The organism is Streptomyces sp. NPDC031445, assembly GCF_055581365.1.
The window spans coordinates 287661-376580 of the sequence record NZ_JBVIJO010000010.1; the positions used below are offsets into that span (position 1 = coordinate 287661).

Sequence of the window (88920 nt, forward strand, 5' to 3'; positions counted from 1 at the left end):
GGTCGCGGTGGTGATCATGATCTTCGGCTCGAAGAAGCTGCCCGACACCGCCCGCGCGCTGGGCACGTCCCTGCGGATCCTCAAGAGCGAGACCAAGGCGCTGCGGGACGACGACGCCCCGGACGGGGAACCCCCCGAGCACGGCACGAGATGAGGACACCGCATGTCCCAGCCGGTCCGCACCAGCACGAAGGACCCCGGGGGGCGGATGCCCCTCGGGGCACACCTTCGTGAACTCCGCGACAGACTCGCCAAGGCCGTCCTCGCCATCCTGGTCATCACGGTCGCAGCGGCCTTCTCCTACAAGAGGATCATCGACGTCGTCACCCGGCCGGTACTGGCATCGGTCGGCTGCCCGGCCTCCTTCGCCGATCTGGCCCGGCGCCCCGCGCACACCACCTGCGCGCACCTCACGATCAACGGTCTGCTCGCGCCCTTCACCCTGGCGCTGAAGGTCTCGCTGGTGGCCGGCCTCGTGCTGGCCTCTCCGGTATGGCTGTACCAACTGTGGGCGTTCGTCGCCCCCGGCCTGCACGAACGAGAGCGGAAATACGCCTACGCGTTCGTCGGCACGGGCGTCCCGCTGTTCCTCGCCGGCGCCTTCTTCGCCTACAAGGTGCTGCCCAGGACCGCGAGGGTGCTGATCGGCCTCACACCGCACGGGGTGAACAACCTGCTGCCGCTGGACGATCTCCTCGACCTCGTCACCCGCATGGTGGTCGTCTTCGGTCTCGCCTTCGAGATGCCGCTGCTGCTGGTGATGCTGAACCTCACCGGAGTCCTGTCCGGCCGGCGGATGCTCGGCCGGTGGCGCGCCATGATCGTCGGCATCACGGTCTTCGCCGCCGTGGCGACGCCGAGCACGGACCCGCTGACCATGCTGGCGCTGGCCGCGCCGATCTGGGCGCTCTACTTCGCCGCCGTGGCCTTCTCACTCCTCGGCGACCGGCGCAAGGCGCTGAGGGAGCGTCCGGTCTAGGGACCGGTTGGCGGCGCGGGGCGGGTGCCGGACGTGTCCGCCGGTGCGGGCGACGGCGAGGAAGGCGCGGGCGGGCCTCGCGAGGGGATACAGCGGACTCACACGGCGCCCGAAGAACCCACCGGCACCGGACCCCCGGGCCGCACCGGTTCAGGAGCCGCCGCGCTCGCGGGGGATCTTGTGGCCGGCCTCGATCGCCACCGGCAGCCGGTTCTCGGCCGGGGGCAGTGGGCAGGTGGCCAGGTCCGTGTAGGCGCACGGCAGGTTCGCGGCACGGTTGAAGTCCAGGACGACCGTACCGTCGGCGGCGGGCGGCTCCAGGGCCAGGGACCGGTTGGCGGCGTAGGTGGTGACCCCGGAGGTCGCGTCGGTGAACAGCACCATCAGCCGGCCCGCGCCGTGCCCGGGGAACGCGGTCAGCGACAGCGGGCGCCCGTCCAGCTCGAACTCGATCCTGCCCGGGGCGTCGTACACGTGCTCAAGGCCCTCGACCGCGGCGCCCACGGTGGTCGGCCGTGGCGTGTCGAAGGGGACGTAGCGGCCCTTCACCGCCCAGCGCGGGTCGGGGGAGTAGGCGGGCGTGCCCGTGAAGGCGGTGCGCAGCGGGGCGTCCGGGTGCCGGGGGCGCACGATGTCGTGTCCGCCGCGCCTGGCGACCTCGATGACGGCGTCGCCCCAGACGGCGTCGACGCCGCCGCGCTCGGCGAGCACGCCGAAGTGGTGTTCACCGCGCACCGGCGTGCCGTCGACGACCAGTTCCTCGCCGTCGTCGAGGTCCACGACGACGCCCTCGGGGCCGGTGCGCCACGCACCGGGCGCGTCGGGGAAGCGCTGCGGGCGGTCGTCGAGCCAGTGCAGGCCGGTGATCGCCAGGAATCCGTGCGGGGCGGCGAGCCGGGCCTCCTGGGCGCGGTGCCAGTCCAGCCAGCTCTCGGTGAAGGCGGCGCGGTCCGTCGCGGCGGCCTCGGTGGTCATGGGTTCTCCTTCGTCACGGGGGTCGGGGGACCGGTCGGGCGGTCGGCGCGGTCCGGCGGGCTCGGCACGGGCACGCCGGGGTGGGCCGTCGGTACGACCGGCGTGCTCAGCGGGCCAGTGCGCCCAGGAGCCGCCAGGTGCGCCGGCGGTCGGCCTCTCCGGCGATCTCGGTGGCCGAGAACACGACCTCGGTGGCGCCGGCGTCGCGGTAACGGCGCACCTCGGCCTCGACGGTCCTCTCGTCACCGATCACGGCCAGGTCGGCGGCGCGCCGGCCGCCGGAGAGTTCGATGACCCGGGCGTAGGACGGGATCTGTTCGTAGAACGCCAGGGTCTCGGTGGCCCTGGCCCGCACCGCGTCGACGTCGTCGGTGACCACGCCGGGCACGAGGGCCACGATCCGGGGCGAGGGGCGGCCGGCGGCCTCGGCGGCGGCGGTCACGGCGGGGACGATGTGGTCGGCCAGGGCGCGCGGTCCCGCCAGGTAGGGCAGGATCCCGTCCGCCAGCTCGCCGCTGACCCGCAGCGCCTGCGGCCCCATCGCGGCGACCAGCAGGGGGACGCCGCTCTCGGCGCCCGGCACCCGCGCCGGGACCGGGGTGGCCGCGGTGAGCAGCTCACCGTGGAAGTCGGCCGTGCCGGTCTCGGTCAACTGGCGCAGCGCGGTGAGGAATTCACGCAGCCGGGCGACGGGGCGCTCGAAGGGTAGGCCGAAGCCGGCCTCCGTCAGGAGTCTGGTGCCCAGGGCCAGACCGAGGTGGTAGCGGCCGTGCGTGGCGGCCTGGGCGGTCTGGGCCTGGCTGGACACCAGCAGGGGGTGGCGGCCGAAGACGGGGATCGCGGAGGTGCCGACCTGAAGTCCGGGCACCTCGCGCCCGACGATCGCCGCGAGCTGGGGCGAGTCCGCGCCGAAGGTCTGGCCGAACCAGGCCGACGTGAGCCCCGACTCCGCCGCCTCCCGGGCCAGTTGGACGGTCGCGTCGATCTGGTTCGGCGCGTCGGACGCGTTGAGCGCTACTCCCACGGTCATGTCAGTCCAGAACGGGCGCCGGCCGGACCCGCATTCCGGTCCGGGTGTGACAGCTTCTTGTCAGTCATGTGTACGGGCTCCCGTCCGTGGCTCAGCTCGCCTGCCGTCGGTCCGGCGCGTAGCGGTGGGTGAGCGGTTCGCGCAGGCCGAGGTGCTCGCGGAGTGTGGTGCCGGTGTACCCGGTGCGGTAGACCCCGCGCTCCTGCAGTTCCGGGACGAGCAGGTCGACGATGTCGTCGAGGCCGTCGGGGATCAGGTAGGGCGTGACGTTGAAGCCGTCGACCGCGCCGTGCCGCACGAAGTGGGCGAACTTGTCGGCCAGGCCGGACGGAGTGCCCACGTGCCCGCGCTGCGGGCCGAGCGCGATGACGGTCTCCCGCAGCGACCAGCCGTTCGCCTCCGCCCGCGCACGCCACTCGGCCACCACCGCGCGCGGGTCGGCGACGCGCCGGGCGCCGAAGGAGCCGTCGTTCTCGCCGACGACCGGATCCTCCTCGGGCAGCGGCCCGTCGGCGTCGCGGTCGGACAGGTCGATGCCCCACAGCAGCCCGGCGACCCCCAGAGCCGTCGCGGGAGTGACCTGCTGGAGCCGGACCCAGCGCTTCTTCTCCTGGGCTTCCTCCTCGGTGGCGCCGATGATGATCTCGGTGCCGGGCAGGATCCGCAGGCCGTCCTCGGGACGCCCGGCCGCCCGCAGCCGGCGCCGGATGTCGTCGGCGAAGGCCAGCGCGTCGTCGAAGTCGGTGCCGTGCGCGGAGAAGATGACGTCGGCGTTGCGGGCGGCGAAGTCGCGTCCCTCGCCGGAGTCGCCGGCCTGGAAGATCACGGGGTGGCCCTGGGCGCTGCGCGGCAGGGTCGGAACGAGGTCGACGTCGAACTGCGGCCCCCTGTGGCGCACTTGGTGTACGGCGCCGGGCGCCGACCAGGCGGGTGCGCCCGCGGAGCCGGCGACGGCGCCGTCCTCCCAGCCGTCCCACAGGGCGCGGGCCACGGTGAGGAACTCCTCGGCGCGCCGGTAGCGGTCGGCGTGGTCGAGGTAGCCGCCGCGGCGGAAGTTGGCGCCCGTCCATGCGTTGTCCGTGGTCACCACGTTCCACCCGGCGCGGCCTTCGGAGAGGAGGTCGAGGCCGGACAGGCGGCGGGCGAGGTCGGCGGGCTCGTTGAAGGTGGAGTTGGAGGTCGAGACCAGGCCGATGCGGCGGGTGACGGCGGCCAGCGCGGAGAGCTGGGTGATGGCGTCCGGCCGCCCGGCCACGTCCAGGTCGTGGATCCTGCCGTCGACCTCGCGCAGCCGGAGTCCCTCGCCGAGGAAGAACGCGTCGAACAGACCGCGTTCGGCGGTCTGGGCGACACGGCGGAAGGAGGCGGGATCGATCTGCGAGCCGCTGTCGGGGGCGGACCAGACGGTCCAGTGGTTGACGCCCTGGAAGAACACACCGAAGTGCAGCCGGGCGTGCGGCCGGGGGACGTCGAAGGGATCGGTGCGGGTCACCGGGCGGCCTCCTGGGCAGCCGGGGCCGCGGCGGCGAAGCGATTGGCGGGGCGACCCAGACCCAGGGCCGAGCGCAGGGACGTACCGGGCAGCGGACGGGTGACGAGCCGCCGCCCGGACAGGGCGGGCAGCACGAGGCGGGAGAGGACGGGCAGGTCCTCGTCCAGCACCAGCGGATGCAGCCGTACGCCGTCGACGTGGCGGCTCAGCTCGGCCAGGAGGCCGACCAGTCCCTCCGCGGAACCGATGTGCCGCAGCCGTCCCCGGTCGCTCCACGCCGCGTGCCGCTCCAGGTCGGCGACCCGCTCGCCGGCCGTGGCCTCCGGCGTGTCCAACGCCGCCTCGACCTCGGCGAAGACGCGGGGCGTACCGACGGCAGCGGCGGCCCTGGCGGCCGACGCGATGTCACGGCCCTCGACCAGGGCGACGTCGAGCCGTGCGCCGGGAACCCGTTCCGGGCGGCCCAGGACGACGAGCTGGCCCTGGGGCGGGCGCGGGACGATCGCCGGGCCCTTGACGGTGTACGTCTCACCGGTGAAGTCGATGTAGTGGAGCCGTTCGCGGTCCAGGTAGCGGCTGGTGGCCACCGACCGGATGACCGCGTCGTCCTCCCAGGAGTCCCACAGGGCGCGGGCCACCTCGACCCCGTCACCGGACTCCCGGGCCCGTGCGTCGGCGTCGGCGACCAGCGGGCGCCCCCAGGCACAGGCCGCCTCGGGACGCTCCTCCTCCGTCACCACCCATCCGGCGCGGCCGGCGGAGATGTGGTCCAGGGACGCCAACTGGCTGGAGACGTGGAAGGGTTCGGCGTACGTGAGCGGGACGGCGGGCGCGATCCCGATGGTGCTCGTGGACGCCGCGACGAACGCCGCCCGCTCCACCGCGCCGATGCGGCCCACCGGCTCGGGTGAGGCGCCGGGCGGCAGCACACCGTCGTCCAGGGTGATCAGGGTGAACCCGGCGTTCTCGGCGATGGCGGCGACCCGCGCCACGCGGCGCGGGGTGAGCAGCTGACCGGGGGAGTGGGCGGCGCGGCGCCAGGCCGCGGGATGGGCGCCGTCGCCGTCGAGTTCGACGGCGAGGTGCAGGGCAGGGCCGGACAATGGGGTTCCTTCCGGGGAACACGGCGACTCGCGGCACACGGCCGCGACGAGACGGCCGGCGGAACCGCCGGCCGGGGTCAGCTGTGTACGGAAGGACAGACGGCGGAGGAGGTACGGCAGTAGTCGACATGCCGCCGGGTGATGAGCCGCGCACCGGTGCACGCACCGCGCGGTGCCGCGCCCCGTACGCGCATCGAAGCCTCCACCCGTCAGGAACTCTTCGCTTCAACGTACGTCGACGGCCCCTGTGGGTGTCAAGGCCGGCCCGGGCGGGCGGGCGTCCCGGGAGGCGGCCGGGACCGGGCCGGCGCGGTCCCGCACCTCGCGCTCCCGCACCTCGCGAACGCGCCACCTGGCAGCGCGAATCGGCCGGAGCGGACCGGTTTCCCTAGTTTCCCTATCGAATTACTAGGGAAATGTTGACGATGGTCGAAGAGGAGAGTGAGGATGACGAAGCCGACGCGTCACCGCGCACCGCTGCACTCCCACGCCGCCTCGCCGGGCACCGCGTCGTCCTCGGTCCCCTGGAGGAAGGCGCCATGACCACAGCACTGAGCTGTAGCGACAGCCGCAGTCGCATGAAACGGGCGCGGACATGACCGTGACGGCGGACGAGGTGACCGGCACGGGGTCCGGGCAGGCCGACTGGCTGCACATAGCCCGTGAGATGGCGGACGACCTGGCCACGGACGCGGTCGAGCGCGAACAGGCGGGCAAGGCACCCCTCGACGAGGTCGCGCGGTTGCGCGAGTCGGGACTGCTCGCGCTGCTGGCGCCGGTCGCGTACGGCGGGGGCGGCGCCGACTGGCGCACCGCCTGCGCGGCTGTCCGGACCGTCGCCGCGGCCGACGGGGCCATCGGTCACCTGCTGGGCAGCCACTACTTCCTGTCCTCCAGCGCCCGGTTCCTCGCCGGCCCCGCCCGTGCCGCCCGCGTCGAGCGGCAGTCGACGGCGGGGCAGTGGTGCTGGGGAGGGGGCGTCGGCTCACACGAGCCACCCCTCGTCCTGGCCCCCTCCCCGGACGGCTACCTGCTGAGCGGCTACCAGAGGTACGCCACCGGTGTCGGGGTCGCCGACCGGCTGGTGGTGCGAGCCGCCGAGTACGGCACCGGCGAGCCGGTGGCCGTCCTGGTCGACCCCGCACGCCCGGGCGTCGTGAGCGGCGGCGGGGACACCTTCGGCCAGCGGCTGGCGGCCGGTGGCGGCGTCGAGTTCGACTCCGTGCCGGTCACGGCCGACGACGTGCTCGGCTCCCTCTCGCCGGACGAGGACGCCCTGTCGCCCTTCACCTCCCTGGCCGCGCCGACCTCGCGTCTGGTCTCCGTCCAGTTCCTCCTCGGCGTGGCCGAGGGACTGCTGGCCGAGATCCGCGAGTTCGGAAGGGGCATGCGGTCCCCCTGGCAGCCGCTCTCGCCCCACCCCTGGCCGGACGGCCCGGCACAGGATCCGTACGCCCTCACCGTGTACGGCGAGCTCACCGTCGCCGCGAGGGCCGCGTCCGCCCTCGCCGACCAGGCGGTGGACGCCCTGATGCGCGGCCTCGCGCGGGGCGAGGATCTCGACGACGAGGAGAGCGCGGAGATCACCGTCCTCGCGAGCGTGGCCGAGACCGCCGCCGCCCGGGCCGCGCAGGAGGTCACCACCCGTGCCCTGGACGTCATCGGCCCCGGCGCCGCCTCTTCCCGCCACGGCTTCGACCGCTTCTGGCGCAACGCCCGGACGCACACCCTGCGCGAGCCCGCCGCCCACCGGCTGCGCGAGATCGGCGACTACTTCCTGAACGGAGCGCACCCGCCCTTCACCCTGCCCGCCTGACGGCGCAGCGGTGACGGGCGGACACGGCGGTGATGGATAATCGGGGCATGCGGATCTCGGCGCGGGCGGACTATGCGGTGCGGGCGGCGCTGGAGCTGGCCGCGGCAGGAGACGAGGCCTCGCTCAAGGCCGAGGCGATCGCCGCGGCACAGGGCATCCCGCACAAGTTCCTGGAGGGCATTCTGGGGGACCTGCGCCGGGGCGGGCTGGTGATCAGCCAGCGGGGCGGCAAGGGCGGCTACCGCCTCGCCCGTCCGGCGGACTCGATCGCCATCGCGGACGTCATCCGCGTGGCGGACGGCCCCCTGGTGTCGGTGCGGGGAGTGCGCCCACCCGAACTCGCCTACTGCGGACCCGCGGAGACGCTGCTGCCGCTCTGGATCGCCGTCCGCGCCAACGTCCGCAAGATCCTCGACGAGGTCACCCTGGCCCACGTGGCCGCGGCCGAACTGCCCGACGAGGTCCTGAGCCTGGCGGAGGACCCCAAGGCCTGGACGAATCCCTGACCCGCGTCCGGTGACCCCGGCGCTTTCCGCCGGCGACGAGACGGTCTCGCGCGTCGTCGTCCGCCGCCACGCACATCCCGGCGAAGCCCGGCAGCACGTCGGCCTGCGCCACGCGCGATCCCGCTCGCGCCGGCCGGAATACGCGTCGGCGGGCGCGGGTTGGAGCGGAGCATGCGCCATCCTCAGGAGCCGCCGCGCGGCCTGCACCCGCTGCTCGCCGGGCGCTTCAGCCCCTACCGGTTCGATCCGTCGGGGGTCGTCGACGACCAGGCCCTCGGGCTGCTCCTGGAAGCCGCGCGGTGGGCACCGTCGGCGGGCAACTCCCAGCCGTGGGGCTTCTTCACCGGCAGGCCGGGTGAGCCGGAGCACGACCGGATGCTCCCTCACCTCGCGCCCAGCTCGGCCCGCTGGGCGACGGACGCGGGCCTGCTCATCGTCACCCTGACGCGCCGGCACGTCGATGACACGCACCTGCTCTACTCCGAGTTCGCGGACTACGACCTCGGCCAGGCCGTCGCCCACATGACCGTTCAGGCACAGGCCATGGGGCTGGCGGCGCACCAGTTCCGGGCCTTCGACATCGAAGGGCTCACCAAGGAGCTGGACCCGAACCCGGGCTGGGCGATCGTCTCCATGGTCGCGGTGGGCAACGCGGCCGGCGGCCCCCCGGAGGGCCGCGACCGGCACAGCGTCGCGGACCTGCGCTCCGCTCCCTGGTCACCGCGGCGGTGACAGCCCCGGCCGGCTCCCCCTGTCGGCACTGGCGAGGGCGTGACCAAGGCTGCCGAAGGGCTTGACCGCGGGGTCGGCTGTAACAGAAGCTGTTGCACCGAACGAGGAGGGGTGATGGCGGCGAACAGCCGGTTGACCATCGCGACGCACGCGCTGGCCTGGCTGGCGCTGGCGCACCGCCGTGGCCAGGAGGTCCTCACTTCCGAGCAGGTCGCGGCCAGCGTGAACACCAACCCCGTGATCATCCGGCGCAGCCTCGGCGACCTGCGGCGAGCCGGCCTGGTGGAGGTCCGCCACGGCGCCGGCGCAGGCTGGAGCCTGGCCCGGGAGCCGGAGGGGATCTCCCTGCTCGAGGTGTACGACGCCGTGGACGCGCAGCCGCCGTTCGGCCTGCACCGCACCGAGCCCAATCCGGAGTGTCCGGTCGGCCGAGGCATCCGGCCCGCCCTGAGCGGGGTCTACGACCGGGTCGAGCGGGTCATGCGCCGAGAGCTGGCGGACACGTCGATCGCCGATGTACTCCGCGAGACGCTGCTGAACCAGCCGGAAGACCGCAAGGCACGACGGAACGAGGAGTAGGACTGGTGGAAGCCCCACGGTGCCCAGTCGTCGAACTGCGCCAGTACACGCTGCACCCAGGGCGGCGCGACGCCCTGATCGACCTGTTCGACCGTGAATTCGTCGAGTCCCAGGAGGCGGTGGGCGCGACCGTCCTGGGGCAGTTCCGTGACCTGGACGACCCTGACCGGTTCGTCTGGCTCCGTGGCTTCGAAGACATGCCGCGCCGTGCCGAGGCCCTGGAAGGCTTTTACGGCGGCCCGGTCTGGCGGGCACACCGCGACGAGGCGAACGCGACGATGGCCGACTCCGATGACGTGCTGCTGCTGCGGCCCGCTTCGACGGGCGGCGGGTTCCCCGTGCCGGCCGGCGCCCGGCCGGCCCCCGGCGAGCCGGCGCCGTCGCCACCGTCGCTCGTCCTCGCCACGATCTGGTACGGCCGCGGCCCCTTCGACGCGACGTTCGCCGAGTTCTTCGAGCGGCGTGTGCGCCCCGTACTGACCGAGACCGGCGCCGGGCCACTGGCGTACCTGCGGTCGGAACACGCCCCGAACACCTTCCCGGCGCTGCCGGTACGCACGAACGAGGAGGTCTTCGTCTGGTTCGCGCGTTTCGCCGACGAAGCCGCTCTGGGGCAGCACCTGCACCACGTGCGGCTCTCGGAACGCTGGCGCGAGGAGGTGCTGCCGGCCCTCTCGGCACGGCTGGCCGGGCCCCCACAGCGGCTACGGCTGGCACCCACCGCACGGTCGGCACTGCGGTGACCGTAGCAGCCGCTTGTTACTGTTTCCGTAGTTCGACGAGGTCGTCGTGCGCGTGATGTCCAACGCGGCGGCAACGGACTTGGGCAACGTCGCGGTCGACTCCCACACCGGCGGCCTGCCGGCCGACTACTGCCGCCGAGCCGGAATCGACGCCGTCGTCCGCGGAGTCCGCGGCGTTCGCGACCTGGACTACGAGATGCCGATGGCCCGCATGAACCACGAACTGGCCGGCGTCGAGACGTTCTTCATCGCCGCCGACCCCGCCCCGGCCCACATCTCCTGAAGTGGCGGCCGCGGTGGGCTCGTCGCACCCCTCCGCTCAGCTCGCGGCCGTGGAAGACTGACACGCATGCGGACGCGGACGGTACGAGGAGCGGCCTTGCTCGCGTGCCCGTTGGCGATGCTGGCCGTCGGCTGTTCGCCGTCGGCGCCGCGTCAGCCGGGTCCGGGCGCGGCTTGCCGGGAAACCGTCTCGGTCCCCTCCGGTGCCGTACCAGCCGCGGTGCACGACTTCGACAAGGCGATGCGCTGGTACGGCGCCGACGACCTGTGGGTGGCCAGACCGGCTCTCCTGGACCACACGGGCGGACGCCGGGACGGCTACCGTACGAAGTACGCCTCGATCACCCTTGACGCCCGCGGACGGGTGACGGACCGCAAGGGCGCCCCGCACGTCGGCGCCGCACGGCTGGACGGGCCCGGCTCCGTGAGCGGCAGCACCGGCGGACTGGCCACCGCCGACGGCGACCGGCAGTGGTGGCCGACGGTCATCGCCTTCCCCGAGGCCGGCTGCTGGAGGGTGACCGAGACACTCGGCTCCACCGAAGTCGGCTTCACCCTGCACGTCCGGGCACGCTGAGCCCGCAGTGCGCGGCCCCCGCCCGGTGAGCCGCCGGGCAGGGACCGCGTGCGGGTCTTCCTCCGTTCAGCCGGACACCGCGCACTGCCCGCGGTCCGCGGTCCGCGGTCCCTCCGCGGTGGGGCGGACGTCGAAGTCGAAGATCCCGGTCGGCAGGTACAGCGAGCAGCAGGCGTTCGGGATGTCGACGATCCCGCTGATGCGCCCCTCGATGGGAGCCGCGCCGAGCAGCAGGTAGGCCTGCTCTCCGGTGTAGCCGAACCTCTTCAGGTACTCGACGGCGTTGAGGCAGGCACGGCGGTAGGCGACCGTCGCGTCCAGGTAGTAGTTGGTGTCGGTGTCGTGGTCCACGGAGATCCCGATGAAGGACATGAACTCCGTGTACCGCGGCTCGACGTTGCCCGGCATGAAGACGGGGTTGGTGCTGATGCCGTACTTCTCCATGCCGCCCTTGATGAGATCGACGTGGAAGTCGATGTAGCCGCCCATCTCGATGGCGCCGCAGAAGGTGATCTCACCGTCCCCCTGGCTGAAGTGCAGATCGCCACCCGACAGCTTGGCGTCCTTGACGTGGACGGGGTAGAAGACGCGCGACCCGCGGGTGAAGTTCTTGATGTCGTGGTTGCCTCCGTTCTCCCGCGCGGGAACCGTGCGCGCGCCTTCCTGGGCTATGTGCTCGGCGTCCGACCCCGTCGCCTGACCGCACAGGGCCTGGTCCTGGTCGGGCGCGAGCCCCAGGGGCGGGATGCGCTCCGGGTCGGTGTCGATCAGGGCCTGCTCCCGCCTGTTCCAGCGTTCCAGCAGCTCGGCGGACGGCGCCGTGCCGAAGAGACCCGGGTGCGTGATACCGGTGAAGCGGACGCCGGGGAGGTGCCTGGAGGTCGCCACCTGCCCGTGGAACTCCCATATCGCCTTGTATGCGTCCGGGAAGTAGTCGGTCAGGAATCCCCCGCCGTTGGCCTTGGCGAAGACGCCCGTGTACCCCCAGCCCTGACCAGGGGCGTCGCCGACCTGCTGCGGCACCGGCCCGAGGTCGAGGACGTCCACGATCAGCAGGTCACCCGGCTCCGCGCCTTCGACACCGATCGGCCCGCTGAGCATGTGGGCCCGCTTGAGGTCGACGTCACGCACATCGTTGGCGGAATCGTTGTTGCCGATCTGCGCGTCGGTCCACTCACGGCATTCGACGCGGAACTCGTCCCCCGGGCGGACCATGGCAACAGTCGGTATGTCCGGATGCCACCTGTTGTGTCCGGGCACCTCCTGGTCACGCATCGACCGGGACTGATCGACGCTGAAGATCACTTCAGGCATGTCAACTCCTCGTGTTGCTCCCGATGATCCAAGTGGCATGGCGCCCCAGAAGGGTCAGCCGTGGCTTCCGGCCGGATATCCCGAGGTGCCGTAGTCCTGCGCAGGCTTGTGAGGAGACCTGCGGCGGAGTACGAACCACAGCGCGGCGAAGGTCAGCACGCCGAAGGCGCCCAGCGCGATCGCCGTCTCGGAGAAGTTCGCCGGGACCCAGTAACCGGTCAGCAGCAGGTATGCCGGGATGACGCCCGTCACCCAGCCCTCGATCGCGGTCACCCAGCCCACATAGGTCGTCAGCGTCTCGATTTTCAGCCCCAGCAGGAGGAAGAAGAGGAACCAGAGGAACGCCCAATAGAGCCAGATCACGCCGAATGGCTGATCTTTCACGAGCCGGAAACTGACGAAGGAATAGCCGAGGGCCACGATGGCCACGAAGAGCGAGTAATATCCCACTCCGTTCGTGTCCAGCCCGATGAGCAGTCCGATTCCCACGTAGAGGTACGTGAAGCCGAAAAGGAAAATGCCCGACGCCAGCATGATGCGCTTGGGATCATTGTTCGCGGCGATGATGAGATAGGTGGGTGTGAGGACCTGTAGTCCGCCCACGAAGAGGTTGAATACGGCTGCTGCCCGGCTGTCCACCTTTCCCAGCAGCATCAACCCGTTCATGAACAGCACAGCGCCCACGAAGAGAAGTCCGACGTTGGCCAAGAGGACACACCTCCCGCTGTTTCGCTCCGTCGGTGACACGTCCGCGAGCCCTCGTGCCGGCAAGCAGTCATGCCGGCACGCACCCGCGGGGAGGACGCACGCACATGCGCCGGCCCGGCTTGCCGGTCAGGGCCGGGGAAGCCGGGCGAGCGCCGGATGAGCGGGACTTGGCGTCGCGTTGCCGGCGACGCGCGTGACCACCTCGGGGTTCTCCCGGGATCCCTCCGAGCGCTCGCGCAGTGCCGCAACCGCCGGCGGCGTCGAGGCGAATGCCGGAGAGGAGTACACACGCCGCGCGGCGCCTTCGCACCGCGAGCACTTCCACTGCGTCGGCGCGGTGCCGATCGGCAGCTTCACATCGAACGATCCGCAGCGGCTGCAGGAATATTCATACGTCGCCATAAAGTCTCCGCCCCGCCGCGTCTCCGGCCCCGGGACGCACACCGAGCCGGAGCCGATGGGACGCCGCAGTCGTAGCGTCCTTATTCAAGGCAACCCCCCGGATGGCGGCGTGTCAAGGCGAGTTGCTTCGCCCGCCCTGAAAAGGCAGGCCCGGCCGTGCACGCACGACCGGGCCTGTTCGCCGGAACAACATATTCAATACCGCGTCGAAAGAGATCTGCCCGCGCTATTCCCCCGAAGGAGACGGGGGAAAGCGGCAGCGGGCGGGGCCGGCGTCCACGTGGCGGCACATGTGTCGCCCCGGCGATCCGGACCGCCCCTTCACGTGCGAGCCCGGCCCTCGCGGCTCCGCGTCAGGGCGCGCCGACGATCGCGCAGGCGCGGCACGGCGGGCGGCCGCAGGTGCACTGCAGGATGCCGTCCAGCACCCCGTGGTCGTGGTAGAGGCATTCGTCGCGGCACGTGTGACGCGGCACGAAGCCCGCCTGGAGCTCGTCCGGCCAGGGCTCCTCGCCCTCCCGGCACCGCACGAACCGCTCGGGGTCCGCGGAGTGCAGCTCCCGCATCCTCTCCTGCGCCTCGCCCTCAAGGTCACGCGCTGCGGCGACCATGCCCTTGAGCTGGTCGGCGAGACCGGTGAACCTGGCGTCGCCGGTTCTCACATGGGCGGCCTTCAGCGCCATGACGGCATTGCCCAGAAACCGCCGAGCATCCTGGATATCGGTGACGTGATGCAGTTGGATGCCGGTCACGCCTCGGACCCACACGGCGTCGTCGCTCACTTCTTCCGCCTTCCGAGCTCGAAATCGCCTCTGAAGTGAGAGGAGATCACCTACGAGGCTTGCATACTCCTGAAGAGGCTAAAACGCACGTTACGTATCAATCCAGCCAAAAGCTGGTGAACTGAATCACAAGCGGTGATCCGCTTTTAAGGGTGCGTTCTCGTCGAGCAACGGCACCCGCCGGGAGCGTGCGACGGCGGGATCGGTGTGAGACTGGGCATGGAAGGGGTGATCCCCGTGCCGGACCCACCACAGGCGCCCCCCGGTCCCGACCCCTCCGAAGAGGAGAACCGGTGGGAGCAGCTGATCACCGAGGCGCAGACGGCCCTGCCGGTCGAACTGCCCGGCCTGGCCGCCCGGTACGCCGCGGCACTCGGCCTGGGCACCGCGCTGATCTACCTCGTGGATCTGCAACAGCGGCTGCTCATCCCCCTGGACGAAGCCTTGGAACCGCTCCTGGTGGACGGCTCGTCGCCCGGGTGGGCCTACCGCACGATCTCCCCGCGGGTGGTCGACGCCGATGACGGCCTGATCGTCTGGTTGCCCATGGTCGACGGTGCGGAGCGGCTCGGCGTGCTCGCGGTGCGCGTCGCCTCGCTCGACGGGGTGCTGATGCGCCGCGGCCGGATGCTGGCCCGTCTGTTCGCCATGATCATTACCTCCAAGCGCGCCTACAGCGACTGGCTCGCTGCCCGGACCCGCACCGCACCCATGGGGTTGCCCGCCGAGATGGTGCGCGCCTTCCTGCCACCCCGCACCATCGGCAGCAGCAGATGCGTCTCGACCGCGGTCCTGGAACCGGCGTACGGCATCGCCGGCGACGCCTTCGACCACTCGGTGGTCAAGAACACGCTGCACACCATGATCCTCGACGGGATGGGCCACGATCTGATCGCCGGCCTGACCACGTCGGTCGCCATGGCGGCGGCCCGCAACACCCGCCGCTGCGGTGGCGACCTGGCCGACATCGTCGGCTCCGTCGACCAGGCGCTCGCCCAGTGGCTGCCCGACCACTTCTGCACCGGTGTGCTGTGCCGGCTCGACGCCGAGAGCGGGCTGCTGCGCTGGGTCAACTGCGGTCATCCCCCACCGCTGCTGATCCGTGACGAGCGGGTGCTCGCCGGGGCGCTCGACAGCTCCCCGCAGCCGCCGCTCGGCCTCGCCGGCCCGCTGGCGCCGGCGGCCCGGCAGATCCACGAGACGAAACTGGAACCGGACGACTGCGTTCTGCTCTACACCGACGGTGTCGTGGAGGCCCGGGACGCCGACGGCGCCGAGTTCGGTCTCGACCGGTTCACCGAATTCATCATCCACTCCAACATCGCCGGCCAGCGCCCGGCGGAGGTACTGCGGCTGCTCATCCACGCCATCTTCGACTACCAGCGCAACCAGCTGCGCGACGACGCGACCATCCTGCTCTTCGAATGGCGGCCGGGGTCCTGAGGGCCGACGGCCGAGGTGCTGCGCTCACGGTCGAGCCACCCGGACCGAGCCGGGTGTTCACCGTTCCGTCCCGCCCGCGGCGTCGTTGAACCGGTATGAACTGTCACACGAACCCCGACGACCACGGCGCGCGGGCCGCCCAGTGCACGCCCCCCACGAGCATGCGGATCAACGCGTTGCTTCAGGATCTCGGTGCGGAGCACCCCGGCGATGAGGAGGCCGTCAGCTGGGAGTTCGATGACGAGCTGCGGTCCGCCTGGGGGGACGGGGAACCGTGGGCGGTGGAGTACGTGGCCTGGCGGACCGTGAACGCCGACCCGGCCGGCACCCCGTTCGAAGAGGACGTGATCGGCTCGTAGCGGGGGCGGGGCCCCGGCGTGCCGGCAGGCCAGGCCCGCCGACCGCGACCGGGCCTCCTGCACTAGGGTGCTCGCTGCGCCGAGTCCGAGGGAGACCATGAGAACCGCCGACGCGTCACCGACACCGATCAGCGGTCCGTTCAGTCCGTTCAGGATCGCGGCCTTCCGGCGGTTCGTGTCGGCCAACCTCATCTCGGCGACCGGGTCCGCGATGGCCCCTCTGGCCCTGGCCTACTCCGTCATCGAACAGGGCGGAGGAGCGGGGTCCCTCGGTCTGGTGCTCGCCACGAACACCGTCCCCACGATCGTGTTCCTGCTCGTCGGCGGTCTGTTCGCGGACCGCCTGTCCCGCAGCCGGCTTCTCTTCGCGGGGAACCTGCTGGCGGCGGGCGCGCAGGGTGCGCTGGCCGTCACCGTGGCCACCGGACACGCGACGACGGTGTCGATCGCGGCATGCGGCTTCGTCTCGGGAACGGCCGCGTCGTTCATCGTGCCGGCCGCGCAGGGCGCCGTCGCGCAGATCGTTCCGCGACAGCACCTTCAGCAGGCGAACGCGCTGCTCAGGCTGCCGGGCAACGCGGTCAAGGCACTGGGTCCGGTCGTCGGCGGTGTCGTCGTCGCTGCCGGCGGCGCGGCATGGGCACTGGCGTGGGACGCGGTCACCTTCGCCGCCGCGGCCGTCCTGCTGTTCGGACTGCGTCTGGACGCTCCGCTCGCCGCACCGGGCGGCGTCCTGAGCGACCTGCGGGCGGGCTGGGCCGGGTTCTGGGCGCGGACCTGGTTGTGGACCTACACGGTCGCCGGCTCCGTCCTGGTCGCGGCCTGGCTGGCGGGCTTCCAGCTCCTCGGCCCGCTCGTGGCCGCACGGCGGTACGCGGGAGCACGCGACTGGGGTCTGATCCAGGCGGCGTTCACCTGCGGCCTGCTGGCGGGAACGCTCGTCTGCCTGCGCTGGAAGCCGTACCGGCTGCTCACGGTGGCGGTCTGCGCGGGTGGTGCGCTCGCGCTGCCCCTGGCGGCCATGGCCTGCACGCTGCCGCTGCCCCTCGTCCTGCCGGCCACCGCACTGGCGGGCGTCGGGCTCGACATCGCGATCGTCGCCTGGACCACCGCGTTCCAACAGCGCGTCCCCCAGGCGGAACAGGGCCGCATGAGCGCCTGCAACGGGGTCGGGGAGCGCCTCGCCATCCCCGTCGGTTACCTCGTCACGGCCCTCGCGGCCCGCTACTGGAGCAGCCAGGCCGTGCTGCTGGCCTGCGCGGGAACGATCGTTGCGGCGACCCTCCTCAACCTCTGCGTCCCGGACGTGCACCGCGTCAACCGCCTGGCCCCGGACGTCCAGCCGCAGGCCGCGGACGGCCGGCGCACGGTCGAGCAGGCGTAGCGGGTACGACGCCGGTGCCGGGCTCGTACCGTGGCGGCCGGCGCCTGCGCACCGCGCGACCTGACCGCCGGCGGCCGCAGTCCCGCAAAGCTTGCGCTCATCCCGGGGACTTCACGCCGGGACTTCCGGGACCATGAAGCATGAGCCCCCATCACTGGCACCTCACCCAGGACGTCGACGAGTTCCTCGCCCGAGCCGGGGACTTCCTGCGCTCGCGCCCTGCCCTGCACAACACGCCGCTGACGGACATCGAGAAACTGCGGAAACGCCGCGCGGCCGGACCCGCCGCCCCCGTCTTCGGCCGGCTGGAGTCAGCAGGTGAAGTCCACGCGGTCTTCTACGTCACCCCGCGCGGCCGTCTGGGCCTCACCCCCCTCTCCATCGGGCAGGCGGACGCCCTCGCCGCCCGGCTGGCCGGTCTCGGCCACTCGCCCGCCCACGTCATCGCCGACCACGACACCGCGGGCGCTTTCGCCGCGGCATGGCAGCGGCACACGAGCGCGGTACCGGTGCCCTTCTGGCGGACGCATCTCTACCGTCTCGGCACGCTCACCCCGCCGCGGCCGCGTCCGGAGGGCCGGGGCCGTGGCACGGGCGAGCGGGACCGTGAGCAAGTGGTGCGCTGGTGCCGGGAGTTCTGCGTCGACGTGGGGGAGCGGTCCTCCATCGACCTGATCGACGCCGGCTCCTGGGACGACTCGCGTTTCGGCGACAGGCACTTCACGTTCTGGGAGACCCCGGACGGCACCCCCGTCTCCATGGCCGCCGCGACCTCGATCGTCGGCGGCATGGTCCGGGTGGACCCCGTCTACACCCCGGCCCACCTGCGGGGCCGCGGTTACGCGGGCGCCGTGACGGCCGAGGTGAGCCGGACGGCGCTGGCCGCGGGCGCGACGGACGTCGTCCTGTTCACGGACCCGGACAACCCCACCAGCAACGCCCTCTACCAGCGCATCGGGTACGTCCGCATCGCCGACTTCGCCGGGTACACGTTCTCCCAGGGCGGACCTCACGACCGGTGAGAGACCTGCTCGCGTGTCCGTCACTTGTTCCCGGAGAAGGAGATCCCGCCGATGATGTGGCGTTGCGCGAGGAAGAAGATCAGTACGCAGGGCAGGGTCACGACGACGGTCGTGGCCATGAGCAGGGGGGTGTTGGTGCCGTTCACCGACTGGAATCCGGCGAGCGCCAGCGGCAGCGTCTTCCACTTGTCGTCGGTGAGGTAGATCGCGGCCTGGAAGAAGTTGTTCCAGTACGACATGAACTGCAGGACCGCGGTCGCGATCAGCACCGGGCGCGACAGCGGAAGGTAGACCGACCACCAGATGCGGAACCACCCGGCGCCGTCCAGGATGGCGGCGTCCGTCAGCGATTCCGGCAGCCGCAGGTAGAACTGGCGGAACAGGAAGATGAAGAAGGCCGACCCGAAGAAGGTGGGCACGATGATCGGCCACAACGTGTTCATCATGTCGAGGTTCCTGAACAGGATGAACTGCGGAACGATCGTCACCTCCTGCGGCAGCAGGAGGGTCGCCAGCACGATCCCGAACAGCACGTTCGAACCGCGGGCCCGGATCCGCGCGAACGCGAAACCCACCAGCGACGACGAGTAGACGACCGCCACCACCGGCACCAGGGTGCTGAGCAGCGAGTTGCGGAAGTACCGCCAGAACGGGAACGAGCCGAGGCCGCCGGAGAAGTTCGACCACTGCCACTGCACGGGCCACAACGCGATTCCCCCGCTGGAGACACCTTCCGGTGTGCGCAGCGCCGTCGCGATCATCCAGAGGAAGGGGTAGACGAACACGACCGAGCCCACGACGAGGACGGCCAGCGCGGTGTAACGCGCGGCCGGCGCCCCGTCGTTGCGCGACCGCCGGTCGCGTGCGGTCCTCCCGGTCCGTGCTCGGGGCATCGTCCTACTTGGCGCGGACACGCCGCCTCCCTTCCTTGGGACGCTGGGATTCGTAGTAGACCCAGAAACTGCTGCCCCGGAAGACGACCGCCGTGAGCACCATGATCATGAGGAAGAGGATCCAGGCGAGCGCCGACGCGTAGCCCATCTGGAAGAACTTGAACGCGTTCTGGTACAGGTACACGACGTAGAACAGCAGGGAGTTGGAGGGGCCGCCGCCGTTCTGGGTGATGACGTAGCCCTGGGTGAAGGTCTGCATCGCGTAGATCAGTCCCGTCACCACGTTGAAGAAGATGACCGGGCTGATCTGCGGGATGGTGACGTTCCACAGGACGCGCAGGCGGCCGGCGCCGTCGAGTGCCGCCGCCTCGTAGAGTTCGGACGGTACGTCCTGAAGCCCCGCCAGATAGATGATCATGTTGCCGCCGACGGTCCACAGGCTCATGAGGACGACCGCCGGCAGCGCCCAGTCAGGGTCGAACAGCCACTTCGGGCCTTCGGCGCCCAGCAGCCGCAGTGCCCCGTCGACCAGGCCGTGCTCGGGATTGAACACCCAGATGAACAGCACCGTCTGCGCGACCCCGCTCACGAGGGAGGGCAGGTACCACAGGGTGCGGAACACATGGATGCCGCTGACCTTCACGTTCATCAGCAGCGCCACCGCGAGCGACAGCACCGTCTGCGCCGGGACGCTGAGCACCGCGTACAGCAGGGTGACCTTGACGGCCTGTCCGACGTCCGGGTCGTGCAGCGCCTGCCGGTAGTTGGCGAGCCCGGCGAACCTCACCGGGCCGAGCAGGTCCCAGTGGGTGAACGACAGGACCAGGGAGTAGACCATCGGACCGCCTGTGAACAGCAGGAAGCCGACGATCCAGGGGGAGACGAAGAGCCAGAACGCCGCGGTCGCGCGACCGATCCACCGTCGTCTCACCGCGAGCCACATGGCGGCCCCGAGAAGCCCGAAGACGACGGCCGTCATCAGGGCGAAGGCGACGATGGGCTGGAGCGCGACATCCAGGTGGAACCGTGCGAGGAGGCCCTCCAGGCCCTTCACTGTCTCTGACATGCTTCGGATCGGTCCTCCTCGGTGCCGCGTGCGGCCGTCCGCCCGGGGTCACTTGGTCGCGTCGAGCATCTTCTGGCACGTGTCCTGGAGCTGCGGCAGCACGGTCGCGGGGTCCTCGTGGCCGGTCCCGATCGCGGTGCGGGAGTTCAGGGCGGTCGAGAAGGTGCTCTCGATCCGGACCTTGTTCTTCACGTACGGGGTGGTCACCGCGTGCTCGACGGCGTCGACGAACGCCTGGAGGTTGGCCTTGGGCGCGGCGGACCTGAAGGCGGCGAGCGAGGCGCGGACCACGGGCACGCCCAGCGCGGACTCCTTGGACGCCAGCAGGTTCTGGGCGGCCGGGTCGGTGCTCATGAACGTCGTGAACGTCTCGGCGGACTTGACCTGTGCCGGGCTCGCGCTCCTGGCGATGCCGAGGCCGTCGACCTCCATGGGCTCGCCGCGGCCGGGCATGGGGACGAGAGCGAAGCGGGAAGGGTCCAGCGCGGCGAACTTCGCGATGTTCCAGGGGCCGAAGTCGGGCAGCGTCGCGACCTTGCCCTGTGCCAGCCACTGGAACATGTCCTGGCCCTGGGCGGCGATCGAGGTGGGCGCGAAACCGTTGGGCTTCACCGAGTCGACGACGGTCTTCGCGGCCCGGATTCCCGCCGCGTCGCCCATCGTGCACTTCGTGCCGTCGGCGTTGTAGTAGGAGCCTCCGTCGGCCAACAGCCATCCGTCGTACCACAAGGGTGCCGAGCCGTAGACCTTGGACGAGCCGGAGCCGCTGGTCATCTTCCGGGCGGCGGCGACGAAGTCCCGGGTGCCGAGCGGCGTCGTGCCCGACGGCACCGGGAGGCCGGCCTTGGTGAAGCGGGTCTTGTCGACGGCCATCACCTTGCTCTTGGCCACGAACGGCACGGCGTAGTCTGTGCCGTCGACGTTGCCCGCCTTGGCGACGGCAGGGGAGTAGTACGCGCTCTTGTCCACGCTGACCGGTCTGAAGACGGTGAAGAAGCTCGGCAGCGAGGTGTTGGAGATCGCGGCCACGGTAGGGGCGTCACCGCCGGCGACGGACGTCTGGAGCTTCTGCTCGTAGTCGCTCTGGATCCAGTTGGCCTCGACGTGGATGCCGGGGTGTGCCCTCTCGAAGGCGGCGACCATGCGTTTGATCGTCGCGTTCTCCTCGTTGCTGCCCCAATAGGCGAACGAGATGGACGCGGCATCACCGCCGCCGTCTCCAGGGGTGGCCCCGCTGTCGTTGCTGCACGCGGCGAGGGAGGCCAGGCAGCCGACGGCTATGGCGGCTGCCACTGCGGTTCTCAACACGGGAAGGTCCTTGTCGTCGCGGGTCGTGTCGCAGGGAAGGTGCTGCGGTTCATGTGTGCCGGCCGGCCGCGGTGGTGTCGCCGTCGGCGGTGACACGCACCCGTTCGCCGGCGGGGACGCCGACCTGCACGGTGCGGCCGTCCGGCCAGGTGCTGGTCCAGGTGACGCCGCTGCCCGCGCTCACCCACAGCTCGCTCGCCTCGTGTCCCTCGTGGCGGACGCCGATGACCGAGGCGCCGGCGGCGATCCGCCTCACCTCCAGCCAGGCGTCCGCCGGGATGTGCGAACGGGTCCGCACCTCGCCCTCGCGCGGTCCCACGCTCAGCCCGGTCAGGCCCGTGGCGACGTGGGCGACGTGCGTGAACGGCACCTCCGGATAGTCCGCGCGGGATTCCGCCAGGAACCGGATCCAGCGAAGGGCTTCCTCGTCGCGTCCGTAACGCAGGTACGCCTCGGGCAGGTAGGTGAAGGCTTCGATGTTGTGCGGCGGGCTCTTCTCCAGGCAGGCGCCGAGGAAGTCCAGGTGGGCGGTCGCCCGGTCGTCCGGCCGCATCAGGCCCTTGACCGCCGGGAACCACGTGCTCTCCAGCCCGAACCCGCTGACCGGCCCTTCCCGGGTGAAGCCCGCCGTGTAGTGCCCGTGCTCCGCCAGCCACCAGCCCTCGGCGAACCCGGTCTCCAGGGCCGCCGTCCGTTCGGCGTTCCAGCGCGCGAACTCCGGGTCCAGCCCGGCATCGGCCGCGACACCCGCGAGCGCGGCGTGGGCCGCCCACTGGCTGGCGATGCCGTCGGCCGCCACCAGCAGGTGCGGCGGACGTTCCACCTCGTTGTAGGTGGCCGTGCCCTGAAAGATCCGGCCGCTGCCGCGCTCACCGGCGACTCCGGTCCCGAGAGGATCGTGGGCCCGCACGAACGAGGTCAGCGTGGTGCGGATGAACGCGGAGATCTCCGGCGTCCGCAGGAACCGCTCGTCACGCGTCCAGCGGTACTGCTCGACGGCCTTCTCCACCAGCTCGAACGGTGCCGGGATCTCACGGACGAAGTCGTCGTCGTCGTGGTAGTCGATCGCCGCGGGTGTGCCGTCGAAGAGGAACGCCCACAGCGGGTACCAGCCGCGCCGCTCGGTGGCCGAGGCGGCGAAGTGCCGGAGCATCGCCAGGTTCTCGGCGTCGAGGCCCAGGAGGTGGCCGCCGAGCATCTGGTGGGCCAGATCCCGTGCGTAGAACATCGGCCGGTCGGTGAGGCCCGCCCAGTAGCTCGGCAGGAAGTCCGCGCGCCGTCCGGTCTGCACCCACTCCCGGGCCCGCTGTGACGCCCAAATGAAAGAGTCGACAAGATCCGTCATGCTGGATCTCACGTGAAGCACGGTGTTGTGCAGCTTTGGGCTGCTGAGACATGTGGAGGGCTGCGGAAATGGTGGTCCCTGCGCCATGAAAGGGAGTGTTACACGCACGTCAACTTCGCGTCAATGCATCGGTGTTCCACATCTGTTTCAGTGGCATACGTGTGCCCATCATCGCAGGCAGCGGTGAGGAGGCAAGCGTCGGGACGCCCGATGTGTGGAGAAAGGTGTGTGCCGACCGGCGACGTGTTATGACGTGTCTCTGACGGATACGTCAATTATCCGTCACTGAAGCGGCACTGAGGACCGTGAGCTGGCGTCCCGCAACGCCTCAGGAGCGCGGCGGCGCGGTGGAGCCCCGCACGATCAGCTGCGGGTCGAACAGCAGCTCGCCCGACGGGACGAGCTTGCGGTTCACCAGGTGCACCATGGCCGTCGACACCGACTGCGCGAGCCGCTCGACGGGCTGGCGCACCGTGGTCAACGGCGGATCGACGAAGTCCATGACCTGCGAGTCGTCGTAGCCGACCACCGACAGGTCCCGGGGGATCGACATCCCCCGGCGCCGGGCGGCCCGGATCGCGCCGAGAGCCATGTAGTCGCTGGCCGCGACGATCGCCGTCACACCCAGGTCGAGCAGCGTCCCGGCGGCCGACATGCCGCCCTCGACGCTGTAGACCTGCCGCACGGCCAGCCGCTGCGGATCGGCGGCACCGCGCGCGGTCATCGACTGGACGAACCCGGCCAGCCGGCGCTCGCTCGGCCGGTTCCCCACCGGTCCGACGATCAGGCCGATGTCGCGGTGACCGAGCCCCCACAGGTGGTCGACCGCCAGCTCCGCCGCGACGGCGTCATTGGTGGAGAAACTGGGCGAGGGGTGACCGTCGATCGCGCCGTTCACCAGCACGAAGGGGATCTTGCGCTCCGCGAGCAACTGATAGACGGTCGGGTCGGCACCGATCAGCGTGTTGCTGGCGGACGCGAAGACCGCACCGGCGATGCCCAGGTCCATCGTCGAGGAGATGAAGTCGATCTCCTGGAGCCCGCCCACGGTGGTGGAGGCCACGATCGCCCGGAAGCCCTGCGACGCGAGCGCCGACTCGATCAGCTCGCACAGCTGGCCGAAGAACGGCTGGGCCAGCCCGGGGGTGAGCACCACGACCAGCTGACTCTGCGCCCCGCGCTCGTAGCCCAGCTCGCGGATCGCTTCCTCCACCTGGCGCCGGGTCGCCGCCGCGACGACCCCGCGGCGGTTGATGACGCGACTGACAGTGGCCTCGCTGACGCCCGCTCGCGCCGCGACGTCGCTGATCCCGACCTTGGCCATGACTCCCTCTGCGGTGAACGGCGCCGCCTGGCGTGGTGCGAGTGTACCGGGATCACGCCAGGTCGAGCCGCCGCCCGGCCCCGCCGACGCCGGGCGGGGCCCCGCTCAGCCCGCCACGGCCGCCGACCGCCCACCCGGCCGGCCGGGTGAAGGGGAGCCGGGACTGGCTACACTGGCGCGCCAAGGATCTGACCGGACATCAGGGCGACGGCACCTCCACCGGCGGACCGGGAGGACGTCGGCCCGGCGCTCCCGAGCGAGGAGTACGCGTGGCGCTGCGCACCATCGTCGATGTCACCGCGTTCGGCGCGGACCCGGGCGGTACCCGCGACAGCGCCGCGGCGGTCGCCGAGGCCCTGCGCGCGGCCTGCGCGGTGACGGCGCCGGTGACCGTACGGTTCCCGCCCGGCCGTTACCACCTGTATCCGGAGCGGGCCGAGCGCCGCGATCTGTACGTCTCCAACACGGTGGGCGCCGACCGGCGTTACCTCTCCAAGACCATCGCACTGCTCGTGGAGAACGCCCGCGACCTGGTCGTCGACGGCAGGGGCGCCGCCCTGGTGCTGCACGGCGCCCAGACCGCGTTCGCGGCGATCGACTCGTCCGACGTCCGCTTCGAGGGGTTCTCCTTCGACTACGTCACGCCCCGGGTCGTCGACGCCACGGTGGCCGACGCCGGTACGGACGGCGTCGCGGCCTGGCGGGAACTGGCCCTGCCCGCGGACACCCGCTTCCGCATCGACGGCACGACGGTCACCTGGCTCGGTGAGCCCAGCCCCGCCGACGGCGAGCCGTACTGGACCGGCACGAACGCGATGGAGTACACGCAGCTGCACGATCCGGTGGCCCGGCGCACCTGGCGGGACCGCAACCCCCTGTTCGACGACGTGGCCGCCGTCCGCCGGCTCCCCGGCCACCGCCTGCGCCTGTCCTACCGCTTCGCCGACGCCCCCGGTGACATCGGGCTCGTCTACCAGATGCGCACGACGGTACGTGACCATCCGGGCGCGTTCGTGAGCGGCGGCGAACGGGTGGAGATCCGCGACGTCTCGGCGCACCATCTCCACGGTTTCGGCCTCGTCGGGCAGATGAGCAGGGACTTGACCGTGCGCGACGTCCGTTTCCGCGCCGACCCGGCCACCGGCCGTACGTCGGCGGGGTGCGCCGACTTCATCAACCTGTCGTCGATGGCCGGGCACGTCCGGATCGCCGACTGCGTCTTCGACGGGCCGCACGACGACCCGGTCAACGTCCACGGCACCTACCTCGTGGTGGCCGGCCGGGTGGCGGACGACATCGTCACGCTGGCCTACCGGCACCCGGAGACGGCCGGCTTCCCCGCGTTCCGGCCCGGTGACACGGTCGAGTTCACCGCCCGTGCCACCCTGGACACCGCGGCCGGCTTCACCGCGCGCCTGACCGCCGTCGACGGTCCCCGCGACCGGGACGACGCACACGACCGGCGCATCATGACCGTGACGCTGGACCGCCCGTTGCCCCCCACCGTCACACCGGAGCACTGGGTCGCCGAGAACGTCACCGCCACGGCGTCCGTCCACATCGTCGGCAACCACTTCGTCAACGTGCCCACCCGCGGGGTCCTGATGACCACCCGGCGGCCGGTCGTCATCGAAGGGAACGTCTTCGACGGCGTGACCATGGCCGGCGTCCACGTCTCCGCCGACGCCGAGGAGTGGTACGAGTCGGGCCCGGTCGCCGACCTCACCATCCGGGACAACACCTTCCTGCGCCCGTCCGCTCCCGCGGTCCTCATCGCACCGGCCAACGCCGTCCTCGACCCCGCCCACCCCGTGCACCGCAACGTCACGATCAGCGGGAACGTCTTCGAGGACGCCGGCGCACCGGTCGTCCGCGCCCGCTCCGTCCGCGGGCTGGCCGTCACCGGGAACCACCTGACGGGCACCGCCGCCGGGGCCTTCGCCGAGTCCGGCCTCGTGGCCGCCGAAGGCTGCGCGGACGTGGTCGTGGAAGGAACGTCGGGCACGCTGCGGCCGTGAGCGGGGGGCGACGCTCGACTCCGGCCCGGCGACCACGTGTGACGCGGACACCCCGACACGTATCCGGTCGGCGATCACGGCGTGCCGGGCGAGTGCGCGAGTCGCAGTGGGGGCGCCGGCGGCAACGGCGCGGGCGCCGCCGTCTCCGGTGCGGCGCGGAACGCCTCGATCACGTAGGCGGCGAAGCGGCGGGAGGCCGTGACCCGGTCGGCACGCGGGGTGTCCTCAAGGCCCCGGTGGGCCATAAGCATGAGGATCAGGTCGTCGACGACGAAGCCGGGGCGCAGCCGGCCGGTCCGCTGGGCCCGGCGGGCCAGTTCGCCGACCGCGCTCAGTGTCCGCTCCCGGTCGCCGGCGAAGTCCATGGCCTCGGGGAAGGCCGTCATGAAGGCGTCGGCGAACCCCCGGCTGTGCGCGTGGAGTTCGCAGATCCGCTCGATCAGGCTCCGGAATCCGTGCCACGGGTCGGGGTGCGCGAGGGCGTCGCGGACGGCGGCATGGCAGGCCCGCCGCTGCTCGGCGAAGGTCTCCGCGATCAGCTCCCGCTTGGTCGGGAAGTGCCGGTACAGCGTGGCGGGGCCGACGGCCGCCTGCCGGGCGACCTCGCGCATGGGCGCGCTCAGGCCCTCCTCGCCGAACACCGCGCGGGCGGCGTCCAGGATGCGGACCCGGTTGTCGCGGGCGTCGGAGCGCACGGTCCGAGGCAAACGGTCGGTCATGGTCTCTCACTTTAGCCAAGCGGACGGGGGCGTCCGTTACGGTCCGGTGACGTGCTGCCGGCCCCGTCCCCGCACGTCACCGGTGGTGCCCCGGCTGCGGGGGCCGACCCGGCGCACACGGCCGCGGCAGCCGCGATCCGTCCCTTCACCGACCCGAGGAGCAGAGATGAGAGCCGTTGTGATCAGGACGTTCGGAGACCCCGATGGCCTGGAGGTGGTGGATCTGCCCGAGCCCGTTCCCGCCCCGGGGCAGGTGCGGATCGCCACGGAGGCGATCGGGGTGGGCGGCGTGGACGCCGTGATCCGCCGGGGAACGCTTGCCGCCTACGGCTTCCGGGAGGGCCATCTCCTCGGCAGCGAGGTCGCGGGAAGGATCGCCGAGGTGGGGGAGGGGGTGGACACCTCGTGGCTCGGCCGGCGGGTGTGGGCGTTCACCGGCCTGTCCGGCGGGTACGCCGAGCAGGCCGTCGCGGCGGTCGAGGACGTCCTCGCGCTGCCGGACGGCCTGACCGGCGCCGGCGCGGTGACCCTCGGCGGCTCCGGGGTGGTCGCCCACTTCGCCCTGGACCGGGCCCGTTTCATGCCCGGCGAGACGGTGCTCGTGCGCGGTGCGGCGGGCAGCATCGGCATCACCGCGGTCCAGCTCGCGGCCAGGGACGGCGCGAGCGCGGTGGCGGTCACCGCCTCCTCGGCGGAGCGCGGCGCCCGCCTGCGGGACCTGGGCGCGACACATGTCCTCGACCGCTCAGGCGAGGGCGGCGCGGACGCACCGGCGGGTTTCGACGTGGTGATCGATGTCGTGGGCGGCCCCCGGCTTCCCGACTTCTTGGACAAGTTGAACTCCAACGGGCGGTACGTGGCCGTCGGTGTCGTCGGCGGGCAGCCGCCGGCGGACTTCGGCATGCGGCTGCTGGACGCCTTCCGCAGGTCGTTGTCGTTCTCCACCTTCAGCTCCGACACCGTGCCCGGTCCCGACCGGCAGGCCGTACGGTCGTCCCAGTTCGCCGATGCCGGGCACGGGAACCTGCGCACCGTCGTGCACGAGGTCCTGCCCCTGGACCAGGCGGTGCGGGCACACCGTGCGATGGACGCGGGGGAGGTGTTCGGCAGGGTCGTGCTGACGCCCTGAAGCGGACGGCGAGGCTCCGCCACCGGGAGGGGCCCCTGCCTCACATGACGATCAGCCAGCAGGCCGCCGCCAGGAGCACACAGACCGTGGAATGGATCCACCGGTGGTGCAGGACCACGGCGGCGAACTCCCGCATGGTCGCGCTGGGCCGGAAGTAGGAGGCCGTGGGGGAGCCCACGACATGGGCGTCGACGCCCACGCTCCGGGCGATCATCGCGGCCCGGAAGGCATGGAAGTCGTTGGTCACGATCACGCAGCGGTAGCCGCTGCCGCGCTCGTCCATGAGGGCCTTGCAGTTGCGGAGGTTCTCCTCGGTGGTGGCGGACTCCGCCTCACGCAGCAGGCTCCCGGCCGGTACGCCGCGTGCCGCCAGGTAGTCGGCCATCGCGTGTGCCTCGGCGACGGCCTCGTCCGGCCCTCGCCCGCCGGACGTGATCAGGACCGGCTCGCCGCCCCCGGCCACCTGGTCCTCGAAGACCGCGTGCGCGCGGTCCAGTCGCCCGGCGAGCAGGGGCGGCACGTGGTCACCGCCGATCAGACCGGACCCGAGGACGATGATGTAGTCGAGGCCGGAGGGCACGGCCAGGCGGCCGTACGCGTAGCCGTACACGGTGAAACAGACGAAGAGGAAGGCGAAGTAGGCGGTGAGCAGCGCCATGACGGCGACGGCGGTGGCCAGCGCGTGCAGCTCGGTCACGAACGCCGCCGCACTCAGCAGCAGGAGCGACAGGAGCCCGACACCCGCGACGAACGTCAAGAGGTTGGCCGGGCTGCTGCCCTCCTTGCGCACCATCCGCACCCCGTTGCCGATCAGCAGGCAGCAGAGCAGCAGCACGGCCAGCCCTTCCAGGACGGGGCTGGCCAGCCAGGTGCCGTCCAGGGCGCGCTGGTAGACCAGCAGGTCGCGCCCGTGGGCCACCGCCATCAGTGTGAGGAACACGCCGAGCAGCACGGCGTTCGCGAAGCGCCTCGCCTCGACGATGACACCTATGACGAACAGCAGCAGCGCGACGGCCGCCAATATGTCGATCAGCACCCTGGACTTCCTCTGTGGGCCGGGGCCCGAGGGCACCGGCGCGGCCGGGGACGGCCGTCAGATGGCCGCCCAGAGCTGCTTGTCGCCGGAGCGGTCGATGTTGAAACTCGTGCACCAGATCGCGACCACTCCAGCCACGGCCGGTTACCGGGTGCGCCCCCGACGGCGGGACGACGTAGGCGCACACCGCTGGGTATCGCCTCGCGCTGTCAGCTGGTGCGTGCGGGGACCTGCTTGATGTCGTCGACGACGGCCCGCCGCAGGACGGCACTGGTGAAGAGCACGGTTCCGGGCTTGATGATTTCGTCGGTGCCCCGGGCCCTGTTCACCTGCACGGATCGCTGGCCCAGGAAGACGTGGGTGTTCCTGTCGAAGATCCATTCCTCACGCTGGCCGCTCGTCTCGTCCAGCCGGGCGACCGCCACGCCGTGCCGGCCGCACGCACAGCGCGATGACCTCCCGCTCGGGTCTGCGCAAGGAAGCGAGCGCCCGGAGGGCCACGGCCAGCTCGCGCCGGCCGTCGATCTGCTCGGTCACCTCCTCCGCGTGGTCCGGCACGTTCAGTTCCGCGGCCGCGGTGGCGAGGGCCGCTCGCCGGTAACTCCGGTTGCTGCGGTACTGGTTGCGCGCGGTGTTGGTGGCGATGCCGAGCAACCAGGGCCGCAGCGAGCCGCCTTCGGAGTCGATCCTGTGGCGAAGCCGCCAGGCCTCCATGAAGGTGGTGGCCATGACGTCCTCGGCCGTCGACCAGTCGGCGGTCAGACGGAAAGCGTGGTTGTACACGCCGCGGGCGTAACTGTCGAACAACTCGGCGAACGCGGCCGGTTCCCCCGCCCGTAGCCGGGCACGCATGTCAATGCTCACCTCTGGGACCTGTCGGATGCTCGGCTCCACTTCCCGTGACGTGCGTCACGTCCGCGAAGTGGTCGTTCAACCGTTCAACTTCGTCGTTGTCCTGGGACGCCAGGAGTTGGCCACCGGGTTCCGGGGCGCAACCGACCCGTAAAGGACCAGGTCAGCTGGCTGATGTGACGAGGCGACGCTGCGGCCGCGGCGGCTCGGAGTGGCGAGAGGCGTGTTCCCGCGCCAGCCTGGGAGAGTCCATCGAGCGACAGGACGGGAGACACACATGACCTCCGTACTCCGTCACCAGTGCCTTCGTACGCTCGGCGCCGGTGTCCTCTCCGTGGCGCTGCTCTCCGGCGGGACGACCGCGGCCCTCGCCGCGAGCCCGAGCCCCGGCAAGATGGCCTCGATCACCGTGAAGGCCGACAAGACCGAGGTGAAGGCCGGGGACAAGGTGACGTTCACCGGCCGCACCAAGGGCCTGAAGGTCGGTTCCCCGCTCGTGCTCCAGCACGAGAAGTCCGGCAAGTGGATCCCGCTGAGGGCGACCGCCAAGGTCAAGAAGGGCAGCTCGTACGCCCTGATCGCCAAGCTCAACACCAAGGGCGCCGAGCATCTGCGGATCGCGGGCGTGAGCGGGTCCGAGAAGGTCTACTCGCCCACCGTGGCGGTCAAGGTGAAGTGAGCTCCGCACCAGCGGCACGGGGCGCCGGCCCGCGGGGATGCCGGCGCCGTGGCGCGGGGCCGTCCGGTCTCAGCCCTCCACGAAGGCGAGGATGTCGGCGTTGAGGACCTCGGGGTGCGTCGACAGCATCCCGTGGGGGTAACCCTCGTAGCTCTTGAGCGTGCCGTTCCTGAGCAGTTCGGCGGACTTCGGGCCCGAGTCGGCGTACGGCACGACCTGGTCGTCCGTCCCGTGCATCACGAGGACGGGGACGTCGATCCTCTTCAGGTCCTCGGTGAAGTCGGTCTCCGAGAAGGCCTTGATGCACTCGTAGTGCGCGTTCGCCGCGCCCATCATGCCCTGCCACCACCACCGGTCGATCAGTCCCTGGGACACCTCGGCCCCGGGCCGGTTGAAGCCGTAGAAGGGCCCGGCGGGGACGTCGATGAAGAACTGGGCCCGGTTGGCGGCGAGGGCCGCACGGAATCCGTCGAACACCTCGATCGGGGTGCCCTCGGGGTTGCTGTCCTTCTTCACCATGACCGGCGGGACGGCCGCGACGAGCACCGCCTTGGAGACACGGCCGGGCTTGGCCTGTGCCACATAGCGCGTGACCTCGCCACCGCCGGTGGAGTGCCCGACGTGCACGGCCCCCTGGAGGTCGAGGGCGTCGGTCAGCACGTTGACGTCGGCGACGTAGGTGTCCATGTCGTGGCCGGTCCCGGGCTGGCTGGACCGCCCGTGCCCGCGGCGGTCGTGCGCGATGACCCGGTACCCCTTGGCGAGGAAGAACAGCAGCTGGGCATCCCAGTCGTCGGAGCTGAGCGGCCAGCCGTGGTGGAAGACGATCGGCTGGGCGTCCCGCGGGCCCCAGTCCTTGTAGAAGATGACGGTGCCGTCCGGCGTGGTGACTGTACTCATCGCTGGTTCCCCTGCTGTGTCGGATGTTCAGTTGTGCGTTGTGCGGGTCGAGCCGCGCCCGGGCGAACGCGCTGCACGGCCGACCCCTGCCCGCGCGCGGGAATCCTCTCGGATCAGACCGCTCCCGGCCGTCATGCCACCCGGGCCGCGCCCGGTTTCATCTGGTTGCTTCGACCGCTTGGACGATGACGCCCGCCGGGACGGCGCGGCCCGGCACGTGCAGGCGCAGTGCATCGGCACACCTCCGTCCGGGTCGTCCGTCGCCGGGCCGGGCCGTCCGCCGCGGGTCGCCGAAGCCCCACTCGTCCGGGATGCGCGCTTGTCAGGACGGGGTCCGGCGGCGGACTCTTGCAGCAGGCGCGGCGGTACGCGTGCCGGACGTCGGATCCCCGACGGCCCTGAGGCGGCTCAGGAGGCTCCCGGATGTCCGTTCCACCGGAGTGCGGAGCCGATGGCCCCGCCCTCACCGAACACGAGGCGGAGGCGCTGATCGAGGGGGCCTGCTTCAGGACCGGCCCGCCGCGCAGCGTCGGGGTCGAGGTGGAGTGGCTGGTCCACCAGGAGCGCGCGCCGCACCGCCTGGTGGCCCGGGAGCGGCTGGAAGCGGTCCACGCCGTGCTGCGGACCCTGCCGCTCGCGTCCGGTCTGAGCGTCGAGCCCGGCGGTCAGGTGGAGCTGAGCTCCCGGCCCGCCCCGTCGCTGACCGAGTGCGTCTCGGACGTCTCGGCCGACCTGGCGGCCGTGCGCACCGTGCTGCGCGGGCACGGCCTGACCCTGGCCGGCATGGGCGTGGACCCCTGGAAGCCGCCGCGCCGGTTCCTGCGGGAGCCCCGCTACGACGCCATGGAGACCTGCCTCGACCGCACGGGCCCGGCCGGGCGAGCCCTGATGTGCACCTCGGCCTCCGTACAGGTGTGCCTCGACGCCGGACGCGAGGAACCCGGCGTCATGGGATTCGCGCGCCGCTGGTGGCTGGCACACCACCTGGGCGCGGTCCTGGTCGCGGCGTTCGCGAACTCGCCCATGGCCGGAGGCCGGTCCACGGGCTGGCAGTCGACGCGGCAGCTGATGTGGACGGAGCTCGACCCGGGGCGGGCCGGCGGTCCCTCCCCGGACCCCGACCCGCGCCGCGCCTGGGTCCGGCGGGTCCTCGACGCCCCCGTGATGTGCGTACGGCGCGACGGCCCCTGGGAGGTGCCGGAGGGGCTGAGCTTTCGCGAATGGACCCGCTCGCGCACCAGGCGCCGCCCGACCCGGGCCGACCTCGACTACCACATCAGCACGCTGTTCCCGCCCGTCAGGCCACGGGGACACCTGGAACTGCGCATGATCGACGCACAGCCCGGCGACGACGGCTGGATCGTGCCGCTCGCGGTGGTCACGGCCCTGTTCGACGACCCGGACGCCGCGACGATCGCGCACAGGGCGATGGCGCCCCTGGCCGGGCGGGCCGCCGGGGCACCGGCACCGCACAATCCCCTGTGGAGGGACGCGGCGCGCCACGGGCTTGCCGACCCGGACCTGAAGCGTGCCGCCGTGACCTGTTTCGCCGCCGCCCTGGACGCCCTGCCCCGGCTGGGGGCGAGCACCGGGATCACGGACGCCGTCGCGGCCTACGCCGACCGCTACGTCCGCCGCGGCCGCAGCCCGGCGGACGACGTGCCGACCGGCAGCGCGGCCGTGGCACGCCCGCTGCGCCGATGACCGGGCGCGCGGCTGCGCCGACGTCCATCACCCGGTGCCGGGCCCGCTCCGCGGCCGATCTCCCCCGGCTGGGCTCAGCGGAGGAGTTCGGCGGTCGCGCGCCTACGACGGGCCGGCCTTCTGGGACTCCTTCGCCGGTCTCGGACCCGCCTGCGCGCTGCGTCTGCGCACCCGGCTGGTGCGGGACCCGGGGCCGGCGGTCCAACCTTCAACAGCTTCCTGCTCCTGCAAGGGCTGGAGACGCTCGGCCTGCGCGTCGAACGGCACGTCTCCAACGCCCACGCGCTCGCCGCCTGGCTCGAGGAACAGCCGCAGGTGACGCGGGTCCGCTCTGCCGCCCTGCCCTCCAGCCCGCGGCGGACACGGGCCGAACGCCATCTGCCGCGCGGCGCCGGAGCGGTGCTCGCCTTGGAACTCGCGGGCGGCCTGGAGGCCGGCCGGCGTTTCGTCGGAGCGGTCCGGCTGTTCAGCCACCTCGCGAACATCGGCGACGTCCGCAGCCTCGTCATCCACCCCGCCACCACCACCCACGCCCAACTCGCCCCCGGCCGGGGTCACGCCGGGCCTGGTGCGGCTGTCGGCCGGCATCGAAGGCGTCGACGGCCTGATCGCCGACCTCGAAGCGGGCCCGAGAGCGAGCGGAGCCGGGCGAACCGCTGCTCCGGCTCCGGTCAGACCTCCGCGTCCGGCCGCCGAAGACCCTCACTGAGCGATGAGTTCGCGTACCAGCGCGGCGACCTGGTCCGCTTCGATCAGGAAACCGTCGTGACCGTAGGGGGATTCGACGACCCGGAGGCGGTCTGCCGTGCGGATCCCGGCGGCCAGCTCCGCCTGCTGGGTGAGCGGATACAGGCGGTCCGAGCGCACCCCGGCGACCAGCGTCCTCGCGGTGACCCGGCGCAGGGCGGCGCGCGTACCACCGCGACCGCGGCCGATGTCGTGCGTGTTCATGGCCTCTGCCAGCACGACGTAACTGCCGGCGTCGAAACGGCGCACCAGCTTGGCGGCATGGTGGTCGAGATACGACTCGACCTGGTACCGGCCGCCGTACCACGGATCCTCCGTGCCCTGGGGCGCGCGGCCGAAGCGGATCTGCAACTCCGGCTCGCTGCGGTACGTGACGTGGGCGATGCGGCGGGCCAGGCCGAGCCCCGCGTGCGGGCCCCGGCCCGTGTCGTGATAGTCGCCGCCGTGCCAGTGGGGGTCGCTGCGGATGGCGTGGAGCTGGATGCCGGCCCAGGCGATCTGCTCCGCGCTCGCCGCCGCCGTGGTGGCGAGCAGGAGCAGTGCGCCCGTGCGCTCCGGATACGACACCGCCCACTCCAGGGCACGCATGCCGCCCATGGAGCCGCCGACCACCAGGGCCCAGCGGTCGATGCCGAGCGCGTCGGCCAGGCCGGCTTCCGCGGCGACCTGGTCCCGCTGTGTCAGGGCGGGGAAGGAGCCGCCCCAGCGCCGCCCGTCGGGGCGCGTCGAGGACGGCCCGGTACTGCCCTGGCAGCCGCCCAGCACATTGGGGGCGACGATGAACCACCGGTCGGTGTCCAGGGCCAGACCGGACCCGACGAGCCCGTCCCACCAGCCGGGGGTGGGATGACCGGGCCCGGCCGGTCCGGCGACATGGCTGTCGCCGGTGAGCGCGTGGAGCACCAGTACGGCGTTGGAGCGGTCCGGTGCCAGGCGCCCCCAGGTCTCGAACGCCAGCCGGACACCGGGCAGTTCGCCCCCTGCTTCCAGCGGCAGCGGTTTCTCCCGCACGTGCCACCGGCGGCGACCCGGAGGGTCCCCCTCCCGCCAGGCCCCGGAGGGCGGCGGGAGGGGGATCTCGGAGGTCGCCAGTACGGCGCTCAGGACGCGCCCTTCGCCGCGCGGAAGCCCGCCTCCAGGTCCGCCTTGAGGTCGGCGAGGTTCTCGATGCCGACCGACAGCCGCACCAGGCCGGGGGAGGCGCCGGTCGCCGCCAACTGCTCCTCGTCGAGCTGGCTGTGAGTGGTGGACGCCGGGTGGATGATGAGACTGCGGACGTCGCCGATGTTGGCGAGGTGGCTGAACAGCTCGACGGCGTCGACGAACCGCTTGCCGGCCTCGACCCCGTCCCGCAGTTCGAAGGCCAGCACCGCGCCGGCGCCGCGCGGCAGATAGCGCTGCCCCGCCTCGTACCAGCGGTTGGACTCCAGCCCCGGGTAGTGGACGGCGGCGACCTCGTCGCGCTGTTCCAGCCACTCGGCCAGGGCCTGCGCGTTGGCGGAGTGCCGTTCGACACGCAGGCTGAGCGTCTCCACGCCCTGCAGCAGCAGGAAGGCCGAGTGCGGGGAGAGCGCGGGGCCGATGTCGCGGAGCAGCTGCACGCGCAGTTTGACGGCGAAGGCACCCGGGCCGAGCGCGGGCCAGTACCGCAGGCCGTGGTAACTGGGGTCCGGTTCGCTGAAGTCGGGGAAGCGCTCGGGGTGCGCCCCGAAGTCGAACGTACCGCCGTCGACGACGACGCCGGCGATGGTGGTGCCGTGTCCGCCGAGGAACTTGGTCGCGGAGTGGACGACGATGTCCGCGCCGTGCTCGATCGGACGCAGCAGATACGGGGTCGGCACGGTGTTGTCCACGATCAGCGGGACGCCCGCCGCGTGGGCGGCGTCGGCCACCGCCCGTACGTCGAGGACGTTGCCGCGCGGATTGCCGAGCGTCTCGGCGAACAGGGCCTTCGTGTTCGGCCGGATCGCCGCGCGCCAGGCTTCGACGTCGTCCGGGTCGTCGACGAAGGACACCTCGATGCCGAACTTGGGCAGAGTGTGGCGGAACAGGTTGTACGTGCCGCCGTACAAAGACGTGCTGGAGACGACGTGGTCGCCCGCGCTCGCGAGGGTCAGGACGGCGAGGGTCTCCGCGGCCTGCCCCGACGCCACGGCCACCGCGGCGACCCCGCCTTCGAGCGCCGCGATCCGCTGCTCGAAGACGTCCTGGGTCGGATTGTGGATACGGGTGTAGATGTTGCCCGGCTCGGCGAGCGAGAACAGGTCGGCGGCATGCCGGGTGTCGCGGAAGACGAACGAGGTGGTCTGGTAGATCGGCACCGCCCGCGCCCCGGTCGTCGGGTCCGGCGCGGCGCCGGCGTGGATCTGCTTGGTCTCGAACGACCAGGCCGAGGTGTCGGGACCCGCGGGTGCGTCCTCGGGGGTGTGGCCGGCGGTGACGGAATCGAGCGGCTGGCTCATGGTTCTCCCTTGTGCGGGGCGTTCGGGGTGCGTGAGGAGACCGCGCGGCTGCCGCCCGGGCCGGAAGAGGGCAGGGCGGAGGGCAGTGCGGTGCGGAGGTGAAGAGGGGAAATCAGATGCCGGAGCGCGGCGTCAGCTCACGGTGCGACAACCCATGGTGGTGACACGCACGTAGTCAACGTGGCGGCGAGTCACGAACCCGGTCATGGGCTCAGGTAACCACAGATGGCCGACGGCGCGCCAGTACGAGACCGCTACCACGCGCGCCGACATCCGGTTCCGGGTGGGGAGATCACCGCGGACACTGCCAGGCCCCGGTCACCACCGAAGGCCCGCCGGCACCTCTGACTCCGCCTCACCGTACAGAACCGGCCAACCGGTTCGACCCGGCCCCGCTACGAAGACCGAGGTGCTCGTCACAAGGCGGCGCGGCACTCTTCGGCGGACCCCCGGTCCGCTGAAGGCGCCCGCGCGGCGGCGTCGCCGCCCTGGCCGCATCGCGGTGCGGTCAGACGGCCCAGGACCGCAGCCGGCGGCCGATCAGGCCGACGCCCGCCGTGCCGGAGACGGCGTCCCGCACCAGGGCGACGGCCTCTTTGGGCGGGTAGTCGAGCCGGTGCCCGTTCAGGGCCAGATAGGCCTCGGTGGAGTGCCAGGCGAACGCCTCGTTGGAGTGCTCCAGACACGGCAGCTTCGCCAGTGTCTGGAGCAGCGCGGCCGCCTTGAGGTACACCGAGCCGTAGACGTCGCGTTCCATCGCCCTGGCGTCGACCCGGCCGGCCGCCGCGTAGAGCGGTCCGTAGTCGTCCACCTGCGGATCACCGGGCAGCAGCTCGGCGGCGTGCAGCAGGAAGGCGACGTCCAGCGGGTGGAGCGGTTCGTTCTGCGTCACGCGGCGTGACCCCGCTCCTGCTGCTCCTCGAGTTCACGCCGCGCCCGAAGCTCCGCCTCACGCTGCTGCGCACCGGAACCGGCCGTGCCGGCCTCCTCGGTGAACGCGTCACCGCTGTGCGACATCGAGGCCCTGAACGCATCGAGGAAGCGGTCCTCCACCGCGGTGGCCCGGGCGTACGCAGCCGACAGGATGTATTCCTGCAGGCTGACGCCCTCCTGCTTCGCGGCGGCCTCGATCGCGGCACGCTGGGCTGGATCGGGGAAGCGCAGGTTCATGGCCTTGGTCATGGTACCGATGGTACCGCCGGTACCATCGCCCAGGACAGCCCCGGCCCGGGACCGCGGCCACCTGTCCGCCCCCGGTCCGCGGGGGGCAGTGCGACGGCTGCGGGGACAGCGTCCGACGGACCGTTCGCCTGCGCCCGTACCGCCGCCCGCGACGGCGCACGGCTGACGGCGAGGCGGGAATGCGTCCGCCCCCCCGCGCGGGCCGGCGTTGTCAGTGCCACACCTTAGGGTGTCGGACATGGCCCGTTCCCGGACACGACTGAGCGACCCGCGCCCGCAGACACCCCGCCGCCCTGCCCCGCCCAGCTGAAGAGAGCAGACACCGCCGTGTTCCACGAGACCCCCATCTACAGCCGCCTCGTCGCCGAACGCGGCGACATCCCCGCCCTGGTGCGCGGTGAGGCCGACCGCATACACCACGACCTGGCACGCGTCATGCGCCTGCCCGCACCGCACAACGCCCTGAGCCCCGGGTTCCCCCACGCGCTCCCGCACGCACCGGGACACGGAAGGCCGGCCGCCGCGCCGTAACCAGCCGAGGGGGACCGCCGAGGGCGCTGCGCACCCCACGCACGATCCGGCGCGGCGGCGAGGACCACCTCGTCCTGAGCGCGCGGCACCGCGGCACCGCCTCTTTCGCACCGTCGGCCACCAGCGCAGCCGACTTGGAACAGCCGGTCCGGGCCGGCACGGTCGCACCGGCTGGGAGACTGGCGCCGCACCGGGATCCGGGCCCCGGGATCGCGGTACACCCGCCGCACGCCCGACCACGACGTACTTCCGCAGGAGGATCGCTTCATGACTGACCGGCCCTTGACGCTCATGGCAGTGCACGCCCACCCCGACGACGAGGCCACCGGAACCGGAGGGATCCTCGCGCGGTACGCGGCGGAGGGCATCCGCACGGTCCTCGTGACGTGTACCGACGGCCGCTGCGGTGACGGACCCGGAGGCGTCAAGCCGGGCGAGCCCGGGCACGATCCGGCGGCGGTCGCTCTGATGCGCCGTCAGGAACTCGCGGTGAGCTGCTCCGTCCTGAAGATCAGCGACCTGGAGACGCTGGACTACGCCGACTCCGGGATGATGGGCTGGCCGAGCAACGACGCCCCCGGATCCTTCTGGCGGACCCCCGTGCGGGAAGGAGCGGCCCGGCTCGCGGAACTCATGCGGCACTACCGGCCCGATGTGGTCGTCACCTACGACGAGAACGGCTTCTACGGCCACCCCGACCACATCCAGGCCCACCGCATCACGATGGCGGCGCTGGAGATGACCTCGTCGGTACCGAAGGTGTACTGGACCACGATGCCTCGCTCGGTGATGCGGCGGTTCGGCGAGGTCATGCGCGAGTTCAACGAGGACATGCCGGAGCCGGATCCGGCCGAGGCCGCCGCGATGGCCGAGATCGGCCTCCCCGACGATGAGATCACCACGTGGGTGGACACGACCGGTTTCAGCGGCCAGAAGTTCGACGCGCTGGCCGCGCACGCCAGTCAGGGCGACAACATCTTCTTCCTCAAGATGGGCAAGGAGAGGTTCGGTGAACTGATGGGCATGGAGACCTTCGTACGTGTCCAGGACTCCACGGGCGCGGCCATACCCGAGAACGACCTCTTCGCCGGACTGCGCTGATCCACCCGAGAAGAGCGGGTGCGCGGTTTAACCGCGCCGGGGTGACGGTAGGTCAGCCCTGAGGCAGCGCCCGGCTCGGGTGCGGTGGGGGGTGGGCGTGATGTGGCGTCTGTGGCGTTGGGTGACGGCGGCCGGGGTGACAGTGGCGGCCTTCGCCGTGCCCGCGCTGGCGTGCGGCCGGTGGGCGTTGGTGCCCGTGATCGCCGACACGGCCACACGGTGGGCTGTCGCGTGCGCCCTCGGCACCGCGGTGGCCGCACTCGCCGTCCTGTGGGGTCAGAGCTTCGCCGCCGCTGCCGCACCCACCCCACCCGCGGCAACGGTCGCCGCCTCGGGCAACCGCGCGGTGGCGGTCAACGGCCCGGTGAACGGGACCATCACGACGGGCGACCGGGGGACACCCGCACCGGCGCCCGGGCCCCGAAGCGCCTCGCGGCGAGGACCGGCGCCCACGCCGACGACGCCGGAATCGGTAGCGGCCTCCGGCGAGCGGTCCGTGGCCCTCGGGGGCGGTTTCACGGGCGACATCGTCACCGGGGACGACCGGACGAGCGGACCCACCTCGTGAAATGGCTGCGCCGCACGAGACCGAAGCCCGACACCACCGCTCACGAACCCCGGCAGGGCGACGCCGTCTCCGCGGGCGAGCGGTCCATCGCGATCAACACCGGCGGAACGCCGTTCACCGGCATCGCCAGCAGCGGCGACCACACCACCATCGTGCACGTCCCACCGGGCGAGCTGCGCCCACCGGCTGAGGTCGACGCCCCGCCCGGACTCGTGCAACTGCCCGCCCGACACGCGGCGTTCGTCGGACGGGAGCGAGAACTCGGCCTGCTCGACTCGGCGCTCGACGGCACCGGCGCCAAGGGCGTGCCGGCCCTGCACGGCCTCGGCGGCGTCGGCAAGAGCGCCCTCGCCGCGCACTGGGCCGCCACCCGGGCCGGCACGGCGAACCCCATCTGGTGGATCACCGCTGACAGCGCCGCCGGCCTCGACGCCGGCCTGGCCGAGTTCGCCCGGGCTCTGCAGCCCGCCCTCGCCCAGCTCCCGGCGGACCAGCTCACCGAACGCGCCGTGCAGTGGCTGGCGACCCACACCGGATGGCTCCTGATCCTCGACAACGTGACCGACGCCGCGCACACGGCACCGTTGCTCGCCCGTGCCACGTCCGGCCGGGTCCTGATCACCAGCCGCCGCGCCACCGGCTGGCAGGCGACCGCCACCCCCGTCCCCTTGGACGTCCTCGGCCCCGCCGAGTCCCTCCGCCTCGTCACCCACATCCTCACCCACGCCGGAACCCGTCGCGTCGACCTGGACGGCGCCGCCGAACTGTGCGACGAACTCGGTCACCTGCCGCTCGCCGTCGAACAGGCGGGCGCGTACATCGCCGAGACCGGTACGACCCCCCGCGCCTATCTCGGCCTGCTAGCCGACTACCCGGCCGACATGTTCCGTGAGCGGAGCGAGGGCGGCGACAGCGCACGTACGATCGCCCGTATCTGGCGCATCACCCTCGACCGGCTCACCGGCACCCCACTCGCCGGACAGATCCTGCGCGTCCTCGCCTGGTACGCGCCCGCCGGCATCCCCCGCACCCTCCTCGGTCCCCTCGGCACTCCCGTCGCCGTCCAGGGCGCGATCGGCCGGCTCGCCGCCTACAGCATGATCACCACTGCTGACGACGGAACCCTGAACGTCCACCGCCTCGTCCAAGCCGTCACCCGCACCCCCGACGCCGACGACCCGCACCGCCGGGCGCACGACATCGACGCGGCGCTCCGCCTGGCCACGTCCCTCCTGGTGGACAGTGCTCCCGCCGGCTGGGACGACCCGGCGATGTGGCACCTGTGGCGCCCCCTTCTTCCCCACATCGACCACCTCGACCGCCACGCCCCGCCCGGCACGCCTCTGCCGCTCCACCTCGCGACCGGACTGCTTCGGGGGCTGGGCCGGCCCCGGCGCGTCATCGCCCGCTATGAGCGCGTCCTCGACGATTGCGTGCGCGGTCTCGGCGAAGATCACCACCACACCCTCAGGGCCCGCAACAACCTGGCCCATGCCTACGAGTCGGCGGGCGAGGCGGACCGGGCGATCCCCTTGTTCGAGCGGACGCTGGCCGACCGCGCCCGCATTCTCGGCGAGGACCACCCCGACACCCTCACCGTCCGCAACAACCTCGCCTCCGCCTACCTCTCGGCGGGCGAGGCGGACCGGGCGATCCCCTTGTTCGAGCGGACGCTGGCCGACCGCGCCCGCGTCCTCGGCGAGGACCACCCCGACACCCTCACCGCCCGCAACAACCTGGCCTGCGCCTACGAGTCGGCGGGCGAGGCGGAGCGCGCGATCCCCCTGCTGGAACGGACGCTGGCCGACCGCACCCGGGTGTCCGGCGAGGACCACCCCGACACCCTCACCGCCCACCACAACCTGGCCGCCGCCTACGTGTCGGCGGGCGACGTGGACCGGGCGATCCCCCTGTACGAGGGGGCGCTGGCCGACCACGCCCGCATTCTCGGCGAGGACCACCCCGACACCCATACGGTCCGCCACAACCTGGCCGCCGCCTACGAGTCGGCGGGCGACGTGGACCGGGCGATCCCCCTGTACGAGCGGGCACTCGACGGCCGCACCCGGAGTCTCGGGGAAGAGCACCCCCACACACTCGTCTCCGGCGGTGCCCTCGCCGCCGCCTACGTGTCGGCGGGCGACGTGGACCGGGCGATCCCCCTGTACGAGCAGACCCTGGAGGGCTGTCGACGTGTGTTCGGGGAAGACCACCCGAACACCCTCGTCTCCCGCGAGAACCTCGCGTCCGCCTGTCGTTCAGCGGGCCAGGCGGCCCAGGCGGTCCCCCTGTTCGAGCGGGCGCTGGCCGATCGGATCCGGCTGTTCGGCGAGGACCACCCCGGCACCCACACCGCCCGCGTCAGCCTCGCCTTCGCCTGCGCGTTCGGCGACGACCCGGCCCGGGCGGCCACCCTGCTGGAGCGGGCGCTGGCCGACCACCTGCGCGTGTCCGGCGAGGACCACCCCGACACCCCCGTCCTCCGCAGTAGCCTCGCCCTCGCCTATGAGGTGGCGGGGGACCCGGCCCGGGCGATCCCGCTGTACGAGCGGGCACTGGCCGGCCACGTGCGTGTGTCCGGCGAGGATCACCCCGACACCCTCGCGGCTCGCAGCGCCCTCGCCGACGCCTACGAGTCCGTGGACGACCTGGCCCGGGCGATCCCGCTGTACGAGCGGGCGCTGGCCGGCCACGTGCGTGTGTTCGGCGAGGATCACCCCGACACCCGCATGGTCCGGGACAACCTCGCCCTCGCCCGCCAGAAGGCGGCCGGGGCGGGCCCCGCGGTCACCTAGGAGGCCCTCGCGGACGGCGCGGCGGCTACCGGGGCACCGGCCGCCTTTGCCCGCCTGATGACACAGCAGCCCTCCCGGCTCGCCGGCGGAGGCCGTCTCGGAGCGCTGCGCCACGCGGGGCCGGCCCGGGAGTTCCGGGTCCGGTGCGGGCTCCCGGCCTCGTCGACCACCGTGCGTCACAGGGCCCACCAGCAGTACGGCCGCCGGCCGGCAGCCTGAGCGCGCTGAGCCAGTCAGGCCAGGTCTTCCAGGACAGCGGCCGTGTCCTCCGCGGTGGCCGCCGTCTGCGTCTTGTTCTGCCACCGAGGGCTGACAGTCCGGCCCGCACCGGCAGCGCAGTGCCGACCGTCATCCCTCCCGACCGTCACCGCCAGCCCAGTTCCGGCGCCACATGGGTCAGAACGCTGTCGAGGACATGCGCGTTGTAGTCGACACCGAGCTGGTTGGGCACGGTGAGCAGCAGGGTGTCGGCCGCCGCGACGGCCTCGTCCCGCGCGAGCTGTTCGACCAGTACGTCGGGTTCGGCGGCGTAGGACCGGCCGAAGACGCTGCGGGTGCCGGGGTCGATGTAGCCGATCTGGTCCTCCGAGGCGCGCTCCTGGCCGAAGTAGGCGCGGTCCCGGTCGTCGACGAGCGGGAAGACGCTGCGGCTGACCGACACCCGCGGCTCGCGGGTGTGGCCCGCCGCCCGCCACGCCTCCCGGTACGCCTCGATCTGCTTGCGCTGCTGGACGTGCAGCGGTTCGCCGCTCTCGTCGTCCTTGAGCGTCGAGCTCTGCAGGTTCATCCCCAGCTCGGCGGCCCACACCGCGGTCGCGTCGGAGCCGGACCCCCACCAGATGCGGTCCCGCAGGCCCTCGGAGTGCGGCTCGACACGGAGCAGCCCCGGCGGGTTGGCGAACATGGGATTCGGATGGGGCTGCGCTATGCCCTCGCCCTTGAGCACGTCGAGCAGGGTCTCGGCGTGCGCGCGCGCCATGTCGGCGTCGGTGCCGTCCTTCGGCGGGCGGTAACCGAAGTACCGCCAGCCGTCGACCGCCTGCTCCGGGGAGCCCCGGCTGATGCCCAGTTGCAGGCGGCCTCCGGAGATGAGGTCGGCGGCCCCGGCGTCCTCGGCCATGTACAGGGGGTTCTCGTAGCGCATGTCGATCACGCCGGTGCCGATCTCGATCCGCGTGGTGCGTGCACCGATGGCCGCGAGCAGCGGGAAGGGAGAGGCGTGCTGCCGTGCGAAGTGGTGGACCCGGAAGTAGGCGCCGTCGGCTCCCAGTTCCTCCGCCGCGACCGCGAGGTCGATCGCCTGGAGCAGGGAGTCGGACGCGGAGCGGGTCCGGGAGTGCGGTGACGGCGTCCAGTGCCCGAAGGACAGGAACCCGATCTTCTTCATGTTTCCTTCAACGATGAGGGGTCCGGTTCATTCCGCGGGTGCGCGGAGCACCGGGAACGAGGTCGCCCGCGCGGTGCCTCGTGCGCCCCGTGCACCGTCGCTACTGCGGGCTGATCTTCTCGATGACCGTGTCGGCGATCTCCGCCAGCAGGACGACCTGGCCGGGCGTGAGGTGGTCGAGGAACAGGCGGCGGACGTCTTCGACGTGCCGCGGCGCGGCCGCCTCGATGGCCGCGCGGCCGGCCGCGGTGACCGTGACGTAGGCCCCCCGTCCGTCGTCGGCGCAGTCCTCACGCGTGAGGAGACCGCGCTTCACCATGCGCGACAGATGGTGCGACACCCTGCTCTTCTCCCACCCCAGCACCTTGGCCAGCTCCATCACGCGCAGGTGGTCGCCCGGGGCGCGCGTGAGTTCGGCGAGTACGGTGTAGTCGGTCGCGGACAGCCCGAATTCGCTCTGCAGGGACCGGCCGGCCTGGTTGACCAGAAGATCGTGCATGCGCAGCAGTCCGCGCCATGCCCGTCCCTCGTCAGGGGAGAGCCAACGGGGTTCTTCAGTCATGGGTCCAGCATAGGAAAAGGTTGACGCTTCAGTCACCTTTCCCGGCACTCTGCCACCGCCCTCAGCGGGCCAGGGGTGCGAGTTCCCGCCACTGCGTCAGCGGCAGTCCCGGGCCGGCGCTGATGGCGTGGAGGGCGACGTGGGTGGCGCCCGCGTCGAGGTGGGCCCTGACGCGCTCGTCGACGGCGTCGACGCTGCCCCAGGCGACGACGGAGTCGATGAGGCGGTCGCTGCCGCCGCCCGCGAGGTCGTCCTCCGAGAAGCCCTGGCGCAGCAGACTCTTCGCGTAGTGCCCCATCCCGATGAAGGGGGCGAGGAACCCCCGCGCGGTGGCCCTGGCGCTGTCCGGACGGGGGTCGACCACGACGGCCTGGTAGGGCGCGAGGAGGGGGCCGGGCCCGAGGACGTCGCGTGCGCCGGCGGTGAAGTCGGGGGTGACCAGGAAGGGATGCGTGCCGGCGCTGCGACGGGCGGCGAGTGCGGTGAGCTTGGGGCCCATGGCGGCCACGAGCCGTTCGCCGGCGGGCACCGGCTCGGGCGCCTGGTCGAGACGGTCGAGGTAGCTGCCGAGGGCGGCCAGGGGACGGTACGTCCCGCCGGCGTGCCGAGCGGCGGCGGCGTCGCTGACACCGAGGCCGAGCAGGACGCGGTGGCCGTACTCCTTGCGGAGCCGGGCGTGCCCGGCGGCCATGTCCTCGGCAGGGTGGCGCCAGATGCTCAGCACGCCGGTCGCGACCGTGGTGTTCTCGGTGGCGGCGAGAAGCCGTTCGGTGTCGCCGAGGATGTCACCCCCGCCCAGACCCGGGATCCACAGGGCCCCCCAGCCGTGGGAATCGAGCTCGGCCGCGGCGTCGGCGATCTCTCCGCTGTCGCCGTGCAGGCGCAGTTCCGGACTCCAGATGCCTGTGGTGCCGATGTGCATGAGGGTGTTCCTCCCGTACGGGGGTGAGTGCGTCCGCGGTGGTGTGGTCAGACCTGGTTGGCGCCGCCGTCGACGAAGATCTCGGTGCCGGTGATGAAGCTGGACTGGTCGGTGGCGAGGAAGAGGGCGAGGTTGGCGACCTCTTCCGGCCGGCCCATGCGGCCGAGGGGGACGCCGGCGGCGAGGGTGTCGCGCAGCTGCGCGGCCTGCTCGTCGTCGGGGGCGAGTCCGTTGAGGCCGGGGGTGGTGATGGGGCCGGGGGCGATGGTGTTGACGCGGATGTTGCGGGTGCGCAGTTCGTTGGCCCAGGTGCGGGCGAAGGAGCGGATGGCGGCCTTGGAGGCGCCGTAGACGCCGAAGGCCTCGTTGCCGACGCTGCCGGCGGTGGAGCCGGTGAGGATGACGGAGGCCCCGTCGTTGAGGAGGGGCAGCGCCTTCTGGACGCTGAAGAGGACGCCCTTGACGTTGGTGTCGAAGGTGGTGTCGAAGTGTTCTTCGGTGACCTGCTCCAGGGTGGCGAACTCGCCGCCGCCGGCGTTGGCGAACAGCACGTCGATGCGGTCTCCGTGGTCGGCGACGGTGGCGTAGAGGCGGTCCAGGTCGGTGAGGCTGGCGCTGTCGGCCTGGACGCCGATGACGTCACCGCCGATCTCGGCGACGGCCTTGTCGAGTGTCTCCTTGCGGCGGCCGGTGATGTAGACGCGGGCGCCCTCCTCACGGAAGCGGCGGGCCGAGGCCAGTCCGATGCCGCTGGTGCCGCCGGTGACGATCGCTGTCCTGCCGTCGAGCTGTCCCATGGTCTTCTCCTTGCTGGGGTGGTCCGGTAGGACCATTCCGTTCAATCTTCAATCACCGTAGACCTCGAAAGATGACGTGTCAACTAGTTTAGCGGCGGTAGGGCGGCGATGCCCGCGGACACGCCGATGTCGGGGCGTCCGGGGGCAGCGGCGAGGTCAGACGAGGGCGCAGACGAGCAGGGTGAAGGCGGCGACGATGACGGCGACGCGGACGTAGTGCCAGCTCTGCCAGCGGTTCAGCTGCCGCTTCCAGTCCGCGGGCCGGTTCTCGGGGGTCCAGGTCCTGTTCCGGTTGTTGATCGGGACGAGCAGCAGTATCGACATGGCCACGCTGACGATCAGCAGTCCGGCGGCGGTGGCGACGAGTCCCGCGCCCTGGTGGTGCCATCCGGCGACGGCCCAGATCGCGCTGAGGACGAGTGAGCCGACGTACCAGAAGGGCATCAGGGTGCCGAGCATGCGGCCGCCGTGGGCGTGGCCGAGCTGGCCGCTGTCCTCGGGGAGCGCGTCCAGGATCCGGTTCATGATGAAGGCGACGGAGAACTCCACCCCCACCATCAGGCCGACGACGACGGTGGTGACGACCTCAAGTGCGTTGAGCATGACGCTCCTCCGTTGAACTAGCGTTGCTAGCTGATGAGGCAACGCTAGCCCTGCTGTCGCTCGGTTGTCTAGCAGTGCTAGGGTCGAGTCATGTCGGTACAGGAACGCAAGCAGCGCGAACGGGCGGAACGCGAGCGCCTCATCGTGGCGACAGCCCGTGAACTCGCCGAGCGGCAGGGCTGGGAGGCGGTCACCACCCGCCGGCTCGCCGAGAGCATCGAATACAGCCAGCCCGTCCTCTACAGCCACTTCCGCGGCAAGCGCGAGATCATCGGCGCCGTCGCCCTCCAGGGAGCCGCCGAAATGGCCGCGGCGGTGCGGGCCGCGACCTCCGCGGCGGACGGCCCGCGCGTCCGGGTCGCCGCCCTGGCCCGCGCCTACCTGGACTTCGCGGCACGCAACCCGGCGGTCTACGACGCCTTGTTCCAGCTCGACGGCGGCCTGGCGTACGCGCAGGAGGACACCCCCGAGCCCCTGAAGGACGCCTTCGCGGCCCTGCTGGAGACTCTTGAGGAGGTCGCCGGCGACGGCGTCCCGCCGGGGCTGTACACCGAGGTGTTCTGGGCGGCCCTGCACGGCCTCGCGACCCTGACGCGCGCGGGCCGCCTGCTGCCCGAGGACGCCGAGGCGAGGGTGGAGCTGCTGGTGGACAGGCTCGCCATGGTCTGACACGACGCCCCGGCCGCTGCCTGCCTGCGGCGACGATCGGCGACGTGACCGAGCCGCTCTCAACGCGGGCGGCGAACCGGGTCGTACAGGCTTCCTCGTCAGCGAACCTGGCCGCTCTTCGGCCCGATGCCCTTGTTGCCGGCCGGGGTTCCCTCCGGGGCGAACGAGTGGTGGAAGGTGAAGGCGTGCGGCGCGGAGCCGTGGTCGTGCAGGTGCTCCAGCCGGGAAACCCCGTCCTGCCAGGTGGGTGTCGCGCCGTCGGACACCCACCAGATCACGTGATTCGGTTGCCCTGTCCTCTCGAACCAGTCGTAGCGCCTGTTCAGCGCCGCACGGTGCAGACCGGTGTAGACGGCGTCGAAGGCGGAGCGCAGGTCGGTCCAGAGCGAGAGGGTCGCGGCGAGGGCGGTGGTTTCCACGGTACGGCCCTTGTCGTACCAGGCCGGTACGGCGAACTCGCCCCACGCACCCCAGTCCGCCCCGAACAGCTCGCCCCGGTCACCGTCCGCCGTTTCGGCACGGGCGAGGTAACCGGGGTGCTGAGCGATCTCCCGGTAGACGGTCTCGCCTATGGCGTAGAACTCGCTCGTGGAAGGCGCCGGATCGCTGAGGGGTGACTTCAGGACGCCGAAGGTGTACAGCGCGAGATGGGGCATGCGTCTCTCCCTGGTTGCGGGCGCCTGGTGCGGACCCGGATCGGTGGCTTGCGCCGGGGGCGAGGATGCGAGGGGCGTGAGCGACTCGTCCCGTCGCGGGTGGCTCGGTGGGGGAACTCCGGTGCGGCCGTGGGCGGTTGCCGAAGACCAGGTGAAGGTAGCCGCCTTCGCGGGCCCTGTCGACGTTGCGTTTTTCCCGTCCACGTGGCCTCGCCCACCGCACCCGTCGCGGCAACCAGGTGTCCCAGGGAGAGGGGCGCCGCGCGTGTCCGGTGTGTCCGGCGTAGCGGCTGCGGCGCCTGACGGAACGGCTGGGCGGCCGCGGCACCCGCCGTCTGCGGGACGAGTTCGAACGCCGCAACCGTGAGCAGGCGGACCTCGCGGACACCAAGAGCGGTCTGCGTCCGCCGGCGTGAGAACCAAGCCGGCCCCCGACACCTGCCCGCGAGCCCTCACGCGCGCACCGTCGCCCGGCTCCACAGGTCCACTCTCACCGCCGCCGAACTCGGCCCGCGCGATGGACCACCCGGCTGCGGGCACCCTCTGGGCAGCCCCGGGCGACCTCGGCCTCGGTGAGCTGCTCGGGGGTGTGGACGGGGATGCCCGTGAGGCGGGAACTCAACCGCAGTCCCGGATCGAGCGGCACCGTCACGGCAAGTGTGCCGGTGCCGTAGAGGCCGGTGAGTGCCACGTCGAGCGCTCCGTCGGCGAAGGACACCTCCACCCGGGCCAGGCCCAGCCGTGCGGAGCGTGCCGGCAACGGTCTGCCCCGGGGACCCGCGTAACGCCGGTCCTCACCACCTCGCCCCCGACCCCCGGGGCACCGCGGAAGCGGTGGCCGTGAGCACGGCGGAGTCGCGCCACTCGACGGGGGAGACGCCGTAGGCGGCGCGGAACACCCGGCTGAAGTGCGAGGCGCTCGTGAACCCCCAGCGGTGGGCCACCGCGGCGACCGTGAGCCGCGCCGACCGGCGGGCCAGGTCGCGTCGGCAGTGTTCCAGTCTGCGCTTCTGTATCCACCGGCTGACGGTGATGTCCTCCGGCTCGAACAGCTTGTGCAGGTAGCGGACGGAGATGTGGTGGGCCCGGGCGATGGCGTCCGGCGTCAGCTCCCGGTCCGACAGGTGCTGCTCGATGTAGGCCCGGATGCGCAGCAGCGACATACGAGCGGCAGCCGGGGTGTCCGCGGAGGATCTGCCGAGTCGTTCCTCGGCCAGGGTCTGCACCATGTCCACGACGTTGCGGGCGAGCGACTCACCCGTCCGCTGCGGATACGTCGCGGCGGTCTCCACGAGCCGGGACAGCAACGGCGTCAGCAACCCGCCGAGCGCCGACTCGCCTCCGAGCGGCGCGGCCGTGATCCGCTGCAGGTCGGACTCGTCCAGCTCCAGGACGTGCCGTGGCAGGACGAGGGACTTCGTCTGGAACGGCTGGGGGAAGGTCAGCCGCAGCGGGCGCGCCCTGTCGTAGACGAAGAGCGCCCCCGACCCCACGTGCACGTCGCGCTCGTCCTGCTCGACCCGGGCGTTCCCCCTGCTGAGCAGCATCACGACGACGTGGTTGTCGTCGGCGCTCCCGGCGATGAGGCGTCGGGTGCGGAGGGTCTGCATGGGGTCGCCCTCCACCGTGACGCCCCGGATGCGGCCCAGCGGTGACGTACGGACCGTGCCGGCGTACACCTCTTCGGGAACGCGGATGTCAACGGCTCCGAAGGTGCGGGACAGCGCCTCCCGCCAGTACGCCCGTCGGCGGTGGGCCGGCACCGAGTCCGTGGTGTGCAGGGTGGTTGATGGATCCGGCGACATGGACACCCCCGTCTTTCACCATGCTTTCTGCGGCACCCATGCTGTCAGCGCGAGCGGGGTCGTGGCATCGCGTGAATCAGTGAGACCAACGGTAAGAGAGGGGGTCCGCGAGTCGGAGACGGGCATACTGGATTGATCAATCCAGAAGGCGTACGGTGGGGCCATGGGACGCACCAGGGAGTTCGACGCCGAGCAGGCCGTCGACCGCGCGATGGACCTGTTCTGGCGCCGCGGCTACGCCGGCACATCCCTGCAGGACCTCCTCAGGGAACTGGCGATAGGCAGCGGCAGCCTCTACGCCGCGTTCGGATCGAAGGAGCAGCTCTACGTCAGGGCCCTGGAACGCTACTGCGCACTCCAGGCCGCGGCTCTCGTGGAAAGCCTGGAGAACGCGACCGAGATCCGGCCCGCGGTGCGCCGGGTCCTGACGGGCATGATCGAAGCGGACCTGGCCGACCCTTCCCGGGGCTGCCTCGTGGTCCACGCCGCCACCGAGCGCGGCGACGACCCCGCCACGGTGGAACGCGTCGCCGCCGCCCTGCGGCGCGTCGAGTCGGCCCTGGCGGAGGCACTGGAGCGAGCGCGGGCGCGCGGCGAACTGCCCGCCGACAAGAACCCCGTGGAACTGGCCCGCTTCCTGACCACCTTCGTCCAGGGACTCCGCGTCGTCGGCCAGGCGCGTCTCGGCCGGTCCTTCACGCAGGACGCCCTGGAGACGGCGCTGCGCGTCCTGGACTGAGCCCGGCCGCCCCCGCACCACCTCGGATCACTGTGGCGTCCGGCGCACCGCCGTGCCCACTCCCGCGCTGATACTTTAACAATCAATCCAGAAAAGGATGACGCCATGGACCTGCATCTGAAGGGCAAAGTCGCCGTCGTCACCGGGGCGAGCAAGGGCATCGGTCTGGCCGTCGTCGAGGCCATGAGCCGCGAGGGCGTCCGCGTCGTCGCCGGAAGCCGCAACTCCACCCCGGAACTCGACGCGCTGCGGGACACCTACGGCGTCACGGTCGTCCAGGTCGACCTCTCCACCGCCGAGGGAGCCGAGACCCTGGTCCGGCGCGCCGTGGAACAGCACGACCGGATCGACATCCTCGTCAACAACCTCGGCGCCGCGGAGCCGCGCGCCGGATTCCTCGAGGTCGACGACGCGGAGTGGCGACGGATCTTCGATCTGACCTTCTTCAGCGCCGTGCGCACCAGCCGGGCCGCGCTGCCCCACCTCATGAGGGCCGACGGCGCGGCGATCGTCAACATCAGCTCGATCAACGCACGGCTCCCCTTCCCGATGGTCGTGGACTACTCGGCCGCCAAGGCGGCGCTGACCAGCCTCAACAAGAGCCTGTCCGAGGAGTTCGCACCGCGCGGCGTCCGCGTCAACGCGATCTCCCCCGGACCGGTCCGCACGCCCTTCTGGACGGCGCCGGGCGGCTTCGCCGACGCCACGGCGCGGGCCGCCGGCACCACGGCCCAGGAGGCGCTCGACGTGCTGGTGCCGCAGAGCATGGGCATCAGCACGGGCCGGATCACCGAACCGCACGAAGTCGCCGACGTCGTCCTCTTCCTGGCCTCACCGCTGGCGGCCAACATCACCGGCGCCGAGGTCCTCGTCGACGGCGGGCAGACCAAGACGCTCTGAGGCATCGCCGACGCGAGGCCGACGGCGAGGGGAACGATCGTCCCATGCCCATGCGCATGCCCATGCCCGGGAACGCCGCAGCGGTCGGTTATGCCCACGCGGTACTGAACAGCGCGTATTCGAGCAGGTCGGGGGAGGCCCCGGACGGCCAGCCGTCCGTCGCCGCCGCCCGCCGGGCGGCCGCCTGCATGAAGGAGAGGTACACCCCGTAACGGTGGGCGGACCAGTCCGCATCCCTCCACACCCAGGCCGCGACCGAGCCGTCGGGGTCGTGGCCCGTGTCCCGGCCGACCACCTGGGCCAGGGACCGCAGGCGCCGGGCCAGGCGTTGATCCAGGATGAGGGGTTCGGGGCCGTCCGCCGGCCGCACCGTCTTGCCGGCGAAGTACAGGAACTTGGTGAAGAACGACGGTCCCAGCCAGCCGACCCGGCCCCGCAGCGCGGCGTAGGCCGCTTGCGCTCCGTGCTCGCTCAGCGCGGTCACCGCACCCGCCAGCACCCCGTCCAGGCCCTCGGCGGCCAGGATCAGGCGCAGGGTGGCCGGTCCGCTGCCCTTGGGAGAACCGCTCTTGCCCTTCCCCCACACATACGTGGCGACCAGAGCCTCGCGGAACGCCTCGCGCCGCAACGCGTCCGCGACCATCGACGCCACCTCCGCCCGGCTGACCCCGGCAGCACCACTGCGGGAAACCGGCGCCAGTGCCGCCGGCCAGGGCTCGATGCCTCTCCACCTGCTGGGGGCGTAGTCGACGGTGTGCGCGCCGGGCGTGGCGTCAGCGCACCTCGTCGCGTTCTCGCTCCACCAGACGCCCAGTGCCCGAAGAGCGGTGTCCGGCAGCGGACGCGCGGCCATCTCCCCGTCCACCGCGTCGGCGCGGTGTTGCCTGTTCACGTTCGGTCCCCCCGAGGTCCTTGCCCGAGCCGAACCCCGGCTCCTGGGGCAGGTCCTCCGGCTGGGCGTCCGGTGCCGCACGTACAGGATCCCTCAGGTCACCCGTGGTCGGCCAACGGCTTTCGGCGCCCGGAGCGCGTGCACGCCACCGTGGACGCCGACGCCGCTCAGGACACAGCCGTGCGCGTCACGGATAATGATCCGGACATCGAGGCACGCGGCGGCACGCGGGCGCGGTCCCGGACCGGTGAGAAGAGGACGTGGTGGTGCAGGTGGCGAGCGTCGACACCCGCGGGTTCTGGGAGCAGCTGCGGGCGATACCGGTGCCGGACGACGCTGAGTTCCTGTACGGGCCCGAGCCGGACGGCCGGCTTCGCGAACACAATCTCCGCCGCTACCACGAGCTGATGGCCGCCTCGATGGCCGGGGGCGGCCCGCGGGTGATGATGGTGGGCGAGGCACCCGGCTACCGGGGGCACACCGTGTCGGGCGTGCCCTTCACCAGCGTGCGGCAGCTGACGGCACGGCCGGGGCTCATCACCGGCGCTCCGCAGGGAGACGGATTCGCGGTGCCTGAGCACCCTGCCGCGAACTGGGAGCAGTCCTCCGGGATCGTCTGGCGGGCCCTGGCCGCGTGGCACGGACCGCTCCCGCTGATGTGGGCGGTCTACCCCAACCACCCGCACGAACCGGGCGACCCGGCAACCAACCGGGCACCCCGGGCGACCGAGGTGGCCGCCGGCACACCGATCGTGCTCGCCCTGGCGGAGGCGTTCGGCATCACGAGGTTCGTCGCGGTGGGCCGCAAGGCACAAGGCGCCCTCGCCCGCGCCGGCCTGGACGCGACCCCCGTCCGCCACCCCGCCCAGGGAGGCGCCCGTGCGTTCACCGAGCAGCTCGCCGCGTACAACGCCACTTCGGGCAGACAGCGCTGACCCTCGCGGTCACCGGTGACCGGTCACCGACACTGCCGGACCATTCCGGTTTGCGCGGTCTCCAGATGCGTGGTGTGGCATCACCGCTCCTCATGTGAGGAGGTGTGCGGCCATGCTTCGCGCCGGGCAACGCCGACACGCACACCTGCCTATTCGCTCAGCGGCCAGGTCGACGGTGTCATCGCGCTCATCGACGAACTGGGCATCAGCGACGCGGTGCTGTGCGTACGACGTCGGCAGCTTCACCGTCCAGACCATCGCGGTGAAGCGCCCGGACCTGGCGCACTCCCTGGTCATCGCGCCGCCGACCATGGGCGTCGGACGGCGGATCCCGGAGGAGAAGGCCGTCAACGCGTTCCTGCACCCCATCCTGTACAAGACCAGGCTGGTCGAGGACCTGATCGACGGGAAGCCGGAAGCCGTCCGCGCCGCACTGCGGGAGAACCTGGAGAGCTGGTCACCTCCCGGCTCACCCGCGGTCGACGTGCTCCTCGACCACCTCACCGAGAACCACTCGGAACCGGGCGCGTTCGGGGCCGGACAGCGACGCGCTCTTCCCCACGGAATGGAACGACACGCTGGACGACTACTACAGCGACTACGAGCTGCACATCATGGAGAACACGGGGCATTTCACCCCCGTCGACTCTCCGGAGACCTGGGCGGAGCGCATCCGCAAGCACGTGGCAAAAGCCGCGAAGTAGCAGGGAGCCGGCCGGCCGGGCAGGCGCTTGGACACTTACGACCGCCGCCCCGCCAGGGCGTCCAAGCTGCCTGCCGGGAGTCTCGCCGGGGTGGCGGGGCGGTCCACGCCGCTTCAGCCGGACGTGGGGCGCAGGACCAGGCAGAGGAAGCCGAAGGCGTCCCGGTAGACGCGCAGCCATTCGTCGCGGTGGGTGGTGGCCGCTGCGAGCGCCTGCGAACTGTCCGGATCGTCGGGATGGTCCAGGGCCCATGAGGCCAGCGCCCCCGTCCAGGCCCACTCGTAGTCGTCAAGCTCCCGGCGTGTGCTGATGTGCCCGTAGACGGGTGTCCACCCATCGGCGACGACGCGGTCCACGGTGGTCGGCAGGTCGGCGAGGTCCCCGAGCATCTCGACGGCTTCGGGGGAGGGCTCGTGCGCCCAGAATCCGTCACCGATCAGGACGCGCCCCCCGGGAGCGAGGTGCTTGCGTGCCGCCGTGAGGGTGGCGGGCAGGCCACCGAAGGCGTGCGTGGCTCCGACGCTGACCACCAGGTCGAACGCGTGGGAGGCGGCGAAGTCCGCGGCGTCCGCGTGGTGGAGGAGGAGGCGCTCGTGAACGCCCAGGGTGCGCGCGGTGTCACGAGCGTGCGCCAGCGAGCTCTCGGAGACGTCGACGCCCTCGGCCCGCGACCGCGGATGCGTGCTCAGGGCACGCACGAGCCACTCCCCGCCGCCGCAGCCGAGGTCGAGTATGCGCGCGTCGCCGCGTGGGATGCCGCGTTCCAGCAGTCGGCGTACCGAGTCGTCGTCGAGCGGGGCCGCAATCGGATGGTCCGCATGGGCAAGCCTGGAGATCTGTTCACGGTTCACTGGCGGAGCCTGACACGGGGAAGAGGCGGAACGCACCTGCTTTCCTCCGGGCCGGCCACACCGTCGGCGTGCGCCGGCCGATCTCCCGCGCACGCGGCAGGGACGGCGGACGACCGGCGATCCACGCGGCCATCCGGATGCGCAGCCTCGAGCCGGGGCCACGGTCGCGGCGCCCGGCCGGCAAGCCGGACGCCGCAACCGCGCACGTCAGGCCGGCGAGGTCGACGGCGAGGTATCCGCCCGGCCGAAGTGCCGGGCGAAGAAGCGGACCGCGCTGTCGGCCTCGAACCTGGGCAACTCCTTGTGCCTGCCCGAGTTCACGTGCAACGACTTCTCCTTCGAGGCGAAGGCGTCGAACAGCGCGAGACCCTCCTCGCGCGAGATGTGCTCGTCGTCCCACTGCAGGTCGAACTCGATCGGGATGGTGATCAGCTCGGCCTTCTCGGCCAGGACATCGGGCCAGTGCTGGCCGAAGACCGCGGCGGTGATCCTGGGTTCGATCGCCACGAACGGTATGCCGATCGCGGTTCCCATGTTGATGCCCCAGAAGCCGACCGGTCCGCCGGTGCCGATCTCCGGCAGGTCCTGGAGGGCGTCCAGGGTCGCCTGGTACTCCGGCACGGCGAGCCTGGCCAGGTGGTCGTTGTAGCGCACGACGATCGGGCCTTCCGGCTCGCCCGCCGCCCGCGCCCGGAACAGCTCGGCGATTTCCGCCTCGTCGTGCGCCGTGCGCGGCCGGTCGCCATGACCGGGCGCGTCGATGACGGCGACGTGGAAGCCGCAGCCGGTCACGAGGAGCCGGGCGCGGCCGGACATCGCCGGATGCTTCTTGTGGGTGCCGCCACCGTGGGCCATGAGGACCAGAGGTGCGCGATCGGCCGCGCCGGAAGCCGGCGACCAGAGAACGCCGGGTACGCCGCCCACCGTGAAGTCGCGTTCGGCCATGCCGTCCGACGACGACTCGGCGGTGAACTGCAGGGAGTGCATGAGTTGTTGCCCTTCGGGAGTGCCTTGTTGAGGAGCGCTCCCGGTGACACCTACGTCAACCGCAGGCCGTGACGGGAAGGAGGAGCACCCACGTCGATACTGCGTTCACGGGTCTCACCTCCTCGGGCGGTGTCACGGTCGGACGGAAACTACCAACCCGGTGATCACGCAGCAACCTCTTTTTCCCGTGGGGTCATCGGCACTCCGGACAGGCCCTGGACGCCGATGCCACTACGTCTCAGGCGTCAGCCCGTCGTGCCGGCCGTCCAGCGGGCCCGGTCGCCGGCGGCGAGTGTCCGCGGAGGGCTGCCCGCGGGCCTGCTGGAGCCCCACCCGGCGGCGCGCGCGGGACCGCCTTCCCGGCTACGCCGCCGGCCAGACCACCGCGGACGGCGTGATGCCCGGCGGCGTCCTCCGTCCGGCGGGCCGAATTCGTCCGACGAACGCGCCGACGGCCGGGCGGAGCGCCGGCGCCGAAGCCGCCCGGGAACTGCGCGCACTGCTCGCCACCGGAGGGGCCCGGGGTAACCTGCGCCCGTGAAGGCCTACCCCCTCTGGCACATCAGCCACCAGAACGAAGCCGGCCCCAACGACGAGACGATTCACCACGACGACGGGGGAGTGTTCCTCGACGAGCAGGACGGCGACGACGTCAAGCTGCTCGGCATCTACTCCTCCGAGGCCGCGGCCGAAGAGCGGATCCGCCGCGCGCGCCTTCTGCCGGGCTTCGCCGACGAGCCGGACTGCTTCCAGATCGGCGAGTACGACCTCGACGAGGACCACTGGACCGAGGGCTTCGTCCACGTGCCGGCCTAGCCCTCTTCGGCGAACGTCCATCCTCTGCGGGCGGACAGGTCGCCGAGGAACACGCAGACCAGGGCTTCTTCGGTTCCGGCGGCGGAACGAACAAAGCGCGGCGAGTGCGTGTGCGGCGTGGACGCTCGGTCCGGGACGCGTCGCGGGCCGGGTGCGAACCGTCCGGGTGCCGGCTGCGCCGAGGGGCCCGTCGATCCGGGGGCGCTCACCTGTCCCTGCGGCAATCGGCCTCCCGGCCGCGCCGTGTGTCATCTGCCGAACGCCTCCTTCCTGATGACGTCGAGCATGCGCGGGGTGCCCTGGGTGGTGCGCACGTCGAGGAAGGCACGTACATGCCCCTCGGTGACGGCCTCGCGGACCAGCGCGTGCGCCAGGTCGGCCCGGGAGGTGAACCGTCCCGGCAGCCGGGCGGGCGCCAGCCGGTAAGCGCTGACCCGGCCGGAGTCGAAGAGGCCGGCGGGCCGCAGGACCGTCCAGTCGTGGCCGCTGGCCCGCACGATGTCCTCCATGCGGCGCATGTCGTCGTAGACCGTGCGCCCGACGACCCGTACGAAGAACGGTTCGAGCACCCTGCGCAGGAAGAACCCCTCGCCGGGCGCCGGCACATCGAACAGCACGGTGGAGGTCACGCACACCAGCCGCCGCAGGCCGTGCCGGGTCATGGCCCGGGTGATGTGGCCGATGCCCGAGGAGTACACGGCGACCGGGGCCCGGCCGTACGGGACGCCCAGCGCGGAGATCACCGCGTCGTGCCCCGCGACGACACTCTCCACGGCCGCCGGATCCAGGACGTCGGCCTTCGCCACCCGCAGCCGGGGCGGGCCGGAAGGACGCGGGAGGTCGTCGGGGTGACGGGTCACGGCGGTGACGGTGTGGCCCTCGGCGGTCGCCTGCCTGACGACCTGCCGCCCGGTCGGCCCGTTCGCGCCGAACACGACGAGTCGCATGAACGTTCCCCCTCTTTGCTGTCGTTCCCTGAGCCCTGCTGCTGTCGCGAACCGGGAGGGCCCCCACGGCGGCAGGTGTGACAGGGACCGCACGGCATGAGACCTACGACACACACCGCGACGCCGATGTCACACTTCCCGGGGTCCGTCCCCTCCGGGTGGGGAGACGTCGTGAGGAGATGCCATGGCCGACAACGGGACGGACGCCGCGACCCAGACCTTCCTCGACCATCGCGAGCTGCTGTTCGCGGTGGCGTACAACATGCTGGGCACCGTCACCGACGCCGAGGACGTGCTCCAGGAGACCTGGCTGTCCTGGACGGCACGCACGGACGCGGGAAAGGCGGGGCGAGCACCCGAAGTCGAGCACCCGCGGGCTTACCTGGTGCGGATCACCGTACGGCAGGCGCTCGGCCGGCGGGCGCGGATCGCCCGGCGGCGCGAGACCTACGTCGGGCCGTGGCTGCCCGAACCCCTCCTCACGGACGTCCCGCCCGCCGAGGGCGCCGGTGAGGACGCCGCAGAGCACGCACTGCGCACCGAGTCGGTGTCCCTCGCCCTGCTGGTGGTCCTGGAGACCCTGACGCCGCTGGAGCGGGCGGTGTTCGTGCTGCACGAGGTGTTCGGCTACGCCCACACCGAGACCGCGGACATCCTCGGCCGCAGCCCCGCCGCCGTACGCCAGCTCGCGCACCGCGCCCGTGCCCACGTCCGCGCCCGCCGCCCCCGCTACCACGCGCACCCAAGGGTCCGGCGCCAGGCGACGCAACGGTTCCTGGCCGCGGCACTCGGCGGGGATCTGGGGGCCTTGCTGGAGATCCTGGCACCGCGGGCCACCTTGTGGACGGACGGCGGCGGCAAGGCACAGGCGGCGCCGCGGCCGATCCAGGGCCGGGACAAGGTGGCCCGGGCCGTGACCGGTTTCGCCGCGCGCCAGGCGGCGGGACTGGAGATCCAGCACCGGGACGTCAACGGGGACGCGGCCGTGGTCGTGTTCGCGGACGGCTCCCCGCGCGCGGTGATGGTCCTGGACCTCGACCCGGACGGTGAGCAGGTCCGCGAGGTCTACCTCGTCACCAACCCCGACAAGCTCTCGGCCCTCGACCCGGACGCCCCGCGCCCCAAGAGCTGAGGGCGGCGACCGGGGCCCGCGCCGCCGTCCGCGAACGACATCCCGGCAGCGGCGAGCCAGTCACCGGTGCCGCTGCCGCCTGGGGGCCCGCATCCCCCAACCCCGCCCCCGAGAGCTGCGCCGCCAACGTAGCCCGCCCGCGGGACCGGCCGACGGCGGCGGTCGCCCGGTCCGCCGGCCGGGGCCCCTTGTTGCGGGGCCCCGGCCCCGTGCCGGTAAGCCCACACGCCCGCGGAGCCCACCGACACAGCCCAGGCCGGATCCTCACCGACACCGACCCCAGGCCATCAGCCCGGTAAAGCACCCACTCCCAGGATCCATCGACGGCCCACCAGTTGCCGGCTGCCGACCGGGCGGATGCCACCACCAGGCGGGTGTCGGCATCGACGACGACCTGCACATTCGCCGCAGAAGGCCCTTCCGCGACCCGGTGAACGTCTCCACCCACCCGGCTCAGCCCTCACCACCCCACCCACGCATGAGTGCTCACCCGCGCCGCTGTCGTCGCCATGCCGCCTCCTCTCCGCGAGGCCGTGCGCCGGACCCGCCGGGAACGGTCCGTCGTACCCCCGTCATACGCTGCTGCTGTCGAGCAGACCGCGGCCGAGGGCGGTCGCCGAATGCAGGACGTACTTGCCGTCGCGACGGCTGACGACGAGGCCTCCTTCGCGCAGCACACTGATCTGGTAGCTTGCGCTGGGAACGGCGATGCCCAGCGTCCGCGCGATCTCCGTGGTCGTACGGCCGCAATGCCGGGCGACGTCCATCAGGACGGCGCAGCGCGTGCGGCCCAGCAGCCGTTCGAGCCGCTCCTCACTCGCGTCCAGCAGGCCGAGCGGTGCTTTGGCCACCGGATAGACCAGTACCGGGTCGAGGTTCGGGTCGGCCAGCGAAGTCGGCCTGCGCCAGCAGAAGTACGACGGCACGAGCAGCAGGCCGCGGCCTTGCAGATGCAGGTCGCGTGCCCTCGGGTAGTTCACCTCCAGCACGGGAGCCTTCCAATGGGCCCATGGCCGGAGCCCGTCGAAGAGGGCGCGTGTCCCGCCTTCGAGCAGAGCCTGCGAGCGCAGCGCGACATCGTTGCCCACCGCCGACCGTACGGGGCCCCAGTACGGTGCGAGCAGGGCACGGAAGGACGACTCGAAGGCCGCGGCGAGCGAGGCGACGAAGATGTGGCCGGAATCGGTCGGGCCCGTGGCCGAGCCAGGCATCGCGCGAGTCTTGGCGAACAGCAGCAGATCGCGCAGTAATCGTTCGCGGGGTGTGGCCCGTACCTGTTCCAGGCCCGCGGACAGCCCCTCTCCGGTGACGGGCGGCGTGAGAAAGTCCGGGATGTAACCGGTGGCGGGAATCAGGGACTTCGACAGCCGTACGGCGTGGTCGGCCTGCGCGTCGGCGAAAAGCCGGTCGACGACCGAGCGGCGCCAGCCGGCGAAGACGACGGGCTCCTGACGGGTGCTCAGTCGACGGACGGCGCAGACGAGTTCCCACAGGGGATCGGGTTGCTGGGCGATGCGGACGTTTTCCAGATCGCGGGCCGTGAAGTGGATTCGAAGCATCGAGTCGGTCACTCACAATGCGGTGGGGGGTACGGCACGGTGGTCGGTGTACCGTCAGTGAGACGACTGACTGCTGCGTATGGTTGTCGGCGCGAATAAGCCGCGGCGCAGGTGCGCCGCGGCCGTATTCCGTTGGGTGCGTGACCGCGCCTTTAGAAGGGGGCGCAGAAGCCGGGGTAGGCGCTGCAGGCGCGCAGATTCGGGTCCCAGCTCGTGTTGGAGCTGGAGAAGAACACCTCCGGCACCCAGCCCCAATTGCCGTTGTCCGCCTCGGTGAAGGCCCAGGCGTTGTTGCAGTAGCCGCTGGAGCAGAACTGCGCGTCCAGGGTGTCCCCGCGGAACCAGTTCGTGTTGGCGCTGTTGATGGTGCCGACGAGGGTGCTCGACCCGGGTGCCGACCGCACGCCGATGCTGCCGCCCCACAGACGGCAGTAGTTCACCTCGCCGGCGCCGTGGTGGGCGCCGGCGGAAATGTAGGAGTAGGTGACGTTGCACGCCGTGTCGTACTGCGCGCTCGACGGAGCGGCGGAGGCGGGGGCGGCGGTGGCGCCCAGGGCCGTGACGACGGCCGCGGCGGCGAACGCCGCGGCCAGGGACTTCGCTGTGTTCCTCACTGGTGTCTCCTTCAGGGTCGGTTTCGTCTCGGGATTCAGCCGGGCAGGGTGGTCATGCCGGGCCCTGCCCGGGCGGGCGTCTTGTCACGTCGCCCGATCCGGGCGGCGAGCGGGTGGAGGCGGTCGTCGGACGGGGGAACGTTCTCCCCTGGGCCGGGAAGAGCCCCCCGGCCGCCCCTGGCGGGCGGGCGCCGGGGCGGATGGCGGCGGCGGTGCCCGAGCCGTAGTCGGTCCGGAAGCCGCGCAGGCCGTGCGGGGCCTGGAAGCCCGGGACGTCGTCCGGGCAGAGAGCTTCCCCCTCGCAGGGGTAGCGACTGATCAGATGGATGAGCACCGTAGAGACCGCGCCGAGCCGTACGGCCACGGCGTCTCCGGTGCCCGGCACGGCTCTGCTCCATAGGCCAGCCGTTGGAGCCGACCGCTCCTGTGCGCGGCCGTACGCGGGACGCGCGTTCGGGAACGGCGGCCGGTGAGGTGAGGCCGGCCCGGCCAGCCGCTGTGGCGGCGGTGGCGAGCGCGGAGACGGCCCCGGCCGCGCACACGACTCGCGCGGCGGTGCGCGACAGCAGACGTCGGGGCACATGGTGCGGCCCCTGATGATCAGCGCATGGATGCAGGAGTCGCGGGCCCGGATGCCGGTGGCGGCGAAGAGCTGGCCCAGGCCGGTGCCGCTGTCGTCCTTCAGACCGGCCGCCACGGCGTCGTCCGCGGCCTTGTCGCCGATGTCGTACGCCCTGATCTCCCACGGCAGAGGGCCCTGGATGAGGGCCTGGCGCATGCGGTGCGTACGCGACAGGGGGGTTGTCAGCCAGTCCAGGTCCATCACCGCCTGGAACGACTGGGTGGTGGCACGGAGGCTGAGGGACAGCCCGCCGTCGCGGCCTCGTTCGGTCCCCCCGTGGTCCTGTTCCACCATCGTGTCGGCCATCGACGGCTCCCCCTCGCACCGAGCTCGGTCGGCTTGTCGGTGCGCGGCAAGCTTCCACGCCGTGCAAGAGGCCAGGCAATCCATTCGAACACTGTCTAACCGTGGCGCGTTGCGGGAGCGCTCCCGCTGTATGCGCTGGGAGACCGCCCCCTCATCAGCCTCGGAGGATGGCCGGATACAGCACGCTCACCGGGCGTCCTCGTCGGCGCCATAGCGGCCCTGGCCGTCGTGGACACTGCCGGGTGTCCGGGTGAGGATGGTGGCGGTGAACAGGCCCCTCAGCGAGTTGAATGCGCACTGCTGGAACCGCGCCCGTGTACGCGAAGGTAGACCACCCGCCAGTGATGGGGGGTGAACGGGCAGGGTGGCGGCTCCGCGACGAGGCGTTCACCAAGGAGGTCCACGAGATCGTGGACCAGCAGAGCAAGCAGTCCACCGGTGAACTCGCCGACGCCGTCGAGCAGCAGGACGCCTCGCGCCTGTTCGACGCCCACTCGGGAGTCAACTGCTGTGCGTTCAAGGGCGATCCCGGCCGCGGTGACGTCATCGACCACCACCTCTACCACGGGCCTGCCACCCCGCCTCGGACGCCACCCGAGCGGCCGTGGACGGCGAGCAGGGCGGCTGCTCGCTCACCATCCCCGGTCACCTCGCGGATGTCGCGGGCGGCCAGGACCACGGTGACGGCCCCGCCGTGCGGTCCTGAAGGTCTACCCGGACCAGGTCAGGGACATCAACCGCAAGCTCATCGCGGCCGGCGCGGCGGCGGGGGCGCCACCGCCCGCTGACGAAGGGCGCCGTACCCCGGCACGTCTCCGCCACCTGCCCCGCGAGAGCGAACAGCGCCCTCCAGGACCCGGTACCCACCGGGCCCCGGAGGGCTGCGGGCTGCCCCGGAACGATCTGGGTCAAGGCCCTGGAGAGTGACCGGATCGAGCCCTGTGCCAACAGAAGGCAACAGATCCAGAAGTCTTGTCGGCGGTCAAGGAAAGTGAAGCAACAAATATTGACGCGCTCGACCGGTGCGCGTACCTTCCCGGCGAAGGTGCCGAGCGGCGTGAACTCCGCCGCCGCATCGGCAGGTTGGGCTCCATTCCCTCCCCACAGTGACGGGAGCACACCATGCGCAGAGCACTGACCACGGACGCGCGAAGCATCCGGCGCCTCCTCGCGAGATCATTGGTCCTCCGCCCCCTGCGGCACATGCTGTCCGCCGTGGCCGCTCTCAGCCTCGTCCTCGGCGCCCTGCTCGCCTTCCCCGCCGTCTCCGAGGCGGCCGGCTCGCTGCCGTGCGACATCTACGGCTCGGCCGGCACCCCCTGCGTCGCCGCGCACAGCACCACACGTGCCCTGCTGTCTTCCTACAACGGCCCCCTCTACCAGGTCACACGTGCCTCCGATGGGGCCCGCGCCGACATCGGACTGCTGGCCCCCGGCGGCTACGCCAACGCCGCCCAGCAGGACGTGTTCTGCCAGAACACCACGTGCCGCATGACCAAAATCTACGACCAGACCTCCCGCCACAACGACCTCACCCCCGGCCCGGCCGGGACCGCCGGTATGGGCGCCGACCGCGGCGCCGACGCCAGTGAGATCGCGGTGACCGCGGGCGGCCACAAGGTCTACGGCATCTGGATCTCGCCGGGCGTCGGCTACCGCTACACCGGCGTGGCTTCCGGCGTCGCCGTCGACGGCCGGCCCGAGGGCGCCTACATGGTGGCCTCCGGCACCCATGTAGGCGCCGACTGCTGCTTCGACTACGGCAACGCCGAAAGCACCCCCGCCGACACCGGCAACGGTCACATGGACGCCGTCTCCATCGCCACCACCTGCTACTTCGCGCCGTGCACCGGCTCGGGACCGTGGGTCGAGGCCGACCTGGAGAACGGCATGTTCCAGGGCGACAACGGCTCCAACACCGCCAACCGAGGCAACGACAGCCCCTTCGTCACCGCCGTGCTGAAGAACGACGGGCAGACCAAGTACGCCCTCAAGGGCGGCGATGCACAGACCGGCGCCCTGACCACCTGGTGGGACGGCGGGCTGCCCACCCGAGGCGGCTACAAGCCCATGCACCAGGAGGGCGGCATCATCCTGGGCACCGGCGGGGACAACAGCAACTGGAACCGGGGCACCTTCTTCGAGGGCGTCATGGTCGCCGGCTATCCGAGTGACGCCGCCGAGAACGCCGTCCAGGCCAACATCGTCTCCGTCGGCTACGCGGGCCAGACCGACGTGCCCAACGGCCCGCAGGGCACCGTCACCGGCCCCGGCGGCAAGTGCGTGGACGTCGCCGCCGACGACACCGGCATCAACGGCGCCGCCGTACAGTTGTGGGACTGCCAGACCTGGGCCGAGGACCAGCACTGGCAGCACAACGCCGACGGCTCCCTGAGCACCATCGGCCGCTGCCTGGACATCGAGGGCAACGGCACCGCCAACGGCGCCAAGGTCGAGCTGTGGGACTGCAACGGCGTCGGCGGCCAGAAGTGGGTGCAGCAGGCCGACGGCTCCCTGCGCAACCCGCAGTCCGGCCGCTGCCTGGACTCGCCGAGCGGCGCGACGGCCAACGGCACCAGGCTGCAGATCTGGGACTGCAACGGCTCGCCGGCGCAGAAGTTCTCCGTCAACGGCGGCGCCCCGGTCGCCTCACCCGGCGGCAAGTGCCTCGACGTGGCAGCCGACGACAGCGGCGGCAACGGATCGGCCGTTCAGCTCTGGGACTGCCAGTCCTACGCCGTCGACCAGCACTGGTACCACAACGCGAACGGCTCGTTGCGCTCGCTCGGCCGCTGCCTGGACATCGAGGGCAACGGCACCGCCAACGGCACCGAGGTCGAGCTGTGGGACTGCAACGGGGTCGGCGGCCAGAACTGGCAGCAACGCTCGGACGGTTCTCTGTTCAACCCCCAGTCGGGCCGCTGCCTGGACTCGCCGAACGGCGCCACAGCCAACGGCACCAGGCTGCGCATCTGGGACTGCAACGGCTCGGTGGCACAGAGGTTCACGTTGAGCTGACACAACGTCAGAACATGGGCAATCACCCGCACCCGCAACGTGTGCTGCCCGTAGGGCAGGCGCGGGCCGAGGACTGGAGCGTCTCGCCGGTGCGGGTCGCGCCGTAGCAGTCGAGACGCTGCTCGGCGCCGTCGTCGATGCCGACCGCCGCGTAGCCGTTGCCGGTGTCACGGCGGGACAGCACGGTGATCCGGGTGCCGGTGAAGGCGCACGTGGCGGTGTTCCCGGCGCGGTCGCCGCAGTGGCCGTCGCCCCAGAAGCACTGCACGCCGCAGCCGGTGCCCGAGTTCCCGGCACCGGAGACGGTGTAGGGGTTCGACAGAGGCGCGAAGTCGAGGCCGTCGTGCCGGAGGAGGCCCGGATCGAGGACGAGATCCGCCTGCGCCGTGCGGACCCCGGCCCCGGCCGGCGCGACCGGCCGGACATGGACCCGCGGGCCACCGCGGGCGGGACGCCCCCGGTGGCCCGGGGGCGCTGTGGATCGGACCGGCGTCAGCCGGTGTAGGTGTGCAGGGTCAGGCCGTACCGGTTGAGGATCTCGTTGACGGGCTGGAACCAGGTCTCGCCTCCGCCGGCGCAGTTGCCCCAGCCGCCCGAGGTGACGCCCTGTGCCTGGTCTCCGGTGATGAAGGAGCCCCCGGAGTCGCCGGGTTCGGCGCAGGCGCTCGTCTTCGTCAGCTGGTGCACCGCGCCCTGGCTGTAGTTGACGGTCTCGTTCAACGCCAGCACGGTCCCGCAGTGCCAGTGCGACGTCGATCCGGACCGGCAGACGGAGGAGCCGACGGGCGCCACGGCCGAGCCGCGCACGAGCTGGTCGGGCACCGTGCCCCAGCCCAACACCACCGGAACCGTCCACCAGCCACTGCCCACGCTCACCCAGGCGTAGTCGTTGTCCGGGAACGAGGAGCCCTGGAACGTGCCGATGTACGAGCCGTCCCAGCCGCTGACTCCAGCGCCCGGCGAGCCGCAGTGTCCGGCGGTCACGAAGCCGCCGTACACCGAAAACCCTATGGAGCAGCGGACGTTGCCCGTGTAGTACGGGTCCCCGCCGACGGTTCCCGCGGCGAAGGTGCTCGGGGCCGCGGAGACGGTCCGGACGGTGACGGGACCCGCCTCGCGGGCCCGGGACACGAAGCGCCGGACATCGTTGTCCGAACGCTCGTTCCGCACGACGTCGACGACGACCGTGTCGGCCATCGGATCGACGTGCCAGCCGCTCACCCCGGCGGGGGCGGACAGCCGGTCGATGCGTGTCTTGACCGTGTCGAGCTGCCGGGCCGTGTGCTTGGCGGTACGGATCTCGGCCCCGGCCGCCTCGATGGCATGACGTGTGCCCGGCGAGGCGTCCGAGGTGAGGGCCACCGTCAGGCGCCCCTTCGTCGCGTCGAACCAGGAGCCCGCGTAGGCGTCACCGGCCATCCGGCGCACCTTCGGATCGACGGCGGCGGCGGACCGCTCGGCCGCGATCCGCGCCTCGGCCTGTTGTCGCGTGAGGCCGAGATCCCGCTGCATGGCGGTCAGGACCCCGTCGGACGCGGGCTTTCGGGACGTCGCGCCGGTTCCGGAGGACCCGGCCCCGAAGGGCGCGGTGTATCCGCCGGGTCCAGTCGCGGTGACGGGTTGGCCGATGGGGCCGGGTGCGGTGTGGGCGCCGCTCGCCGCTGCGGGGACCGCCCCCGCCGCTCCCGAGCCGCCGAGGACCAGGAGCGCGGTCAAGACGACATGCGTAAGTTTTGTGCGTCTCATGGGACTTGCCCTTCGTCGTTCCAGAGGTGGGGTGGAACAGTCGGGTGCTGAGAGCGCTCTCATGTATGGCGAGGCAGAGCCTAGCCCGCCGGAGACCGTCAGGTCCATGCCAAGGCGCGAGGGGAATGGGAAGTTACAGAGGCCGACCTGGTTTCCTTCCACGTGCGGCCGAGACCCCGGCCCGCCGGGCCGCCCCTCACCTTCTTCCCGGGGCGGCCCGGCACCCCGCTCTCACGACACGCCCCGCACACCGAGCCCCGCACACCGAACGCCCCGCTGCACTGATTCGTCGCGCGTCGCGCCCTGCGTGCCGTGTTCCTCTCTCCCGCGGAACCCTCACGGCCTCGCCGCTCATCCCCAGCCATCGGCCGGTTGCCGGACCATCGTCGAACAGCACCGGCACACCCGATGCCGGGCCCCACTCGGCCCACCCCGGCGTGCGTCCGTCGGCCGGCCGCACCTGCCCCGAGCGCGCGGGCGCCGTCACGCCGTCGTCATCACCCCTCTCAGAGCTCCTTGCAGCGGGCCCGCGAAGGCTCGTGGGCCTGTGCTCCGGGCGCCGGCAGGGGCAGGGCGGGCTTCCGAGCGATGGTCAGCCATCGCGTTCGGCGGGCTGTGGCACCTCATCCCGCGGCGTCGGAGCCGACGGGGTGCCGGCGGTCCCGTTCCGGCCGGCGTTCCGGCCGGCGGCTGGTGTCCGAGTTCGGCGGGAGTCTGAGTGTGTCGTGGCGAACCGGGCTCGATAGTGGCCCGGTGAGACACCGAGCCGGGCCACGAAGGTGCGCCGCAGCGTCTCGGGGCTGCCGAATCCGGCCATTCGGGCGCTGGTGGCCACGCTGTGACCGGCGTCCAGCAGCGCCTTCGCGTGGTCGAGCCGTACGCGTTCGACGAACTTGGCCGGTGTCGTGCCGAGTTCGGCGTTGAACAGCCGGGTCAGATGCCGGGGACTGACACCGACGAGGACGGCCAGCGAGTCCGTACTGTGTTCGAGTGCGGGCTGCGCGGAGACCAGGTCGGTGACCGCTCTCAGCGCAGGCGTGCGGGGCACGCCCGCCTCGAGCGGTGCGGAGAACTGGGACTGCCCTCCCGGGCGCTGCATGAACACCACCAGACCGCGCGCGACCTCGCGGGCCAGATCCGCACCGTGGTCACGCTCGACCAGGCAGAGCGCAAGGTCGATACCGGCGGTGACACCGGCCGAGGTGAAGATGCCACGATCCTCGACGAAGAGGGAATCGGGCTCGACGTGCACATCTGGGTAGGCGCGTGCGAGCAGCTGGGCGTGGCGCCAGTGCGTGGTCGCGCGGTGCCCCGAGAGCAGGCCCGCGGCGGCGAGGACGAACGAGCCGGTGCAGATGGACACGAGCCTGCGGGCGCGAGCACGCGGGTGCCGCACGGCCTCGGTCAGATCGGCCGGGATCGGCTCGGTGACGAGGAGATCCCCGCCCGGTACGACGAGTGTGTCGACGTCGAGGTCCGCTGCGGCCGAGTCCACGGGCAGACGCGTGCCGATCGAGGTGCGTACCGGCGTGCCGGACGGCGACGCATAACACAGCGAGTAGCGGGCACCGAGGGTGTTGGCCTCGGCGAACACCTCCGCGGGGCCCGAGACGTCGAGCATCTTCACGCCGTCGAACACGAGGAAGGCAACACGGTGGACCGCCATGCGGTTGACGGCTCTTTTCCTTGGTCGACACCAGGACATCCATCGCCCGGCCGGAGGCCGCCGGGCGAAGGCGTCAGGTCACTCGGGCCGGGCCTCAGGTCACTCGGGCCACGCGTTCGTCTGGATGATCCGCACGAAGTCCTTGCGCTGGAAGCCGGGGTCGAAGTGCGCGAGGACGTCGTCGTTCATGGTGCCGAAGGTGGTGTCGGGCCGGTCGGCCATGCCGTCGTAGAAGGCCTGGAGGATGCGGTTCTTGAAATCCGGTCGCGGGTGGGCGGCCGTGACCTCCGCACGCTGCTCCGGGGTGATCTGCTCCAGCTCCAGACCCAGGACGTCGGTCTCGACGCCGAGCGTCACCACGGAGACCTCGGGAGCGAGGTGGAGGGGAACCTCCGGCGTGGTGTGAAGCGCGATCGCCAACCAGACGTTGCGCGCCTCCTCCTCGCTTCGGCCGTGGTCGCGCAGGAAGGCGTACGCCGCCTCGGCCCCGTCGAGCTCGAAGCGGCGGTCCTTCGTGCGGTAGTCGTCCGTCAGCCCGAGGTCGTGGAAGAGGCCGCCGACGTAGGCGAGCTCGGGGTCCACCTCGATGTTCCGGGCGGCGCTCTTGAGCATGCCCCAGAGGAACACGCGGCGGGAGTGGTGGAACAGCGTGTCGTCGGCGGACTGGCGCACCAGCTCGGTGGCCTCGCGGACCAGGGCGGTGTCCGGGACCGTGATCCCGGCGATCGTTTCGGACACTGTGCCTCCAAAAGGGAATGGTCGAGATTTCTGTCGCTTTCGACTCACCTCCACGGTCTCTGATCGATGCCGTGACGAGAAGTGTCCGAACGGACGTGTGTCCCACGGATCCGGACACGCGTCGGCGGGTGGCGCCGGCCGACCGGCCGCAGCCGGGCCGCCGTGGTCGGGCCCGCCATGAGGTCCGGCTCGCCGAGACCCTGCTCACCCCGGCCGAGCGGGCCGCGCGGGCCGAGCAGGCCCCGACCGCGCTGGAGAAGTGGAACGGCTACGCGCCCGCCGCGGTCGAGGAGCAGGACCTCGACAGCGACCTCGACCGCCGCCTGGCCCGGGCGGCGGCACGGTGAGCGACGCCCTGCACGTCGTCGTGGACGACACCGCGATGGCCGCGGCCGGCCAGGGCAACGTCCTCGCTTCCCGTCTCCTCCACCGCGCTGGCCGTAACCCGGAGATGCCGGAGGGCGGGGTGTGTCGGGGGTGGTCCGTGGTCTGGTGCCGGGTTGTGGGGTGTGTCGGCAGGCTCGGGTGTGGCCCCGTCTAGCACGGCTGGGTTCCTGGGGTCCGCAGCGACGCGCCGTGGTTACGGGGGTGAGGAGACGTCAGGATGTCACCTGGAAAGCCTAATAATATGTCAATCTGCTTTTTTCACAGTTAATGTGACGTCCTGTCAGCTGATGGTGAAAGGCCGAAGAATACCCTGTTCGGAGCTGGATCCCTGATCTCCGATATGCCCGTCGTGTCGGTTGTGGGTAGTTTCATTCACGAGCCGGCTGACGGGCCGGCGTCTCTCTGTGCGACAGGAGATCGTGAGATGAAGCTTCGTTCGACCGTGGTCACCGCCGCTGTGTCGGCTGCCGCCGCTCTGGCCGCGACCGGCATCACCTACGCCTCGGCCGCTTCCGCTTCGGTGGCCCAGGAGGCCCCGGCCGCTGTTGCCGCCGTGACCGGCGGCAATGGCAACGGCAACGGCAACAGCAAGGGCAACGAGGGCGGCAACAGCAAGGGCAACGAGGGCGGCAACAGCAAGGGCAACGAGGGCCGTGGCAACGAGGGCCGTGGCAACAACGACAGGGACGAGGACAACGAGGGGCGGGGCGAGGACGAGGGCCGTATCCAGGTCAACGAGCGGTCCTACTCCGCGCGTCCCGGTGACTGCATCACGGTGGTCAGCGGTCTGGGCGCGGAGACCCTGAACGTCCGCAACGAAAGCCGCAAGTCCGTCGAGGTCTTCCGCGGGGCCGTCTGCGACAACGGTGCTCCCATCGCCACCGTCGGCCCGCACAGCTCCAGCTACGGCGTGGAGCCGGGCTGCACCGAGGGCATCGACATCGAAGACGGTGTGGTGGCCAGCTTCCGGGTCATCAAGCGTCACCACGACGAGTACTAGGCCGCGGCCGACCGCTCACTGTGGAGCCCCGGCCCGCCGGAATCGGGCCGGGGTCCCATTTTGACCCATGTGCGTGGCGGTCACCCCCCCTGCGGCCCTGCCGGTTTCGGATGCCGGGGGAGCGGCAGCCGGTGTCCGCACGGCCGCCCATTGCCTTCCCTGGCCGTCCCACCTGCGGTTTTGTGTCCGCCGGTGTGTTCTCAGTCCGCTGCCTGCGGCTGTCTGCCGGGCGCGCTTTCCCGGCCCGCGAACGGGTGAGGAGTGAGATGAGCATCCGTCTGGTGGAAGACGTGAGCGACGACACCTACGTCCTGGACGGCCTCGCCGTCAGGCTGACCCCGGCGCTGCCCTGGCTGGGGCACCGGGCCTGCTGGGAGATGAACGGCCACCTCAAAGAGCCCGTCGACCTGACCCGGGTCACCTGCAACGTGATCATGAAATACGGGCCCGTGAAGATGCTCGAGACAAACCACAGACTGCCCGACCTGCTCGCCAGCCTGGGCGCACGGCTCTCGGGCGACCTCAGGCCGGCTGCCGGACCGTGGCAGCAGACATGGAACCTCCAGCTCCCCGAAGCGGTTCCGGTGGCCGAGCTCCGCATCCTGCTGCGCGCTCGCACGGACAGCGGACAGAACTTCCTCGCCCTGGACATCGCCCTGGACTTCAGTCACAGGTTCCGCCCCGCCCCGGCGGGCAGCAGAGCAGGCGCACGCGTGCTGCAAGGCTCTCAGCGGCGCTGACGTCCCACCAGTTCCGCGCGAACTCGATCTCGGGAGGTGGTGTTGGGCTGCTCGTCGCCGGTCGGCCAGTAGGAACGTGCCGCTCACATGTCCTTTTCGGGATCTACCAGCGTTCACCCGCCTCCACGGCGAGCTGGTCGCCGAGCAAGCTCCCGTCACCTACGGCATGGTCCGCGTGCATGCCTGCCTCGCCCAGCTGCCGGTAGCGGCCTGCCCAGCGGGCGGCGGTGGCGTGGCTGACCTGGAAGCGTTCCGCGGCCCGCCGCAGCGGCCAGCCGTCGTCCACGACACACCGGGCCAGACGCAGCCTCCCGGTCGGGGTCAGCGGGGCGTCACGGTGGGACACGAGGGCCTCCTGGACGTCGGTGCAGACTTCGCAATCCACACCGAACCCAGAAGGCCCTCACCTGTTCAAGCACCCAGCACGCGTGTCACCAACGTCCCCGGACAGCACACCTCATATGTCGTCCGCCGCCCCGCGAACGTGGGGACCCCCTTACGCGCATGCGACGGAGGCTGCTTCTGCGACGGCACCGGGGCCCGCCCTGATCCACCGGCGCGTGCGCAGTATCCTGGCGTGTGTGACGTCGAGAGGTGGACACCCTTTGCGCTCGGGCAATGACATGCGGTGCGGATGCGAGCGCTGACAGAGGGACAACGGCCTTCGGCACCCGGCTTTCAGTACCGCGGCTCTGGGGGACAGTAGCTCGATGAACGACCTCGGCCAATTGTCGCGTCCTGCGTCCGGGCGGTTGATCGGGCGGGACGAGGACCTGGAGTTCGTACGCTCCCACTTCAGCGGTTCAACCCACGGTGCGGCCCTGTTGCTGTCAGGGGAGGCGGGCATCGGGAAGACCGCGATCCTCGACGCCGTGGCGGCGCAGGCAGCAGCCGACGGCGTGCGCGTCCTGCGGGTGAGCGGGGTGCAGTTCGAGACGGACATCAGCTACGCGGGTCTCAACCAGCTGTTCGTCCCTTTGTTCGAATCGTTCGATCTGCTGGACAGGGGCCACCGGGACGCCCTCAAGGTCGCCGTGGGCATCGGCAGCGGTCCGCCCCCCGAGCGGCTGCTCACCGCCACTGCCGCCCTGCTGTTGCTGCGCAGGGTCGCCCGCGACACCCCGCTCCTGATCGTCGTCGACGACCTGCCCTGGCTGGACCGGCCGACCACCTTCGTCCTCGGTTTCATCGCGCGGCGTCTCGTCGGCAGCCGCGTCAGCTTCCTCGCGGCCTCGCGCGTCACCTCCGACAGCTTCTTCGAGGCGAGCGGGCTGACCGAGCACCACCTCCAGCCGCTCGACGCCGCGGCATCGGCCGCGCTCCTCGCCCAGGAGCACCCGGGCCTCTCTCACGAGATACGGCGGCGCATCGCCGCGGAGGCACGCGGCAATCCGCTCGCACTGGTGGAACTGCCCACCGCCCTCGACCGCGAACAGCGCACGGCGCCGGCGGCGGTGCCTTCGGTCCTGCCGCTGAGCGAACGCCTCCAGAGCCTGTTCACCTCGCGGGTGGCCGATCTGCCCGGCCCCACCCGTGAACTGCTGCTGATCGCGGCGCTCGAAGGCACCGGTGAGCTCGCGGTCATAGAGGCCGCGGCCGGGGGCCGCGAGGCCGCCGACCTCCTGGAGCCCGCGGAACGCGATCGGCTGGTGGCGGTCTCTGCCAGCTCCCGGAGGATGTCGTTCCGGCACCCCCTGATCGGATCCGCGGTGGTGGCCCAGGCCAGTGCCGCCGACCGCCGCAGGGCCCACCAGGCACTCGCCGCGGTCCTCGTCGACCAGCCCGAACGCAGGGCCGGCCACCTCGGCGAAGCGACGACGGGGCGGGACGAGACCGTCGCCGAACTGCTGGAGCAGGCGGCCCGCCTGCGCCTGGGGCGAGGCGACGCGCTGGGCGCGGTGGCGGCCCTCACCCGTGCCGCGGGGCTCAGCGTCTCACCGGCCGACGAGAGCCGACGGCTGGCGGAGGCCGCCTACATCGGCACCGACGCGGGCGGCGACCTGGCGGACGCCTCCCGTCTGCTGGTCGGCGCCCGCCGCGCCGACCCGGCCGTCCGGGAGGGCTCCCTGCACGCCGCGGCGGCCTCCGCCTTGCTGCTCATCAACCAGGACGGGGACGTCAACACCGCCCACCGGCTGCTGGTCGGTGCGATCGAGGCCGGCGGACACGGCTACGACGCCGCCGACGAGGCCCTGGTCGAAGCGCTGTTCACCCTGATCACGCTGTGCTGGTACAGCGGTGACCCGGAGAAGTGGGCGCCGCTGTTCCGGGCCCTGGACCGGATGACGCCCGCCCCGCCCGATCTGCTGTGGGCGTGCGCCCAGACCTTCGCCGATCCGGCCCGCACCGGCTACCGAGGACTGGACGTCCTCGACGAGCAGCTCGCCGACCTGGGCGACGCGACACACGTCGTACGGGTCAGCACCTGCGCCGTCTACCCGGACCGGCTGGCGGACGTACGGGAGGTGTCCCTCCGCCTGGTCGAGCAGGCCCGCGCGGGCGCCGCACCCGTCCGCAGACACCTCTCCGCCCTGATCCACCTCGGCCTGGACGACTATTACAAGGGCCGCTGGGACGAGGCCATGCGCCTGACTGGCGAAGGGCTCGCGCTGTGCAAGGAGTACGGCTACCCGTTCTTCTCCTGCAAGTTCCAGTTCGTGCAGGCGCTGGTGGCCGGGGCACGCGGTGACGTGGAAGCCTGCGAGGCACTCTGCGAGGAGATCATCGCCTGGGCCGTCCCTCGCGGAGCCCATGGCGCCCGCGCGCTGGCCTTCCACGCGAGGAGCCTGGCCGCGGTCGGCAACGGGGACTTCGAGACCGCCTTCCGGCAGGCCACCGCCGTCAGCCCGCTCACGCCCCTCGCCCCGTATCTGCCCCATGCCATGGCCGGGGCCCTGGACCTGGTGGAGGCCGCGCTCAGGTCAGGACGGGCCGCCGAGGCCGCCACCCACACGACGGCCCTGCGGGAGTCCGCGATGGCGCGGCTCTCTCCGCGCCTGCACATGTTCGTGCTGGCGTGCGAGGCGCTGACGTCGGCCAGCGACGATGCCCAGGAGCTGTTCCAGCAGGCCCTGTCCCTCGCCGACCCCGAGGACTGGCCCTTCGACGTCGCGCGGGTACGTCTGCTGTACGGCGAACGCCTCCGGCGCCGACGCGCGACCAAGGAGGCGCGCGAGCAACTGACCCTGGCGAGCAGGGCGTTCGAGAAGCTGGGGGCAGCGCCCTGGCTGGCGCGCGCCAAGTCCGAACTGCGCGCGAGCGGCGTCGCGGTCCCGGCCGACACGGGAGGCAGAGGAACCCTGACGGCCCAGGAGTTCGAGATCGCCACACTGGCAGCGAGCGGGCTGACCAACAAACAGATCGCGGAGCGCCTCTTCCTGTCGCACCGGACGATCGGCACACACCTCTACCAGATCTACCCCAAACTGAACATCACCTCCCGGACGGCCCTGCGCGATGCCCTTACCGCTCTCGACCGGTAGACAACGGAATGTGCGGGGCACACCGTCCGCTCGAGTACGGCCGGCTCCCCCTCGCCGTGGTGAGCGGCAGCCCCGCCCTCGACTCGCTGGGCAGCGACGCCTGAGACCGGGGTCCGGTGCGGACGTCGCAGTGAGAGCCTCGGCACCGTGCTTCAGGTCAGCCACCCTGCACCCACTGCTGCTCGCGCCCTGGCCACCGGCGCATCTGGGGCGTGTTGTGAAGGTTTGGGGGGCACGGCGTCCACGAAATTGTGGGGTGGCCATGGATGTTGACCACGTCATGACTCAAGGACCAGCGCCTCGCTCACTGTCCGACGAAGCCCTCTCCAACCTGCTTGGCAAGCAACAGTTCGGCACGCTCGCCACCGTCAAGCGCAGTGGCCACCCCCACCTGACCACCATGCTGTACAGCTGGGACTCCGAGGCCCGCATTGTGCGGTTCTCGACGACGGCCGACCGCATCAAGGTCGGGCACCTGCGGCGCGACCCGCGTGCGGCGCTGCATGTGCAGGGCGGTGACGTGTGGTCGTTCGCCGTTGCCGAAGGCGAGGCCGAGGTCTCCGAGATCACGACGGTTCCTGGCGATGCGGTTGGCCGGGAGCTGCTCGGGATGATTCCTCAGGCCGCGAAGCCGGAGAATGAAGATGCGTTTCTGGAACAGTTGGTCGCCGAGCGCCGAGTGGTCATCCGGTTGAAGGTGGACCGGCTGTACGGAACAGCGCTCGACATCAGCGGCTAGGTGTATTCGGCCAAGAGGTTGGTGACACGCGTGCTGGGTGCTTGAACAGGTGAGGGCCTTCTGGGTTCGGTGTGGATGGTGAAGTCTGCACCGACGTCCAGGAGGCCCTCGTGTCCCACCGTGACGCCCCGCTGACCCCGACCGGGAGGCTGCGTCTGGCCCGGTGTGTCGTGGGCGACGGCTGGCCGCTGCGGCGGGCCGCGGAACGCTTCCAGGTCAGCCACACCACCGCCGCCCGCTGGGCAGGCCGCCGTTCCAGACGTCCGGCCTGGTGACGACGGCGAAGACGACGAGGCCGCACCGGCCGGGGCGGGTGGCCCCGGCCCGCTGGAGGCCGCCGCGGTCACCTTCGCCAACGGCGGCGACAACATCGGCGTCTACGTGCCCGTCTTCGCCACCGCCGGCATCGGCGGGATGACCGGCTACTCCGTGATCTTTTTCGTGCTCGTGGCGGTGTGGTGCTTCGCCGGGTCCTTCGCCACGCGCCCCGTCATCGCCAAGGCCCTCGCCCGCTGGGGCCACGTCCTGCTGCCCCTCGTAGCTGTTCACCATCGGGCTGCTCATCCTCGTTGAGGGCGGCGCTTTCGGCCTGTGACACGGCCGCCGCGGGCTGAGGCGGCTCTGTTCACGCCTGGGCCAGGACCTGTGCCCTGGCTGCTGCGGTCATCAGCGGTCAGTGTCCGCTGATGGCGAGTTCGTAGTCGCCGATCAGGTCGCCGAGCAGGGTTCCGGCGGTCAGGTCGCTGGGCAGGTGGCCGGCCATGTAGAGGCGGGAGTAGAGGACCTCGGCCCGCATCCACTCGTAGTCCTCGGCCCGGTGCGGGGAGAGGGCGGAGAGGAAGGTGACGGCGGCGGCAGAACGGGCCGCGTGTCGGGAGGGGTAGGAGTACGGGCCCTTCGCCCCGGGTTTGATGTGCTTGTCGGGGCGCAGGCTCGGGTCCAGGACGAAGGGGGCCGGCTGCTTGTCCTTGGCCGCCAGTTGGTCGCTGATGGTCTTGGCCAGCTTCAGAGCTGCCTTGAGCCCGGCCTTCTCGGCGGTGCCCTGCGCGGCGGGGATCAGTGCGCGCTGGTCGTGGAGGTAGAGCTTCCAGATGTCCTTCTTGCCGTAGAGCTCCAGCCAGGTCGCTGCCTTCTTGCCTGCCGCCGTGCGGGTCTTGGCGAGTGACTGGACTTGGCGGAGTTCCGCGGTGCGCTCCTTGGCCGATGGCGGTGCCGGGATCTGCTGCGCCGCCCAGGCGGCGAACGCCTTGTCGTCGCGGGTGGTGCCGTGCGCCTTCTTCCACTGCGCGAAGAGAGTGTCCGCCTTCTTGCGCTGGGCCGAGGCTGCGTTGCCGATCGTGGCGATCTGGGCGTCGGTGAAGAGCGCGGGCGGGGGGTTACGCTTGATCAGTCCCGTCGCTCCGGGCTTCTTCTTCGCGGAGCTGGAGGTGTCGGCCGAGACAAGCTGTGGTCGCAGCAGGCCGACGGAGACGGCCGCGACGGCAAGCAGCGCGATCAAGGCGTACGGCCATTTGATGCCGCGCAGGGCGTTCATGCGGCGGGGATCCTTTCGTAGAACGGCTGCGTACGCGCCTCGGCGGTGAAGTGGGTGCGGGCGAGGCGGCGTACGTCGTTGTCGGGCAGACCGGGAGTGAGCAGGGACTGGCCGACGATGTATTTGCTGAGGGAGACGGGTCGGGCGCCGAGGCTGAGCAGCAGCCGGTCGCCGGTAGCGAGTTGGGTGCCGCCCTTGGTCTCGACGAGCACGTGGCCGGGATCGAGCGCGGCGGTGCGGTCGCCCTGGTGGCAGGTGAGGGCGCCGTCGAGGGTGACGCGGGTGCCGTGGTCCAAGTCGGCGAGGGTGGCGCGCACGTAGCGGATCTCTGCGGCGGGGGCCAGCTCCCTGGCCGTGACGGGAATGCCGGACCCCTCCAACACGTCGTCGACGAACTCGGCGGCCTGCGCATCGAGTGCGCCGTACGCGGTGGCCGGGACCCTGAGGGCGTGCTTGACCGTGGCGCCGCGGCCGTCCTTGGTCTTCACCTCCACCCGGCACAGCCCGTCCTCCACGTACAGGCGGGTGCGGACCTTCCAGCGGTGGCGCCGGCCCTGGACGTGAGCGCGCCAGGCACCGAGCTGCTCGGTGTCGAAATACATGCTGAGGTAGCCGGTCGTACGACGTCCGGACAGGTCGAGGACGTGGTGGCTGTCGGCGAGCCGGGCGACCAGGTCGCGGGCGCGGTCGAGCGGGATCAGGTACTTGCGGTCGGTACGGTGCTGCAGGGCCGCGGCGGCGTCGACCTCGGCCAGCGTCGCACCTCGCAGGGCCGTCAGGCCCAGTCCTGCTGCGAACGAGAACGCTGAGGTCATGACACTGTCACCGGCTCGCGCGGTTCGGCGTCCGGGGCGGCCGTCGGCTCGCCGGGCTCGGCGGGGTAGCGGGCGGAGACCCGGGTGGTCTCGCGGACGTAGTCGACCTCGTCCACGACCACGGACAGGGGTGCCTGGCCGAAGCGGAGCGCCACGTCGTGGGCGATGAGCGCGGGCTCCGGGTAGATGCGGTCGAGGGTGAGCTTGACGGTGCGGGTCGGCGGCTCGTAGGACTTCGGGTCATCGACGAGCAGCACAGCCAGCAGCACCACGGCGTCCAGGACGACGACCAGCCAGATCTGCCGGTGCGGCAGCCCTGTGCACAGGGCGATGACCAAGGTCACGAAGGTGTAGGCGACGTCGCGTAGGGTGAAGGCCGCGCTGCGCAGCCGGACCAGGGAGAGGATGCCGAACAGGCCGAAGCCGACCCCGGCCGGGAACTTTCCGGAGCTGATCGTGCTCATCGCGGCGAACAGGCCGATGTTCAGCGCGGCCAGCACCAGGGGCATCGCCGGTGCGCTGGGGCGGCGGCGGTAGAGCCAGCCGACCAGGACCAGCAGCCCGATGACGTCGAGACCGCCGCGGGTCATCAGCTCGGTGGGCGCTATGTGGTCGGTGATGCCCTTGGCGGCGAGCACCAACGTGTGCATGTCTGTCCCTTCCGTCCCGGCGCGTCGGACGGCGGACCGGTCGCGGTCCGCGGAGCACCGCGACATGAACGACGCTAGAGATGCCGCATGAACAGACCATGAAGGCTCCCCGGTGCCCGTCATCCGGGCGTCGGCGCGAGCGGATAGCCTGGCCGGCATGCACTACCTGGTCGTCGACGACGAACGACGCCTCACGGACCTGGTCGTCCACTACCTCACGGAGTCCGGCCACACCGCCGAGGGCCGCTACGACGGGCCCACCGGTCTCGCCGCCGCACGCGATCCCCGCCTGGACGCCGTGCTCCTGGACGTGATGCTGCCCGGCGTGGACGGCCTTCAGGTGTGCCGGACGCTGCGCGGCGAGGGCATCGACGTCCCGGTGATCCTGCTCACCGCGCGCGGCGCGATCGACGAACGCGTGGCCGGCCTTGACGCGGGCGCCGACGACTACATGGTCAAGCCGTTCGCCATGGAAGAGCTGCTGGCTCGGCTGCGCGCGATCTCCCGGCGACGTCCCGACACCGCCGGCCGCCTCCAGGTCGGCGACCTCGTCCTCGACCCTGAGCAACAGCGGGCCTGGCGGGCGGATGCCGAACTCGACCTGTCCCGGCGGGAGTTCGACGTCCTGCGGGTGCTCATGGAGAACGCCGGGCGCGTGGTCACCCGCCTGCAGTTGCTCGATGAGGTCTGGGACGGCGAGACCGACCTGCGCAGCAACGCCATCGACGTCCACGTCTCCAAGGTGCGTGCCAAGGTCGACCGGGCCTTCGACCGTACGACGATCACCACGCTGCGCGGGCGCGGCTACCGTCTGGAAACCACCCCGTGACGGCGACCGGCCGGCCGCGGGCCTGGTTGTGGCGGCTGCCCGTCGTCACGCGCCTCGTGCTGGCCGTCGCCATCACCATGTCGCTGGTCCTGACCGGCGCGGCGGGGCTCGTCTACTGGCGGGTCAAGACGGCCCTGGACCAGCAGCTGAACAACGACCTGACCACCTACCAACACAGTCTCGACCAAGCCGTGCGCGCCGAAGCGCAGCTCCCTCCCGGCCCCAGCGGCAGCCTCCAGCAGGTCCTGGACGCGCACGGCGGCATCCTGCGCTCCAGCGATGCCCTGCGCCGGCAGCCGCTGCTCACGTCCGCTGAGCTTCGTGCCGTCACGCGTGGCGCCACCGTCCGGCGTGACGTGGGCTCCCTGCTGCCGATCACCGCGGATACGTTGCGTCTGCAGGCGAAGCGGGTCAGCGCCGACGGACGGCCCCGGATTGTGATCGCCGCGGTGCGGCGCGGCCACCGCGACGAGGCGCTGCGCGAACTCCTCGCCCAGCTCGCCCTCGCTTCCGGCCTCACCCTGATCGCCGCCTCCTACGTCGGCTATCGCACCGCCCGTGCCGCTCTGCGCCCGGTCGAGCGGTACCGCAGTGGGGCCGCCATGCTGGCCGACGGCACGCAGCATCTGCGTCTGGACGTGCCCGGCGACCGGGACGACGAGATCACCCGCCTCGGCCACACCCTCAACCACATGCTCGACCGCCTGGAGGCGTCCGCCGAACGCGAGCGCCGGTTCGTCGCGGACGCCAGTCACGAACTGCGCACCCCGCTCACCCTGATCCGCGCCGAACTCGACGTCGCCCTGCATCGCCCCCGCTCCGCCGGCGAACTCACCGACACCCTGCGTTCCATGGACACCGAGGTGCAGCGTCTGATCGACCTGTCCAACGCGCTGCTGGACCTGGAGGAACTCGGCAGCACCGATCACCTCACCCGGGCGCCCGTCCGCCTGGCCGACCTCGTCGACACCGCGCTCGCCGCGCACCGGCGCAGCGCCGAACGGGCCGGCCGCGACCTGAGCGTCGAGGCGGCCGATGTGACCATCGACGTCGACGCCCGGTGGCTGGGGCCGGCCATCGGCAACCTGGTCGACAACGCCCTTCGCCATGGCCACGGGACCATCCGCCTCACGGCCGCTGTCCACGGGGGCAGGCTGCGGCTGTGCGTCACGGACGAGGGGAGCGGCTTCCCGGCGGAGTTCCTGCCCCGGGCCTTCGACCGGTTCGCCCGCGCCGAAGCGAGCCGCACCGGCGAGGGATCCGGTCTCGGACTCGCCTTCGTGCAGGCGGTGGCCACCGCCCACGGCGGCACCGCACACGCCGCCAACACCGGGCACGGCACCGCCATCACCCTCGACCTGCCCTGCTGAACAGCGCGCCGATCCGGCCCGCGCTCCGGCGACGTACCGCGGGCACATGGCCCCGCCCCTCCCAGGCCCGCTGGCCCACCTGGCCCCGCTGCTCGGCCACCACGGCTACTGGGCCGTCGCCGAGGACAACGTCGGCTATCTGACCGGCCGCAGTGGCGGAAGCGCCTTCGTCCACCGCTGGGGCCGCTACGTGGTTCCTGACCCCCGAACGCTTCCACGCGGCGGAGGAGTTCTTCACCCGCAACGGCGGCAAGATCGTCACCGTCGCCCGCTTCATCGCCAGGTCAACGGCATCATTCGCGGGCACCAGCGGCATGCCCTGGCGCCGCTTCCTGGCCTTCAACGCCCTCGGTGCCGCGCTCTGGGTCGGCCCGTGGACGGCTCCGGCCTACCAGGCCGGCACTCACATCACGGCCATCTACGACGAGGTCACCGCTACCAGCTCTACGCGCTCATCGCCCTGGGCATCCTCGCCGCCGCGTTCATCGGCCGGCGCCTGCTGAGGCGCCACGCCCAGAACTGACGCAGGACATCCGTCAGTTCGCGCTTCCTTGTTCCGCCGGGGGCAGCTCCGACGCCGGGCGACGGTGCACGAACGCGACCACGGCTCCCACCCCGATCACAGCTGCGAGCACCCCGAAGCCATACGTGAGCGTCGCCAGCGAGGCGAATGCGGCGACGAGGAGGGGGCCGCCCGCGTCGCCGAGTTCCCGGCCGAGTTCGGCTGCGCCCATGGTCTGACCCAGGCGCTCCCGGGGTGTCGAGGAGGCCAGTGCCGCGAAACCGAGCGGCGTGATCAGCCCCGTACCGACGCCGATCAGGGCGGCGCCGGCGAGGATGCCGGTCAGGCCCGGCAGCATCGCGCAGGCCAGACCGGCGGCGGTGACCAGCAGACCCGTGGCAAGGCCCGAACCGGTGGTCAGGCGCCCGGCGTCCAGCGCGCGCCCGGCCCGCGGCTGGACCACGGCTGCGCATGCGGCGAGCACGGACACCGCTGCACCGGTGGCGACCGGGCCCAGCCCGGCAACGCGGCCCGAGACCGGGAGGAATCCGACCCCGACCGACAAGGCCGCGGTCGCCGCCGCGAGGGTGGCGGTCGGGGCGAGGAAGGCCGGGTCGGCCAGCCGCCGGGCCAGGTCCAGGACCGTCTGCCGGGCCTTGGGCAGCGGAGGTACGACGGGAACAGCGCGCGCAGCCCACACGGCGACCGCAGCGCCGAGCACCGCGAGGACGGCGAACAGCAGCCGCAGGCCCCCGGCCCACACCACCAGGCCGCCGAGCAGCGGGCCCAGCGTGTAGCCGATGGACTTGTAGAAGCCGTAGCTGCCGAAAGCGCGGCCGTGCTTGGCGGCCGGGTTGAGGCGGGCGACCAGGGCGGAGGCGGAGGGGGAGAACGCGGAGGCCGCGGCGCCCTGGCCGAGGCGGGCGGCCCACAGCCAGCCCGGGCTGTCCGCGATCACGTACAGCGCCGATGCCGCGGCGAAGGTCACAAGGCCGCCGAGCAGGACCGGGCGGGCGCCGACGCGGTCGGCGAGGGTGCCGAAGACGGGTTTGAGGAGCACCTCGGCGCCGTCGTACAGAGCGAGCAGCCCGCCTAGGACGAGCAGGGAGGTGACCGCGCCCTCGGTGTCGCCGCCGAGGCTGGCGGCGATGCCGTGCGCGCCGAAGGCGGTGGTGAACCCGGCCGCATACAGCGGCCACATCTGCCGCGCCGGGGCCGGCTGCGCGGTCACCGCTGCGCCTCCGAAGTCTGGTGGAGGGCGGCGAAGACCCGCTCGGCGTAGTCCTCGCAGGCCGCCGCGCATTCCTTGAGCCGCCGTCCGGCCTCGGCCGCCTCCGGTGCGCCGAACACGTCCCGCGCGGTCAGGTCGCGGTGCCAGCGCCGCAGCCGCTCCAGCGACTGCTCCTCTTCCTCCAGCTCGGCCAGGGTGAACTTGGCGATACGGATCTCCTTGGCCAGCTCCTGCTCGAACTTGCCGCAGTCGGCGAGAAACTCCTGCCAGTCCTCGGAGCGGGCCGCGGTGAACAGGGCCTGGAAGCGGGAGGCGTCCTGCTCGCTGCGTCCGGCGGCGTTCAGGGTCACGGCCTGCCCGCCGGCCTGTTCGGTCAGTGTGATCGCCCGGGTGATGCCGTCGGCGAAGAGGGGCACGTCCGGGACGGCCCAGATCCCCTGACCCAGGGAGAGCGCGCCGGCCTTGCGCAATTCCCGCCAGACCGCGACGCGATGCCGCGACGGCTCCGCGGGGAGTTTGATCACGAGGACGAGCCAGCGGCTGCCCGGTTCAGTGTTCGGCACAATCATGAATGTAGCAAGTGTTACATCCGCTGTTGTGTCGGTGGATGGTCAGGCGTTGAGTACCCCGGTGGCCAGGAGTCCCAGCAGGCCCACTCCGACGACGATCCGGTAGACGACGAACGCGTTGAAGGAGTGCCGGACGACGCACTTCAGCAGCCAGGCGATGGAGGCGTAGGCGACCACGAAGGAGACGGCCGTGCCCACGGCGAGCGGGGCGATGCCGACCCCGGCTCCCACGGCGTCCTCGAGCTCGTGCAGGCCGGCACCGGTCAGGGCGGGGATGCCGAGGAAGAACGACAGCCGGGTAGCGGCCACGCGGTCGAGGTCGAGGATGAGCGCGGCGGACATGGTGGCACCGGAGCGGGAGAAGCCGGGGAAGAGCAGGGCGAGGATCTGGGAGCAGCCCACCAGCATGGCGTCCTTGAAGGTGGTGTCGTCCTCGCCGCGCTTGTGCCGGCCCCTCTGGTCGGCGGCACGTGGTGATGGAGGACGAAGCCCCCGGCGCCTACGCCCTGCCCGGCCTGCCCGGACGCGTCATTCCACCGGCATGCTGCACACCTTGGACGGCGCTGAACAGAAGATCCTGCTCGCCCACGAGCGCGCCCACCTGAGCGCCCACCACTAGGCCTTCGTCGCCCTCGCCCAACTCGGCGCCGCCGCCAATCCCCTCCTGCGCCCCCTGGCGACCGCCGTCACCTACACCATCGAACGCTGGGCCGACGGGAACGCGGCCACCGCCGCCGGCGACCGCACACGGGTCGCCCGCACCGCCGGCAAGGCTGCCCTCGCGGCCCACCGCGCCCCGGCCCCCGCACGTGTCGCGGGCGCAGCCCTCGGCATCCTCGGCCGCCGCGGCCCGCTCGCCTCCGCCGGCCCCGTACCCCGCCGGGTCGCCGCGCTCCTGGCGCCGCCCCTCGGACGCCACCCCGCCCTCACCGCGGCAACCGCAGCCATTCTGGCCGCCGCCACGCTCGCGACCGCCGAGGCCGCCCACGACCTCCACCTTCTACCGCGCACCGTCGGCGCCTGGCAGTGACGCCCGCCGTACGCCGCTACGACTGATGCCGACTGACTGCGGCCGAACCGGGACCTGAGCGAGCGTGAGGCTGGGGTCGCTGGCCATGCGATTGGCCGCGGTATGCCGCAGGTTACGCAGCACCGGTTCATGGGCTGCGGTAGGCCGGCCTGATCGAGGTAGGCCGCCAGGACCACCAGGGCCTGCTCCCACGTACGGGCGCGCCCGCGACGCCTCAGTCGTCTGGGAGCTTGCCCGGCCCTGAACTGGACCTCCTCCTGGCGAACGGAGAGGGAAAGCACCTGGAGTGCAAACGGGATGTCCAGGTAGTCGGCATGATCCGGGACAGCCTGGAGCCGGTGCCGTCCTACGAGACACGCGTGATCGACCACACGGGAAAGAAGGTCCTCGCCATCGAAGTCGCCGGCGGCAACACGGTGCTTGCGCGCCACCATGAGAATGCCGCGGGATTCCAGCAGGCTCCGACCGTCACAAGGTTCTGAGAACCACCACACGGGCCACGGCGCATGTCGACCGCACCCGGTGCGTCGACATGCGCTCACCAGTCGTCGGGGCGCTGCCCACCCACGCGATCGGCTGAGCGAGACTCCGCTGTCTGTCGACTGGGATACCGATAAAACGCTCACGCAGGGTGGTCCGGCGGCTGTGAGCGCGGTCTCCTGCTGCGGGCCGGAGACCGAGCAGCTGGCCATGATCAGGCGGTGTCCGGCGTGGCGCGGTCGCCCAGCGACGGTCCCGCCGTGTCTGGCCGTCCCCGCTGGTCAGGTGCGCACCACCCTCCGGGGGACTCGCATACGGCCTGCCCCAGGGCCAGTACCGCTTCGGACAGCTCCGCGGGCAGGGAGGCCGGCCGGGCGGGCGGCGGAACGCCGGGCAGCAGCTTTCCCCAGAGCGGCCCCCGGGGGAGCGGCTGTTCCGGCGCCGCACCGCGGCCTGGCGCGCCGGCCCGATCGGCGACAGCGCCAAGACGGCCGGACACCGTCCGGGCCTCCCGCACCACCCGACCCCAGCACGTGTGAGGCGGAGTGTGTGTTCCCGGGCCACTGGGGAACGGATTGTCATATGTGTCCGGCGAGGCGCATCCCGTCACCTGGGCCGCCGGTGAAAGGGCGATCGCGGCGCCACGGAGGGCCACCTCCGCCCGGGCTGTCGTCAGGGCCGCCAGGACGCTGCCGGCCAGCTCCTGGCCGGACATCTCCTTGAACCGGTTCGTGGGAAAGCGGACTGCCGACGTCCGCCCGTCGGCGCACACGGTGGCCTCCACCACGCCGTCCGCGGACGACGCCGTCACCGACAGCGTCCGCAACTCCTCCTCGGCCCGGGCCACGGCGTCGTACCGCCGGGCGAAGTCGGCAAGGACCTCTTCCACGCTGTCTCCCGGAGATGTGTCCACCCTTCCGCTCCTCCTGTGTTGGTGCAGCGACTCGGCGTCGGCGTGCTACTAGAGACACACGAGGGTGTCGGCAGTCATGGTTCACGCCGCCGGACCACCGTCTCCACACGACCGTCACGATCCGGCCGTCAGGTGTTCGCACTTCGCAGCGGCAGCACGGCGGCACCAGCACAGCAGCTGTCCGATATGCCCGTCTGCATTGTCCGACACGCCCGTCTGAGCGCAGCGCACATGTGTGAGACCGGATCCGGTCCTTCAAACGCAGGACGACGGAGCGCGCGGAACGACAGAGCACGGCAGAACGACGCGGCCCCGTACGGCTCGAGGCGCCCTGAGGCGTGGCCGCGGAGCCGTCTTCCGGTCAGCGGTCGACGCGGTGTGCGAACGTCCGCAGCGTCGAGCAGAGTTGCCGGCGGAACGTCTCGCCACCGGGGAGGAGACCCATGTCCTCGACGAGGGACGGCAGCAGATGTCTCTCGGCGATGATCCACTCCGCGGCTTCCGCCTGCCCGTGGAACTGCTGCGGCCGTACCCCGGGGCGCGGGGGCGGCAGGATCAGGGCCCTGCGGTGCGGGGCGAGCAGCGCGGTGGCGGCGTCGGCGCTGTACAGATAGTGCTCGACCATCCTGGCGCGTGCCGCGGAGCGCACGGTGGCCGGATCGCGCCGGGAGCTGAGTTCCGCGGCGAAACAGCGCAGCAGTCCGTGACACGTGTACCGGCCCGGTACGAGCTCGGCGAGCAGGTGGTGGTCCGTGAGCTCGGCGATGTCCGCCTGCGTGTCCCGCACGTCGGTGCCGGCCAGGCTGGCGGCGGCCGGTGCGGTGATGTCGCGCGCCGGGTGCAGACTGAGCAGTCTGAACAGTGACGCGGCGCTGGGGCTCAGCGCTTCGTAGGAGGCCGTGAAGGCACTCCTGACATCGGTGCGGACATCCCCCGTGGACAGGGCCGTGAGGCTGCTCCGGCCGTCCTGCAGCTGCGCGGCGAGCGAGGCGAGGGAGAACGCCGGTTGCAGCAGCGCCCGGGTGCCGGCGACGGCCAGCGTCAGCGGCAGTCCGCCGCACACCTCCACGATCTCCTCGGCCGCGGCACGCTCGCCCCTGAGCCGGTCCGCGCCCAGGCGGCGTTCGAGCAGTTCGAGGCTTTCCCGCCGGGTCATGGGGTCGAGCGTGACGATCCGGGCGTTGTCCGTCACGGCCAGCCCCTCCAACCGCCGACGGCTGGTGACGATCGTCAGACACCCGGGTGTGGTGGGCAGCAGGGGGCGGACCTGTTCGCTGTCGCGGGCGTCGTCCAGGACGAGGAGCAGACGGCGCCCGGCCAGGGCCCTGCGGTACGCGGAGCCCAGCGCGGCGGTGCCCGGCTGGGCGGGAACCGTCTCGGCGCCCAGCGCTTCGAGCACCGTGCGCATGGCGTCGCCGGGGTCGAGAGGCGCTTGCGAGGCGTGGTGGCCCCGGAGATCCACGTAGACCTGTCCGCTGGGACAGCGTGCCGCCGCCAGGTGGGCGACGTGGACGGCCAGGGTTGTCTTGCCCACTCCCGCCATGCCGCAGATCGCGGCGGTGATGGCCTGGGCCGGGCTCTCCCCCTCCAGGGGGAGCAGTTCAAGGAGCCGGTCGAGCGACGCGCGCCGGCCGACGAAGGACGAGCAGTCCGGGGGTAGTTGGGACGGCACCGGCGCGGCCGGGACGGGGTCCGCCGGCCCGTTCACCGGCGCGGTGACCCTGCGTTGCAACAGGTGCTGCTGGGCGGCCCGCAGTGCGGGGCCGGGGTCGACGCCCAGTTCGTCGGCCAGACGGCGGCGGATGCGGTCGAACTGCCGCAGGGCCTCGGCCTGCCGCCCGGTGGCGGCCAGGGCGGCGATCACCCGGGCGTGCACGGCTTCGTCGAAGGGATGGCCGTCCAACGCCTGGCGCAGTGCGGTGAGCAGGTCCTCCGTCAGCGCGGGCGCCGCGGTCAGGACGACGTCGGACGCCTCCTTGACCGCCGTGACGAACTCGTGCCCGACCGCCGTGAACACCGGATGCCGGCACACGAGGCTGCCGTCCGCGACGACGGGCGCGCGCCAGAGCCGCAGGGCCTCGACGAAGCGGTGGGCGGCCCGCGCGGGGTCGCCGGCCCTGGCCGCGAGCCGCGCCTGCGTGCAGAGGTCACGGAAGTGCAGGAGATCGGAGTTCGAGGCGTCGACCAGCAACCGGTAACCGTCGGCGGCGCGCACGAGGTGCCTGGCGTCGGACCGGCTGCGCAGCCGGGGTTCCAGCGTTCTCCGCAGGGCACCGATGTGCCGGTGCACCACATTGGCCGCGCTGGCCGGCGGCTCGTCGTCCCACAGGACGTCGATCGCCTCGCTCAGTGTCAGGGGGCCGGGCGCGCGCAGCACGAGCAGGGCGAAGAGGGCCAGCCTCTTGGGAGGGCCCAGGTCGAGTTCGTCGGTCCCGCGCACCGCGCGCACGGGGCCGAGGATCTCGTAGCGCACTACCGCGTCCGTCTCCCGTCCGGCCTCCCCGCCGCAGACGGCCTTCGCCTCATCCGTCTGTATCGCCACCCGGCCGCTCTTGACGTTGCCTATCGGAAAGAAGAGATCAGGGTCCTCGCCTCGGCAAAGCGCCCGTTCGCGCCAGTCCATGGAACACCTCCTGGGTGAGGGGCGGATACGGTCTCGGGGGGTGGCTCGTTATCTGGGAGTGCAAAGACGCGGCTGGGCGGTACACCCGCCGCTCGTCACTTGAAAGGACCGAGCGGTCGATGTGTATGTGACATCAAACGGTGCCGGGCTTGCGTTTCCGAAGGCCCGTGAGTATTCCACCGATGGATGCAAGGCGCTCCCCGCGAAAGCGACCTGGGCAAGGCACGACGTTCCATCCCGGAGGCCGGCGCCGCATGGGTCATCCGGGGGGCGGCCCGCGTCCCCGCCGCGGACCGCAGCCGCCTCACGACCGTCGCGGTCGTCCGACACCGGGTTCCCGGGCGACCCGTCATGAACGAGTGCGGTTCCAGGAGCGCAGTTTCGTCGGAACCGATGTCATACGTCACGTACTGCTCGCATGGTGGGCCGGAAAGGAAAGTAGAGGATTGTTCGGGTTTGAGTGGTCAAGTAAAAACACATATCTTTGACCTGTCAAATAGATGCGGGTCGGTGCACCCGCCATACCGAGCCGCAGCCCGCCGACGCGGCGATGCCCGCGGTGCATGACGGCGATGTGACCGGCGTGTCCGCTTGCTCCTCCGGGCGTCTGCGGTGACGTGGGTCGGGGTGGGGGTGGCCGCGTCCGGCCGGAGGAGAGGAAGCCGAGATGAACCGACTGCTGGACGGCCTGGGGGTCTCGCTGCCGGTCCTCGCCGCCCCGATGGCGGGCGGGTCCGGTACCCCCGCGGTGGTGACGGCGGCGGCCCGTGTGGGCGCAATGGGTTTCCTCGCGGCCGGCTACAGGACCGCGCAGGCGCTCGCGGAGCAGATCGACGCCGTCCGGGCCGAGGACGTCCCCTTCGGCG

General features: G+C 71.7%; 85 protein-coding genes and 7 pseudogenes (1 of these 92 cut by a window edge). 40 read left to right on the forward strand and 52 right to left on the reverse strand.

Annotation, left to right across the window (positions count from 1 at the left end):
- Positions 1-130 (forward strand): annotated as a pseudogene (gene tatA, locus ACZ5DC_RS26050) (Sec-independent protein translocase subunit TatA) (its annotated part extends 41 nt beyond the left edge of the window); the annotation flags it as partial.
- A gap of 33 nt (positions 131-163) precedes the next feature.
- Positions 164-979 (forward strand): twin-arginine translocase subunit TatC, encoded by an 816-nt coding sequence (tatC, locus tag ACZ5DC_RS26055; RefSeq protein ID WP_468656534.1) that lies wholly within the window; start codon positions 164-166, stop codon positions 977-979.
- A 150-nt stretch (positions 980-1129) separates the two neighbouring features.
- On the opposite strand, the gene ACZ5DC_RS26060 is transcribed toward tatC, so the two are convergent.
- The 4 genes from ACZ5DC_RS26060 to ACZ5DC_RS26075 form a co-directional block, all read right to left on the reverse strand.
- On the reverse strand, positions 1130-1954 hold the full coding sequence (locus ACZ5DC_RS26060; RefSeq protein WP_468656536.1) for a DUF1684 domain-containing protein: 825 nt from the start codon (positions 1952-1954) through the stop codon (positions 1130-1132).
- 106 nt (positions 1955-2060) lie between these two features.
- Positions 2061-2984: an LLM class F420-dependent oxidoreductase gene (locus ACZ5DC_RS26065; protein WP_468656538.1), complete on the reverse strand. Its 924-nt coding sequence runs from the start codon at positions 2982-2984 to the stop codon at positions 2061-2063.
- A gap of 91 nt (positions 2985-3075) precedes the next feature.
- The gene (locus ACZ5DC_RS26070) at positions 3076-4476 is read right to left on the reverse strand and encodes an NtaA/DmoA family FMN-dependent monooxygenase (RefSeq protein WP_468656540.1); all 1401 of its coding nucleotides are present in this window, start codon (positions 4474-4476) and stop codon (positions 3076-3078) included.
- Positions 4473-5579 (reverse strand): LLM class flavin-dependent oxidoreductase, encoded by a 1107-nt coding sequence (locus ACZ5DC_RS26075; protein ID WP_468656542.1) that lies wholly within the window; start codon positions 5577-5579, stop codon positions 4473-4475. The genes ACZ5DC_RS26070 and ACZ5DC_RS26075 overlap by 4 nt, the downstream gene beginning before the upstream one ends.
- Before the next feature lie 595 nt (positions 5580-6174).
- Here ACZ5DC_RS26075 and ACZ5DC_RS26080 point away from each other — a divergent pair.
- From ACZ5DC_RS26080 to ACZ5DC_RS26110, 7 genes are all read left to right on the forward strand, one after another.
- Positions 6175-7395: an acyl-CoA dehydrogenase family protein gene (locus ACZ5DC_RS26080; protein WP_468656544.1), complete on the forward strand. Its 1221-nt coding sequence runs from the start codon at positions 6175-6177 to the stop codon at positions 7393-7395.
- Between the two features lie 47 nt (positions 7396-7442).
- Positions 7443-7901 (forward strand): RrF2 family transcriptional regulator, encoded by a 459-nt coding sequence (locus tag ACZ5DC_RS26085; RefSeq protein WP_225812590.1) that lies wholly within the window; start codon positions 7443-7445, stop codon positions 7899-7901.
- Positions 7902-8072: 171 nt separating this feature from the next.
- Positions 8073-8633, forward strand: a complete 561-nt coding sequence (locus ACZ5DC_RS26090; RefSeq protein WP_468656546.1) for a nitroreductase family protein — start codon at positions 8073-8075, stop codon at positions 8631-8633.
- A 114-nt stretch (positions 8634-8747) separates the two neighbouring features.
- Positions 8748-9212 carry an Rrf2 family transcriptional regulator gene (locus ACZ5DC_RS26095; RefSeq protein ID WP_468656548.1) on the forward strand — a complete coding sequence of 155 codons (465 nt, stop codon included), beginning with the start codon at positions 8748-8750 and terminating at the stop codon, positions 9210-9212.
- Between the two features lie 5 nt (positions 9213-9217).
- A complete protein-coding gene (locus ACZ5DC_RS26100) occupies positions 9218-9955 on the forward strand; it encodes an NIPSNAP family protein (RefSeq protein WP_468656550.1) in 738 nt (245 codons plus the stop codon).
- A gap of 46 nt (positions 9956-10001) precedes the next feature.
- Positions 10002-10238, forward strand: coding sequence for a hypothetical protein (locus tag ACZ5DC_RS26105; protein WP_468656552.1), 237 nt, complete (start codon positions 10002-10004; stop codon positions 10236-10238).
- A gap of 219 nt (positions 10239-10457) precedes the next feature.
- Complete coding sequence (locus ACZ5DC_RS26110; RefSeq protein ID WP_468656554.1) at positions 10458-10814, forward strand: hypothetical protein; 357 nt, start codon at positions 10458-10460, stop codon at positions 10812-10814.
- 66 nt (positions 10815-10880) lie between these two features.
- Here the strand turns inward: ACZ5DC_RS26110 and fmdA are convergent, their stop codons facing one another.
- From fmdA to ACZ5DC_RS26130, 4 genes are all read right to left on the reverse strand, one after another.
- Positions 10881-12128, reverse strand: coding sequence for a formamidase (fmdA, locus tag ACZ5DC_RS26115; RefSeq protein ID WP_468656556.1), 1248 nt, complete (start codon positions 12126-12128; stop codon positions 10881-10883).
- 54 nt (positions 12129-12182) lie between these two features.
- A complete protein-coding gene (locus tag ACZ5DC_RS26120) occupies positions 12183-12836 on the reverse strand; it encodes an AmiS/UreI family transporter (RefSeq protein ID WP_468656558.1) in 654 nt (217 codons plus the stop codon).
- 126 nt (positions 12837-12962) lie between these two features.
- Positions 12963-13238 (reverse strand): FmdB family zinc ribbon protein, encoded by a 276-nt coding sequence (locus ACZ5DC_RS26125; RefSeq protein WP_468656560.1) that lies wholly within the window; start codon positions 13236-13238, stop codon positions 12963-12965.
- A 353-nt stretch (positions 13239-13591) separates the two neighbouring features.
- Positions 13592-14020: a hypothetical protein gene (locus ACZ5DC_RS26130; RefSeq protein ID WP_468656562.1), complete on the reverse strand. Its 429-nt coding sequence runs from the start codon at positions 14018-14020 to the stop codon at positions 13592-13594.
- A 219-nt stretch (positions 14021-14239) separates the two neighbouring features.
- Here ACZ5DC_RS26130 and ACZ5DC_RS26135 point away from each other — a divergent pair, with 219 nt between their 5' ends.
- The 4 genes from ACZ5DC_RS26135 (at position 14240) to ACZ5DC_RS26150 (ending at position 18228) form a co-directional block, all read left to right on the forward strand.
- Positions 14240-15463, forward strand: coding sequence for a PP2C family protein-serine/threonine phosphatase (locus ACZ5DC_RS26135; protein WP_468656564.1), 1224 nt, complete (start codon positions 14240-14242; stop codon positions 15461-15463).
- 95 nt (positions 15464-15558) lie between these two features.
- On the forward strand, positions 15559-15822 hold the full coding sequence (locus ACZ5DC_RS26140) for a hypothetical protein (protein WP_468656566.1): 264 nt from the start codon (positions 15559-15561) through the stop codon (positions 15820-15822).
- Positions 15823-15919: 97 nt separating this feature from the next.
- Positions 15920-17206 carry an MFS transporter gene (locus ACZ5DC_RS26145; RefSeq protein ID WP_468656568.1) on the forward strand — a complete coding sequence of 429 codons (1287 nt, stop codon included), beginning with the start codon at positions 15920-15922 and terminating at the stop codon, positions 17204-17206.
- Positions 17207-17346: 140 nt separating this feature from the next.
- Positions 17347-18228 (forward strand): GNAT family N-acetyltransferase, encoded by an 882-nt coding sequence (locus tag ACZ5DC_RS26150; RefSeq protein ID WP_468656571.1) that lies wholly within the window; start codon positions 17347-17349, stop codon positions 18226-18228.
- Positions 18229-18248: 20 nt separating this feature from the next.
- Here the strand turns inward: ACZ5DC_RS26150 and ACZ5DC_RS26155 are convergent, their stop codons facing one another.
- The 5 genes from ACZ5DC_RS26155 to ACZ5DC_RS26175 all read right to left on the reverse strand — a co-directional run bounded on the left by ACZ5DC_RS26155 (position 18249) and on the right by ACZ5DC_RS26175 (position 24164).
- Complete coding sequence (locus ACZ5DC_RS26155) at positions 18249-19121, reverse strand: carbohydrate ABC transporter permease (RefSeq protein ID WP_468656573.1); 873 nt, start codon at positions 19119-19121, stop codon at positions 18249-18251.
- Positions 19122-19125: 4 nt separating this feature from the next.
- The gene (locus ACZ5DC_RS26160) at positions 19126-20187 is read right to left on the reverse strand and encodes a carbohydrate ABC transporter permease (protein ID WP_468656574.1); all 1062 of its coding nucleotides are present in this window, start codon (positions 20185-20187) and stop codon (positions 19126-19128) included.
- Positions 20188-20235: 48 nt separating this feature from the next.
- Positions 20236-21495 carry an extracellular solute-binding protein gene (locus tag ACZ5DC_RS26165; RefSeq protein WP_468656576.1) on the reverse strand — a complete coding sequence of 420 codons (1260 nt, stop codon included), beginning with the start codon at positions 21493-21495 and terminating at the stop codon, positions 20236-20238.
- Between the two features lie 49 nt (positions 21496-21544).
- The gene (locus ACZ5DC_RS26170) at positions 21545-22840 is read right to left on the reverse strand and encodes a hypothetical protein (RefSeq protein WP_468656578.1); all 1296 of its coding nucleotides are present in this window, start codon (positions 22838-22840) and stop codon (positions 21545-21547) included.
- Between the two features lie 328 nt (positions 22841-23168).
- On the reverse strand, positions 23169-24164 hold the full coding sequence (locus tag ACZ5DC_RS26175; protein ID WP_468656580.1) for a LacI family DNA-binding transcriptional regulator: 996 nt from the start codon (positions 24162-24164) through the stop codon (positions 23169-23171).
- A gap of 269 nt (positions 24165-24433) precedes the next feature.
- Here ACZ5DC_RS26175 and ACZ5DC_RS26180 point away from each other — a divergent pair, with 269 nt between their 5' ends.
- Positions 24434-26182 (forward strand): right-handed parallel beta-helix repeat-containing protein, encoded by a 1749-nt coding sequence (locus tag ACZ5DC_RS26180; protein ID WP_468656582.1) that lies wholly within the window; start codon positions 24434-24436, stop codon positions 26180-26182.
- Positions 26183-26256: 74 nt separating this feature from the next.
- Here ACZ5DC_RS26180 and ACZ5DC_RS26185 read toward each other — a convergent pair whose 3' ends face one another.
- Positions 26257-26901: a TetR/AcrR family transcriptional regulator gene (locus tag ACZ5DC_RS26185; protein WP_468656584.1), complete on the reverse strand. Its 645-nt coding sequence runs from the start codon at positions 26899-26901 to the stop codon at positions 26257-26259.
- A gap of 166 nt (positions 26902-27067) precedes the next feature.
- Here ACZ5DC_RS26185 and ACZ5DC_RS26190 point away from each other — a divergent pair, with 166 nt between their 5' ends.
- A complete protein-coding gene (locus ACZ5DC_RS26190) occupies positions 27068-28030 on the forward strand; it encodes a zinc-dependent alcohol dehydrogenase family protein (RefSeq protein WP_468656586.1) in 963 nt (320 codons plus the stop codon).
- A gap of 40 nt (positions 28031-28070) precedes the next feature.
- On the opposite strand, the gene ACZ5DC_RS26195 is transcribed toward ACZ5DC_RS26190, so the two are convergent.
- From ACZ5DC_RS26195 to ACZ5DC_RS26205, 3 genes and pseudogenes are all read right to left on the reverse strand, one after another.
- On the reverse strand, positions 28071-29066 hold the full coding sequence (locus tag ACZ5DC_RS26195; RefSeq protein ID WP_468656588.1) for a YdcF family protein: 996 nt from the start codon (positions 29064-29066) through the stop codon (positions 28071-28073).
- Positions 29067-29275: 209 nt separating this feature from the next.
- Complete coding sequence (locus tag ACZ5DC_RS26200) at positions 29276-29491, reverse strand: hypothetical protein (protein WP_468656590.1); 216 nt, start codon at positions 29489-29491, stop codon at positions 29276-29278.
- Between the two features lie 13 nt (positions 29492-29504).
- Positions 29505-29918 (reverse strand): annotated as a pseudogene (locus tag ACZ5DC_RS26205) (RNA polymerase sigma factor); the annotation flags it as partial.
- A 277-nt stretch (positions 29919-30195) separates the two neighbouring features.
- On the opposite strand from ACZ5DC_RS26205, the gene ACZ5DC_RS26210 reads away from it, so the two are divergent.
- Positions 30196-30597: a hypothetical protein gene (locus ACZ5DC_RS26210; protein WP_468656592.1), complete on the forward strand. Its 402-nt coding sequence runs from the start codon at positions 30196-30198 to the stop codon at positions 30595-30597.
- 69 nt (positions 30598-30666) lie between these two features.
- On the opposite strand, the gene ACZ5DC_RS26215 is transcribed toward ACZ5DC_RS26210, so the two are convergent.
- Positions 30667-31497: an alpha/beta fold hydrolase gene (locus ACZ5DC_RS26215; RefSeq protein WP_468656594.1), complete on the reverse strand. Its 831-nt coding sequence runs from the start codon at positions 31495-31497 to the stop codon at positions 30667-30669.
- Positions 31498-31920: 423 nt separating this feature from the next.
- Between ACZ5DC_RS26215 and egtA the strand changes: the two genes are divergently transcribed.
- Positions 31921-33201: an ergothioneine biosynthesis glutamate--cysteine ligase EgtA gene (egtA, locus tag ACZ5DC_RS26220; protein ID WP_468656596.1), complete on the forward strand. Its 1281-nt coding sequence runs from the start codon at positions 31921-31923 to the stop codon at positions 33199-33201.
- A 100-nt stretch (positions 33202-33301) separates the two neighbouring features.
- A pseudogene (locus ACZ5DC_RS26225) lies at positions 33302-33910 on the forward strand (PLP-dependent transferase); the annotation flags it as partial.
- Here the strand turns inward: ACZ5DC_RS26225 and metX are convergent.
- From metX to ACZ5DC_RS26245, 4 genes are all read right to left on the reverse strand, one after another.
- Entirely contained in the window at positions 33904-35052 is a 1149-nt protein-coding gene (gene metX / locus ACZ5DC_RS26230; protein ID WP_468656714.1) for a homoserine O-acetyltransferase MetX, read from the reverse strand. The pseudogene ACZ5DC_RS26225 and the gene metX overlap by 7 nt on opposite strands.
- Positions 35049-36410 (reverse strand): bifunctional o-acetylhomoserine/o-acetylserine sulfhydrylase, encoded by a 1362-nt coding sequence (locus tag ACZ5DC_RS26235; protein ID WP_468656598.1) that lies wholly within the window; start codon positions 36408-36410, stop codon positions 35049-35051. Before ACZ5DC_RS26235 ends, metX begins: the two co-directional genes overlap by 4 nt.
- Positions 36411-36918: 508 nt before the next feature.
- A complete protein-coding gene (locus ACZ5DC_RS26240; protein ID WP_468656600.1) occupies positions 36919-37302 on the reverse strand; it encodes a fic family toxin-antitoxin system, toxin component in 384 nt (127 codons plus the stop codon).
- The gene (locus ACZ5DC_RS26245; RefSeq protein ID WP_468656602.1) at positions 37299-37592 is read right to left on the reverse strand and encodes a type II toxin -antitoxin system TacA 1-like antitoxin; all 294 of its coding nucleotides are present in this window, start codon (positions 37590-37592) and stop codon (positions 37299-37301) included. Before ACZ5DC_RS26245 ends, ACZ5DC_RS26240 begins: the two co-directional genes overlap by 4 nt.
- Positions 37593-37919: 327 nt before the next feature.
- On the opposite strand from ACZ5DC_RS26245, the gene ACZ5DC_RS26250 reads away from it, so the two are divergent.
- The 3 genes from ACZ5DC_RS26250 (at position 37920) to ACZ5DC_RS26260 (ending at position 42587) form a co-directional block, all read left to right on the forward strand.
- The gene (locus tag ACZ5DC_RS26250; RefSeq protein ID WP_468656604.1) at positions 37920-38123 is read left to right on the forward strand and encodes a hypothetical protein; all 204 of its coding nucleotides are present in this window, start codon (positions 37920-37922) and stop codon (positions 38121-38123) included.
- Between the two features lie 267 nt (positions 38124-38390).
- On the forward strand, positions 38391-39224 hold the full coding sequence (locus ACZ5DC_RS26255; protein WP_468656606.1) for a PIG-L family deacetylase: 834 nt from the start codon (positions 38391-38393) through the stop codon (positions 39222-39224).
- A 564-nt stretch (positions 39225-39788) separates the two neighbouring features.
- Positions 39789-42587, forward strand: a complete 2799-nt coding sequence (locus tag ACZ5DC_RS26260; protein ID WP_468656608.1) for a tetratricopeptide repeat protein — start codon at positions 39789-39791, stop codon at positions 42585-42587.
- Between the two features lie 364 nt (positions 42588-42951).
- Here the strand turns inward: ACZ5DC_RS26260 and ACZ5DC_RS26265 are convergent, their stop codons facing one another.
- From ACZ5DC_RS26265 to ACZ5DC_RS26285, 5 genes are all read right to left on the reverse strand, one after another.
- Positions 42952-43974, reverse strand: coding sequence for an LLM class flavin-dependent oxidoreductase (locus ACZ5DC_RS26265; protein WP_468656610.1), 1023 nt, complete (start codon positions 43972-43974; stop codon positions 42952-42954).
- 100 nt (positions 43975-44074) lie between these two features.
- On the reverse strand, positions 44075-44473 hold the full coding sequence (locus tag ACZ5DC_RS26270) for a MarR family winged helix-turn-helix transcriptional regulator (RefSeq protein WP_468656716.1): 399 nt from the start codon (positions 44471-44473) through the stop codon (positions 44075-44077).
- 124 nt (positions 44474-44597) lie between these two features.
- On the reverse strand, positions 44598-45458 hold the full coding sequence (locus tag ACZ5DC_RS26275) for a TIGR03620 family F420-dependent LLM class oxidoreductase (protein WP_468656612.1): 861 nt from the start codon (positions 45456-45458) through the stop codon (positions 44598-44600).
- A 47-nt stretch (positions 45459-45505) separates the two neighbouring features.
- On the reverse strand, positions 45506-46255 hold the full coding sequence (locus ACZ5DC_RS26280; RefSeq protein WP_468656614.1) for a glucose 1-dehydrogenase: 750 nt from the start codon (positions 46253-46255) through the stop codon (positions 45506-45508).
- A gap of 156 nt (positions 46256-46411) precedes the next feature.
- On the reverse strand, positions 46412-46858 hold the full coding sequence (locus ACZ5DC_RS26285) for an anthrone oxygenase family protein (RefSeq protein ID WP_468656616.1): 447 nt from the start codon (positions 46856-46858) through the stop codon (positions 46412-46414).
- 90 nt (positions 46859-46948) lie between these two features.
- Between ACZ5DC_RS26285 and ACZ5DC_RS26290 the strand changes: the two genes are divergently transcribed.
- On the forward strand, positions 46949-47527 hold the full coding sequence (locus ACZ5DC_RS26290) for a TetR/AcrR family transcriptional regulator (RefSeq protein ID WP_468656618.1): 579 nt from the start codon (positions 46949-46951) through the stop codon (positions 47525-47527).
- A 98-nt stretch (positions 47528-47625) separates the two neighbouring features.
- On the opposite strand, the gene ACZ5DC_RS26295 is transcribed toward ACZ5DC_RS26290, so the two are convergent.
- The 3 genes from ACZ5DC_RS26295 to ACZ5DC_RS26305 form a co-directional block, all read right to left on the reverse strand.
- On the reverse strand, positions 47626-48183 hold the full coding sequence (locus tag ACZ5DC_RS26295) for a DUF3291 domain-containing protein (RefSeq protein ID WP_468656620.1): 558 nt from the start codon (positions 48181-48183) through the stop codon (positions 47626-47628).
- A gap of 490 nt (positions 48184-48673) precedes the next feature.
- Positions 48674-48943 carry a hypothetical protein gene (locus tag ACZ5DC_RS26300; RefSeq protein WP_468656622.1) on the reverse strand — a complete coding sequence of 90 codons (270 nt, stop codon included), beginning with the start codon at positions 48941-48943 and terminating at the stop codon, positions 48674-48676.
- Between the two features lie 34 nt (positions 48944-48977).
- Complete coding sequence (locus ACZ5DC_RS26305; protein WP_468656718.1) at positions 48978-49988, reverse strand: helix-turn-helix domain-containing protein; 1011 nt, start codon at positions 49986-49988, stop codon at positions 48978-48980.
- A 163-nt stretch (positions 49989-50151) separates the two neighbouring features.
- Between ACZ5DC_RS26305 and ACZ5DC_RS26310 the strand changes: the two genes are divergently transcribed.
- Both ACZ5DC_RS26310 and ACZ5DC_RS26315 read left to right on the forward strand, forming a co-directional pair.
- Complete coding sequence (locus ACZ5DC_RS26310) at positions 50152-50727, forward strand: TetR/AcrR family transcriptional regulator (protein ID WP_468656624.1); 576 nt, start codon at positions 50152-50154, stop codon at positions 50725-50727.
- A 105-nt stretch (positions 50728-50832) separates the two neighbouring features.
- A complete protein-coding gene (locus tag ACZ5DC_RS26315) occupies positions 50833-51627 on the forward strand; it encodes an SDR family NAD(P)-dependent oxidoreductase (protein ID WP_468656626.1) in 795 nt (264 codons plus the stop codon).
- An 88-nt stretch (positions 51628-51715) separates the two neighbouring features.
- Here the strand turns inward: ACZ5DC_RS26315 and ACZ5DC_RS26320 are convergent, their stop codons facing one another.
- Positions 51716-52519, reverse strand: a complete 804-nt coding sequence (locus ACZ5DC_RS26320; RefSeq protein WP_468656628.1) for an 8-oxoguanine DNA glycosylase OGG fold protein — start codon at positions 52517-52519, stop codon at positions 51716-51718.
- Between the two features lie 260 nt (positions 52520-52779).
- On the opposite strand from ACZ5DC_RS26320, the gene ACZ5DC_RS26325 reads away from it, so the two are divergent.
- Positions 52780-53454, forward strand: coding sequence for a uracil-DNA glycosylase (locus ACZ5DC_RS26325; RefSeq protein WP_468656630.1), 675 nt, complete (start codon positions 52780-52782; stop codon positions 53452-53454).
- 817 nt (positions 53455-54271) lie between these two features.
- On the opposite strand, the gene ACZ5DC_RS26330 is transcribed toward ACZ5DC_RS26325, so the two are convergent.
- Together ACZ5DC_RS26330 and ACZ5DC_RS26335 are read right to left on the reverse strand one after the other, a co-directional pair.
- Entirely contained in the window at positions 54272-55009 is a 738-nt protein-coding gene (locus ACZ5DC_RS26330) for an SAM-dependent methyltransferase (RefSeq protein ID WP_468656632.1), read from the reverse strand.
- A 207-nt stretch (positions 55010-55216) separates the two neighbouring features.
- Positions 55217-55996 (reverse strand): alpha/beta hydrolase family protein, encoded by a 780-nt coding sequence (locus tag ACZ5DC_RS26335; RefSeq protein WP_468656634.1) that lies wholly within the window; start codon positions 55994-55996, stop codon positions 55217-55219.
- Positions 55997-56533: 537 nt separating this feature from the next.
- Here ACZ5DC_RS26335 and ACZ5DC_RS26340 point away from each other — a divergent pair.
- A complete protein-coding gene (locus ACZ5DC_RS26340; protein WP_366752328.1) occupies positions 56534-56812 on the forward strand; it encodes a DUF7336 domain-containing protein in 279 nt (92 codons plus the stop codon).
- A gap of 248 nt (positions 56813-57060) precedes the next feature.
- Here the strand turns inward: ACZ5DC_RS26340 and ACZ5DC_RS26345 are convergent, their stop codons facing one another.
- A complete protein-coding gene (locus ACZ5DC_RS26345; RefSeq protein ID WP_468656637.1) occupies positions 57061-57759 on the reverse strand; it encodes an NAD(P)-dependent oxidoreductase in 699 nt (232 codons plus the stop codon).
- Positions 57760-57943: 184 nt separating this feature from the next.
- Here ACZ5DC_RS26345 and sigJ point away from each other — a divergent pair, with 184 nt between their 5' ends.
- A complete protein-coding gene (gene sigJ / locus ACZ5DC_RS26350; RefSeq protein WP_468656639.1) occupies positions 57944-58891 on the forward strand; it encodes an RNA polymerase sigma factor SigJ in 948 nt (315 codons plus the stop codon).
- Positions 58892-59463: 572 nt separating this feature from the next.
- On the opposite strand, the gene ACZ5DC_RS26355 is transcribed toward sigJ, so the two are convergent.
- The 4 genes from ACZ5DC_RS26355 to ACZ5DC_RS26370 form a co-directional block, all read right to left on the reverse strand.
- Positions 59464-60462 (reverse strand): ArsR/SmtB family transcription factor, encoded by a 999-nt coding sequence (locus ACZ5DC_RS26355; RefSeq protein ID WP_468656641.1) that lies wholly within the window; start codon positions 60460-60462, stop codon positions 59464-59466.
- Between the two features lie 140 nt (positions 60463-60602).
- Positions 60603-61064, reverse strand: coding sequence for a hypothetical protein (locus ACZ5DC_RS26360; protein ID WP_468656643.1), 462 nt, complete (start codon positions 61062-61064; stop codon positions 60603-60605).
- Between the two features lie 52 nt (positions 61065-61116).
- Complete coding sequence (locus ACZ5DC_RS26365; RefSeq protein ID WP_468656645.1) at positions 61117-61992, reverse strand: hypothetical protein; 876 nt, start codon at positions 61990-61992, stop codon at positions 61117-61119.
- Between the two features lie 278 nt (positions 61993-62270).
- Positions 62271-62558: a hypothetical protein gene (locus ACZ5DC_RS26370; RefSeq protein WP_468656647.1), complete on the reverse strand. Its 288-nt coding sequence runs from the start codon at positions 62556-62558 to the stop codon at positions 62271-62273.
- Positions 62559-63195: 637 nt separating this feature from the next.
- On the opposite strand from ACZ5DC_RS26370, the gene ACZ5DC_RS26375 reads away from it, so the two are divergent.
- Entirely contained in the window at positions 63196-65010 is a 1815-nt protein-coding gene (locus ACZ5DC_RS26375) for an arabinofuranosidase catalytic domain-containing protein (RefSeq protein WP_468656719.1), read from the forward strand.
- A gap of 23 nt (positions 65011-65033) precedes the next feature.
- Here the strand turns inward: ACZ5DC_RS26375 and ACZ5DC_RS26380 are convergent.
- The 4 genes and pseudogenes from ACZ5DC_RS26380 to ACZ5DC_RS26395 form a co-directional block, all read right to left on the reverse strand.
- Positions 65034-65329: pseudogene (locus ACZ5DC_RS26380) on the reverse strand (hydrolase); the annotation flags it as partial.
- Positions 65330-65502: 173 nt separating this feature from the next.
- Positions 65503-66756: a S1 family peptidase gene (locus ACZ5DC_RS26385; RefSeq protein WP_468656649.1), complete on the reverse strand. Its 1254-nt coding sequence runs from the start codon at positions 66754-66756 to the stop codon at positions 65503-65505.
- Positions 66757-67348: 592 nt separating this feature from the next.
- Complete coding sequence (locus ACZ5DC_RS26390; protein ID WP_468656651.1) at positions 67349-68422, reverse strand: GlxA family transcriptional regulator; 1074 nt, start codon at positions 68420-68422, stop codon at positions 67349-67351.
- 99 nt (positions 68423-68521) lie between these two features.
- The gene (locus ACZ5DC_RS26395; protein WP_468656653.1) at positions 68522-69160 is read right to left on the reverse strand and encodes an HD domain-containing protein; all 639 of its coding nucleotides are present in this window, start codon (positions 69158-69160) and stop codon (positions 68522-68524) included.
- Between the two features lie 128 nt (positions 69161-69288).
- On the opposite strand from ACZ5DC_RS26395, the gene ACZ5DC_RS26400 reads away from it, so the two are divergent.
- The 3 genes from ACZ5DC_RS26400 (at position 69289) to ACZ5DC_RS26410 (ending at position 71287) form a co-directional block, all read left to right on the forward strand.
- Positions 69289-69507: a hypothetical protein gene (locus ACZ5DC_RS26400; protein WP_468656655.1), complete on the forward strand. Its 219-nt coding sequence runs from the start codon at positions 69289-69291 to the stop codon at positions 69505-69507.
- 464 nt (positions 69508-69971) lie between these two features.
- Positions 69972-70547: a hypothetical protein gene (locus ACZ5DC_RS26405; protein WP_468656657.1), complete on the forward strand. Its 576-nt coding sequence runs from the start codon at positions 69972-69974 to the stop codon at positions 70545-70547.
- 266 nt (positions 70548-70813) lie between these two features.
- Positions 70814-71287 (forward strand): hypothetical protein, encoded by a 474-nt coding sequence (locus ACZ5DC_RS26410; protein WP_468656659.1) that lies wholly within the window; start codon positions 70814-70816, stop codon positions 71285-71287.
- Positions 71288-71465: 178 nt separating this feature from the next.
- Here the strand turns inward: ACZ5DC_RS26410 and ACZ5DC_RS26415 are convergent.
- Positions 71466-71633: pseudogene (locus ACZ5DC_RS26415) on the reverse strand (helix-turn-helix domain-containing protein); the annotation flags it as partial.
- A 364-nt stretch (positions 71634-71997) separates the two neighbouring features.
- Here ACZ5DC_RS26415 and ACZ5DC_RS26420 point away from each other — a divergent pair.
- From ACZ5DC_RS26420 to ACZ5DC_RS26435, 4 genes and pseudogenes are all read left to right on the forward strand, one after another.
- A complete protein-coding gene (locus ACZ5DC_RS26420; protein WP_468656661.1) occupies positions 71998-74769 on the forward strand; it encodes an AAA family ATPase in 2772 nt (923 codons plus the stop codon).
- Positions 74770-75049: 280 nt separating this feature from the next.
- Positions 75050-75508: a PPOX class F420-dependent oxidoreductase gene (locus ACZ5DC_RS26425; RefSeq protein ID WP_468656721.1), complete on the forward strand. Its 459-nt coding sequence runs from the start codon at positions 75050-75052 to the stop codon at positions 75506-75508.
- Between the two features lie 110 nt (positions 75509-75618).
- Positions 75619-75759 (forward strand): annotated as a pseudogene (locus ACZ5DC_RS26430) (IS481 family transposase); the annotation flags it as partial.
- Positions 75760-75889: 130 nt separating this feature from the next.
- On the forward strand, positions 75890-76081 hold the full coding sequence (locus ACZ5DC_RS26435) for a hypothetical protein (protein WP_468656663.1): 192 nt from the start codon (positions 75890-75892) through the stop codon (positions 76079-76081).
- Between the two features lie 100 nt (positions 76082-76181).
- Here the strand turns inward: ACZ5DC_RS26435 and ACZ5DC_RS26440 are convergent, their stop codons facing one another.
- Genes ACZ5DC_RS26440 through ACZ5DC_RS26450 form a run of 3 tightly spaced genes read right to left on the reverse strand, consistent with a single transcriptional unit; the run spans position 76182 to position 78507 of the window.
- A complete protein-coding gene (locus ACZ5DC_RS26440; protein WP_468656665.1) occupies positions 76182-77042 on the reverse strand; it encodes a phosphatase PAP2 family protein in 861 nt (286 codons plus the stop codon).
- Complete coding sequence (locus ACZ5DC_RS26445) at positions 77039-77857, reverse strand: polyphosphate polymerase domain-containing protein (RefSeq protein WP_468656667.1); 819 nt, start codon at positions 77855-77857, stop codon at positions 77039-77041. Before ACZ5DC_RS26445 ends, ACZ5DC_RS26440 begins: the two co-directional genes overlap by 4 nt.
- Positions 77854-78507, reverse strand: coding sequence for a DUF4956 domain-containing protein (locus tag ACZ5DC_RS26450; RefSeq protein ID WP_468656669.1), 654 nt, complete (start codon positions 78505-78507; stop codon positions 77854-77856). Before ACZ5DC_RS26450 ends, ACZ5DC_RS26445 begins: the two co-directional genes overlap by 4 nt.
- A 157-nt stretch (positions 78508-78664) precedes the next feature.
- On the opposite strand from ACZ5DC_RS26450, the gene ACZ5DC_RS26455 reads away from it, so the two are divergent.
- From ACZ5DC_RS26455 to ACZ5DC_RS26465, 3 genes are all read left to right on the forward strand, one after another.
- Positions 78665-79336 carry a response regulator transcription factor gene (locus ACZ5DC_RS26455; RefSeq protein ID WP_468656671.1) on the forward strand — a complete coding sequence of 224 codons (672 nt, stop codon included), beginning with the start codon at positions 78665-78667 and terminating at the stop codon, positions 79334-79336.
- Positions 79333-80706 carry a sensor histidine kinase gene (locus ACZ5DC_RS26460; protein ID WP_468656673.1) on the forward strand — a complete coding sequence of 458 codons (1374 nt, stop codon included), beginning with the start codon at positions 79333-79335 and terminating at the stop codon, positions 80704-80706. The genes ACZ5DC_RS26455 and ACZ5DC_RS26460 overlap by 4 nt, the downstream gene beginning before the upstream one ends.
- Positions 80707-80858: 152 nt before the next feature.
- On the forward strand, positions 80859-81209 hold the full coding sequence (locus ACZ5DC_RS26465) for a DedA family protein (RefSeq protein ID WP_468656675.1): 351 nt from the start codon (positions 80859-80861) through the stop codon (positions 81207-81209).
- 33 nt (positions 81210-81242) lie between these two features.
- Here the strand turns inward: ACZ5DC_RS26465 and ACZ5DC_RS26470 are convergent, their stop codons facing one another.
- From ACZ5DC_RS26470 to ACZ5DC_RS26485, 4 genes and pseudogenes are all read right to left on the reverse strand, one after another.
- Positions 81243-82409, reverse strand: coding sequence for an MFS transporter (locus ACZ5DC_RS26470; protein ID WP_468656723.1), 1167 nt, complete (start codon positions 82407-82409; stop codon positions 81243-81245).
- 26 nt (positions 82410-82435) lie between these two features.
- Positions 82436-83008 (reverse strand): Chromate resistance protein ChrB, encoded by a 573-nt coding sequence (locus ACZ5DC_RS26475; protein WP_468656677.1) that lies wholly within the window; start codon positions 83006-83008, stop codon positions 82436-82438.
- 42 nt (positions 83009-83050) lie between these two features.
- A pseudogene (locus ACZ5DC_RS26480) lies at positions 83051-83476 on the reverse strand (undecaprenyl-diphosphate phosphatase); the annotation flags it as partial.
- Between the two features lie 31 nt (positions 83477-83507).
- On the reverse strand, positions 83508-83996 hold the full coding sequence (locus ACZ5DC_RS26485; RefSeq protein ID WP_468656679.1) for a hypothetical protein: 489 nt from the start codon (positions 83994-83996) through the stop codon (positions 83508-83510).
- A gap of 356 nt (positions 83997-84352) precedes the next feature.
- On the opposite strand from ACZ5DC_RS26485, the gene ACZ5DC_RS26490 reads away from it, so the two are divergent.
- Entirely contained in the window at positions 84353-84520 is a 168-nt protein-coding gene (locus tag ACZ5DC_RS26490; protein WP_468656681.1) for a hypothetical protein, read from the forward strand.
- A gap of 212 nt (positions 84521-84732) precedes the next feature.
- Here ACZ5DC_RS26490 and ACZ5DC_RS26495 read toward each other — a convergent pair whose 3' ends face one another.
- Together ACZ5DC_RS26495 and ACZ5DC_RS26500 are read right to left on the reverse strand one after the other, a co-directional pair.
- Positions 84733-85431, reverse strand: coding sequence for a YbaB/EbfC family nucleoid-associated protein (locus ACZ5DC_RS26495; RefSeq protein ID WP_468656683.1), 699 nt, complete (start codon positions 85429-85431; stop codon positions 84733-84735).
- 361 nt (positions 85432-85792) lie between these two features.
- The gene (locus ACZ5DC_RS26500; protein ID WP_468656685.1) at positions 85793-88054 is read right to left on the reverse strand and encodes a BTAD domain-containing putative transcriptional regulator; all 2262 of its coding nucleotides are present in this window, start codon (positions 88052-88054) and stop codon (positions 85793-85795) included.
- Positions 88055-88721: 667 nt separating this feature from the next.
- Here ACZ5DC_RS26500 and ACZ5DC_RS26505 point away from each other — a divergent pair.
- Positions 88722-88920 (forward strand): nitronate monooxygenase (locus tag ACZ5DC_RS26505; protein ID WP_468656687.1); only part of this gene is annotated, 199 nt, incomplete at its 3' end.

What these genes read in the sequence shown, in the direction of transcription:
- ACZ5DC_RS26270 (WP_468656716.1), bottom strand. Translation starts at nt 44,473, where the DNA reads ATGCACGATCTTCTGGTCAACCAGGCCGGCCGGTCCCTGCAGAGCGAA.
- ACZ5DC_RS26290 (WP_468656618.1), top strand. Translation starts at nt 46,949, where the DNA reads ATGTCGGTACAGGAACGCAAGCAGCGCGAACGGGCGGAACGCGAGCGC.
- ACZ5DC_RS26210 (WP_468656592.1), top strand. Translation starts at nt 30,196, where the DNA reads ATGACCTCCGTACTCCGTCACCAGTGCCTTCGTACGCTCGGCGCCGGT.
- egtA (WP_468656596.1), top strand. Translation starts at nt 31,921, where the DNA reads ATGTCCGTTCCACCGGAGTGCGGAGCCGATGGCCCCGCCCTCACCGAA.
- ACZ5DC_RS26275 (WP_468656612.1), bottom strand. Translation starts at nt 45,458, where the DNA reads ATGCACATCGGCACCACAGGCATCTGGAGTCCGGAACTGCGCCTGCAC.
- ACZ5DC_RS26170 (WP_468656578.1), bottom strand. Translation starts at nt 22,840, where the DNA reads ATGACGGATCTTGTCGACTCTTTCATTTGGGCGTCACAGCGGGCCCGG.
- ACZ5DC_RS26140 (WP_468656566.1), top strand. Translation starts at nt 15,559, where the DNA reads ATGAACTGTCACACGAACCCCGACGACCACGGCGCGCGGGCCGCCCAG.
- ACZ5DC_RS26145 (WP_468656568.1), top strand. Translation starts at nt 15,920, where the DNA reads ATGAGAACCGCCGACGCGTCACCGACACCGATCAGCGGTCCGTTCAGT.
- ACZ5DC_RS26295 (WP_468656620.1), bottom strand. Translation starts at nt 48,183, where the DNA reads ATGCCCCATCTCGCGCTGTACACCTTCGGCGTCCTGAAGTCACCCCTC.
- sigJ (WP_468656639.1), top strand. Translation starts at nt 57,944, where the DNA reads ATGGCCGACAACGGGACGGACGCCGCGACCCAGACCTTCCTCGACCAT.
- ACZ5DC_RS26420 (WP_468656661.1), top strand. Translation starts at nt 71,998, where the DNA reads ATGAACGACCTCGGCCAATTGTCGCGTCCTGCGTCCGGGCGGTTGATC.
- ACZ5DC_RS26305 (WP_468656718.1), bottom strand. Translation starts at nt 49,988, where the DNA reads ATGTCGCCGGATCCATCAACCACCCTGCACACCACGGACTCGGTGCCG.
- ACZ5DC_RS26085 (WP_225812590.1), top strand. Translation starts at nt 7,443, where the DNA reads ATGCGGATCTCGGCGCGGGCGGACTATGCGGTGCGGGCGGCGCTGGAG.
- ACZ5DC_RS26440 (WP_468656665.1), bottom strand. Translation starts at nt 77,042, where the DNA reads ATGAACGCCCTGCGCGGCATCAAATGGCCGTACGCCTTGATCGCGCTG.
- ACZ5DC_RS26280 (WP_468656614.1), bottom strand. Translation starts at nt 46,255, where the DNA reads ATGGGACAGCTCGACGGCAGGACAGCGATCGTCACCGGCGGCACCAGC.
- ACZ5DC_RS26375 (WP_468656719.1), top strand. Translation starts at nt 63,196, where the DNA reads ATGCTGTCCGCCGTGGCCGCTCTCAGCCTCGTCCTCGGCGCCCTGCTC.
- ACZ5DC_RS26410 (WP_468656659.1), top strand. Translation starts at nt 70,814, where the DNA reads ATGAGCATCCGTCTGGTGGAAGACGTGAGCGACGACACCTACGTCCTG.
- ACZ5DC_RS26315 (WP_468656626.1), top strand. Translation starts at nt 50,833, where the DNA reads ATGGACCTGCATCTGAAGGGCAAAGTCGCCGTCGTCACCGGGGCGAGC.
- ACZ5DC_RS26150 (WP_468656571.1), top strand. Translation starts at nt 17,347, where the DNA reads ATGAGCCCCCATCACTGGCACCTCACCCAGGACGTCGACGAGTTCCTC.
- ACZ5DC_RS26390 (WP_468656651.1), bottom strand. Translation starts at nt 68,422, where the DNA reads ATGGCGGTCCACCGTGTTGCCTTCCTCGTGTTCGACGGCGTGAAGATG.
- ACZ5DC_RS26450 (WP_468656669.1), bottom strand. Translation starts at nt 78,507, where the DNA reads ATGCACACGTTGGTGCTCGCCGCCAAGGGCATCACCGACCACATAGCG.
- ACZ5DC_RS26335 (WP_468656634.1), bottom strand. Translation starts at nt 55,996, where the DNA reads ATGCACTCCCTGCAGTTCACCGCCGAGTCGTCGTCGGACGGCATGGCC.
- ACZ5DC_RS26475 (WP_468656677.1), bottom strand. Translation starts at nt 83,008, where the DNA reads ATGATTGTGCCGAACACTGAACCGGGCAGCCGCTGGCTCGTCCTCGTG.
- ACZ5DC_RS26160 (WP_468656574.1), bottom strand. Translation starts at nt 20,187, where the DNA reads ATGTCAGAGACAGTGAAGGGCCTGGAGGGCCTCCTCGCACGGTTCCAC.
- ACZ5DC_RS26310 (WP_468656624.1), top strand. Translation starts at nt 50,152, where the DNA reads ATGGGACGCACCAGGGAGTTCGACGCCGAGCAGGCCGTCGACCGCGCG.
- fmdA (WP_468656556.1), bottom strand. Translation starts at nt 12,128, where the DNA reads ATGCCTGAAGTGATCTTCAGCGTCGATCAGTCCCGGTCGATGCGTGAC.
- ACZ5DC_RS26265 (WP_468656610.1), bottom strand. Translation starts at nt 43,974, where the DNA reads ATGAAGAAGATCGGGTTCCTGTCCTTCGGGCACTGGACGCCGTCACCG.
- ACZ5DC_RS26500 (WP_468656685.1), bottom strand. Translation starts at nt 88,054, where the DNA reads ATGGACTGGCGCGAACGGGCGCTTTGCCGAGGCGAGGACCCTGATCTC.
- ACZ5DC_RS26455 (WP_468656671.1), top strand. Translation starts at nt 78,665, where the DNA reads ATGCACTACCTGGTCGTCGACGACGAACGACGCCTCACGGACCTGGTC.
- ACZ5DC_RS26470 (WP_468656723.1), bottom strand. Translation starts at nt 82,409, where the DNA reads ATGTGGCCGCTGTATGCGGCCGGGTTCACCACCGCCTTCGGCGCGCAC.
- ACZ5DC_RS26065 (WP_468656538.1), bottom strand. Translation starts at nt 2,984, where the DNA reads ATGACCGTGGGAGTAGCGCTCAACGCGTCCGACGCGCCGAACCAGATC.
- ACZ5DC_RS26285 (WP_468656616.1), bottom strand. Translation starts at nt 46,858, where the DNA reads ATGCTCAACGCACTTGAGGTCGTCACCACCGTCGTCGTCGGCCTGATG.
- ACZ5DC_RS26405 (WP_468656657.1), top strand. Translation starts at nt 69,972, where the DNA reads ATGAAGCTTCGTTCGACCGTGGTCACCGCCGCTGTGTCGGCTGCCGCC.
- ACZ5DC_RS26155 (WP_468656573.1), bottom strand. Translation starts at nt 19,121, where the DNA reads ATGCCCCGAGCACGGACCGGGAGGACCGCACGCGACCGGCGGTCGCGC.
- ACZ5DC_RS26445 (WP_468656667.1), bottom strand. Translation starts at nt 77,857, where the DNA reads ATGACCTCAGCGTTCTCGTTCGCAGCAGGACTGGGCCTGACGGCCCTG.
- ACZ5DC_RS26365 (WP_468656645.1), bottom strand. Translation starts at nt 61,992, where the DNA reads ATGGCCGACACGATGGTGGAACAGGACCACGGGGGGACCGAACGAGGC.
- ACZ5DC_RS26135 (WP_468656564.1), top strand. Translation starts at nt 14,240, where the DNA reads ATGGAAGGGGTGATCCCCGTGCCGGACCCACCACAGGCGCCCCCCGGT.
- ACZ5DC_RS26090 (WP_468656546.1), top strand. Translation starts at nt 8,073, where the DNA reads ATGCGCCATCCTCAGGAGCCGCCGCGCGGCCTGCACCCGCTGCTCGCC.
- tatC (WP_468656534.1), top strand. Translation starts at nt 164, where the DNA reads ATGTCCCAGCCGGTCCGCACCAGCACGAAGGACCCCGGGGGGCGGATG.
- ACZ5DC_RS26095 (WP_468656548.1), top strand. Translation starts at nt 8,748, where the DNA reads ATGGCGGCGAACAGCCGGTTGACCATCGCGACGCACGCGCTGGCCTGG.
- ACZ5DC_RS26490 (WP_468656681.1), top strand. Translation starts at nt 84,353, where the DNA reads ATGATCCGGGACAGCCTGGAGCCGGTGCCGTCCTACGAGACACGCGTG.
- ACZ5DC_RS26190 (WP_468656586.1), top strand. Translation starts at nt 27,068, where the DNA reads ATGAGAGCCGTTGTGATCAGGACGTTCGGAGACCCCGATGGCCTGGAG.
- ACZ5DC_RS26235 (WP_468656598.1), bottom strand. Translation starts at nt 36,410, where the DNA reads ATGAGCCAGCCGCTCGATTCCGTCACCGCCGGCCACACCCCCGAGGAC.
- ACZ5DC_RS26060 (WP_468656536.1), bottom strand. Translation starts at nt 1,954, where the DNA reads ATGACCACCGAGGCCGCCGCGACGGACCGCGCCGCCTTCACCGAGAGC.
- ACZ5DC_RS26245 (WP_468656602.1), bottom strand. Translation starts at nt 37,592, where the DNA reads ATGACCAAGGCCATGAACCTGCGCTTCCCCGATCCAGCCCAGCGTGCC.
- ACZ5DC_RS26185 (WP_468656584.1), bottom strand. Translation starts at nt 26,901, where the DNA reads ATGACCGACCGTTTGCCTCGGACCGTGCGCTCCGACGCCCGCGACAAC.
- ACZ5DC_RS26345 (WP_468656637.1), bottom strand. Translation starts at nt 57,759, where the DNA reads ATGCGACTCGTCGTGTTCGGCGCGAACGGGCCGACCGGGCGGCAGGTC.
- ACZ5DC_RS26080 (WP_468656544.1), top strand. Translation starts at nt 6,175, where the DNA reads ATGACCGTGACGGCGGACGAGGTGACCGGCACGGGGTCCGGGCAGGCC.
- ACZ5DC_RS26215 (WP_468656594.1), bottom strand. Translation starts at nt 31,497, where the DNA reads ATGAGTACAGTCACCACGCCGGACGGCACCGTCATCTTCTACAAGGAC.
- ACZ5DC_RS26255 (WP_468656606.1), top strand. Translation starts at nt 38,391, where the DNA reads ATGACTGACCGGCCCTTGACGCTCATGGCAGTGCACGCCCACCCCGAC.
- ACZ5DC_RS26125 (WP_468656560.1), bottom strand. Translation starts at nt 13,238, where the DNA reads ATGGCGACGTATGAATATTCCTGCAGCCGCTGCGGATCGTTCGATGTG.
- ACZ5DC_RS26425 (WP_468656721.1), top strand. Translation starts at nt 75,050, where the DNA reads ATGACTCAAGGACCAGCGCCTCGCTCACTGTCCGACGAAGCCCTCTCC.
- ACZ5DC_RS26175 (WP_468656580.1), bottom strand. Translation starts at nt 24,164, where the DNA reads ATGGCCAAGGTCGGGATCAGCGACGTCGCGGCGCGAGCGGGCGTCAGC.
- ACZ5DC_RS26385 (WP_468656649.1), bottom strand. Translation starts at nt 66,756, where the DNA reads ATGAGACGCACAAAACTTACGCATGTCGTCTTGACCGCGCTCCTGGTC.